Consider the following 114,707-nt stretch of genomic DNA (forward strand, 5'->3'; position numbering starts at 1 on the left):
CTAGTAACCCCCCCCCCCCCCACCACTTGCTCCCAAATTATGTGGCCCCCCACCACTTGTTGGTTGTTTTGTGGGGGGGGGGGGGGGGGCGGCCCCCCCCCCCCCACCACTGGTGTCGTAGCCATTGGTTGATCGCGGCGATGTGGATGGTGGCCAGGTATCGGACGGCGAGTTTGTCGTAGCGAGTGGCCACGGCCCGATGCTGTTTGAGCTGGTTGATGCCTCGTTCGACCGCGTTGCGGTCGCGGTAGATCACCGAGTCGAATGCCGGCGGACGGCCACCGGCGGGGCCTCGGTTGCGGCGGTTCGCGGCCTGATCGGCGGGAACCGGGATGGTCACCCGGATGCCGCGCCGCCGCAACCATTCCCGGTTAGCGCGGCTGGAGTAGGCCTTGTCGGCCAGTACCCGCACCGGCCGCACTCGCGGGGCGAAGCCCTGCAACAGTTTCAGGATCAGCGCCCACACTCCGGCGCGTTGCCAGCGCCGGAACAGCCCATACACCGCCAGCCAGGACCCGTACTCGACCGGCACGTCCCGCCACGGCGACCCGACCCGGATCCGCCACCGGATCCCGTCGATGAGCTGTCGTTTGGTCCATGTCGGCGGGCGTCCCGCCTTCTTGCCACGAGGCAGCAACGGCTCCAACCGCGCCCACTGGGCATCGGTCAAATCCGCTCGCCCCGTCACCGCTACGCTGGCCACGAGGTCTCCGGCACTATTCAGGTTTGCTTGGTCGCTAACCCGAAATACCGGAGACCTCACCCATATGCCAACGCGGGCAACAGCTTCCACCGAACACAATGATGGGGTGGCACCGCTAACGCGGTGCCACCCCATCACCTACTTCGAAACACGCCCTAGCTCGACCTGGACATCGCTGATATCGACGCCGACCACCCGGCGTCCGGTCGTCGCGAGCATGCGGGCGACGGGGATGCCGGAACCGCAGCCGAGGTCGAGTACGGTTGCGGCCGAGGGGATTTGCTGGTCGAGCTCGGACAACCATGCCTGATACTTGGTTTCGCCGCCGAAGGCTCGGTCGTAGTGTTCGGAGAGGGCGTTGTAGCCCTGCCGGACAAGGTCTTTGGGATCGCCTGTGGTCACCGGCGGCATCGTCGCATGATCGGGCGATTACCACACAACGGTTTTCGCTCGATTCGGCCGCCTTTCGCGCGGACCTGCGGGCGGACGGCGGTGGCGCTCCGGACGGGGGTCGCGGGCCGAGGCGCACGGTGGCAGACTGCGATCGGTGAGCGCGCTGGACTGGGATCACAATGCCTTCTATCACCGCCTGCTGTTGCGGCAGCTGCCCGACGAATTGCGCCGGGTACTCGATGTCGGTTGCGGTGCGGGCGCTTTCGCGTCGAAGCTGGCAGCCCGAGCCGAAAAGGTCGACGCCGTCGACAAATCGCCGGAGATGATCGCCGCCGCATACGATACGACCCCGGAGAATGTCACCCTGCTGCTCGGCGATGTGCTGAAAGAGCCGCTGCCCGAGGCGGGTTACGACGCGATCGTCTCCGTAACCGCACTGCACCACCTCCCGCTCGAGATGGCGCTTCCGGTGCTGGCTCGTGCGCTGCGCCCGGGTGGTGTGCTCGTCGCCGTCGCGCTGCCACGCACCGACCTACCCCGCGAATTACCCGTCGAACTTCTTGCCATGATAAGTCATCGACTATTCGGGCTCACCTTCGCCCTGCTGCGAAAGTTCAACGGCGGCAACTGGTTCGCCCACGAACCCACCCACTCCGCAATGCCGGTGGTACTCGATCCACCCCTGACCACCCGCCAAGTCCGCGAATACGCCGCCGCGCTGCTCCCCGGCGCTCAGGTGCGCCGCCTCGTCTTCTGGCGCTATTTCCTCCTGTGGCACAAGCACCCATAGGGCGGGAGCTGTCCGACAGCCAGTATTTGCTTTGTCGATGGGGTCGATCGAAATCATTTGTTTGCTCAATGATTGCTCTGGTTCGACGATGAAGTGCGGGAGGGGTCAGTCGGAAGGAGCTGGATCATGTCAGTCGAGACCGAGCCGTCGACATATCTGACCGGGCTGTGGGAACCGGTGACCGACGAAATCGACGCGGTGCGCCTGGAAGTCATCGGCGCGCTCCCAAAAGCATTGACGGGCAGGTACTTTCGCAATGGCCCGAACGCGAAGCCGGGCACCACCTACGACCATGCGTGGAGCGCGCCGGGGATGCTGCACGGCATCCGGATCGCCGACGGCCAGGCGCAGTGGTACCGCAATCGGTGGATCCGAACCTCGTTCCTGGAGAACCCGATCGACGGCGGTCAGCAGGCCGACGCGAAAGATCTGACCAACCACAACTGCAATCCAGGGGTGCTGCACCACGGTGGGAAGATCTTCACGACGGCCGACGCCGGTCTGCCCTACGAAATCGGCCCGGAGATGAACACCGTCGGCGCCTGTGATTTCGGCAATCGGCTGCACACTCCGATGAATACCCATCCCAAGGTGGATCCGGTGACCGGGGAGCTGCATTTCATCGGTGCGACCCGCACCACCACCCCGTATCTGACCTATCACGTGTTGTCGCCGGACAATCGGCTGGTCCGCACCGAGGTGATCGACATCCCGGAGCCGGCGCAGCAGCATGACATGGGTATCACCGAGCACTACATCATCTTCTACGACCATTCGGTGCTCACCGACGCCACCATGAAGAGCTACACCACCGCACCGTTCAGCTGGAGCGACACCAAACCGGCCCGAATCGGTGTCATGCCTCGCGGCGGGACCAGCGCGGACGTCATCTGGTTCGCCATCGAACCCACCTTCGTGCTGCACACCGCCAACGCCCACGAAGACGCGCAGGGCCGGGTGGTGGTGGAGATCAATCGGGTGACCAGGGAGAACTGGGATCTGGGTTTCGCCCGTCTCGGCGGCGCCTCCAAGGCGAAAGGCGCACTGGATATGCGCAACCCGGTGCCGGAGTCGTATTTGCATCGATGGGTCCTCGATCCGAAAACCGGCAAGGTCGTCAGCTCGCAACAGCTCGACGACCGGGCGATCGAATTCCCCACGATCAACAACGACCACGTCGGACGTGACCACCGCTACGTCTATTCGGTGGCCTACCCGCGGCACGACTCGCGCGATAACAGCTATTCGATCGTCAAATACGACGTCGTCACCGGGACCAACCAGGCGCTGTCGTTCAGCGACTCCGCCGTGCCGGGCGAGGCCGACTTCGCCGCGGCGCCGGACGGCACCGGCGAGGACGAAGGCTGGTTGATCTCACTCATCCACCCGGTCAACGGTGACCCCGCCGAATTGTGGGTAATGGAGGCCACCGACATCACCGGCACACCGGTGGCCAGGGTCAAGCTGCCGCGTCGGGTGCCTTACGGCTTCCACGCCAACTGGATTCCGGACAGCGACCTGTGAGCACGGACCGATACCGGCGCGGGCGGGCGCTGTTGGCCCGCCTCACCGCGCAGGGTGGCAATCCGGAGCTCGCAACCAGCGCCAGCGCGCCTGATTTGCAGCGGTACGCGGTCGAATTCGTCTACGGCGACATCTATTCGCGCACCGACCTCGATCTGCGCCAACGTCAACTGGTGGTAATCGGCGCGCTGGTGACCCTCGGCGATGTCGACGGTCCGTTGGCCGGCCACCTGCATATCGCGCTGAACGTCGGGCTGACCCCGGAGGAGATATCCGGAGCGGTTCTGCAAACCCTGCCGTACGCCGGATTTCCCCGCGTCATCGCGGCGATGGCGGTGGTCGATCAGGTCCTCGCCGACAACACCTCGCAACAGGCGTCCACGAACGCCTGACACCGCTGATTGCGCTGGAAGCCGGCCAGCGTGGCGAAGCCCAGCGTGATCGACGCGATATCGTCGACGATCTCCACGGCCGCGGTCCGGCCCCCGTCCAGCGTCTCCACCGTGCCGAGCGGTTGGACCAGAATGCAGAATCCCAAACCCGCCGCAACCATGCCTCGCATGGTTTCGAAGCTGGTCGTGCTCAGCACCGACGGCAGCTCCACCCCTGCGGACGCGAACAGGCCCTCCTGGTGACGGCGGACGTCGCCGTCGCGGGTGTCGAGCATGACCAGCGGCCGGGTGGCCAGTTGCGCCAGCGTCGCCCGGCCCGCGGCCGCGAGCGGGTCGGCCGTCGCCACCAGCGCATACGGGCGTCGCTCGACGAGCCTGGTGACGCACAGATCGTCGGGCGTAAACAGGTCGTAGACCAGCGCGAGCTCACAGATTCCGGAGCGCAGAAGTTCGTGCAGCGCCTCGGAGTTGGCCTCACGCACGTGGATCACCAGTTCGGGACAGCGCTGGGCCAGGTGTTTGCGCGCCGCCGGAATCAGCAACGGGGCGACCGAGAAAAGGCAGCCCACCTCGAGCACGCCGGTCACTTCCTCCTGCAACTGCCTGCCGTGTGCCCGCAGATCCTGCGCCTGCCGCAAGATGATCCGCGCCTCGGACAGCAACCGCCGACCGGCCGGGGTGAGGGTGATGCCACGCGCGGGATGCCGCAGGAACAACTGACAGCCCAACTGCCGCTCGAGCCGCTGAATCGCCAGCGACAGCGCCGACTGCGAGGCGTGTAACCGCTCCGCGGCCGCCGAAATACTGCCGGTTTCGGCTGCGGCAACGAAATACCGCAACTGAGCCAGACTGAAATCCAGCCGATCGCTCATATCCACAACACGGTACGGCAATCCCACAGCCGGGTCCTGTCTGTTCTCTCACGGTTTGCTCAACTCAGCGCCAGGGACCCGGTGGAAGAATCGCGCCGTATCCAAGATCCCCCTCCGAGATCGGGAGCAGCCATGGAGTTGGAACCTTTCACCGTCACTCTCGCGCGGACAGGTCAGGCGGCGCAGCAGGAAGCAGCCGCGGTCGACGAGTTGTCGATCGCGTACCCCGACGGCCCGGAGATCCGGATAACTCTTCAGACTCTCGGTGGGCAACCTTATTTCGCCCTCGGAATCGACTCGACCCCTGACTCCGAAACCGTGCACGTTTTCGAGCTTCTACCAGCCGCCGCCAATGCCTTCAGAATTCGCACGAACTCCCGTCGGCGAATAACCGAGCCACCCCGCTGATTTCGACCGCCCATCGATCAACCGGGCAGCGAATAAGGCTGCTGCCCTTGTCTTTTCGGTCGTGTCGCCGGTGGTTCAGACGGTTGTGGGGAGGGGTTGGGTGGGGGTTTTGCGGATGTAGCGGGCCAGGAGGTAGGCGGCGATGACGGCGGGGATGTTCATTGTCAGGCCGTATAGGGCGGGGGCGACGGCCATTTTGTCGTTGTGCAGCACCGATACCGCGACGGTTATGGCCAGGGCGCCGTTGTGGATTCCGATTTCCATGGCCGAGGCGATGGCCTGGTCGGCGTCGACGCGGGCGAGGCGGGGCACGAAGTAGCCGATGAGGAAGCTGATGGTGGACAGCACCAGGCAGAGCGTGACGAGTTTGCCGAAGTTGTCGGCGAAGGTCTTCGGCTGCTGTGCGAACGCGCCGACCACCACGAGTGCCAGCACCACGCCGGACCCGATCTTCACCGGGCGGCGCATCCGTTCGGCCCATGCGGTGAACCGGCGGTGCACGAGCATGCCGATCGCCACCGGCACCAGCACGATCGCGAACACCTGGATGAATTTGTCCGGTCGCACACCGAGTTTCGAGCCGTCGTCGAGGAAGCGGTCGAAGGCGAAGGCGGCGATCAACGGCATGGTGAACACCGCGATAACCGAATTGATCGCGGTGAGTGTGATATTCAGCGCGACGTCGCCGCCCGCGATATGGCTGAACAGATTGGCCGACGGCCCGCCGGGCGCCGCGACGAGCAGCATCATGCCCGCGGCCAGCGCGCCGGTCAGCCCGAAGAGGTGGATCAGGCCGAAGCAGATGACCGGCAGCACCAGGATCTGGCAGGCCAGCGCGATTGCCGCCGCCTTCGGATAGCGCAGCACCCTGGCGAAATCGGCTGTGGTCAGCGTCAATCCGAGTCCGAACAGCACCAGCGCCAGCGCCAACGGTAGGAATACCGCGAACAACGTGGAACCCACTCTTATCTCCTCAACTCCGCGAATAGGTCGTCCGGACAACGGATCTCGACGTTATCGGGTGTCGGGCGGTGGGGCCAGCGAACTTTGGGTTCGCTTAACAAAATCCGCGAGCGGATCAGCCGAAGACGTTGCAGCCGTAGCCGAGATGCACGCCCGTCGCGACCCTGATATCGATCGCGATGCCCTGCTTCGCGTCCGGCGCCTGGAACGCCGCGATGGTGTGGGTTCCGACGCTGCCCGGAACCCATTGCAGCAGTGCGACTCCGCCGGAGGGCCGGATGGTGCCGATCGGAACCCCGTTGTCGTAGAAGGCGACCGGAACGGCGGCGTCGTCGACGATGGCCTCGATCATGTACGTGCAGCCGGTGCCGTAATTGGTGCCGAGCCCGAAGTTGACCCCCGGCAGCACCGCGATCCGGTTCGCGGTGGCTCCCGCGGTCGGGGTGGCGAATGCGATCGCGACGGCGGCGAGCCCGCCCGTGACGGCGGCGGCTGGCAGGTACCTCATTATGCGTTCCTCCGGCAGGTCGGCTGCGGGCGATCCGCATCGATCCTTAACCGAAATACCGGCAATCGGGAACCCGAATCGCCGGATTGGTCGCATCGTCTTCCGCAGACCTAAAGATCGGCTCAGCCGAACATCCGCCGATGCAGCGCCAACTGGAGTTCGAGCAGCAACCGGTCACCCGGATCGCCGAGGTCGATGCCGAGAATGTTCTCCACCCGCCGCACCCGATAGCGCAGCGTATTCGGATGCACACACAGCGCGTTCGCCGCATTGCGCACATCACCGTGCGCACGCAGGTAGATCTCGACGCTCTCCCGCAGATTCGCCGAATGTTTGCGGTCGTACTCGAACAACGCCTGCAACCGCGGATCGTGCAGGTCGGGCCGTCCGGCGACCAGATCGAGGATCTCGCCCAGCAGCACCGAGGTGCGCGATTCGGCGAGCGTGGTGACCTTGCGATCCGGATTGCTGTCGAGCACCCGGTCCACCTCGCCGCGCGCGGCGGCGACCTTGGTGAGATCGGCGACCGGACAGGCGATCGCCGCGCACAGGTTCACCGACCGCTTCGCTTCCAGTTGTTCGACGAGCTGGCGCGCCCACTGGGTGACGGCCCGGCTCGATTGATACTGCGGGAACAGCACATACGCACGATCGCCGAGCAGGGTTGTCACCGCGTCGGGCCGAAATGAGCTGGCGCGCAGGCGAAGTAGATTGCCGAACGAGGAGTGGTCGCCGACACCGGTGAGCGCGAAGCCGATCACCGCGGCGGGGCCGGACATCGGAATGTTCAAAGTGCTTGCCGCACTGGCGATGTCGATGCCGCCCTGGCGGGCGCCGAACAGTCGCTGCACCAGCATCGCCTCGGCCGACGGCGCGGCGAGGCTGCGCGAGATGATGCGCGCGGCGATGGCCGCCGCGCCGCGCAGGATCTCCGCGGCATCCGGTTTGAACGGCCGGTCACCCTGCTGCAACCAGATCGAGCCGAGCAGCCGCGGCGCGACCCCGGATTCGTCGGCGGGACGGTGGATGCCGACCGCGAGCCTGCGCTTGATGCGCAGCTCCTCGTGCGCGGGCACGTCGATCACCTCGTCGCTGCGCCGCATTCGATCGAATACTCCCCACTTGCGCAGAACCTGCAGATATTCGCGTGGGCCCTCGCGACCCAGGATGGAGAGCACCCGCATCTGGTCGGCCGCTTGATCGGACGCGGAGTACGCGAGTACATGTGACTGCGGATCCTCGATGGACACCATGCCGCCCGCGCTCTGGGCGACCATCTGCGCCAGGCCGAACAGATCGGTGTCCGTCCCCAGCAGATCCTCCTCGGTCGCCACCTTCATCAAGCCTCCTGCGTTGTCGTGCGGGGATCGCCCGCACAGAGTCACACACTTGTGTGTTTTGGCCAATTCGCCAAGACGCACATCCCATCTTTATCCGTCTGGCTCATCCTCATGGGCGTTTTGCCGTGTTGACTTCGGCTGAGCTGCTACGAATCCAGAACAGAGGAGCCCAAATGGACGCCATCGTGGCCACGCCACGACCGAGCAACGAGCCGGTCGGCACCTTCGCGCCCGGCACCGCGGAGCGCGCTCGTCTGCAGGCGAAGCTGGCCGAGCTCGCGGCCGAGCCCACCGAGATCCAGCATGTCATCGGCGGTAAGCACCGGCGCACACCGGGGGAGTCGGTCGCCGTTGTCCAACCGCACAAACACGCCGCGGTACTCGGCACCTTCACCCCCGCCTCCGCCGCCGACGTTCAGGACGCGCTCACCGCCGCCGCGGCGGCCGCACCCGGCTGGCGGGCGCTGTCGTTCGAGGACCGGGCCGCCGTCTTCCTGCGCGCCGCCGATCTGCTCTCCGGCCCGTGGCGCGAAACCATCGCCGCCGCAACGATGTTGGGTCAGTCCAAGACCGCGTACCAGGCCGAGATCGATGCCCCGTGCGAGCTGATCGATTTCTGGCGATTCAATGTGCATTTCGCCCGCCAGATCCTGGCCGACCAGCCCATCTCGTCACCGGGTGTGTGGAACAAGGTCGAATACCGGCCGCTGGAGGGTTTCGTCTACGCGATCACCCCGTTCAACTTCACCGCGATCGCGGGCAACCTGCCGACAGCCCCCGCGCTGATGGGTAATACGGTGCTGTGGAAGCCTTCACCGACCCAGGCCGTCGCCGCCTACTGGACGATGAAGCTGCTGGAAGCCGCGGGCCTGCCGCCCGGCGTGATCAACCTGGTGCACGGCTTCGGCCCCGAGGTGTCCGAGGTGGCGCTGGCCGATCGCAGGCTGGCGGGCATTCACTTCACCGGCTCGACGGCCACCTTCCAGCACCTGTGGCGCACGGTCGGCAACGGCATCGACCGCTACGACACCTATCCGCGGCTGGTCGGCGAGACCGGCGGCAAGGATTTCGTGCTCGCGCACAGCTCCGCCGATCCCGCGACGCTGACGACCGCGCTGATCCGCGGCGCCTTCGACTACCAGGGCCAGAAGTGTTCGGCCGCCTCGCGCGCGTTCATCCCGAAATCGGTGTGGGCCAAGATGTCCGGCGATTTCATCGACAAGGTCGGCGCGCTGTCCTACGGCGACGTCACCGATTTCGGCAACTTCGGCGGCGCCGTGATCGATAAGCGCGCCTTCGATCGCAATGTCGCGGCCATCGAGCGGGCCAAGGCGACGCCGAGCCTGACCATCGCGGCGGGCGGGCACGCCGACGATTCGGTCGGCTACTTCGTCGACCCGACCGTGCTGATCGGCGACGACCCCACCGACGAGGCGTTCCGCACCGAATACTTCGGGCCGATCCTGGCGGTGCACGTCTACGACGACTCGGTCCCCGGCGCCTTCGACAATGCGCTCGCGCTGGTGGACGGCGGTTCCGCATACGGGCTCACCGGTTCGGTGATCGCCACCGACCGCACCGCCGTCGCCGCGGCGACCGAGCGGCTGCGCTTCACCGCGGGGAATTTCTACATCAACGACAAGCCGACCGGCGCGGTGGTCGGGCAGCAGCCGTTCGGCGGGTCGCGCGCCTCCGGCACCAACGACAAGGCAGGCTCGGCGCAGAACCTGCTGCGCTGGACCTCCGCCCGCACCATCAAGGAGACGTTCGTGCCGCCGACCGATCACCTGTACCCGCATATGAAGGAGGTGTAACCGATGGCCAATCCGCTTCGTCCGGCTCTGCTGGCCGCCGCCCGCTCGCCGCGGATCGCGCGCACGCTCACCGGAATGCGCAGCACCAAACGCGTCGTCGATCGCTTCGTCGCGGGCGAGACCGAGGAGCAGGCGGTGGCCGCCGCCGACGCGCTGCTCATCTCCGGCCGCTACCTCACCGTCGACTATCTCGGCGAGGACATCACCGAGATCGGGCAGGCGCGCGACACGGTCGCGCATTATCTGCGACTGCTGTCCGCGCTGGCCGAGCTGCCGCCCACGGAGGATGCGGAATCGGTTCGGCCGCTGGAGGTTTCGCTGAAGCTCTCGGCGCTCGGTCAGTCGCTGCCGAAGGACGGCCACGCCATCGCGCTCGAGCACGCGCACACCATCTGCACGGCCGCCGCCGTCGCGGGCGCGTGGGTCACCATCGACGCCGAGGATCACACCACCACCGATTCCACGCTGTCGATCGTGCGTGAGCTGCGCGCCGATTTCCCTTGGCTCGGCACGGTATTGCAGGCTTACCTGCACCGCACCGAGGGCGACTGCCGCGATTTCGCCGGGCCCGGCTCCCGGATCCGGCTGTGCAAGGGCGCCTACGCCGAGCCGCCGTCGGTGGCGCATCAGGGCAAAATCGCGGTAGACCAGTCCTATCTGCGCTGCCTGCGAATCCTGATGGAGGGCAAGGGTTATCCGATGGTGGCCACGCACGATCCGGCGATCATCGAATCGGCGACGCGCATGGTGGTCGCCGCCGGGCGCAAGCGCGACGAATTCGAATTCCAGATGCTGTACGGCATCCGGGACGCCGAGCAGCGCCGCCTCGTCACCGCGGGGAACAATGTGCGCGTCTACGTTCCGTACGGCAACGAGTGGTACGGCTACTTCATGCGCCGTCTCGCCGAACGCCCGGCCAACCTGACCTTCTTCCTGCGGGCGATGGCCGAGCGAAACCACAACTGACCGAACACCATACGAATGCCGGGAGCCACCTGGTGACACCACGGATCCCGGCATCGCCCGCGCGGGCGGGCACCCGGCGGCCACGGACATCATCCGGAGATACAGTGCCGCGTCATATTTCTCGAACAAGGAGATGAAGGTGGGCTCAGCGGTCCAGGAAACCGCGGACGGCACTGGGACAATCGACGGCGTGACCGAAACTACGTACGCGCCTGCGAATTCGACCAGCGAGCCATCGAATGCCATACGGATAGAACGCGATTCGATCGGCGCGCTCGAGGTCCCCGCCGCCGCGTACTACGGCGTGCACACCGCGCGGGCGCTGCGCAACTTCCGGATCACCGGTGCGACGATCGGCCAGTATCCGGCGCTGATCTCCGCGCTCGCCGCCGTGAAACAGGCCGCCTGCCAAGCGAACCGGGATCTCGGCCTGCTCGACGACCGGCGCGCCGACGCGATCGTCGCGGCATGCGTCGAGCTGCGCGCGGGCCGGTGGCTCGATCAGTTCCCGATCGATCCGATCCAGGGCGGCGCGGGCACCTCGACGAATATGAACGCCAACGAGGTGATCGCGAATCGCGCGCTGGAGATCCTGGGCTATCCGCGCGGCGCGTACACCGAACTGGATCCGCTGGATCACGTCAACCTCGGCCAGTCCACCAACGACGTCTACCCGACCGCGATCAAGCTGTGCCTGGTGGGCCATCTGCGCAACCTCATCGCCGCGCTGGGCCGCCTCGCCGAGGCCTTCGAGCGCAAATCGGTCGAATTCGCCGACGTGCTCAAGATGGGTCGCACCCAGTTGCAGGACGCGGTGCCGATGACGCTCGGCCAGGAATTCGGCACCTACGCGCGAATGCTGCGCGAGGACCGCGACCGCCTGGACGAGGGTGCGCGGCTGCTGCTGGAATCGCATCTGGGCGGCACCGCGATCGGCACGGGCATCAACGGGCATCCGGACTATCCCGAACTGGCCTGCGCATATCTGCGCGAGTTCGCCGGTGAGCCGATCGTGCGGGCCGCCGACCCGATCGAGGCCACCCAGGATTGCGGTGCGTTCGTTCAGGTTTCGGGAATTCTGAAGCGGGTCGCGGTGAAATTGTCCAAGACGTGCAACGATCTGCGGCTCATCTCCTCCGGCCCGGCCGTCGGTCTCGGCGAGATCAATCTGCCCGCGGCACAGGCGGGTTCGTCGATCATGCCCGGCAAGGTGAATCCGGTGATCCCGGAACTGGTGAACCAGGTGGCCTTCGAGACCATCGGCAACGATCTCACCGTCACCATGGCCGCCGAGGCGGGACAGTTGCAGCTCAACGCCTTCGAGCCGGTCATCATCTACAGCCTGCTGCGCAGCACGACGCATTTGAGCGCCGCCGCCGACACCCTGGCCACCGAATGCGTCGACGGCATCACCGCGAACCGGGAACATCTGGCCGCGGGCGTGCGCCGCTCGGTGGGCCTGGTGACCGCGCTCTCGCCGTATATCGGCTACGCGGCCAGCGCGTCGATCGCCAAGAAGGCGCTGAAAATCGGTGCCTACGTTGGGGATATCGCCGTAGCGGATGGTCTGCTGACCTCGGATCAGGTCGCGGAAATCCTTGCCCCGCAACGGCTCGCGGGAATCACCGCGCAGCCGGATCCCGCGAGCTGACCCGAAAGCCGCCCGGCCCGTTGTCCGCGGGCCGGGCGGCATCGGGTTTCACAGCGCCCGTTTGGCTTTGACGATCCGGGTCAGGTTGGCGGTGACCATGCCCGCCGCTCGCTGCACCTGCTCGGCCAGCCCCGGAATGCGCTGCGTCTCGGTGACGGTGGCGGCCAGCGCGGCGACCACCTCACCGGCCGGGCCGCGCACCGGCGCCGCGACACAGGCCAGCCCGAGCCGGTTGGCATCGACGTCGTATGCGATGCCGCGGCCGCGGGCCGCCGCCGTCATCCGCTCCCACTCCCGATACGAGAAACCCTCCGGTGCGGGCTTCTGCGTATTCGGCGCGGTGAGCACCTGTTCGGCGGCCGTGCCCGGCGGCAGCAGCACGCCGGCGCGCAGCGGGAAGATCTCGTCGATCTCCTGGCCGATCCCGCCGACGAGCATGATCTGGCGCCGGTCGGCGATCGCGAGGCTGAAGCCGCCGCGACCGTTCGCCGCGGCGAGCTGGCGCAGCGGCTGCGCGGACGCGGCCCGCAGCAGCCGCGCCGGCTCCCAGGTCTGCCCCAGCCGGAATACCCTGGGCCCCAACCGATACCGTCCGGCCCTTCGCTGCACCGCGCCCTCGGTGACCAGCTGATTCAACAGCCGGTACGCGGTCGCCTTCGGCAGTCCCGCCGCCGACGCGAGTTGGGTCAGCCCCGCCTCGTCGCCGTGCGACAGCACCTCCAATAGCGCGAATGCTCCCTCCAGCACCCCGCGACCCCCGAATGCCGGTACTGGGCGTTCCAATGTTGCCTCGTCCACTCTGTCCTCCCGCCTTACAGAAACCGCAACAACCGAGCACGCGCGTTAACTAATCGCGCGCGGTCGAACGAATGGAACAACCGGTTCGCTCACCCGACCATCCGCTTTCGCTCGGTCACGGGCCGATCCAGGATTGTTCCGTCGCGTTCGGGCGGCTCCGGAGCGGCTCGTCGTACCTGACCGAGTCTCCGGTGTGCACCCTTCATCCAGATTTCAGCGGCGTCTCACGGCGCGGGCCGGTGCGGAAATCGGGCGGCGTGACCTGGGCTCGGGGGAATTACAAGGTCTGTAATCGAGGGGAGAACATATGGTCGACAGCCTTTTCGCGGATGTGTCCTACTTCCAGGCGCGGGTGGACGATTCCTATCCGTACGGGATCTTCAGCTTCCGCTCCAACGACGGAACCTTCCGCGACGACAACTTCGCGGCGAATTACGAATGGGCCCGCGCGGCGGCCGATGACGGGCGTCTGGCCTGTTTCATCGTCTACTTCTACTGGCGGCCGAACTGGCAGGACTGCGTCCAGGTACACCGGGATATGGTCGCCGCGCAGGGCGGGCCGCATCCGCGGATGATCACGATGATCGATGTGGAAACCGGCGGCAATCCGCGTGGCGACCAATCCGACGGCATCAACCGCGCGTACTGGAATCTCGCCGACTGGCTCGGCGATCCGCGCCGGGTGATCGGCTACGCCAACCGGTCCGACTTCTTCGAAATGTGGCCGGACCGGCCCGCCGGATTGCGGGTGATCGGCGCCGGCTACGGCATGAACCCGAACCTGCCGGGGCAGATCGCCCATCAGTACACCGACGGACAGGGTTACGGGGGCGGCCTGCCCGAAGGCTGTCCGCCCTTCGGCAATTGCGACATGAACTCCGCGGATGGCATGTCGCCCAACGAATTCGCCGCGGCCTGCGGCATTGGAACACAGGAGGAATTCATGTCCGCATTGAACGACGCCGAACAGCGTGAGTTGCTGGAGAAGACCCGCGATATCTGGGTCCAGCTGCGCGGTCCGGACGGGAAGGGCTGGCCGCAGCTCGGCCAGGGTGCCGACGGCGCCAACCGCACACCGGTCGATGCCATCGCCGCCGTGGAGGCCGCGGTCCAGCACAAGTAGTTCAGGCAAGCGGAATCTCGTTGCGCGCGTGCACCTCTGCCTCGACCAGGCGAGCACCGGTGGTCGGATGGAAGAGGTGCACCGCACCGCCGTCGCGGACCCGCACGGTGATCGTCTCGGCCAGCCGGGCCGGGTTGCGGTGCTGGGACCGGGCGACGAACGTGAGCGGATTTCCGTCCGGCGTACGGACATCGGCGCCGGAAGGGCGTCCGTAGACATAGGATTCGCTGCCGAGCTCCTCGATCAGCTCGGCCGTCAGCGGGAAACCCGGTGCGGCGAGCTCGAATTGGTCGGGCCGGATGCCGACGGTGACGGTGTCCAGGCCCGCGAGGCCCGCCATCGCGGTGCGCGGCAACTCCAGCGTGCTGCCCGCGAGATCTATTCCGCCGGAGACGATCCCGGCATGGAAGAGGTTCATCGCCGGTGAGCCGATGAAGCCGGCGACGAATGCGTTGGCCGGGCGGTCGTAGAGTTCCGTCGGCGGGCTGAACTGCTGAAGTCTGCCGTCGCGCAGCACGGCGACCCGGTCGCCCATCGTCATGGCCTCGATCTGATCGTGCGTGACGTACACGGTGGTGGTGCCCAAACGCCGTTGCAGCGCGGCGATTTGGGTGCGGGTCTGCACGCGGAGTTTGGCGTCGAGATTCGACAGCGGCTCGTCCATGCAGAAGACGCGGGGTTCGCGGACGATGGCGCGGCCCATCGCCACCCGCTGGCGCTGGCCGCCGGACAGTTTCGCCGGTTTACGGTCCAGATATTCGGTGAGATCCAGCAATTCGGCGGCGGCCCGGACCCGGCGGGTGCGCTCGGCCAGCGGCACCTTGCGCATCTTCAGCGCGAAACCCATATTCTCCGCGACGGTTTTGTTCGGATAGAGGGCGTAGTTCTGGAACACCATGGCGATATCGCGGTCCTTGGACGGCACGCCGACCATATCCGCGCCGTCGATGGTGATGGATCCGGCATCGATCTCCTCCAGACCGGCCAGCATGCGCAGCGCGGTGGATTTACCGGATCCGGACGGCCCGACCAGCACCACGAATTCACCGTCGGCGATATCGAGGTCGAGCGAATCGACGGCCAGGCTGGTCGCGCCCGGGTAGACGCAGGAGGCGGATCGGTAACTGACGGAAGCCATTTCGCGAACTCCTTATTTGATTGCGCCGAAGGACAGGCCGCGCACCAACTTGTTCTGCGCGAGCCAGCCGGCCAGGATGACGGGCAGCGCGGTGAGCATCGCGGCCGCGGAGAGCCGGGCCCAGTACAGGCCCTCGCCGGTGATGAAGCCGACCAGGAAGACCGGAATCGTCTGTGCCTGAACGGCGGTCAGGTTCACGGCGAAGAAGAATTCGTTCCAGGAGAAGATCACGCAGATCAGCGCGGTGGCCGCGATACCGGGCGAGACCAGCGGCGCGATCACCTCGCGCACCGCGGTCCAGGTATCGGCCCCGTCCATGCTCGCGGCCTCCAACAGCTCGCCCGGCACCTCCAGGAAGAACGAGCGCATCATCCACACCGCGATGGGCAGATTCATCGCGGTGTAGAGCCCGACGAGCGCCCAAACATTGTCCAGCACACCGAGATCGCCGACGATGACGTACAGCGGGACGATGGCCGCGACCACCGGCAGCATCTTGGTGCTGATAAAGAAGAACAGCGCGTCCCTGGTCTTGCGCACCGGGCGAAGCGAGAGCGCGAAGGCCGCCGGAATGCCGAGGGCCAGCACCAGAATCGTCGATACGACGGTCGCGAAGGCGGAGTTGGCCAGCGTGGTGCCGATACCGCTGTCCAGCACCGCACGGAACTGGTCCAGCGTCGGGGTGAAGACGATCTTCGGCGGATCGGTATAGGCGTCGCCCTCCTGTTTGAAGGCGGTGAGCGCCATCCAGAGCACCGGGAAGAAGAATCCGATGGCCAGTATCCAGGCCAGCGCGCCCCAGCCGATGTTTCCCCAATTACGGTGTCTGCGAATAGTTTCCGATGTAGTCATGCCGCCTGCTCGGATCCGGTGAAACTCTTGAAGATGAGGCGAAGCGCCAGGGTGGCCACCAGCATGGTCGCCAACACGGTGACAACGCCCATGGCCGCGGCCTGCCCGATGTCGAAGCCGAGGAATGCGCGCTGATAGATGTAGTAGGGCAGGTTCGAGCTGGCGATGCCCGGCCCGCCGGAGGTCATCATGTACACCGCGTCGAAGGTGTTGACCAGGTAGATCGCGCCGAGCACCGCGCCGAGTTCGATGAACCGCCGCAGATGCGGCAGGGTGATCTCGCGGAACAGCGCGAACGCGCCCGCGCCGTCCACCCTGGCCGCCTCCAGCACATCGCGCGGCATCGATTGCAATCCGGCCAGGATCAGCAACATCATGAACGGCGTCCACTGCCAGACCAGGTCGGCCATGACCGCGGGCAGCGGATATCTGCTGACCCAGTCGATCCGGTGCACCCCGAACGGTTTCAGCACGAAGTTCACCAGACCGAAGACCGGGTCCAGCAGGGTGGTCTTCCAAATGAGCGCCGCCGCGACGGGAGTCACCAGGAATGGGGTGATCAGCAGCGTGCGCACGATGCCGCGGCCGATGAACGCGCGATCGAGCAGCAGCGCCAGCCCCAGTCCGAGCACGACCGAGATGAGCACGGTGCCGACGATGAGCAGCACCGTATGCCAGGCCACCTCCCGGAACTGACTGTCCCGCAAGACATCCGCATAATTCTGCAATCCGGTGAAATGCCGGGAGCCCGGCCGGACCAGGTTCCACGACTGCGTCGAGTAGTAGAGCGTGAACAGGAACGGGATCTGAGTGACCGCGATCATGAAGATCAGCGCGGGCAGCAGCGGTCCGCGCCTGCGCCAGCGTTCGGCCCGCGAGATCTGGTCGCGCTTGGACAACAAGGTGGTCGCCGACGCGGAAGAGGCTGGTGCGGTGAGTGTTCCGGTCACGGCTACTGGTCCTTCCGGTAGGTCTTGCCCACCACGTCCGCATACTGCTGCGCCTGCGCCAGCGCGTCGTCGACGCTGGTGCGGCCCGCGATGGCGGCGCTGATCTGCTGGCTCACCCGAGTGCCGAGATCCTGGAACTCCGGAATGGTGAGGAACTGCACGCCGGTGTACGGAACCGGTTGCACCGTAGGATGTTCGGGATCGGCGGCCGCCATCGAATCCAGCGTCACCTTCCCGTAGCGCGCGGATTCCTTTTTGTACTCCGGGATTTCGTAGGTCGACAGGCGGCTGCCGGGCGGCACATGGGTCCAGCCGAGCTGTTCGCCGACCGTCCGGATGTACTCCTTGCTGGTCATCCAGGACACGAATTTCCATGCGGCGTCCTGCTTGTGGCTCGTCTTCGGGATGCCTAGCGACCAGGTGTACAGCCAGCCGGAATTCGGCGTCGACTTCGTCGGCGCGAGTGCGTAACCGACCTTGCCGACCACCTTGCTCGACGCCGGATCCTCGGTGACGCCGACCGCGGCCGTCGCGTCGTACCACATGGCCGCGTGCCCCTGCGCGAACTGCGTCGCGCATTCGCCGAATCCGCTTGTGGCCGCACCTGGTTCGCCGTACCTGCGCACCAGGTCGACGTAGAACCGTACGGCCTCGGCCACCTGCGGGCTGGTGAACTGCGCATGCCAGTTCTCGTCGAACCACCGGCCGCCGAAGGTGTTCATCACGGTGGTGAGCGGGGCGAGCACCTCGCCCCAGCCCGGCTTGCCGCGTAGGCAGATTCCCGACCGGTCCGCGGTGTTGAGCTTCGCCGCGAATCCGGCGACCTGATCCCAGGTGGGATGTTCGGGCATGGTGAGCCCGGCCTGCTCGAACAGATCCCTGCGATACATGAGGAAAGAGGATTCGCCGTAGAACGGCACCGAATACAGATCGCCACGGTACGACAGCGATTTCTGGAGCGACGGAATGATGTCGGCCTGATCGTAATCCGGCGTCCGCCGGATGTACGTCCCGAGATCCACCAGCCATCCGTTCGCGGCCCACTGCGGCGTCTCGTAGTTGCTGATCATCACCACGTCGAATTCACCGCCGCCGGTGGCCACCGACGCGGTGATCTTGGCGCGCGCCTCGTTCTCCGACAGCGAGGTGAATTTCAGTTTGATGCCCGGATTTTCGCGTTCGAAGCGCGGTGCGAGGCGGATCGCGTCCTGCATCTGCGAATTCGACACGATCGCGATGGTCACCGCGTCGGCGCCACCGCCGGTGAGCGCGCCCGCGCCGGCGCATCCGGTGACGGCCAGCATGACGGTGGCGAAAAGCGCTGCGGCGCTATGCCTTAGCCGAATTCGGTGCCTTCGCCGACTTCGGGTGGCCGGGAGCGAGTTTCGCATCGGTCGCCTCCTCTTTTCTTTCCAACAGCCATCGCGCGCAATCGGCATCGGTGACCAGCACCGTGGCCAGTCCGCCGTTGAGCGCTCCGAAAATGGCCTCGTACTTCGGTTCGCCGCCGGAGACCAGCACCGACGTCGGACAGTCGCGCACGGCGTCGAGGGTGACCCCGACCGTGCGTTCGGGCAGTGGGCCGCCGACGGGCGCGCCGTCGCGCCGGAAGAACCGGCCGCCGATCTCGCCGACCGCGCCCAGTTCGCGCAGTTCGTCCAGTAATGCGGTGTCGAGGTAGCTGCCCGCGAACAGGGTGGTGGCGGTGGAGACCGGGCCGACGCCGAAGACCATCACATCGGCGGCGGCCCCGATGGCGAGCGCCTTGCCGAGTACGGAATCCCGGCTGAGCGCGGTGACGGTCGCCGGATCGGCGTAGAGCGGTGCGTGCAGCCGGATCGGGGTGGCCTGCAGTTGCGTCGCGCAGCGGCCGAGGGTGTAGTCGACGCCGGTCTGATAGTCGATCGCGGTGAGCGAACCATCGAGCTGAACCACGGTGGCGCAGCGGGTGTTCCGGGTGCGCAGCTCCTGTGCGATCGCCACGATCTCCGGGCCCCAGGTGAATCCGAGCGTATCGGTCGGCTGGAGGCGGCGGCCGAGCAGCGCGGCCGCCGCCCGGCCGAGTGCCTGTGTGCCGGAGGCGGATTCGGCGAAGACCTGGCCGAGCACCACCGCCTCGGTGAGCCGGTAGCGGCGCTCGAGGTCACGTTCGAGATCGGTGTGCACGGTGGCTCGCAGGTCGGGCGGGACGTTGATCTCGATCCGGACCAGGCCCTGCGCCCTGGCCTTGGCGACCAGCCGCCCGGCGGTGGGACGCGAAACGCCGAGTTTGGCAGCGATTTCCGCTTGGGTCGCGCCCTCGAGGTGATAGAGCTCGGCGGCCCGGAGGGCGAGCCGCACATCGTCGGGCGGCGGTGCTTCGTGCGTCACAATGATCCTCGGCAGTGAGCAAATGCTCAGAAGCTGAACTATTGCTCAATACGGTATCATTCGAAATGTGATGCACGCAACACTCGTTGAGGTCGCCCGGTGACCCCGCTCGGCAGGCGAACCCTGCCCGAACTGGCCGCGAAGGTTTCTGTCCCCGGCTACGACCGCTCCGAAATTCGCACCGGCATAGTGCATTTCGGCGTCGGCGGCTTCCATCGCGCGCATCAGGCGCGCTATCTGGACCTGCTGCACGAGCTGGGCGCCGCACGGGAGTGGGGGATCTGCGGCGTCGGCGTCCTGCCCGCGGACCGCCGCATGCGCGACGCGCTCACCGGGCAGGACTGCCTATACACGCTGTGCGTCGCGGAGGGCACGGATGCGTGGACGCCGCGGGTGGTCGGCTCGATCGTCGAATACCTGTACGCGCCGGACGATCCCGAGGCCGTCATCGAGAAGCTGGCCGGCCCGGACATCCGCATCGTCTCGCTGACCATCACCGAGGGCGGGTACAACTTCGTCGCCGCCACCGGGGAATTCGATGCGACGAATCCGGCGATCCTGGCCGATCTGGCGCCGGACGCGGTGCCCGCCACCGTATTCGGCCTGGTGACCGCGGCGCTGGCCCGCCGCAGGGCGCGCGGCCTCGCGCCGTTCACGATCATGTCCTGCGACAATATCGCGGGCAACGGCGACGTCGCCCGGCGCAGCTTCACCGCCTTCGCCCGGCTGCGCGATCCGGAACTGGCCGAATGGATTTCGCGGGCAGGCGCATTCCCCAACTCGATGGTGGACCGGATAACGCCGGTCACCACCGCGCCGATGATCTCCGAGCTGGCCAGGCGCTACGGCGTCGACGACGCGTGGCCGGTGCTGACCGAACCCTTCACCCAGTGGGTGCTGGAGGACCGATTCCCGTTGGGCAGGCCGGAATTCGAGCGGGTCGGGGTGCAGGTGGTCGACGATGTCGCGCCGTACGAGTCGATGAAGCTGCGGCTGCTGAACGGCAGTCATCAGGCGCTGGCCTACCTCGGCCATCTCGCCGGATACCGGCTGGTGCACGATGCCGTGGCCGATCCGGCGTTCGCGCGCTTCGTATCCCGCTACATGGCCGCCGAGGCGCTGCCGACGCTGCCGCCGGTCCCCGGTATCGATCTGGCGGCCTATCGGCGCACGCTGCTGGAGCGGTTCGGCAATGCCGCCATCGGGGACACCATCGCCCGCCTGGCCACCGACGCCTCCGACCGCATACCCAAGTGGGTGCTGCCCGTGGTGCGTGACCAACTCGCACTCGGTGGTGAAATAGACTGCGCCGCAATGATAATCGCGGGTTGGGCGCGCTACTGCACGGGTATCGACGAGCAGGGCGAACCGATCGAGATCGTCGATCCGCTGCGCGAGCGGCTGGTCGCGGCGGCGCGCGACGGCGATCCGGTCGCATTCCTCGCCGATCGTGAACTCTTCGGCGATCTCATCGATGAGCCGCGATTCGTGGCCGCCTACCGGAAGGCGTTGGACTCCTTGCTGACTCGCGGTGCGCGGGCAACCGTGCTGGCGCTGGCGCTCGCGGCCGACAGCGCGGTCGTCCCGGCCATGGAGGACTAGGTCAGGTATCGCCCGTACCAGTCGAGGACACGGCGCCACGCCTCGCTCGCCGCGGCCGGGGCGTAGCGCGGGCCGGTGTCGTTGAAGAAGGCGTGGTCGGCGTCCGGTGCGACGAATGATTCGTGTGGCACACCGGCTTTCGTCAGCGCGCCCTCCGCCGCGGGCCTGGTCGCGCCGACTCTGGTGTCCAGCGCGCCGTAGATGGCGAGCACCGCGGCCTTCGACGCGGACAGATCGCCGTTGTCCGGGAACGGCCCGTAGAACGGTGTCGCCGCGGCGAGTTTCGCCCCGCCCGCGGCCAGCAGCAGCCAGACCAGACCGCCGCCGAAGCAGAAACCGGTGGCGCCGAGCTTCTTACCGGGCGCCCGCCGCTCGAGCTCGTCGATGCCCGCGCCGAGGTCGGCGACGAACCGGTCGTTCGGGATCTTGCTCAACGCCGCGGTGGCCTGCGCCGGATCGGTGAATTTATCGGTGCCGCCCTCCTCGGAGAGCAGATCGATGGCCAGTGCGGAGTATCCGGCGCCCGCGAAACGCCCGGCCACCGAACGGATGTGATCGTTCAGGCCGCGGTTCTCGTGGATGACGAGCACCGCGCCGCGCGGCTGAGTCGCCGCCGCCCAGGCGCCCTGCAGGGTGCGGTTCTGCGGACCCTGGAACGTAATCGGCGTCGTCGGCACCGCTGCGGCGAGGCCGGGTGGCGCGGAAGTTGTTGTGGCAGTCGATGTTCGGCTGGCGCTCGGCGACCCACCGTCCGACGAGCACGCGGCGAGCAGTGCGGCCGCGGCCGGGACGCCCATGCCGAGCAGACCGAGGCGGCGCAGCGCCTCGCGCCGGGTGAGGATGCCATCGGCATGATCGGCGGCGATTTCCTCCGCGATATAGCGCTGCAGCGGCGTCATGGATCCAACCTAGGCCGGAAGCCGTGTATACGCGTGACTTCCGGACGAATCTGCGAGCGCGCTGCGAGATTCCTGTGGGCTCGGGCCGATTTGCTGTACGGCGCAAGATACTTCCGGTTGGGTGTTAGCATTAGCTGAATGGTGTCGGCCGCGCTGGCGGCCCCGTCTCGGGGGAGAATCTCGTGTTCGACTTGTATGCCGGGCTGCTCGCGCTGTGCGGACTGGCCATGCTGTGGGTCGCCGTCAGCGGTACGGCCCCCGCGCCGATGATCTTCGCCCGGTCCGCCGGGCGATCGGGCTCGGCGGCATAGCGCCGTTGGGGGAGTCGTCGCGCCCACCACGGGGGCGGGCGCGACGATCATCGGCTCCGCGGAATTCCATTCCTGGTCGAATTGCGCGCTCGTTGCCGCATTCGACACATTCGGACCGGGAAATCCTGATCTTTCCGTCCACACCGATATGCGGGAAATCGTTGATCTTTACCGCCCGAAGGCGAATACGTGCTCATTCGATGCGACGGTGCTGGTGCGGACCACGTCATCCGTGATATCGAGAACCCATGAAACCGACGCGTTCCTCCTATGACGTGGTGATCGTCGGCGGCGGCCACAACGGCCTGGTGGCCGCGGCATATCTGGCGCGGGCCGGGCGGTCGGTCGCGGTGCTGGAACGGCAGCCGCGGACCGGCGGCGCCGCGGTGTCCGCGCGGCTGTTCCCCGGCGTCGATGTGCGCGTGTCGCGGTATTCGTACCTGGTGAGCCTGCTGCCGCGCCGGATCGTCGACGACCTCGGGCTGCGATTCGCCACCAAGCGCCGGCGGATCTCGTCCTATACGCCGGTCGGCTCCGGCGGGTTGCTCGTCGACACCGCGTCCGCGGCGGGCACCCGGGCGAGCTTCCGCGCGCTCACCGGCTCGGACCGGGATTTCGACGCCTGGCGGCGCTTCTACGGGATGACGCACGAGGTTGCGCGCCAAGTCTTTCCGACGCTCACCGAACCGTTGCCGACTCGCGCCCAACTGGCGGGCCGGGTCGGCGATCCGGATGCGTGGGCGGCGCTGTTCGAGCGGCCGCTCGGCGAAACCATCGAGGCGACCTTCGCCGACGATACGGTGCGCGGCGTCGTACTCACCGACGCGCTCATCGGAACCTTCACCGACGCACACGATCCGGCGTTGCGGCAGAACCGCTGCTTCCTCTATCACGTGATCGGCGGCGGCACCGGCGATTGGGATGTGCCGATCGGCGGAATGGGCGCGCTCACCGACGCGCTCGCCGATACCGCGCGCGCCGCGGGCGCGGAACTGGTGACCGATTGCGCGGTGGAGGAGATCGAAACCGACGGCGCCGCAGCGGAAGTACGCTTCGACGGCGGCGCGGTCGGTGCCGGGCATGTGCTGGTCAATGCCGCGCCGCACGAGTTGGACCGGCTGCTCGGCCGGGCACCGGAGCCGAAACCCGAAGGCGCGCAACTGAAGATCAATATGGTGCTGCGGCGGCTGCCCCGGCTGCGCGACACCGCCGTCGATCCGCGCGACGCCTTCGCCGGCACCTTCCACATCGCGGAGTCGTATTCCCAACTGGCACAAGCGTATCGGGATGCCGCGGCGGGACGAATCCCGGCGGCGCCGCCATCAGAGATCTACTGCCACACCCTCACCGATCCGTCGATCCTGTCCGCCGACGCGGCCGCGGGCGGCATGCACACCCTCACCCTCTTCGGCCTGCACACGCCCGCGCGGCTCTTCGCCGACGACCCGGTGGGCACCACCGACGCCCTGGTGAAATCCACCATCGCCCAACTGGATTCGGTACTGGCCGAACCGATAGCCGACTGCCTCGCCACCGACGCGAACGGAAACCCCTGCCTGGAAGCGAAATCCCCGATCGATCTGGAACGCGAGATCGGCCTCCCCGGCGGCCACATCTTCCACCGCGACCTGGCCTTCCCATACCGCACCGACGAAGCCGCCGACCCGGCCTCCCGCTGGGGCGTCGCCACCGGCCTACCCAACGTATTCCTCTGCGGCGCAGGCGCCGTCCGCGGCGGCGGAGTAAGCGGCATCCCCGGCCACAACGCCGCCATGGCGGTGCTGGAGGATCTCGCGGGTTAGATCTGTCCCCGAGCTAGGACGGTGACCAACGCCGTAGCCATGGTATTTATTGTCGCTGTGTGGGTGGCGATGGTCGGTTCCGGCACAGCAGGCTTGGTTCGGACCGGTGGCAGAGGTGGGTTCGATTGTGATGGACCACAACGGGTATCTGGATGTTCGCTCCAGCAGCGCAGTTACTTTCGATCTCGATGCCAGGTTGCCTGACCAGGTCTTCAACGATGATTTGGGAGACTCGCTGTTCTGTGAGTTCGATGCGGTCCTCACCCCGGAATTCTGGCCGGCGCTGTGTGCGATGGCCCGATGGCATGGCGACGGACACGTCGAACTGCTGGTTCTCGAGCCGGATTGCGAGATGTTCTACCTCTCGGAATATCAGATGTACCCAGCGATATCGTTGTCCGTCGAGGCCGGCGCCGACGACTACTGGGCGGCGATCGGTCACGAGCCGGGCGGTGACATCATGGGGTCGATCGCGATCTCGGCGAACGTTATCGCGGTAACGGGACCTTCCCGGAGATGGGGGTGCTGGGGCGAAAGGGATCCCGAAGTCGCGGTCTTCCGCGGTTTCCCGAACGCGGCCGTACGGAACGAATGGCGCGCGCGGTTCGGTCCCTTCCTGGAGGTATCCGAGGCGCTGGAGTCGTACCTTCCATTGACCTTCGCGGGCCGGATCGTTCCGGACGAGTACGCCGCCGCCCTGACCGCCAACTACGGTCCGCCGGGCGGCAAACGACCGTAACGTCACCAACGCATGCACCCGCCGACCGCATCCGATCCGTCACGGTCGAACCCGCATCGACCCGCGATCATTACCGGCGTCATGCCGACTCACGACCGGAATTCCCGGACGCGGTACGTCCGCCGATCCGGCGAGTGAGGTCGTCCGCGGTCGCGCGGACTCGGGTGGCCAGTGGGGCCCAATCGAATTCGCAGGGATCGCCGTCGCAGTGGTGGCGCAGGGTGACGCTGATGGCGGCGATCGGGAGGTGACCGTGATCGAACACCGGGTAGGCGACCGAGGCGAATCCCGCTGTGACATGGCCGTCTTCGCAGGCCCATCCGCGTCGTCGCTCGGCGGCCAAGGTCTGGCGCAGCTGGGACAGGGTGTGTGGGCCGCGGTCGGTGCGGCGGACGAACGAGGATGCCGACGGGTACAGCGCGCGCACGTGGGCGGCGGGCAGGTGCGCGAGGATGGCGCGGCCCGAGGCGGTGAGGTGGGCGGGCAGCCGGACGCCGACATCGGTGACCAGCGTCTCCGGCCGGGCCGGGCGCTCCTTGATCAGGTACACGAGTTCGTTGCCGTGGAGCACGCCGAGGTGGGCGTTGTGCCCGACCTGTTCGACCAGCTCCCGCAGCAGCGTGCCCGCCAACCGCTCCAGCGGATCGTGGCGCAGGTAGGCCGAGCCGAGTTCGAAGGCGGCGATGCCGAGCCCGTAGCGGCGTTCGGCGGGCAGCCTGGTGACGAACCGGGTCCGCTCCAACTCGGCGAGCAGGTGATATGTGGTGGAGCGCGGGAGCTCGAGTTCGCGGGCGATGGCGGAGGCCGAAACCGGCCCCGCCTTGCCCGCCAGCAGCTGCAGCACCGCGAGACCGCGCCGCAGCGCCGGGATATCGCTGCTCGTACCCATGGTCTTCTCCTCATCGAGTCTGGTATTCCAGACTAATTCCGGCGTGGCCTGATACTGCACGCACCCTCGCAAGGGTGGAATAGACCGCATGCCGGAAACTGCGCAGTTAGCAACCGTGGCCGTTGACGGGCCGCTGACCAGGGAGAGCGTTGTCGCTGTCGCCCGGGCGGGTGCGAAGGTCGTGATCAGCGACGCGGCCGAGCGGCGGATCGCCGCGGCCCGCGCGCACGTCGACGCGCTGGCCGCCGGTACCGCGGCCACCTACGGCGTGTCCACCGGATTCGGCGCGCTCGCCACCCGGCACATCCCGCCGGAGAGCCGGGTCGCGCTGCAGCGCTCGCTCATCCGCTCTCATGCCGCGGGCACGGGTCCCGCCGTCGAGCCGGAGGTGGTGCGCGCCCAGATGCTGCTGCGCCTGCGCACGCTGGCCACCGGGCACACCGGGGTGCGGCCGGAGACGGCCGCCGCACTCGCCGCACTGATCAACGCCGGGATCACGCCGATCGTGCACGAATACGGATCGCTCGGCTGCTCCGGCGATCTCGCGCCGCTGGCCGCGGTGGCGCTGGCGCTGATGGGCGAGGGGCAGGTCATCGACGCGGCAGGCGAGCTGGTCGATGCGGCGACGGCGTTGCGCGCCAACGGCATCGAGCCGGTCACCCTGCACGAGAAGGAGGGCCTCGCGCTCACCAACGGCACCGACGGCATGCTCGGCATGCTGGTGCTCGCCGTCCACGATCTGCACGCACTGCTCGATATCGCCGACCTGACCGCCGCGATGAGCGTCGAGGCGCTGCTCGGCACCGACCGGGTCTTCGCCGACGATCTGCAGGCGCTGCGCCCGCATCCCGGACAGGCGCGGTCCGCGCGGCGAATCCGGTTGGCGCTGGCCGATTCTCCGATCGTGGCCAGCCATCGCGGCCCCGACTGCAATCGGGTGCAGGACGCCTACTCGCTGCGCTGCGCACCCCAGGTGCACGGTGCGGCCAGGGATACCGTCGCATACGCCGAATCGGTCGCCGAGCGCGAAATGGCCTCGGCCGTCGACAATCCGGTGGTGCTGGCCGACGGACGCCTGGAATCCAACGGCAATTTCCACGGCGCCCCGCTCGCCTATGTCCTGGATTTCCTGGCGATTCCGGTCGCCGACGTGGCGAGCATGGCCGAGCGCCGCACCGACCGGATGCTGGATGTCGCACGCTCGCACGGACTTCCGGCCTTCCTCGCCGCGGATCCCGGCGTCGACTCCGGACATATGATCGCCCAATACACCCAGGCCGCCGTGGTGAGCGAGCTGAAGCGGCTGGCCGTACCCGCCTCGGTGGATTCCATCCCGAGCAGCGCCATGCAGGAGGACCACGTCTCGATGGGCTGGTCCGGCGCGCGCAAGCTGCGCCGCGCGGTGGACGGGCTCACGACCGTGCTGGCCATCGAATACCTCACCGCCGCAAGGGCTTTGGATATGCGCGCACCGCTGCGGCCCGGTCCGGCCACGGACGCGGCCGTGCGATTGCTGCGCACCAGGGTGGACGGGCCCGGCCCGGACCGGCACCTGGCGCCGGAGATCGCCGCCGCCGAGGAGCTGATCCGCTCCGGCGAGCTGCGTGCCGCGGTCGCCGCCTATCTCGACTGATTCGTTGAATACGCCTGAAACGGAGGCACTTTCATGACACGGACGGTTCGCGCGGCCCGGGGGCCGCAACTGACCGCCAAGAACTGGCAGACCGAGGCCGCGCTGCGGATGCTGCACAACAATCTGGATCCCGAGGTCGCCGAGCGCCCACAGGATCTCGTGGTGTACGGCGGCACCGGCAAGGCCGCACGGGATTGGGCCAGTTTCGACGCCATCGGCCGGGCGCTGACCTCGCTGGACCAGGACGAGACCCTGCTGGTGCAGTCCGGCAGGCCCGTCGGCGTATTCCGCACGCACGAGTGGGCGCCCCGGGTGCTCATCGCCAACTCGAATCTCGTGGGCGATTGGGCGAATTGGCCCGAATTCCGCAGGTTGGAGGCGCTCGGCCTGACCATGTACGGCCAGATGACCGCGGGCTCCTGGATCTACATCGGCACGCAGGGCATCCTGCAGGGCACCTATGAAACGTTCGCGACGATCGCCGACAAGCGTTTCGGCGGAACGCTTTCCGGCACGCTGACGGTGACGGCCGGCCTCGGCGGCATGGGCGGCGCGCAGCCGCTCGCCGTCACCATGAACGGCGGCGTCGCGCTGGTGGTCGAGGTGGATGCGGCCAGGGCGCGGCGCCGGGTGCACGACCGCTACCTCGACGAGATCGCCACCGATTTCGACGATGCGGTGCGCCGGGTCTCGGCGGCGCGCAAGCAGCGAAAGGCGTTGTCCGTCGGCCTGATCGGCAATGCCGCGGAGATGCTGCCTAAGCTGCTGGCCAGCGGGCTGGAGGTGGACATCGTCACCGACCAGACCTCGGCGCACGACCCGCTGTCCTATCTGCCGCGCGGCATAGCCGTCGACGACTGGCCCGATTACGCGCTCAAGAAACCGGACGAATTCACCGAGCGGGCCCGCGATTCCATGGTCGATCACGTGAACGCCATGCTCGGATTCCTCGACGCCGGATCCGAGGTGTTCGACTACGGCAACTCGCTGCGCGGCGAGGCGAAGCTCGGCGGCTGCGAACGCGCCTTCGATTTCCCGGGTTTCGTGCCCGCCTATATCCGCCCGCTGTTCTGCGAGGGTAAGGGGCCGTTCCGCTGGGTGGCGCTGTCCGGCGATCCGGCCGATATCGCCGCGACCGACCGGGCCATCCTGGATCTGTTCCCGCACAACGAATCCCTGCGCCGCTGGATCACCATGGCCGGGGAACGCGTTGCCTTCCAAGGACTTCCGGCGCGCATCTGCTGGCTCGGCTACGGTGAGCGGCATCTGGCGGGCCTGCGCTTCAACGAGATGGTGGCCAGCGGTGAGCTGAAGGCGCCGGTGGTGATCGGACGCGACCACCTCGATTCCGGCAGCGTCGCATCGCCGTACCGGGAGACCGAGGCGATGGCCGACGGCTCCGACGCCATCGCCGACTGGCCGCTGCTGAACGCGTTGGTGAACACCGCGTCCGGGGCGAGTTGGGTATCCATCCACCACGGTGGCGGCGTCGGCATGGGCCGGTCCATCCACGCGGGTCAGGTGACCGTCGCGGACGGCACCGAGCTGGCCGCGCGCAAGATCGAGCGGGTGCTCACCAACGATCCCGGAATGGGTGTGATCCGGCACGTGGACGCCGGATACGAGCGCGCCGCCGCGGTCGCGCAGGAGCGCGGGGTGCGAATTCCCATGCAGGAGCACGGATGAGCGCGGACAAACTGCTGACCGCCATCGAGGCGGTCGGCAAAGACATACGGCGCGGCGGATATTCGCGGCACGTATTCGATTTCGCCGAGCTGGAGCTGCGGGATTGGTTCACCGAGCAGGCGATCCGGCGCGGACTCGACGTGCACACCGACCGCAACGGCAATATGTGGGCCTGGTGGGGCGGACCCGGCCCGGACGCGGTGGTGACGGGCAGCCACCTGGATTCGGTGCCCGGCGGCGGCGCGTTCGACGGGCCGCTCGGCGTGACGAGCGCGCTGGCTGCGGTGGATATCCTGTCCGCCAAGGGTTTCCAGCCGTCGAAGCCGCTGGCGGTGGTGGTATTCGCGGAGGAGGAGGGTGGCCGGTTCGGCGTGCCGTGCCTCGGTTCCCGGCTGCTCACCGGCGCACTCGATCCGAACCGGGCCCGCGCGCTGCGCGACGGCTCCGGGACAACGCTGGCGGAGGCGGCCGCCGCGGCCGGGCACCGGCCCGACCTGTTCGGGCCGGATCCGGACGCGCTCGCGCTGATCGGCTGCTTCGTGGAACTGCATGTGGAACAGGGGCGCGGGCTGATCGATCTCGGCGGCCCGGTGGCCACCGGCAGCAGCATCATCGCGCACGGACGATACCGATTCTCCTTCTCCGGCCAGGGAAATCACGCGGGCGCGACGCTCATCGGCGACCGGCGCGACCCGATGTTGCCCGCCGCCGCGGTGATCGCCGCGGCCCGTCGGGTCGCTGCCGCGACACCGGACGCCAGGGCCACCGTCGGCCGCCTCGTGCCGACGCCGGGCGGCACCAACGTCATCGCGTCGACGGTGGATCTGTGGCTCGACGCCCGCGTCGCGGGCGCGGGCAATACCGCCGCGCTGGTCGAGGAGATCGCCACGGCGGCAAGGCGAGCGGCCGCGGACGAGGGGTGCGCGGTCACCATCACCGAGGAGTCCTATACGGACGACGTGGTTTTCGACGAATCGCTGCGCGGACGGATGGACCGGGTGCTCGGCGGCATTCCGGCGCTGCCGACCGGCGCGGGACACGACGCGGGTGTGCTCGCGGCGCATGTTCCGTCCGGAATGCTGTACGTGCGCAATCCGACCGGGATCAGCCACGCGCCCGAGGAATTCGCCGAATCGGCCGATATCGAGGCGGGTGCGCAGGCGCTGGCCCGGGTGCTGGAGGAATTGGCCGGATGAGAGTTCGCCGCCGGAGCCATCCGAAATCGCCGACGTCACCGAATGCTGCGCAGTGCCGGGTGGAGTTCGGTCGGCACACCGTGACGAACCGATGAGGGAGTGGGGCCGATGACCGTCTACTGGGCCGAATACGCCTGGCTGCCGACCGGAGTGGCCGAGGCGGTGACCATCGATATCGCCGGAGCGTCGATCCGGTCGGTCGCCGTCGGCACCGAGAAATCCGGAAAGGTGCTGCGCGGCTTGACCGTTCCCGGTTTCGCGAATGCGCATTCGCACGCGTTCCACCGGGCGTTGCGCGGCCGCACCCAGGGCGGGCGCGGCGATTTCTGGACCTGGCGCGAGCAGATGTACCGGGTGGCCGCACGGCTGGATCCGGACTCGTACTACCGGCTGGCCCGCGGGGTGTACGCCGAGATGGTGCTGGCCGGATACACCAGCGTCGGCGAATTCCACTACCTGCACCACGCACCGGGCGGCGTGCGCTACGACGACCCGAACGCCATGGGGGCCGCGCTCGTCGCGGCTGCCGAGGACGCGGGCATCCGCCTCACTCTGCTCGACACCTGTTATCTCGCGGGCGGTTTCGGGCGCGAGCTGAATGCGGAACAGCTGCGGTTCAGCGACGGCGACGTCGGCGCGTGGGCCGAACGCGCGGCGGGTTTCAAACCCGAACAGGAACTGGTCCGCACCGGCGTCGCCGCGCATTCGGTGCGCGCGGTGCCCACCGGCGCGCTGCGCGTCGTCGCCGAACAGGGCGCGGGCCGCCCCACCCACGTCCATCTCTCCGAACAGCCTGCCGAGAATCGGGATTGCCTTGTGGCGCACGGCCGTACGCCGACCGCGCTGCTCTCCGAACAGGGCTTCCTCGGGCCGGACACCGTCGCCGTACACGCCACCCACGTCACCAGGCCGGATATCCGGTTGCTCGCCGGCACCGCGACCCGGGTGTGCTTCTGTCCGACCACCGAACGCGATCTGGGCGACGGTATCGGTCCGGCAAGGGAATTGGCCAGTGCGGGCGTGCGGCTGTGCGTCGGCAGCGACAGCCACGCGATCGTCGACGGTTTCGAGGAGTGGCGGGCGCTCGAACTCGACGACCGGCTGGCCGGGCACGCCCGCGGCCGCTTCGCGCTCGACGAGTTGTACGGCGCCGCAACGGCGCACGGTTCGATCGGCTGGCCGGAGGCCGGGCGGATCGAGGGCGGCGCCGCGGCCGATCTGGTGACCGTCGACCTGGAATCCGTTCGCACCGTCGGCGCCGAACCGGCGGCGGCGCTGTTCGCGGCCACCGCGAGCGATATCCGCGAGGTATTCGTCGCGGGCCGCCAGATCGTCTCCGGCGGCCGGCATTTGCTCATACCCGATACGGAATCCGTACTGCGAGAGGAGATTCGGGCGCTGTGGCAATCCTGATCACCGGAATCGGCGAACTGACCACCAATACCGAGGGCGGCCCGCTGCACGACGCCGCCGTGGTGCTCGATGGGGAGCGCATCGCCTGGATCGGGCCCGCGCAGGCCGCGCCCGCGGCCGACGAGCGGGTGGACGCCGGCGGCCGGGCCGTCCTACCCGGCTGGGTGGACAGCCACACCCACCTCGTCTTCGGGGGTGACCGGACCGCCGAATTCGAGGCCAGGATGTCGGGGCAGCCGTATCGCGCGGGCGGTATCGCGGTCACCGTCGCCGCGACCCGCGCCGCGAGCGATGCGACGCTTTCGGCGAACCTGGCCCGGCACGTCGCCGAGGCGCGCAGACAGGGCACCACCTGCCTGGAAACCAAAACCGGCTACGGGCTTGATGTTCCGGGGGAACTGCGTTCGGCGCGCATCGCCGCCGAACTGGCCGACGAGGTTACCTATCTCGGCGCGCACCTGGTGCCCGACAGTATGGACGCGGATGCCTACATCGACCTCGTCTGCGGTGAAATGCTCGACGCCGTAAGGCCTTTCGTGCGCTGGGCGGATGTGTTCTGCGAAGTCGGCGCCTTCGACGCCGGACAATCCGAGCGGGTGCTGCGCGCCGCCGCCGCGAGCGGGCTCGGCCTACGCGTACACGGGAACCAACTCGGGCCCGGGGCCGGTGTGCAACTCGCCGTGCGGCACAACGCCGCGAGCGTCGACCACTGCACCCACCTCACCGACGCCGATATCGAGGCGCTGGCCGGTTCGGACACCGTCGCCACCGTGCTGCCCGCCTGCGATCTGTCCACCCACCAGCCGCTCGCACCCGCCCGCGCCCTGCTCGACGCGGGCGCGACGGTCGCGCTCGCCACCAACGCGAACCCGGGCAGCTCCTACACCACCTCCATGGCCTACTGCGTCGCCACCGCCGTACTCCAAATGGGCCTGTCCGTCGCCGAAGCCGTCTACGCCGCCACCGCCGGTGGCGCGAAAGCCCTGCGCCGCACCGACGTCGGTGTCGTCGAGGTGGGGGCGCGCGCGGATCTGCAAGTCCTCGCCGCCCCCTCGATCACCCATCTCGCATACCGGCCCGGTGTGCCGCTGACCATCGCCGTCTGGCGAAAAGGTGAGCGGCTGAAGGATTCCGGGCCCACCGTCGAGTGATCGGCGACCGGAGTCAGCTTTTGCGGAGCGTGCCCTTGATACCGCCGATGCCGCCCGCCATCGCATAGGCCAGGGAACCGTCGGGTTGCAGGACGGCTGTTGATGTTTCGCCGTCGTCGTGGCAGCCGAGTTCGCCGGTGAGGCCGCCGGTCAGCCTGGCGATGAAGTTCAGCTGACCTTCGGTGGCCGCGGTCAGCCGTTCGGCGCGTTCGCATTTGGCCCCGGATACGCGGCCGGTGTTGGACGAGGTCGCGACCTCGTCGCCGACCTTCCCGTCGCGGATGGTGAGCACGATGTCGAAGGTGGCGATGACATCGCTTGCGGTGCCTTTCCATTCGCCGACAAAGGCTTTCGGGACCGATTGAACCGGCTGGCCCGATGACGACGCCGTTGTGCTGGTGGAACCGGCGGACGAACCACCTGTCAAATGGGTGCCGACGACGAAGGCGGCCACGGCGACCGCTACCGCGACTACGGCGGTGCCAATGATTATGGCTGCTCGGAGTCGGCGTGAATTCCGGGCGGGCGGTGGGGACGGGAGGTGGTCCGAGGGCTGGGGCGGGTATCGGCTGATCGAACCGAGCGTGGTGTGGAAGCCGGGCGCCGCGGATTCGGGCCCGGGCACCGGATTCGAATCCGGCCAACCCGTAACGCGCTGTGGCGCGGCGATGGGTACGCTCCGCTGGGTCGGCGCCAAACGGGACGGATCAGGTTGCGCCGCTGCGGGTTCGGCGGTGGGGTGCGGGCCGGAATCGAGGTCGAGCAGTCGGATGGCGCGGCGGCCGACCTCCTCGACGACCGGGCCGGGGAGCCAGCCCGCGGCATCGGGGATGCCGAGGCGACCGAGGTCGTCGAGTAATTCGCTTGTGGTGGGCCGGTTTTCGGGATCCTTGGCGAGGCAGGCGGCCACCAGCGGGCGCAGCCGGTCGGGGATCTGTTCGAGGCGGGGATCCTCGTACATCACCCGCCACATCAGCTGCATGGTTTCGGCGGTGCCGAAGGGGCCGTGTCCACTGGCCGCGTAAACCAGCACGCCGGCGAAGGAGAACAGGTCGCCCGCCGGGCCGACGGGTTCACCGGTTATCTGCTCGGGGCACATGAATCCCGGTGAGCCGATGACCTTTCCGGTGGTGGTGAGCGCGGAGTCGGTGACGGCGCGGGCGATGCCGAAATCGATCACCTTGGGTCCGTCGATGGCCAGCAACACATTCGACGGTTTGAGATCGCGGTGCACGATACCGGCCGAATGGACCGCGACGAGCGCCTCCAGCAATCCGCAGGCGAGCACCAGCAGCGTCGATTCGCCGAAGACGCCGAACCCCTCCACCGCGTCGGAGAGCGCCAGCCCGGCTACGTAACCCGTTGCCAGCCAAGGCGGTTCGGCGTCGACATCGGCGTCGAGCACGGGTGCGGTGAACTGCCCGCCGACCAGCCGCGCCGCGGCGACCTCGCGCCGGAAGCGCTCCCGCGATTGTGCGTCGGCGATCAACTCCGGCCGCACCACCTTCACCGCAACGGTGCGCCCGCCGGCATTGCGGCCCAGGTACACCCGGCCCATGCCGCCGACGCCGAGCAGTCCGAGTAGCCGATAGTCGCCGATCCGCACCGGATCATCCGCCCCGAGTGGTCGCATCGCGCACCGAACTCCCTTCGCACCGAACAGTGGAAGGCTACCGACCGGCCCACCCATCCAACTAGGCCCTGCAACATCACGGTTTTCTCATGGACGACCCGAGATGCTGTTGCGCGAGCCGTTCCGAGAGGCGGAACGCGAGGGAAAGGGATTGTTCATGAAGCGGATGTTCGTGGTTGCGGTGGCGGCGGTCGCGGTGCTCGGTGTCGGGGCCTGCTCGGGGAAGTCCGACAGCAAGACCGCGGCGCCCACCACCAGCGCGGCGACTTCGGCCAAGGCCGCGCCGGCGAGCGCCCCGGCCAATGTCGCGAAATCCGCGGGCACCAAGCAGGCGTGCACCGATTCGGAGGCGGCGTTCAAGGAGCTGGCGGGCAAGCAGGACGAGATCAAGTCCGAGGCGGCGGCGGGCAACTACGAGGCGGTCCAGGCCTATTACCAGAGTTTCACCGCCCGGATCCGCAAGTCCTCCGGCGTCGCCGACGACGCGACGGTGAAGAACGGGCTGGAGTCCATCGCCAAGCTGGGTGACGCCGTTGTACACGCCACCACCACCGATGAACTGAAGGCCGCGCTGGTGAAGTTCGGCACGGCCGCCACCGGCGATCAGTTCGACAAGGTCGGCGCGATCTGCGACGCCGCCTGATCGCCGTATCTGAAAATCACCCCACCTCCAGCGATAGCAGGAAGATTGCTATCTTCTCGTGCCGAGCTCGAATTACCTACTGGCGGCGGAGTGGTCGAGGAGGACCATGGCTTCGAGGCGTGGTGCGGTGCTTGCGGTGTTCGTCGTGGTGCTGGCCGGATACGCGGCCGGTCCCGCGGCATCGCAGGATTCGACGGTGCGGGACAGGGCGGGGCAGTGGACGGCCGCGCACGACGGGGCGCAACAGTATCCCGACGTGCACATCGACTGGGATGTGCCGATCCGGATGAGCGATGGAATTGTGTTGAAGGCCAACGTGTATCGGCCGATCGACGATTCCGGCGCGATCGAGGGCCATCCGCTGCCCACCATCGTCAACCTCACCCCGTACACCAAACTCATGACGAACCTGATCGATTCGGCGCTCGCCGCGCCGAATCTGCGGCCGCTCGTCATGGATCTGGTGCAGCGAATCAACCTGTCCGGCACGCCGTTCAGCGGATTCGGCGATCTGCTGCACGCGCTCGACGGCGGCACCGTGCAGACCGTACTCGGCGTGGACCGCAACCTGATCCGCAGCGGATACACCGAGGTGGTCGCGGACGTGCGTGGTACCGGATTCTCCCAGGGCACTTGGGATACGCTGGGCGTGCGCGAGCAACAGGACACCAGGGAGGTGCTGGACTGGGCGGCCGCGCAGCCGTGGTCCAACGGCAAGCTGGCGATGAGCGGCGGATCCTATGCCGGGATCAACCAGTTGCGCGCGGCCGAAAACGCCCCCGCCGCACTGAAAGCCATCTTTCCGGTGGAGCCGGGCAGCGACCTGATGCGCGATGTGGTCGCACCGGGCGGTGGTATCGGCACCACCTTTCTGCCGCTGTGGCTCAACAACGTGAACCAGCTCAAGATGCTGCCCGATGTGCGGTCGATGTTCGACGGCAGTTTCGACTGGTCCTGGCTTTCGGCCCGGATGGTCGATCCGACAACGAATTACGATCTGCTCACCGAGGCGCTGCTCACCCCGTCGCTGGACGAGCTGCCCTCGGCGCTCGCCGCGGCGCTGGACGCGACCAGCGATTTCCGGCAGGCGATCCTCGGGCATCCGGAGCGAATCACCGTGCCCACCTTCGTATACGGCGGTTGGCACGATATCTTCGCCAACAGCGCGACCAAGCTCTACAACGCGATTCCCTTGCCCGCCGGGCGCAAACAGTTGGTGGTGGGCGACACCTACCACGCGAATCCCGGCGCGGGCACCGGAGCCGGTGACGCGCCGCCGCGGCTCGACGTGCTGCAGCGGGCCTGGTTCGACAAGTGGCTCAAGGATATCGACAACGGTATCGGCGATTTCGGCCCGGTGACGGTGCGCGAGCAGGGCGGCGGCTGGAAGGGGTTGCCGCGCTTCCCGGAGCCGGGCGTCACGCACCGCCGGGTGTACCTGACCGCGGCCGCGAGCGGTACCGCCGCCGAAAGCGGTTACGACGGTTCGCTTTCCGGTGACAAGCCGGGTGCGGCGAGCACGTTGACGGTGGCACCGGGCCTCACCACCGCCTGCTCGCGCGACGCCGCACAGGGCTCGGCCGGTATCACCGCGGCAATCGATATGTGCGCCAAGGATTCCCGGATCGCCGAACGCGGCGGGCTGACCTTCACCGGACCCGCAGTCACCGAGCCGACGGTTATTTCCGGCCCGATCAACCTGCACCTCAACACGATGCACGACGCCACCGACGGATATTGGAGCGTCACGGTGAACGATGTGGCGCCGGACGGTGTTTCGGCGGTGTTGAGCACCGGCCAGCTGACCTCGTCGCTGCGTGCGGTCGACGATCGGCTGAGCCTGAAATCGGATAACGGCGACTACACCGCGCCGTACAACCCGATCACCGTGGACAGCATGCTGCCCGTGCCGCCCGGACAGCCGGTGACTTTGGATATCGCCGTCATCCCGACCCAAGCCCTGCTGCGGCCGGGTCATCGACTCCGGGTGGACGTCTTCGCCGGAAACTCCCCGAAATCCATGGCATTTCGCCCGATGCTGAACAACACCGAACTGAAACCGCAACATCTGCTGCTGGATCCGGACGCGCCCAGTTTCCTCAACCTGCCGACCGACCACCCGGTCGTCTAGCGGCGGCGGCTCGCTTCAGCAGCAGCGCCCGCTCGGCATTGTTGGCCGTGAGTTCCGCGGCGCGAATGAATTCCGCCGCGGCCTCGCGCGGCCGTCCGGCCCGGGCGAGCAGGTCGCCGCGCACCGCGTGCAGCAGGTGATACCCGTCCAGTGCGCCGTTCGCCGCGGCCGCCACCAGCTCGAGGCCATCGGCCGGTCCGTGCACCATGCTCACCGCGACCGCCCGGTTCAGCTCCAGCACCGGTGACGGAAAACGTTGCGCGAGAACGGCATACAGTCCGGCGATGCGCCGCCAGTCGGTCGGCGCCATGGCGTGCACGGCTGCGATCGCAGCCTGTAGCGCGTACCGAACGGGCGATCCGGGAATCGACATCGGGGCAGAAGATTTTTTTCCGAGCGTTCAATTCGCCGCCGCGAGCAACTGGGCGAGCTCGCGGCGGGCGTCGGCCGCCAGCGGCAGCAGCGGTGGCCGCGGGTCGCCCGCATCGATGCCGAGCTCGCGCAGTCCGGCCTTCACCGTGCGGGGGAGCCCGCCCCGCGACATGGCGGCGAAGAGCGGCTGCAACCGCTCGAAGAGTTCGGCGGCCCCGGCATCGCCCGAGCGGAACAGCCGCCACAGCCGCACCACCGGCTCCGGCGCCAAACCCGGTGCGGCCGTGCACCATCCGGCCGCACCGGCCTGAAAGGCCTGCCGCACCAGCCGATTGCTGCCGTTGAAGAACGCCACCGCCCCGCCGCCGAGCTCGGCGATGCGGTGCATCCGCGCGATATCGCCGCTGGATTCCTTGATCATGGTGATGTTGTCCACCTGCTCGACCAGTTCGACCAGGAATTCGGGTGACATATCAATGCCGGAGGTCGCCGGATTGTTGTATGCCATCACGGGCAGCGACACCGCCCCGGCGACCGCCGAAAAGTGCTGGCGCAGTTCGGGTTCGGTCAGTTTCCAGTAGGCGATCGGCAACACCATGAGCGCGGTGGCGCCCAGCCGCTCGGCCAGCCGGGCGCGTTCGACGGTGGCGGCGGTGCTCAGCTCGGACACGCCGACCACGGTCGGCACCCGGCCCGCCACCTGCTCGACGCAGATCGCGGCGACCCGGCGCCACTCCTGATCGTCCAGGTAAGCGCTCTCACCGGTGCTGCCGAGCGGCGCGATCGCGTCGACACCGGCGTCGATCAGGCGATCGAGCAGGTCACGCAGCACGTTCTCGGCGATGGCGCCGGATTCGGTGAAAGGGGTTACCGGGTAGGCGACAACGCCGGACAACATGGTCATCGAGATCTCCATTCCTCGCCCCGATCATCCCGCGACGGCGCATTCGGGCAGGATGGTCGGTATGGATTTGCGCATCTTCACCGAACCACAGCAGGGCGCGAGCTACGAGACGTTGCTGAGCGTGGCCAAGGCGGCCGAGGAATTCGAGTTCGACGCGTTCTTCCGGTCCGACCACTACCTGGCGATGGGCGGCGTCGACGGCTTGCCCGGCCCCACCGACGCCTGGATCACGCTGGCCGGCCTGGCCAGGGAGACGAAGCGGATCCGGCTGGGCACGCTGGTCACCGCCGCCACCTTCCGGCTGCCGGGCCCGCTGGCCATCCAGGTCGCGCAGGTGGACCAGATGTCCGGTGGCCGTGTGGAATTCGGCCTCGGCAGCGGCTGGTTCGCCGAGGAGCACGCGGCATACGGCATCCCGTTCCCGGATGACAAATTCGCCAGGTTCGAGGAGCAGCTGGCCATCATCACCGGGCTGTGGGCGACCAAGGAGGGCGACAAGTTCAACTTCGACGGCAAGCACTACCAGCTCACCGATTCGCCCGCGCTGCCCAAACCCGCGCAGGAACGCATTCCGGTGGTGATCGGCGGCACCGGTGCGGTGCGCACACCCCGGCTCGCGGCGCGGTACGCCAGCGAATTCAACGTGCCGTTCGCCTCGGTCGAGGACAGCGCGCAGCGGTTCGACCGGGTGCGCGCCGCGGTGGCGAAGGCGGGCCGCCCCGCCGACGACATGATCTACTCGAACGCCCTCGTCGTCTGCGTCGGCGCGAACGACGCCGAGGTGGCGCGCCGCGCGGCCGCCATCGGGCGCGAGGTCGACGAGCTGAAGACCAACGGCCTGGCCGGATCCCCGGCCGAGGTGGTGGACAAGATCGGCCGCTACGCCGAGGCCGGATCCGCCCGCATCTATCTCCAGGTGCTCGACCTCACCGACCTGGCTCATCTGGAACTCGTTGCGAGCCAGGTGCAATCGCAGCTGTGAGGGCGTCGACGGCCGCCGCCTGGGTCGCGAAATTGGGCCGGTCGTCCTCGGCGACCGGCCCGCGCCAACGGAATCCGTACTCGTCGTCCCGGTCGCGTAGTGAATCGGCTTGGCGGGTAAGGAATTCCGCAGCGGCGGCAGTGGAGCGCCCGGTGTCGAGCAGATCCCGGTAGGCGCGGACGAAAACGCCTTTGAAGGTCTCCACGTCGTGGCAGCCGGTGCCGGGACAATCGGTGGCGGCGGCCTCGACGAGGATGCCGTCCCGGATGAACGGGGAGCCGTCGCGGGTCGCGGCCGCGGCGATCCGGTCGGCCGCGGCGCGCGGGGCATCGTCGCCGGAGGCCTGAGACAGGGCGACCAATCCGTCGATCAACATGCCTTGGCCGTAGGTCCACCGGCGGTTTTCATCGGCCAGGCCGCAGGTGTCGCCGGACCGGAGCAGATGGTCGTCGACCAGGCCGGACGGGTCCAGCAGGGCGCGGCCCGGTGCGATTTCGAACCAGTTCCACGCCGCGGTGGCCTCGGCCAGATACCGCGCGCGGTCCGGCGGATCGACGCGGGTGCTGAGCCGCGCGGCCGCGGTCAGATACAGCGCGTTGGTGATCGTGTTCACCTGCTCCCACGGGCGCTGGTCCGGATCGATTCCGGTACGCGCCCAGGCCAATCCGCCGCCGCAGAACGCGGTCCGCTGGTCGTCGAGACCGTCGACGATCGTCCGCGCGGCGGTGAGGTAGCGCGGGTCGCGGGTCAGATCGAAGCCCTGGATCCAGGCCAGAGCCCACCACAGTTCGTCGTCGTTGTAGCCGGTCCTGCGGGGGACGCCGATGCGGGCGACGTCGCCGTGCCGGTAGGTCTCGTCGAGGTAGGCGAGGTATTGGCGGTCACCGGTGCGGCGCACATAGCCGAGCACGGCGGTGAGCGCGTTCGCGCTCTGCCAGGTGCTCGCGTCGTTCTCCCAGAGCCCGGTCCGGTGGTCGTAGCGCTCCAGCAGCCGGTCGACGGCGCGCATATCCCGGTCGGGCTCTGGATCGCCCGCGGCGGTCCACCGGGTGCAGCGGATCTCCGGCCGGTCGCCCGCGCGGCCGCAGGCGCGCAGCGCACGGCCCGCGTACCGGTAGTACCGGGTGTGTTGCGCGGTGTCCGGTGCGGAAATGCTTGTGGCGCCGAGGTTTCCGTCCTCGATGCGCTCCGGGCCGCCGCGATCGAGCCACACCGTATCGCCGGGCTGCCCGTTCTCGATGCGCGCCGACGCGCCGCCGTCGGCGGTGCGCAGCGTGATGATGCGCGACCACACCCGGACCCGCGGGTCGACGGTTCGCGTTCCGCCGACGGTCGCGGGATCGTCGCCGTCGCAGGGGCCGCGCACGCAGCCCACCAGACGGTCGGTCAGCTCGCGGACCGAATCCGGCCGCAGCAGAAGGTAGGTCGTCAGTGCCAGCGCGAGCACGATGCCGATGACGCCCCATCGCCTACTTCCGATCACGCCCGACACGGTATCGGTTCGCCGCGAACGGCATTCAGCTGCGCATCTCCTCTTCCAGTGCCGCGACGAACGCGTCGACGTCATCGGGTGTCGTATCGAACGAACACATCAGGCGCACCTCGCCGGTGTCCTCGTCCCAGACGTGGAACCGGTGACGTTTGCCCAGCCGTTCGATGACCGGCCGGGGCAAGAGCGCGAAGACGGCGTTGGATTCGACCGGCCTGGCGATGCCGACACCGTCGATCTCGCGTATCCGAGCCGCGAGCCGGGCGGCCATGGCGTTGGCATGGGTGGCGCTGCGCAGCCACAGGTCGCCGCCGAGCAGCGCCTCGAATTGCACCGAGACGAAACGCATTTTGGAGGCCAGCTGGGTGCTGAGCATGCGCAGATATTCGATGTCGTGAATGTGCTCGGCCAGGACGAGCACGACCTCACCGAAGATCAGGCCGTTCTTGGTGCCGCCGAACGAGACGATATCGACGCCCGCGTCGGTGGTGAAGGCGCGCAACGGAACTCCGAGCGAGGCCGCGGCATTGGCCAGCCGCGCGCCGTCGACGTGTACCAGCATGCCGCGCTCGTGCGCGTGCGCACAGATCGCCTGGATCTCCTCGGCGGTATAGCAGGTGCCCTGTTCGGTGCTCTGGGTGATCGATACGGCCAGCGGCTGGGCGCGGTGCTCGTTGCCCCAGCCCCACGCCTGCCGGTCGATGAGTTCGGGTGTGAGCTTGCCGTCCGGGGTCGGCACCGGATAAACCTTGATACCGGCCACCTTTTCGGCGGCGCCGCACTCGTCGCCGAAGATATGCGCGGTCTCCGCCGTGATCACCGCACCCCAGCGTGGCAGCAACGCCTGCAGCGCAACGATATTGGCGCCGGTGCCGCTGAAAACCGGATAGGCCCTGGCCGTTTCGCCGAAGTGGCCGGCGAAGATCCGTTGCAGCGCGACCGTGTAGTCGTCGGCGCCGTAGGACGGCTGATGTCCGCCGTTGGCGAGCGCGAGCGCGGCGAGCATCTCGGGATGCGCCCCGGCCCAATTGTCGCTGGCGAATTCGCGTAGGGCGGGATCATGCCTGCGGATGGCGTCGGTGGTTTCCACCCCGGCCACGGTACGCGGCGGCGGTCGACCACGATCAATTCCGTAGACTGAGCCGAACCCGACCGAGGAGCCCAGTTGACCGATCTACCCAACCCGCTCGTAGTCGTCATGGGGGTGTCCGGGTCGGGTAAGACGACGGTAGGCGAGCAATTGGCGGCGCGATTGGGCGTCGAATACGCCGAGGGCGACGATTTCCATCCGGCCGCCAACGTGGCGAAGATGACGGCGGGTATCCCACTCACCGACGCCGACCGCGCACCGTGGCTGGATCGCATCGCGGCCTGGCTGGCCGGGCACGCGGATCGCGGCGGCGTCGTCACCTGTTCCGCGCTCAAGCACGGCTACCGGGACCGGCTGCGCGCCGCCGCCCCGCACATTTTCTTCCTGGAGCTCGAGGTGCCGCGCGATGAGCTGCTGCGCCGATTGAACTCGCGCGTCGGGCATTTCATGCCCGCGAGCCTGCTCGACTCGCAATTGGCCGCGCTGGAGCCGCTGACCGCCGACGAGATCGGCGCCGGCATCGACGCCGACCGCCCGCCCGGTGCTGTTGTCGTCGAAGCGCTTGCGGCGCTCGGTGTTACCGACCGATGATCGGCAGCGTGGCCCGGCTCACCCGATTCCCGGTGAAATCGACCGCAGGAGAGCACATTACCTCGACGCTGGTCGACGCACGCGGTCTCGTACACGACCGGGGGTGGGCCGCATACACCGCGGACGGCGGGATCGCGAGCGGCAAGACTACCCGGCGGTTCCGCAGGGTCGACGGGATGATGCTCTGGCGCTCAACGATTTCCGCCGATGACGTACTGCTGCACGCCCCCGACGGCACCGGCTACTCGGTGCTGGACCCCGCGGCGTCGGCGGCACTGTCCTCGGCGCTCGGCCAGCCGTTGGAGCTGCGGCCCGAGACGAATATCGCGCATCACGACGCGAGCGGCGTCCACCTGCTCACCACGTCGAGTCTGCGCGCCGCCGCCGACATCGGCGATGCGGAGCCGGACCACCGCAGATTCCGCGCGAATATCGTAATAGACACCGACGGAACGGGTTTCGTCGAAGACGGCTGGGTGGGCGCGGTACTGGCCATCGGCTCCGAGGTGACCATCCGGGTCGGCGCGGGTATGCAGCGCTGTGTGATGATCGACCGCCCGCAGGCCGATGTGACACCGAAAGCGCCGCTGCTGCGCGCGCTCGGGCGGTATCACGACACCGCGTTCGGTGCGGAGGCCGAGGTGCTCACGCCAGGCCGGATCGCGGAGGGCGATCCGGTGCGTCTGGTGCGCTGATCAGCGTTCGATGCTGGACGGCAGCGGATGGTCGGGTTCCAGTGCGGACAGGCCGTCGATGCTGGCCGCGTTGTCACCGCCGATCCGCCTGGCGAAATCGTCGTCGGTGCGCCGGGTGTGCAGTGCGTCGAGCACCGGGCGTTCGTCGACCAGTTCGAGATAGGGCACCGAATATCCGCACGAGTCGGCGATACGGTCCACCGTGATGACGATCACCGCCCGGATTCCCGGATGTTGTAATCCGAAATGCGGTCGCAGCCGGTCGAATTCGGCGGAATCCGGCCGAACCACCCGTCCGGTGCCGAACAGGCGCAGAATTCGCGATGTTCGGGTGAACGAGCAGAACATCACCGTGATGCGCCCGTTCTCGCGCAGGTGCGCGATGGTCTCCGCGCCGCTGCCGAACAGATCCAGATAGGCGACGGTGTGGTCGTCGAGCACTGCGAAAGTGTCGCGATATCCCTTGGGGGAGACATTGACTCGCCCGCCGTCGGAGGGCGCGGTGGCCACGAAGAACATCGATTGCCCCGCGATGAACTCGCGGAGCTTTTCGTCGATTTCGGTGAATACCTTCGCCATCGATCACCCCTGTCCCGCTCGTCCGAATTCAGACTAACCGACGCGGCGGTGGGACAATATGCGAGATAACTCTCAGCGCGGTGCCGGGCATACGGCGCTGGACACGTGCGGGATACACACACCACCCGCGTCGGCGATGAGCAGTCCGGCTCCGAAGACCAAGGCCGCCAAGGCGATCGCTCCGAAAACCAGCACCCACAGCAGTCCGGGCAGATGGGTGAGCCGCGCCAATTGATCGGCATCCGAATCCCGCGAGCCGCCCCAGCGCCGAGATCGGGTGCGCTGCAATTCGATTACCGGACGCAGCCCGGCGAACAGCAGGAACCACGCGCCGAGATAAGCGAATCCGGCCTGCAGCGTATCGGTGCCGAACCAGGAGACCGCGAAAACCGCGCCGCCGACCACGAATACGGTGAACAGCCCGTAGATGTTGCGCACCTTGATCAGCAGTGCGAGCAGCAGCACCAGCGTGACCCACAGCATGAGGGTGATCCGGTGCGCGCCGAGCAGCGCGGCGAAACCGAGCCCGATGAGCGCGGGCGCCGGATAGCCCGCCATGGCCGTCAGGATCATGCCGAGCCCGTACGGCTTCCCGCTCGACACCGTCAACCCGGAGGTATCCGAATGCAGGGTGATGCTGTTGAGCCTGCGCCCGGTGAGCAGCGCGACGAACGCGTGCCCGCCCTCGTGCGCGATGGTCACCACATTCCGCATCACCCGCCACACCGGGGTGAATCCGACAAGGACCAGTGCCGCGACGCCGGTCGCGGCCACCAAACCCCATGGCGGCGCGGTCTGGGTCGTCGTCAGCCGATCCAGGATCGAGGTCCCGTGCTCGACGAATTCCGCTCTGTCCACCGCCGCACCATAGCGGTCCCGGGGCCGCTATGGCAGGCCCGGCGGAATCCGGCCGCTCGGCAAAACCGGCTACGGTGGCGGAATGACTTCCGAGAGAGCCGGATTGGTGCTGGAACGCCGTCGATTGACCGGTTGGAGCCGGACCGCGCCGACGGTCGCCGCTGTCCTGTCGACACCGGATATCGACACCATCGCGGAAACGGTGCGCACGGCGGGCCCGCGCGGCGTCATCGCCCGCGGCCTGGGCCGCAGCTACGGCGATCCGGCGCAGAACGGCGGCGGCATCGTCGTCGATATGACCGCGCTGGATCGCATCCACCGCGTCGACCCGGACAGCGGGCTCGTCGACGTGGACGCGGGTGTGAGCCTGGACACGCTGATGCGGGCGGTGCTGCCGAGCGGGCTGTGGATCCCGGTGCTGCCGGGCACCAGACAGGTCACCGTCGGCGGCGCGATCGCCGCCGACATCCACGGCAAGAACCACCACTCGCACGGCAGCTTCGGCAATCACGTCGTCTCGCTCGACCTGCTGACCGCGGACGGTTCCGTGCGCACCCTGACCCCGGAAGGCCCGGAGGCGGAACTGTTCTGGGCCACCGTCGGCGGTATGGGTCTGACCGGAATCATCCTGCGCGCCCTGGTGCGGATGAAGCACACCGAGACCGCGTATTTCATCGTCGACTGCGACCGCACGAAAAACCTCGACGAGACAATGGAATTGCTCACCGGCGGCTCGGACGAGGGCTACGAGTATTCGGTGGCGGTCCCCGATACGATCAGCACCGGTGCGCGGCTCGGACGGGCGGTTTTCAGCAGGGGATCGCGGGCGACACGGGATCAGCTGCCGGTGAAGCTGCGGCGAGATCCGTTGCGGTTCAACGCGCCACAGCTGTTCACGGTGCCGGACATCATCCCGAGCGGCATCGTGAACAACTTCACCAACCGGATCGGCGGTGAAGTCGCATACCGTGTGCTGGGCAAACAGGGGCGCGGGATGATCCAGAACATCACGCAGTTCCTGCATCCGCTGGATGTGCTGGGGGAGTGGAACCGGGCCTATGGCAGGCGCGGGTTCATGCAGTATCAGTTCTCCATGCCGTTCGGCGCGGAGGACCAGCTGGCCGATGCGGTCCGGATGATCGCCAACTCCGGGCACCGGTCATTCCTGAATGTGTTCAAGCGCATGGGTCCGAGCAGCCGTGCGCCGCTGTCGTGGCCGCATCCGGGGTTCATGCTGAGTCTGGACTTCCCGCTGAAACCCGGACTCAACGAATTCTGCGCCGAGCTGGACCAACGGGTGCTGGCCGCGGGCGGGCGGCTCTACTTCGCGAAGGAGTCGCGGGCGACACCGGAATTGATCCGGGCGATGTATCCGCGGCTGGACGAGTGGCGGCGGATCCGTGACGCCGTCGATCCGGAGCGGGTGTTCGTATCGGATCTGGCGCGGCGATTGCGGTTGGTCGCCTGATTCGGTGACAGATCTTCGGCTGTCCCAGCTTTTGGGGGCATCTACGTGATTGCCGAGCCGCCAATGCTGACCGTAGTGTCGGATAGCTAGGGGAGGTTTGTCCCCAAAATAGGTGGCAGTGAAGGGTTTTCGTGGATGTCAGGCATAAGGAAGCCGATATGCGGGGTGGTTGCGGCGGTTGGCGCCGTGCTGCTGTTCGCGGGCTGCGGCAGCAGTTCGACGAGCAGTCAGCCGACTTCGAGTAGTGCGAAGGCGACGGCCACGGCCGCCGCGACCACAACCGCGGGGGGTGCGAGCACTTCCTCAGGTGGCGAGAACACTTCCGCCGGGGGCGAGAACCCAACGGCCGCACCGGCGCCCGCGCCCGCTCAGCCTCCGGCGCCTGCTCAGCCGCCCGCGCCCGCTCAGCCGCCCGCGACGGCAGCGCCCGAGGTCACGCTCTGGGATCCGTGCGGGATATCCGACGCCGATATCACCAGACAGGGATTGGTCACCGCGAGCAAGAAGCGGGATAAGAACCAATGCACCTGGCAGAACGCCTCGAACACATATGATGTGGCGATCTTTTCGGCCCGGACGACGGTGCAGGAATTGCTGCAGAGCGGGCGCTACACGGATTTCGTCCGAACAGCGGTCGGCGAGCGGGAAGCCTACCAATATCGCGCAGCCCAGGATTCGAACAGAATCGGCTGCTACATCGGCATTCCGACGGCGCACAGCGGTCTGGTCCAATTCGTGGTGCGGAATCTGAAGCCCGAGGCGCTCGAGCCGTGCGGTACGGCACACCGTCTCAGCGAGGGCCTTGCCGGCTACGTGCCCTGATCGATGGTCGGAATGCGCTGTGCGGCAATGTTTTCGTCAGATCGTGAACAGCGAACCCGATTCCGCGGAACGCCGGGCCGACGCCAGCACCCGCAGCGCGGCGACGGCATCGCGCGGATCCACCGGAACCGGTGCGTCGTCGAGTATTGCGGCGGCCATTTCGCGGTAGAACGCCGGATAGTCGCCGGGCAGGGTTTCGAGCGGCTGCGGGTCCGGTTCGGTCCCCAGCCGTCCCCAGCGTTCGGAAGGCAATGTGCCCCAGGGCGTTCCGTCGCCGGGGCGGCGACCGGCCCGCAGCGCATCCTCCTGCGGGTCCAAACCGTATGTGACATAGCCGGATTGGGATCCCAGAACCCGAAAGCGCGGTCCGAGTTGCGGTGTCACCGCGCTCATCCAGAGATGCGACCGCACACCGGATTCGTGCGTCAGCGCGACGAAAGTGTCGTCGTCGGAACGGATTCCGTCGCGCCGCCGATCCATTTCGCAATACACCGTGCGCACCGGCCCGAACAGCGTCAGCGCCTGATCGATGAGATGGCTGCCGAGATCGAACAGAATTCCGGCCCCATCCTCGGCCGCGCCCATTTCCCGCCAGCTGCCCTTCGGAATCGGCCGCCAGCGTTCGAAACGGGATTCGAAACGCGTTACGGCGCCCAGCTTTCCGCTTTCCAACAACCACCGCACGGTCCGGAAATCACCGTCCCACCGGCGATTCTGGAATACCGAGAGCGCGACGCCGGCCCGCTCGGCCCGCGTCAGCAACTGCTCGGCCTCGCCGACGGTGACGGCGAACGGTTTGTCCACCACCACCGGCAGTCCGGCGTCGAGCGCCCGTGCGGCGAGCGGCGCATGCGTTCGATTCGGCGTCGCGACGACCACCAGATCGATATCGTCCGGCCGGTCGAAAAACTCATCGGCACTGGCGAACACCCGCACTCCCGGATGTTCGCGCCGCGCCTGCTCGGCCCGCTCGGCCGACCCGGTGACCACCGCCGCGACCCGCATGCGCGGTTCCGCGGCGATGAGTGGTGCGTGGAAGACCGATCCGGCGAGTCCGTATCCGAGGACGGCGACATCGATGGTGCGCATAATGCCGACGTTACGGCAAGCGAATCCTCGGTTATCGCGGGGTGATCGGAACATGATGACCGGTCGATACCGTTCGGTTCGTGCAGGAGATTACGAAGCGGCGCGGCCCGCTGTGGTTCGCGATCGCGGTGCTGGCGCTGGTCACGACATTCGCGGCGAGCCTGGCCATGTACGAGGGCGGCCGGTCCCGCGCCGACACCGTCTACCGGGTCGGAGATACCGGCGAGCCGAATCGCGTCGATATCGACGTCTGGGTCGGCAAACTCGATCCGGCGATGCAGACCGCGACGGTGGAGGTGCTGGCGCAACCGCGCGGCGCGTTGGCCGACAGGTCGGGCTTCTTCGCGGCCGACAGCGTGCTCTACACCTCGGGACTCAAGGCCGACCCGATCAAAATCAAAGCGGGCGAACCGATTTCGGCCCTCGAACTCAAGGTGGCGATGGCCGGAACCTTCACCGACTATCCGTTCGACAGCTATCGGACCACATTGGCCTTCGACGTACTGCAGGGCGACCGACATCTGCCGCTGACCGCAAGCGTGTCCAGCGGCGACACCTTCTTCACCCTCGAGGAGGCCCCGGCGGCCGATGGGGTCGATCTCGCGGTGCACGCGAAAAGGTCTTCTCCCGCAGTGTTCTTCGCGCTCTTCATCATGGTGCTGATGCTCGGTCTGGCCGTGGCCGCGGCGATCGCGAGCTTCTATGTGCTGCGCTGGCGGCGCGGCCTGATGTGGCCCGCCTGCTCGATGATGTGTGCCCTGCTGTTCGCGTTGGTTCCGCTGCGCAATGCAGTGCCGGGCGGGCCGCCGATCGGCTCGATCATCGACTTCACCTCCTTCTTCATCGCCGAGGGCGTCATCTCGGTCGCCCTGGTCGCGTCCGTGCTGATCGGGTATCGGGTCGAGATCGCCAAGGAACGTGCGCAGCTGCGGGAGGAGGCCCCGGTCGGGCAATCGCCGATAAGGGAGCCCGAGCTGCTCGGGTCCGCCGCGGGACACTCGCGGTCGGTCTTCGAACCAGGCATACCCGGCGCGCCGACCGCTCCCTGGGAGCGGCGCGAGCATTGACGAACCGATCCGTCGGCCCGGCGAATCGGTCATTTCCGGCCGACGTGCGCCGGGCCGGAGGAGTGCCGAGAACGGGTACGGGGTCTGGTTTGCCGAGCGAACCGGACCCACAGACCGGACTGCATAGTTTTACCCGGTAGTAACTCTTTACGCTTTTCGGTGGCCGATCAGCGTACTACCGGCGAGTAGCCATTGACCTGGTCATCTGTCCATCAGACCGCGCAAATCGGGCGAGATGGGCTACTTTCCAGCTAATTCGACGTTATTCAAAAACCTCCGGAACCGGACAAATTTCCAGATAGTTACCGTGGCGAACGTCACGATGGCAATTTTCCAACCGATGCGGAGGGGTACCAGACCGGCCGTTTTGTTCGCGATGACGTGGCGTTTTATGAAACGTTTACGATTCCGTCGCGGACCGGCCGAGATGCCGAATTCGGCGGTCATTGTGACGCTGCACGTCGAACAATTAACCGACCTGCCTTACCGTCTGGAACGCACCCGATTCAACGCTGATTCGGCCTGTGATCGTTTGACGAACTCGGCACTGGTGAGTTCGTTTTCTACCGGAACGGACGGAGGCCGCACATGCGTGTGCCGCTGCAAACCGCGCTCGCCAAGAAAATAAGATCCGACGCCGCACGAGCGGCGGGAATTTCGGCGGATCGAGTAATTCCCCGGCTTTCCGCGGAAAATCTCGCCCGACTCCCGGAAAGTGTTGTCCGGCCCGGATTCGCTCCCGAGAGCACCGGAATTCTGCACCTGGGTTGCGGTGCCTTCCATCGCGCCCACCAGGCGTTGCTCACCCAGCACGCCATGACGGCGGCGAACGATCCGCGCTGGGGTATCGCCGCGGTCGCGATGTCGCGCCCGACGGTGGTGGACGCCCTGCGCGCGCAGGACAACCTGTACACCACGCTGCTGCACGATGACGACGACGCACGGGTGGAGGTGGTCGGCTCGATCACCGAAACCGTGCACGCCCCCACCGACCGGATCGGCGTACCCGCCCGGATGGCCGATCCGCGCATCAAGATCGTGACGCTGACCGTGACCGCCACCGGCTACTGCCTGTCCCCGGTCACCGGCCGCCTCGATATCGCCTGCGATGCCGTGCATCACGACATCCGTTGCCCCGCAACGCCGATCACCCCGGTCGGCATGCTGGTGCGCGGCTTCGAGCTGATCCGGGCGCGCGGCGGAACGCCGCCGGTGGTGATCAGCTGCGACAACCTGTGCGAGAACGGCAGGAAGCTGCGCGCGGCGGTGGTCGAATTGGCCGGGCTGCGCGACGAGGCGCTGGCCGGCTGGATCGCCCGCAACGTGCAGTTCCCGAACAGCGTGGTGGACCGGATCGTGCAGCCGAGCACCCCGGCCGATCTGGCGGTGGCGCGCAACTGGCTCGGCGGTATCGAGGATCTCGCGCCCGTCTCCGCCGAACCCTTCATGACCTGGACCATCGAGAACTTCGACGGGGAGCGCCCGCTCTGGGAGGCCGCGGGCGCGCATTTCGTCGACGATGTCACCGACTACGAGCTGGCCAAACTGCGGCTGCTCAACGCATCGCACATGCTGCTCGCCTATGTCGGCGGACTGGCCGGGTACCGGACCATCGCCGAGGCCAGCAACGATGACACCCTCGCCGCGCTGGCCCGCCAGTTCATGCTGCGCGAGCAGGGCCCGACGCTGGCGCTGGCGCCCGCCGAGCTGGACCGCACCGTCGACGGGCTGATCCGCCGCTTCCGCAATCCGGCGATCTGCCACGATATGACCAGGGTCGGCCGCAACGGCTCGGACAAGATGGTGCCGAGGGTGGTGAGCGCGATGTGCGAGAACATCGCCGCCGGCCGCCCGACCCCGGCCGCGACGCTGCTCATCGCGGCCTGGATCCAGTCCTTCACCGACCGGCCCGGCGCCGTGCTGGAGGTGATCGACCAGCACGCCGAGAGCCTGAAAGCGGCGGCGGCGGAACCGGATCCGCAGCGCCGGGCTGGGAAGTTCCTGCGCCGCACCGATATATTCGGGACGTGGCCGGACCCGGACCGGGTGCGGCGCGAGGTCGGCGCCGCCCTCGCGGAATTCGGCCGCGACGGCGTCGACGCGACCGTGCGGCGCAGGCTCACAACGGAATTCGAAAGGAGTGTGGCATGACCGACGTGCGACCGGTGCGCGCCGTCGTCTTCGATATGGACGGCCTGCTCATCGATTCGGAGATCCTGGCGATGGAATCGCTGGTGAGCGCGGGCGCCGAACTCGGCTACGAGATGCCGACCGAGTTCTGCCGCAGCATGATCGGCGTGCCCGCCGACCGCTGCCGCCAACTCGCCGTCGAGTCGTACGGCGCCGATTTCCCGCTCGAAGCGTACTTCGACCTGCACGAGGTGCATCTGCGCGAATTGGTCGACGGCGGACGGCTGACCACCAAGGCGGGCGCGCTCGAACTGCTGGACGAGCTGGAGCGCCAAGGGATTCCGAAGGGCATCGCCACCTCCTCGTCCCGGGTGCGGGCCGACCACCATCTCGAATTGGTCGGGCTGGCCGGACGTTTCGACGTCGTGGTCACCCGGCAGGACGTCACCAACGGCAAACCGCATCCGGAGCCGTATCTCACCGCGCTGTCCGCACTCGGCGGCGAGGTGGAAACCGCACTGGCACTGGAGGATTCGACCAACGGTTTGCGCGCCGCGCATGCGGCGGGACTGCGCTGCCTGCTGATTCCGGATCTGGTGCGTCCGACGCCGGAGTCGCTGGCCAAGGCGCACCGGGTGCTGCCGGATCTGTACCGCGCCATCGACTACATCGCCACCGCGAATCAGGTCACCGCCGGAATCCGTTGAGCGGGTAGCGAATCAGCGCTCGATCTTGCGCAGCAGATCGCGCAGCGCGGATAGATCGCCGGGTGAGAGCGCCGCCAACGCGGGCGGCGCCGGATCCGGTGTCGCGTACGCGTCGGTCAGCGCCGCGCGTCCGCGCTCGGTGATGGTGACCAGTTTGCAGCGCCGGTTCTCCGGGCTGATCTCGCGCACCACCAGCCCCCGGTCCACCAGGTCGTTGACGACCACGGTGGTCGCCGGTTTGTCCATCATCGCCGCATCGGCGAGCTGGGACATGGTCAGCGGGCCCGAGCGCAGCCGCTTGAGCACGCGAACCCGGCTGAACTGCAAGCCCGTTCGCTCGGATATCGCGCGCTTCCATTGGTCGCGGGTATCCATCACGAGGTGGGTGAGCATGGCCCAGACCTCGTCGGAGGTGGGGGCGTCAGTGGACATCCTGGAGCACTTTCTGATCGAGCATCGGGGCGACCGCCGCCTGTGATCGGCGCGCCCATGCGGTATTCGCGACGATCCCGAGTATGGCGATGCCCGCGGCGCCCGGCGCGATCACCCACCACACACCGGTCGTGCCGAGTACGCCGCACAGCGCGACGCCGATGCTGACGCCCACCTGGCGGCTGGTGGATGCCACCGCGGCGGCCGCGCCCGCGCGGTCCAGCGGCATCCCGCTGACGGCCGCGGTGGTGATCGGTGCGTTGACCGAACCGAAGCCGATGCCGAATATCGCGAAGACGACGATCAACATCCAGATCGGCGTATCCGGGGTCAGCTGGGTCAGCGCGAGCGCGGCGACCGCCATGGCGACACCCGACACCAGCAGCGACGGCTTGGTGCCGAGCCGTCCGACGAGCCGCCCGGACAGCGGCGAGGACACCAGCGTCGCCGCGGCCATCGCGACGTACAGCAGTCCGGTGTGCACCGCCGAATATCCGCGCACCGTCTGCAGATACAGCGAACCGGTGAACAGGAATGCGCCGAGGCCCGCGAAGGCGAAGACCGCGACGACGGTGGCCGAGGCGAACGGGACGCTGCGGAAGAAGCGCAGATCGATGAACGGATCCCTGCGCCTGCGCTCGTACCAGATGAATGCGGCGATGGCGGCGGCCGCGGCGGCGAACATCGCGGGCATCCGCTCGATCAGCCCGTAGACCAGCGTGAACATGAAGGCGATGGCCAGCAGCTGGCCGACCGGATCGATATCGCGCACCCGGTTCGACTTCGATTCCGGCACATAGACGGTGGTGAGCAGCACGGCGACGGCGCAGATCGGCAGGTTGATCCAGAACACCGACTGCCAGCCGAACAAATCGATCAGCCCGCCGCCGACGATCGGCCCGAGCGCCATCGAGATGCCGACCACCGCACCCCAAATGCCAACGGCGCGAGCGCGTTCCATCTTGCCGGTGAATACCGTGGTGATGATCGACATGGCCACCGGGTTGAGCATCGAGCCGCCGATGGCCTGCACGAAGCGGGCGGCGATCAGGATGTCGATATTCGGTGCGAGGCTGCACAGCAGCGAGCCGAGCGCGAAGATCACCAGCCCGATCCGGAACAGCCGCCGCCTGCCGAATCGGTCGGCGGTGGCGCCGGCCAGCATGAGCAGGCTGGCCAGGGTGAGGGTGTAGATGTCGATGATCCATTGCAGCCGGGGCAGCGGCGCGTGCAGCTGGTCGCGGATGGCGGGTATGGCGACGTTCACGATGGTCGCGTCCATGGAGGCGATCAGCAGGCTCAGACAGCAGGTGGCCAGGATGATCGCCTTTCGGCGCTGCGACAACCCCTCAACAGTTGTATTCACACAATGATTGTGTAGTCACAACTGTTCCGAACGCAAGGGCGCCGGTTCTTCAGCCGACCCTCAGAAAATCGGGGTGCGATCCGTAATAGCGTGGAGGAGTGGTCATCGTGAGATCCGATGGCTGAGGTGAAATCTGTTGGGTAAGTGAGTGATTCGAGGAGAAGTCATGAATCGTGCGAAACGCGTCGGCGGCGCGCTGCTAGCCGCTGGAGTGCTCGGCGTGACGCTGGTCACCGGATTCGGCGCGGGGGCCGCGGCCGCCGATCCCGTCCAGTGCAATCCGCAGGCCCGCGCCCAGGCGCTGGCCCAGAGCAGGTCGAATGTGTCGGCGTATCTGGCCGGACACCCCGATGTGGCCGCGGAGGTGGCGAAGATCAAGGGTCTGCCCAAGGATCAACGCAAGCAGGAGCGCCACGAATACTTCCGTAGCCACCCGGCGGTGGCCAACGATATGAAGGCGGCGCTCCAGCCGATCCGGGACTACCGGCAGGCGTGCCATCCGAAGTGATCCGGCCCGCCCGCCCGAAGGAGGCGAGATGTGCGCGCGGGTGCTGGTGGTCGAGGACGGCGCGGCCATCCGGGCGGCGGTCGCGGCGGCGCTGCGCGACGCGGGACACGAGGTGCTGGCCCGCCCCGACGGGCAGCGGCTCGAACACGACCTGACCGACTTCCGGCCGGACCTGGTCGTCCTCGACATCATGCTGCCCGGCCGCGACGGTTTCCAACTGCTGGAGGTGATCCGCCGCCGCAGCGCCGCCGGTGTGCTGATGCTGACCGCGCGCGACGCCGTCCCCGACCGATTGCGCGGATTGTCCAGCGGCGCGGACGATTACGTGCTGAAGCCGTTCGTGCTCGCCGAACTCATCGCCCGGGTGGACGCGGTGGGCCGCAGGCTGGGCCGGATCGCGGCCACCGTACAGGTCGGCGATCTGGTGGTGGACCCGGACGCCGGTGTGGTGACCCGCGCCGGAACGCCGATCACCTTGACCCCCACCGAATTCGCCGTGCTGCGCCACCTCGCCGAACAGCGCGACCGCATCGTCACCAAAACCCAGATCCTCACGGCCGTATGGGGTTACGAGAACTACGACGATAATCTGGTCGAGGTCTACATCAGCGCGCTGCGCCGCAAACTGGAGGCGCACGGCGGCCGGTTGATCCACACGGTGCGCGGGCGCGGATTCGTCATGCGCGCCGATGCCGCCGAGCCGCCGGAGTAAGCCGCCGATGCTGTGCACCGCCGACCTGCCGGTCGATAGCATCGGACAATGGTCGACGCCGATGGCCGGTCTGCCCAATCGCCCGCGCCTGTTCCGGATGCCGCTGACGCCGGTTCGGATTCCGGGGCCGCGCCGAATGCCGCCGCCGATGGCCGCTGGGCCGAATCGTCCGGGCCAGTTCCGGATGGTTCCGGCCGCGCGGCGCATGCGTCCGCGCCGAATGCCGCCGTCGATCGCCGCTACGCCCAATCGCCCGCGCCGGTCGCGGATGCTCCCGGCCTGGCGGCGCATGCGTCCGCGGTTGTGCCGGGTGCCGATGGTGAGCACATGATCCGGCGGCCCGCGAGCCTGTCGACGGTATCGCTGCGGCGGCGGGTCACCGCGATCTCGGTGGTGCTGGTGGCGATCGCGCTCGCCGCGCTGGTCGTATTGGCGAACGCGCTGTTCGGGCTGGTCGCCGACCGGGGTATGAACGCGATCCTCACCGACCGGATGCGTGAGGCGCGGGAGCTGTCGGCGCGCGGTATTCCGGCGCAGCAGTTGGTATTCGAACTCGACCAGCGGTCGGTGCGCGCCCGGCTGGTGCTGCCCGACGGACAGGTGCTCGGCAGCCTGACCGAGAAGCGAATCGCGCAGGGCCAGACCAGGACTCGCACCATCGAGCTGACCGGCCCGGCCGTCGGCAGGGCGCGGCTGACGCTCGGCGTCGACACCGGGATACTCGCGGGCGCGCGGGTCCGGCTGTGGTGGCTGGTGGCGCTGTCCGGCACCGCGGCGCTGGTGGCGACGGCGCTGGCGCTGAGTATCGGCGTCGGCCGCGCGCTCGCGCCGCTGGACACCATGACCCGGCTGGCCCGCGAAATCGCGCACGGCCGCAGGGGAATTCGGCTCGCGCCGACCCGGGCCGACACCGAATTGGGCCGCACCGCGGCGGCTTTCGATGACATGCTGGACGAGCTGGAGGGGGCGGAGGCGCGCGCCATCGCCGCCGAGGAGCGCACCCGCACCTTCGTCGCCGACGCCGCGCACGAATTGCGCACGCCCATCACGGGAATCGCCGCGGTGGCCGAGGCGGTGCTGCGCGAATCGCCCGACGCCGATCCCGAGGAGCGGGAGCGGCTGCACCTGCTGCTGGTGCGCGAGGCGCACCGGGCCGGACGGCTCGTCGACGATCTGCTGGATCTGGCCAGGATCGATGCGGGTGCGCTGGACCTGCACCGGGAGCCGGTGGAGTTGCGCGCGCTGGCGCAGACCCAGGTGGACCGGGTCGCGGTCCAGCATCCGGAGCTGACGGTGGCCGTCGACGGCGATGAGGTGACCGTCGGCGCGGATCCGGCGCGGATCAGCCAGATCCTGGCCAATCTGCTCGACAATGCCTGTCGCGCAACGCCTTCCGGTGGCCGCGTCACGGTGTCGATCGGTCGTCGTGCCGATACCGCTGAGGTGCTGGTCACCGATACCGGTGTCGGTGTCCCGGATGCCGAGCGGGAACGCATCTTCGATCGGCTGGTCCGGCTCGATCGCGATCGCGGCCGAGCCACGGGTGGGTCCGGCCTCGGGCTGCCCATCGCGCGCGGTTACGCCCGCGCGCATGGTGGCGAATTGGCTTGTCTGCCAACCGATTCGGGTGCGGAGTTCATGCTTACACTGCCGGTTTAGGCGAGTGCGTCAAGGGGGATTGCGGCCATATCGTTGACTTGTTGTTGCGACAACAGTTACTGTTGTCGCAACAACAAGTAAGGAGTTGCCCAGATGTACGTCATCGCCGAAGAATCCGTCATCACCGGGGAGATCGCGCAGATCTGGCAGGCCGCCACCGATGTCGAGAACTGGCCGTCCTGGGATCCACACGAGCAGGCCGCCCGCATCGACGGCCCGTTCGAGCCGGGCACTAAGGGATGGGTGAAGCCCAAGGGTGCGCCCGCCGGGCCGTTCACGCTGGTGGCGGTCGAACCGAAGCGGTCGTGGACCAGCGAGGCGGCCATCCCGTTCGGCAAGATCCGCGGCCACTACACCTACGACCCGCTCGGCGACGGTACTGTCCGAGTCGCCAAGCGCATGGAGGTGCACGGACCGTTCGTCCCGGTCTTCCGGCTTATCTGGGAGCGGGGGATTCGCACCGATATGCGCCTGACCATGGCCGCGCTGGAAAAGGAGGCGCGACGCCTGACCATCGCGAAGGAGGACGCCGACCGTGGCTGAACCGCGCGGCCCGCTGATGAGTCCCGGATTCTGGCTGCATCATGCCGCATTGGAATGGCGGGCGACGGTCGAGCGGAACCTGCGCCCGCTCGGGCTCACCCTCACCCAGTTCAACCTGCTCGCCTCCACCGGCTGGCTGTCCCGCCACGGCGAACTGCCGACCCAACAGCAGGTGGTCGATATGGCCGGGGCCGATCGGATGATGGGCTCACGGGTGATCCGGGCGCTGGCCGAAAGCGGTTTCGTCGAACGGCATATCGACCCCGACGACGCCCGCGCGCTGCGCCTCGCGGTCACACCGAAGGGCCGCGAGGTGGCCGGGCGCGCCATCCGCATCGTCAACGACACCGACGAACAGATCTTCGGCCCGGATGCCGATGCGCTCCGCGGCCAGCTGCAATCCATTGCGGCGCAACGACTTCCGCACCTCGCGGACTGAATCTCCGTTACGCGGACGCGCCGAACTTGTCGGCCCGCGCGATGGCGAGCGAGCGCCAGAGCTGGCTCTCCATCGAATCGAAGACGACGTCGACGAGATGTATCGCCAGCTCCTGCGTCGTCCTGCTGAGCCGGGCGGGTGGGCGATGCGGTCCGGCCGGGCTCGTCGGCGGATCATGTCTGCCGGACAGGTAGTCCAGTTGTTTGCCGGTCTCGTGTTCGATCGCCCGCGCCAGCCGGGAGGTCTGGCGGAAGAATTCCTCCCCGGTCGACTCCAGCGCCGTCATCAGCCACCAGCGCACCGCCGGATCATCGTGCCGCAGCGCCAATTCGGCGAATTCGATCATATGCTCGCGGTGCAGGTCCATATCCGGATCGAGGAAGATGAATCGCAGGGCCTGCGATGCGGAGAACCCGAGCAGATCGTCGAGTTCCAGTGTGTCCCAATCGGTGAGGAACAGATCGCTGTGCGCGGAAAGGCGGGCGGCCCAGTCGTTGATCGCGCGGCGCGCCGGATCGGCCGCCGCCCGATAGGGCATGGCGTATTTGTTGAGATCCCGGTAGCCGAATATGTCCATCAGCCACATCGGGATGAAGCGCCGGAGCCGGGCCGAGGGCCGGATGCCGTCGTCCGCGCGCAGCCACCCGTAGAACGGGTGCGCTGCGGCGCGGGCCTTGCGCATCTCCAGGTGCTGTGCGACGAGCGCGTCCCGGTTGTCGAGCGGAATCACGTGTAGCGGCGGGGCATTCCAGTTCGCGAGGGCTCGGGGGCGCGGCGCGGGCCGCGTCGGCGTGGTATCGGTTTCGACATACCGCTCGGCGTAGTCGAGGAAGGCGTCGAAGATCCGATCGAAGATATCGGCCATCCTGGTGCATACCGCCGCGGTCCGCGCGCGGCGATCCGGATCGAGGATGTGGTCCTCGAACACGCCCTCGACATTGCCGACGTGCCCGGTCTCCAGATCGAGGTGGTAGGTGCCGAAATAGCGGTAGTCCAGGCCGGTGCTCCGGGTCAGCTCCGCGGCGACCCGAGAGGTGTTGTCCAGGAAGACATGTCCGGCGGCCTCACCCGCCTCGGAATGCCCGAACCGGACCAGCGCGTCATCGTCGTCCTCGACCGCCAGCGAGACGAATTCGATTCCGCTGCGCCGGAATACCTCCTGCTCCGGCGAGAGGAACAGCCACCAGAGCATATCGCTGGTCCGCCAGTTCAGCCGCCGGTCCAATTCGAGTTTGTCCCAGTCCTCCAGGAACATGCGTGAGTGCTTCTCGTCCTCCCAGGTGCCGAGATCGATGACCCATTCGAACTCGTTGCGCGGCTTGGGAAATCGGAGCACCCATCGGTTCATGTCGCGGAACTGCATGATGAAGAAGGCGCCCATCGGCGCGAACCGCAGCCGCTGCTGCGGCGGGAGCGGACTCGACTGTAGCCAGTGGAAGAAGGGGTGCCGGGTGAACTGTTCTTGGCGCGTATCTCGCAGCGCCATGATTTCTTTCATGATCGTGCCTGCTTTTACACGGAAATGTTCGTGGTAGGCCGCACGGCTATGTGGGCCGAAACGGCCCAACCTCACATTGACACTCGTTGTGGCGCAGGTCAATATGAATTGTTCCGGCGAAATCCCCAACGCGGCGAAGAGGTAGATCTCATGGAGCTGTGGGGGCTGTTCGATCCCGCGATCCGCGCCGATCCTTACCGTCACTACCGGAAGCTGCGCGACCAGGGGGCAAGCCTGCACGACAAGGGGGCGCATCTATTCCTGAGTCATGCCGACTGTGCGCGGCTGCTACGCGATCCCGCGTTCGGGCACGGCCGGGACGGCGCGGCCACCATCCGGTCGTTCCTGTTCCTGAATCCGCCGGAGCACACCCGATTGCGGCGTCTGGTGTCCGCGGCGTTCACCGCGCGCACGGTCGAGGGCCTGCGCCCGCGGATCGAGCGCATCGTCGGCGATTTGCTCGATGCCGTTGTCGATGCGGGGGATTCGGACCTGGTCGCCGAGTTCGCCCGCCCGATACCGGTCACGGTCATCTGCGAATTGCTCGGGATACCGGCCGCGGACCGGTCGCTGTTTCCGGGTTGGTCCCACGATCTGGCCTTGGCGTTCGATCCGGACCTCGACACTCATCAGCCACCGGAGGTGCTGGCCCGGCGTGACCTCGCGCACAGCATGTTCGCCGAGTATTTCTTGGCGCTGCGGGCGCAGCGATTGCGCCATCCGGGCCGGGATCTGGTGAGCCGCCTGGTCGCCGAGGACGGTGGTGTGGCCGGTGACGCCCTCGCTCCGGACGAATTCGTCGCCACCTGTGAACTGTTGCTGCTGGCCGGGCACGAGACGACCGTCAACCTCATCGGCAACGCGATCGCCGAACTGATCCGGGAACCGGATCTGTACGCGGCCGGGCGGAATCGCCCCGAGCTGGTCGGCGCGATCGTGGAGGAGACGCTGCGGATGCATCCGTCGGTCCAGTTCGTGCCCCGTCTAGCGCTGGCGTCGACCACCTTCGCCGGATACGAGATCGCCGGGGGCGACCTGGCCATCGCATTGGTGGCGGCGGCCAATCGCGATCCGGACGTCTACCCCGACCCGGACGCATTCCTTCTGAATCGTCCTGGGGCGCACCATCTTTCGTTCGGTGCGGGACCGCATTTCTGCCTCGGCGCGCCGCTGGCCCGGTTGGAGGCCACGATCGCGTTGACGATGCTGCTGGCCCGCGGTCGCCTGGAGGCGACGGGCAGCATCGCCTACGCCGACAACAATGTGCTGCACGGTCCCGCCACGCTGCCCGCGCGGATCCGGCCTTGATACGCCTCGGATCCCTTGATACACCTCGGATTTCAGCGCCGCCGGGACGGTGAATACTCCTGCTCCGGTCGTCCGGTGGTGCCGTAGCGCAATCGCATACTCACCGTGCCCGCGGCGACCAGCGCGGCGAGGTACCGCTGCGCGGTGGCCCGCGAGATGCCGATCGCCACCGCGACCTCACCCGCCGAGAGCGGCGCCTCGGAATCCATGATCGTATGCAGCACAAGGTCTTTCGTCGGTGAGGTGGCCGAGTTGCCCGTTGTCGGCAGCGCGGCGGGGCGCAATGCCTGCAGCGCCGATTCGACCCGTCCGTTGTCCACCTGCGGGGTGGCCAGGATGCGCCGGTAGCGGGCGTAGCCGGCGAGCCGGGCCGCGAGCATGGTGTGCGGGAACGGTTTCACCAGGAAGGCGAGCGCACCGGCGGCGATCGCGGCGCGCACCGTCGCGCTTTCCGTCGCCGCCGTCAAAACCATGCTTTCGCAGGATAATTCGCGCACCAGATCGATTCCGGAACCATCCGGCAGGTAGACATCGACCAGCGCCAGGTCGATGTGTTTCGCCGCGACGATATCGCGGGCGGCGCGCACCGTGTTCGCGGTGCCCCCGATGGTGAAACCGGCGATGGATTCGACGATTCCGGCGTGCAGATTCGCCACGCGGAAGTCGTCGTCCACCACCATTACGGTCAGATCTGTTGCGGCCATGGCATCTCGCTGTCTACAAGGACTCCGGGTAGTCGGGCAATGAATTCGGCGCCGGTGAGCGGCGGGTTGGTGCCGCGCGGTGCGGCGAGCCGGACATCGCCGCCGTGCGCGCGGGCGATCTGGCGGATGAGCGCGAGGCCGACGCCGCGGCCGCCGGGCACGCCCGCGCCGACCCACCCCGTCGGCGCCGCCTGCCCGTCCGCCGGGTCGGTCCGGGTGGAGACGCCCTCGGTGAACAGCGTGTCGACCACCTCGGGCGCCACCCCGTCACCGCTGTCCGCCACCACGATGTGCAGCGTCGAATCCTCTTGCAGCAGTTCCACATCCACCTGCTTGACCGAATTGTCGGAGATGCGCGCCGCCTCGATGGCGTTGTCGAGCAGATTGCCGAGCACGGTGGTGACGTCGACCGGGTCGGCGACGCTGCCCGCCACCCAGGTGTTCGCGCCGAGCGTCAGCTGCACCCCGCTCTCGCGCGAGTGCGCCGCCTTGGCGGCGAGGAAGGCCTGCAGATAGGTGTCGTGGATGGCGTCGATTCCGGGTGTCGCCGCGCCGAGCGGGCCCGCGCCGACCAATTCGTCGACGACGTGCGCGGCCTCCTCGGTGCGCCCGCCGTGCAGCAGCCCACTGAGCAGGTGCAGTTTGTTGGAGAATTCGTGACGCTGGGCGCGCAGCACGGTACTCATCGTCTGCACCGCGTCGAGCTGTCTGGTGAGCGCCTCGACATCGGTGCGGTCGCGCACGGTGAGCACCGCGCCGAGGTCGTGCCCGTCCCGGCTGACCGGGCGGGCGGCCACCACGACGATATGCGAGCCGACGGTGGCCGGGGTCGGCTGGGAGTCCAGCGCCCGGAACACCTCCAGTACCCGTGGCGTGAGCCCGATCTCGTCGACCGGCTGGCCGAGTTCGGCGTCGATGCCGAGCAGCCTGCGCGCCTCGTCGTTGACGAAGGTGGTGCGCCAGCGCGAATCGACGGCGAGCACCCCGCGCCCGATGCCGTGCAGCACCGCGGCCTGGCCGCGCACCAGTTCGGCGAGTTCGTTGGGTTCCAGGCCGAGGGTGAGCCCGCGCCAGCGGCGGGCCAGCAGTGCCGAGCCGATGATGCCGAATACCAAGGCGATGGCCACCAGTAGAGCGGCGGTACGCAGGTCGTCGAGCAGCTGGCCGTGCAGCGCCTCGGTGGAGATGCCGACGCTCACCGCGCCGACCACCCGATCCGAATCGGGTTCCAGCACGGGCACCTTCGCGCGCACCGAATTGCCGAGGGTGCCGCGTTCGGTGGTGATCTCCTCACCGCCGCCGAGCGGGACCGACGGATCGGTGCTCACCCGTTCGGTGAGCCGATCCAGATCGGGGTGGGCCAGCCGCATCCCGGCGTCGTCGGTGATGACGACGAACAGCGCGCCGGTGCGCCGGGTGGCCTCGACGGCTATCTGTTCCAGCGGGCCCGCCGCCAGCTGGCGGCGCAGCTCGGGTTCGGGCAGCGCGGTGCCCGGCGCGTACCGGGCGACCTCGGCGCGCACCTGCGGATCGGCGGCGACGGTGCGGGCGACGGCGAGCGCGCGCTGACCGTACGCATCACCGAGACGCCGGTCACTGACATAGCCGAAGACCGCGAACGCGACGCCGAGAGTCAGCGTCACGATCACGATCTGCAATATCAGCACCTGGGTGCGCAACCGGAAGGCCGGTGATCCCGCTCTGGCCATTCCCGCAGCTTAATGCACCAATCGGCCGATGAGCACAATGTGCGAAAGTGGCGAATTGTGCGGTTTGCGCACCTTGTGAGCAAAACGGCGGCCATGTGAGCCAAGCCACGTAACTTCCCGTTTACCAATCTGTAGGAGTTACAACAGCATGACCGTTCCACTCATCGAGCTGCGCGGCGCGACGAAGCGATTTCCGAGCTCGAACGGCGGCATTCACACGGCCGTCAAGAATCTCGATCTTCAAGTTGCCCCAGGCGAATTCGTCGCCGTCGTCGGGCCGACCGGATGCGGCAAATCGACGACGCTATCCCTCGTCTCCGGGCTCGAACCGGCCTCCGCGGGCCGAACCATGGTGCACGGCAAGGACGTTCATGGAATTCCCGACGGCGTCGGCTATATGTTCCAGCAGGACGCGGTGCTGCCGTGGAAGAGCGTGCTCGACAATGTCGCGCTCGGCCCCCGGCTGCGCGGCGCGCCGAAATCCGAAGCGCGCGAACGGGCGAAGGCCTGGGTGGTCAAGGTGGGCCTGGCGGGCTTCGAGAACTATTACCCGCATCAGCTCTCCGGCGGTATGCGCAAGCGGGTCGCGCTGGCGCAGACGCTGGTCAACGAGCCCGAAATCATCTTGATGGACGAGCCTTTCAGCGCGCTCGACGTGCAGACGCGTCAGCTGATGCAGGACGAACTGCTGCGGGTGTGGGCCGGTACCGGCGCGGCCGTCATCTTCGTCACCCACGATCTGGAGGAGGCCATCGTGCTGGCCGACCGGGTGATCGTGATGACCGCGAGTCCGGCCACCATCTGCGGGAATTTCCCTGTCGCACTTGATCGTCCGCGCGATGTGGAGGAGGTGCGGCTCACCGGGGAGTTCCGCGACATCTATTCCGAAATCTGGCGGACGCTGCGCGATCAGGTCGAGGCGGCCCGAGCTCAGGGGGCCTCCCGTGTCGCATGATGTGCTGCCTGCCGTGGTCCCGTTCAACGAGCCGGATCACGAAATTCTGGCCCGCGTACGAAATAATGTACGGCGCAAGCGGATTCGAACGTGGGGCCTGCGGATCGCGCTGATCGCGCTGTGGCTGGGCTCCTGGGAGCTCACCGCGACGCTGTGGATCGACCCGTTCTTCTATTCCAAACCCTCGCTGATCTGGCAGCGACTTGTCGAATGGTTCACCGACGGAACGCAATTCGGCTCCATCTGGCTGCAGATCCTGACTACCGTCCAGGAGGCCGTGCTCGGTTTCGTCGTCGGCACCGTCGCCGGTATCGTGCTCGGCACGCTGCTCGGCCGCAGCCGGTACTGGGCCGAGGTGCTCGCGCCGTTCATCAAGGCGCTCAACGCCGTTCCGCGCATCGTGCTCGCCTCGCTGTTCATCATCTGGTTCGGCCTCGGCCTGCAATCCAAGGTGGCGACGGTGGTGGTGCTGGTGTTCTTCGCGGTGTTCTTCAACGCGTTCACCGGCGCCCGCGAGGTGGACGGCAATGTCATCAACAATGCGCGCATCCTCGGCGCGAGCAGGCGGCAGGTGCTCGGCACCATCGTGTTGCCCAGCGCGACCACCTGGATCCTGTCCAGCCTGCACACCGCGTTCGGCTTCGCGCTGATCGGCGCGGTGGTCGGCGAATACGCGGGCGCCAGTAAGGGTTTGGGCCTGCTGATCAGCAATGCGCAGGGCACCTTCGATTCGGCGGGCATCTACGCGGGCATGATCATCATCACGGTGATCGCGCTGATCGCCGAGTGGGCGATCGGCGTCGCCGAGGCGCGACTGCTGAAATGGCGTCCGTCGCAGGCGCAGTCGGGCCACGGGATCTGAGATATGAGGTACACCAAGCATTTCGCGATCGCACTGGTGGCCGTCGCCGCACTGCTGCTGGCCACCGGATGCCGTGACTCACGGACCATTCCGATGGCGGGCGGCCGGCCGCAGATCACCATTATGGTCGGCGGGCTGGAGAAGGTGATCTATCTGCCCGCCATGCTCACCGAAAAACTCGGCTTCTTCGAGCAGAACGATATCGACGTGAAGCTGATGGGCGAACAGTCCGGCGCCACCGCCGAAACCGCGCTGCTGACCGGTGACGTACAGGGCGTGATCGGCTTCTACGACCACACCATCGACCTACAGGCCAAAGATCAGTGCATCAAATCGGTGGTGCAGTTCTCCGATGTGCCCGGCGAGGTCGAGCTGGTCTCGAAAGCCGATGCGGCGCGGATAAAGTCGGTGCGGGATCTGCGCGGCAAGAACCTCGGCGTCACCTCGCTCGGATCGTCCACCGACTTCCTGACCCAGGCGCTCACCGGCCAGGAGGGTATGTCCACCGCCGACTACAACCGGGTGAAAGTCGGTGCGGGACAGACGTTCATCGCCGGTATGAACCACAACGGCATCGACGCGGGCATGACCACCGACCCGACCGTCGCGCAGATGGTGAAATCCGGTGACGCGAGCATCCTGGTCGATATGCGCAACGAGGCGGGCACCAGGGCCGCGCTCGGCGGGCTGTACCCGGCGACCTCGCTGTACATGCGGTGCGAGACCGTCGAATCGCATCCGGATATCGTGCAGAAGCTGGCCACCTCGTTCGTGCAGACGCTGCGGTGGATCAAACGGCACTCCCCGGAGGAGATCGCCGCCAAGATGCCGCCGCAGTACGCCAATGCGGGCAAGGATCTGTACGTGCGGTCCGTGCGCGATTCCATCGGCATGTTCAATGGTGACGGGCTGATGAAAGCCGAAGGCGCCCAGAATGTTCTGACGATCCTCGGCAAGTATTCGCGCAACGTCGCCCCGGTGCGGGATCGCATCAGGCTGGCCGACACCTACACGACGCGGTTCGTGGAGGAGGCGCTGCGCACGAACCAGTAATGCCGCGGCGGCCGGGCGGGCAGCAGCCGTCCGGCCACCGGTCGCGCCGGGTGAACACGAGCCGAAGCGCAGGTCACGGACCGAATGCAGGTGTCGGACAGATCGACATCGCCGCCGCCCGCGGTTCGCGGGGATCGACTACGGTCGAGATATGGGCAGCGGAGTTGGACGGTTGAGTGGTTCCTCTCGTCGGCGCGCACAGCTGTGGGTGCCGGGGGCCGAGGCCGCGCCCGCACAGCTGCCGCCGTGGCGCCGGATCGATCTCGCCGACGGCCAGCGGGTGGTCGCGCGCGTCGCCGAGGGGGAGACGCCGATACTGCTGCTGCACGGTTGGGCGATCACCGCCGACGTGAACTTCTGTCACGTGATGCAGCCGCTCGCCGACGAGTACGGCATCGTCGCGATGGATATGCGCGGGCACGGTCGCGGTCTGCCGCTCAAGCGCGGCACGCGATTCGATATCGCGCAGTGCGCCGACGACGCCGCCGCGGTGCTCGACGCGCTCGGCGTCGAGAAGGTGGTGGTGTGCGGGTATTCGCTCGGCGGCCCGGTCGGGCTGGAATTCGCACTGCGCCATCGTGATCGGGTGGCCGGGCTGGTATTCCAGGCCACCGCAATGGCTTTCGACAGCACCGCGGACAAATTCGGCCGGGTGCTGTTCCGCGCGCTGCGGCCGCTGGCCGATCACAATCGGCGGGGTTTCGGCCGCTCGGCTCCGGTGGCCTACTTCCGGCACGTGCGTTCGCGCGGTTCGCAGAACGCCGCGTGGTGGCCGTGGCTGCGTAGCGAACTCGTGCTCTGCCATCCGCGGGTGATCGTCGACGTGATACTCGCCGAATACGATTTCGACTTCCGCCCGCATGCGCAAGACCTTGCCGGACTGCCGGTTTCGTCGGTGATCACCGCCAGGGACGGCGCGGTGCCGCCGCACGATCAGCGCGAGCTCGCCGCGCTGTTGAACGCCAAGGTATTCGAGCTGGACGCGGCGCATGATGTATTCCTGACCGACCCGTCCGCCTACACCGCGGCCACCTTCGCGGCCATCGAATACGTACGCTCGCACGGCGTTTGAGTGCTTTCAACGAAAGGCCCCGGCTCCGAAGCGATTTCGGAGCCGGGGCCTTACGCATGCGCTACTGCTGCGGCGCACCCGTCTTCGGGTCGAGCAGCAGGGTGGGCTGGGTCTTCCCGGAGAAGTCGAACATCGCGTCCAGCGCGCCCGCCTTCTCGTCGTAGGAGTCGTCGCCGATCCGGCCGGTCTTCCAGTTGTCCTCGATGAAGCGCAGGACCGACGCCTGATCGGTCAGCGTGTGGTCGATGAAATTCGACTTGGCGTACGGCGAGATCACCAGTAGCGGCAGCCGCTGGCTGTAACCGCAACGACCCTGGTACTTGGCGGGCTTGGCCTTCGCGTCACCGCACACACCAGGGCCGCTGTAGCCGTCCTGCTCCGAGGCCGAATTCATCACCAGCTGCGGGGCCTTGTGGTCGTACCAGCCGTCGGAGTCGTCGTAGGCGATGACGACCGCGGTGTCCTTCCAGTCCGGCAGCTTCTGCAGGTGGTTGATGGATTCGACGAGGAAGCGCTGCTCGTCCAGCGGATCCGAGTACGCGGCGTGGCCGTCCTGGTAGCCGGGGGCCTTGAGGTAGCTCACCGCGGGCAGGTGGCCCGCATCGGCGGCCGCCCAGAAATCGGACAGGTCGTACTGGTGGTTGGCCTGATCGTTCTGGCCGATCTTGTCTACCGAACTCGGCGGCAGGTGGTGCGGGTTCGCGGTCGACTCGTAGTACTGGAAGGGCTCGTGATGCGGGATGTAATCGCCCTTGGTGTCGAACGGCTTGTCACCCGACTTGCCGGTGCCGCCGAGTTCGACGCCGACATTGTGGGTGGCGCCGCAGACGGCCTTGCCGTTCTTGTTGTCGGTCGGCTTGAAGCCGCCCTGGAAGAAGCCCCAGGTGACGTTCTTCTTGTTCAGCAGGTCACCGATATTGGTGCCGGTCAGCTGGACGGTGTCGCGGCTCGAGCAGTCGTCGCCGTACGGCTGCGGATCGCCGACCACGGTGCCCTGGCCGTTGCCCGCGTTGTCCAGCACGGTGTCGGCGGGGAAGGGCTGGCCCGACGGCGGCACCGACTTGACCACCCCGTGGGTCTGGCCGGCGACCAGGTTCAGCGCGCCGACCGTCGACGGGCCGAAGGTGGTGGCCCACGAGTTGTCGCTCATCGAGTAGTGCTGCGCGTAGTTCCACAGCGCGGTCACCGAATTGCCGTCGTAGTAGCCCATCACCAGCCCCTGCGGGCCGTAGAGCGGCGCCTTGCAGTCCTTGCCCTCGGAGACCCCGGTGTGCTCGACGAACTGGTCCATCTTGCCGCCGTTGAGGGCGAGCTGCTCGTCCTTGTACTCGTGGTCCTGGTCGCAGGTGATCTGCTGATTCGGGCCGCCGAGCCGGACGGGCTGGAACTTGTTGGGGTTGTGCGTCAACAGATCCGGGGTGAGGCCGTCGACCTTCGGCGTATCCGGTTTCGCGGTGAACTTGGTGCCGTCGGTGTTGGCCGCGTTCGGGTAGGTGCCGAAGTAGTGATCGAAGGACACGTTCTCCTGGAAGATCACCACCAGATGCTTGATCGGCGTCGCGGTTTCGGGTCCCGACGCCTGGTCGGAACTGCTCGAACACGACGTCGCGGTGAGCGCGAGCAGAGCCGCGGACGCGACGGCGAGCCGGGTCCGACGGGCAGAGTTCCTGCTGCCCCGGATGGTTGACATGTGACCTCCTGGTCCTAGTAACGCACGTCCGCGACGCCGACCCTGCACCGAGCCGCGCGGACGCCCGTAATCATGCGCCGGTCCAAATGAACGGATGTTGAACCTCCGGAAAATACCGCCACCATGATTGTTTGCGTCGGATCGCGGTATTGCCGGTGCCGCCGGATCCGGCCCGGCGTTCACGAACAGTTCGCCCGCCGTTCGCGACCTCGCGATAGGACATCCGGGTGGACGAGAACGAACAGTCGCCGGGCATCGCGGCCGAGCCGCGCAGATTCAATCGCCGGACGCTGTTCGGCGCGGCGGGGGCGGCCGCGGTGGTGGGCGGCGCGGCCGGAATCGGCGGCGGCGCGGTCCTTTTCGGCAAAACGAGCGGACCCGACCTGTGGCGGCGGCCGGATCGGGCCGGTGCGCCACGGGTGGGCGGGCTGCATCTGCAGTTCGGCTCCGACGCGGCCACCGAGGCGGTGGTGTCCTGGCACACCGGTGTGCCCGTCGACAATCCGCGGGTGCTGCTCGGTTCGCCGAACGGTGGTTTCGGACAGGTCTTCCAGGCGCGGACGGTGACCTACCGGGACGGCAAGTCGCAGCGGGAGATTCGGGTGAACCACGCCCGAATCACCGGGCTGACGCCGGATACCGACTACGTCTACGCGGCGGTGCACGACGGCACGACGCCCGAGCTGGGCACCCTGCGCACCGCGCCGCGCGGCCGGGCGGCGTTCCGCTTCACCAGCTTCGGCGATCAGGCGACCCCGACGCTCACCAAGCAGGTCAACGGGACGTTCACCAACGATAACCGCGGCACCCCGGCCGCGGGCGATATCACCGCGGGCATCGAACAATTCGCGCCGCTGTTCAATCTCATCAACGGCGACCTCTGCTACGCGGACCTGGCCACCGACCGGGTCCGCACCTGGTCGGACTGGTTCGACAGCAATTCCCGCTCCGCGCGCTACCGGCCGTGGATGCCCGCGCCGGGCAACCACGAGAACGAATTGGGTAACGGGCCGATCGGATTCGGTGCGTACCAGGCCTATTTCGCGCTGCCCGACTCCGGATCCGATCCGGAGACCCGCGGGCTGTGGTACTCGTTCACCGCGGGCGCGGTACGGGTGATCAGCCTGGCCAACGACGATATCTGCCTGCAGGACGGCGGCAACTCCTACGTGCACGGCTATTCCGGCGGCGCCCAGAAGCGTTGGCTGGAGGCGGAATTGGCGAAGGCGCGGGCGGATCGCGGTATCGACTGGGTGGTGGTGTGCATGCACCAGACCGCGTTCTCCACCTCGCGCACCGGTAACGGCGCCGACCTCGGCATCCGGCAGGAGTGGTTGCCGCTGTTCGACAAATACGGTGTCGACCTGGTGGTCTGCGGGCACGAGCACCACTACGAGCGCGCGCATGCGGTGCGCGGCGTGCTCGGCACCGAAACCCTCACGCCCGCACCGGTTTCCTCGTCCGACGAGATCGACACCTCGAAGGGTACGGTGCACCTGGTGATCGGCGGCGGCGGTACCTCGACGCCGTCGAATCAGACGCTCTACGACACGCCGCGGGCGCGGGTGCTGATGAGCGTCGGCGCCTACGATCCGGCGATCCGCCGCAAGGCACAGAATTACGTCGAGGAGGATGCGCCGTGGTCGGCGTTCCGCGACCGGGTGGACCCTTACGGCTTCGTGGTTTTCGATGTCGATCCGGGGCAGCGCGGCGGTAGGACCACCATGAAGGCGACCTATTACGCGCTGACCGGACCCGCCGACGATCCGACGCCCGTCGACCGGTTCACCCTCACTCGTCCGCGCACCGACTGACCGCCGAATTCGGTTGCCGGAGTGGGGGACCGGCCGTGCTACGCCGTCGCCGGGGCCGATTCGGCGGCGGCGAGGTCGCGCTTCCATTCCCGGAAGCCTTCCTCGGTGCGGCCGCGCCGCCAGTAGCCGGAGATCGAATTCGCCCATTCCGCGGGCACATTGCGCTCCTTGCGGATATAGCGGCGCAGGTCGTGCATCACCGATTTGGCCTCGCCGTGGATGAAGACCTGCACATTCCCGTTGTCCCACGGCGCTTTCCGGACCGCGGCGGCGAGGAGTTCGCCTGGCTCGGCGGTGCCGCGGTGCAGCCAGGTGAACTCGACGCCGTCCGGTTTACGCAGCGGCAGTTCATCTTCCGGACCCGTAACCTCGACGAACGCCCGGCCGCGCGCGTCCGGCGGCAGTGCGGCGAGTGCGGCGGCGATGGCGGGCAGTGCGGCCTCGTCACCGGCCAGCAGATGCCAATCCGCGTCGGGGCGGGGCGCGTACGCACCACCCGGCCCGTACAGATCGATCGTTTCACCGGGTTGGACCTTGGCCGCCCACGGTCCGGTGATGCCATCGGAGCCGTGGAAGACGAAGTCGGCGGCCAAGGTTTCGCCATCCGGGTCGATCGAATGCACCGTGTAGGTGCGCAGCACCTCGATGCCGTCGCGCGGGAAGATGAATTTGACGTAGGCGTCGGTGAATTCATTCGGTTTGAACGCAGCGAAGCCCGGACCGCCGAAGTGGATGCGGATCAGGTGCGGGGTGAGCTGTTCGGTGCGCAACACGGTGAGGGTGGTGCGGGCCCGGGCCATAGGACAACCTCCGACTATCGGTAATAAGGTATGCCTTACAACCTACTCCGCGCGGCCGTCTTTGTATATATCGTCGACCTATCGGCGATTGCGTATCCCGAGGGCCGCGACCAGCGATGCCGCCACCAGACCGGCCCCGAGCAGCAGTGCCTGCCGGTAACCGCTGTGCAGCAGCGGCGCGGCGAGCAGCGGCCCGAGCACCTGACCCGCCGCGTATCCGGTGGTCAGCAGCGCGACCGCGCGCGGACCGCGCAGGTGCGTGCCGATACCGGTGGCCAGCGCGACGATGCCCATGAAGGTCGCGCCGAACAGCACCGCCGACACCATGGCCGCGACCATGCCGCCCAATAGGGCGGGCAGTGCCATACCGACGGATTGGGCGGCCAGCGCGATGACGAGCAGTGTGCGCTCGGCGAACCGGTGCGCGAGGCGGGTCCACAGCACGGTGGACGGGAAGGCCGCCAGGCCGACCAGAATCCATGCGGCGCTGCCGATTTCGGCCGGTGCGGTGCGCTGGACGGCGGCGACGAGGAAGGTGCCCGCGATAATGTAGCCGACGCCCTCCAGGGTGTAGCTGGTCATCAGCGCACCGAACCCGGGTGCGCGCCCCGTCGGATCATGCTGTGGCGGTGCGGAAGTCGCCGCGGCGGGTTCGGCTACGACCAGCGGCCAGGCGTATACGGCGCAGGCCGCCGCGAGTACGGCGCAGGCCGACCACGTCGCGCGCCACGAGGCGTGCTCCAGCGCGAGGACCAGCGCGCCGGAGAGCGCGATGCCGACACCGACACCGCCGAATGCCCACCCGGCCAGCACCTTTCGTCCTCCGGCCACCGCGGCGACCGCATGCAGCGCGAACACCAGGATCAACGCGCTGGTCGCGCCCGCTATCAGCCGCAGCGCGAACCAGGCGATGCCGTTGCGCGACAACGGCATCGCGGCCATCGAGAGCACCAGTGCGAGCAATGCCACCCGCCATGCGTTGCGGGACACCGCGATTCGCGGTGCGAGCACCGCGGCGACCGCCCCGGCGAAATAGCCGACGTAGTTTCCGGTGGCCACCAGCGCGCCGGTCTGCGCCGACATTCCGGCCTGCGCGTGCATGATCGGCAGGATCGGCGTGTACGCGAACCGCCCGACGCCCATCGCCGCCACCAGTGCGACCCCGGCGCGGGCGACCGTATGCCAGGCCGCCCGGCGATCGACGAGATCGGTGGTCACCGCGACGGCCATGGCAGCACTCCTTCATCGGGCATCCCTCTGAACCTATGCGCGGGCGGCGTGCTTGTGAAATGCCTTACGAGCACCATCTATGCCTCTCCGGAATAGTTGAGCGTAGGCTTAACGCAGTGGAGGTCGAACTGCGTCATCTCCGGGCGTTCACCGCGGTGGCCCGGCACCGCTCGTTCACCGCGGCCGCCGCGGAATTGCTGATCACCCAGCCCGCGCTGAGCCGGACGGTGCGACAGCTGGAGGCGATACTGCGAATTCGTTTGCTGGACAGGTCTTCTCGGCAGGTGCATCTCACCGAGACCGGCGCGGAATTCCTGACACAGGCCGAACGAGTGCTCGCGGCGGTGGATCAGGCACTCGACGTCGCGCGCAAGCGGATCGTGCTGCGGCTCGGATTCGCCTGGCTGCTGCCCGATCCGTGGGCACAGGACGCGGTGGCGGGCTTCGAGGAGACCACCGGCGGTACGGTCACCATGGTCCGCGTCGACGATCCGGTGGCCGCGCTGCGTAACAATGTCATCGATATCGCCTTGGTGCGCGGTGATATTCGGCCATCCGGCATGCGGCGGGTGCCGCTGTACGAGGAGCGGCGGATCGCGATCTGTTCGGAGCGCAGCGATTTGGCGACCTATCCCCGCCTGGATTGGTCCGAGGTGCGGAACTGGCCGCTGGTGATCAACACGCTCAGCGGCACGACGACCCCGGCGCTGTGGCCGCCCGAGCTACGGCCGCAGCGCCTCGTCGAGACCGCCAACTACGACGAGTGGCTGGAATCCGTTGCGGCCAACCGCGGTATCGGCATCACGCCGACGGTCGCCCAGCGCCGCAATATCCATTCCGCGGTGCGCTACGTCCCGCTCACCGGCGCGCCGACAGTCGGCGTTCAGCTGTGCTATCCGAATCAGCACGGCGGCAAGCTGATTCGCGATTTCGTCGAGGCCGCCCGGCGCGCGGTGCCGAAGCATCAGGATTAGCATCGCGCAGCGATCCCATGAGGGGCGGTGGCCGGGCGACGGGTGGGCCTAAGAACGCAGATACCGTTCGGCGCCCCAGTAATTCGGCCCGAATCGCACCGGCGTTATCCGTACCGGCGTCGCGGCGTCGAACGCCTCGATCATCCGCTGCTCGCCGATGTACATCGCGACGTGGTAGATCGAATTCGGATCCTTCAGATCGTCGGCGTAGAACAGCAGATCGCCCGCCCGCAACTGATTCTGGTCGACCGGCCTGCCGTTGCCGTACATCGCCTGCGGCGCGGCATCCCTCGGCAGGGTGATGCCGTTGACCTGATAGATGGTCGAGGTGAAGCCGGAGCAGTCCATTCCGAAGCCGGAACGCCCGCCCCACAGGTAGGGACGGTCGAGGAACAGCGACCCGAACCGCACCAGATCGTCACCGGTCGGGTAGGGGATATCCGCTTCGCGCTGATAGACGTGGACGGTGTTGGCGTCGAGCCACTTCGGCGGTCCGTCCGGGATGGCGACCGCGATCGCCCCGCCGATCTGGGCGAGTACGGGAAGCCTTGTGCCCGCGCTGATTTCGAGTGCTGGGCGGGAAAGCCCGGAATCCTCGAACAGCGAGGTGGTCGCGGCGAGGTCGGCCTGTGCGAACGGGCGATTGTCCTTCAGCGCGGCGAAGATCGGATTCGTGGTGAGCTGCGCCTTCGGTATCCAGCCGGGATAGCCGAGCGAGTTCTTCGGCGTCGGCTGTCCGGCCACCGCGACCTCGTCCCAATCACCCTGCTCCTGCAGGACATAGACGCGATCACCGTAGACCGCCTGGGTCTGCGTGAGGTTGTCCGAGGTGAGCGCCTCCTGCTGGGCCAGCGTCATATCGGCGAGCCAGCGCCGCAGATCGACGGGATTGGTCAGCGCGGGCGCATCGACCGGACGCGGGCTCTGCGGGGAGGTCCATACGGTGGCCGCGGCCACGTCGACGTAGGCGCTGGATGGTTCCGGCGGCGATGGGTCGGCATGGGCGGATACCGGCAGCGCGGCGGCGATGCCCAATGTGCACAATATGCCGCCGAAACGGCGGCGATGATGAGTGGCCATTGCGTAATCCGTTCGTGGCTACGACATATCGGATACGTTCTCACCATACCCGCCGGTATTGCGCTGCCGCTCAATAACTTTCGAATCGATAGGCGCCTTTGCTCAGGCCACCACTTTCTTCTTGATCAGTTCGAACGAGCGGACCCGGTCCTCGATGTCGTAGACCATGGTGTTGAACATCAGCTCGTCCGGCTCGGTGCGGCGCACCAGATCCGTGAGCTGGCGGCGCACTGTCTCGGGCGAACCGAGCAGCTGACCCTTGCGCCGATGCGCGACGAATTCCCGCTCCCGGTCGTTGCGCGGGAAGCCGGCGGCCTGTTCCGGCGTCGGAACCGCCTGCGGGCGGCCCGCCGTCAGATACGCGAACGCGAGATCCCTTGGACGGGAAAGTTCTTCGGCGCGTTCGTCGGTGTCGGCGCAGATCGCGGCGACCGCGACCATCGCGTGCGGGCGGTCCGGACCCTCCGAGGGCTGGAAGTTGTCCCGGTACAGCGCGAGCGCCTGCTCGGTGTTGTTCGGCGCGATGTGATGGGCGAAGGCGAACCGCAGCCCGAGCAGCGCCGCGACCTGCGCACTGAACCCGCTCGAACCGAGCAGCCACACCTCGGGCCGTTCGCCGCGCCCCGGCGTCGCGGTGATCCCGCCGGGACCTTTGTCCCGGAAGTAGTCGAGCAGCGCCACCAACTCCTGCGGGAACGAATCCCCGGACAGGCCATCCTTCGTGCGGCGCAGCGCCAGCGCCGTGGCCTGATCGGTGCCCGGCGCACGGCCGATCCCCAGATCGACCCGGCCGGGATGCAGCGCGTGCAGGGTGCCGAACTGCTCGGCCACCACCAGCGGCGCGTGATTGGGCAGCATCACCCCGCCCGACCCGACCCGGATCCGCTCGGTCGCCGCCGCGAGATGCGCGAGCACCACCGCGGGCGCCGAACTGGCGATACCGGGCATATTGTGATGTTCCGCCACCCAGAACCGCTGGTACCCGAGCGCTTCGGTGCGCCGCGCCAATTCGGTGGTGGCCCGCAACCCGTCGCCGGCCGAACTATCCACCTGCACGGGGGCCAAATCCAACACGGACAGCGGGACGTCGATCATCGCACTCCTCGAAACACGGCAACTGCTGCGTGCAACGCGAGGTGGCGGCGCAGTATTTCGTCGCGGCAAGGTGAGCTCGGCGGTCCGGGTAGCCGAGATTCGGATCGGGTGATGTCGGGTACGTAACAAAGTCGTCATTTCGAACATGCGATGATCCGACGTCACATGTTTCGGATCGCGGGCCGGTGAGCACAGCGCCATGGCCCGCGGCCGAACGAGGGAAGGAACGGACCATGACAGCCTCGGGCCATCCGGCGCCGGACGCGGCGCTACAGGAGGGGGTCGGCAGCACCGACTCCGAGGGCTATTCGCGCGGGTTGAGCTCGCGCACCATCCAGATGATCGCCATCGGCGGCGCCATCGGCACCGGCCTGTTCTACGGCGCGGGCGGTGCGATCGAGCAGGCGGGCCCGGCGCTGATCCTGGCCTACCTGGCCGCGGGCCTGGCCATCTTCGTGATCATGCGCGCGCTCGGTGAGCTGCTCACCTACCGTCCGGTCTCGGGCAGCTTCGCCGAATACGCGCACGAATTCTTCGGCCGCTTCGCCGGATTCGCCACCGGCTGGTCCTACTGGGCGGTGTGGGTGAGCACCTGCATGGCCGAGATCACCGTCGCGGGCAAGTACGTGCAGTACTGGTTCGATATCGAACCGTGGGTCACCGCGCTGGTGGTGCTCGCGATCATGTTCGTGGCCAACCTGATCTCGGTGCGGCTGTTCGGCGAGGGCGAATTCTGGTTCTCCGCCATCAAGGTCACCGCCATCCTGGCCATGATCGCCATCGGCATCGGCGTGCTGATCTTCGGCTTCGGCCATGCCGCGAATCCCACGGTGAGCAACCTGTGGAACGACGGCGGCGTCTTCCCGCACGGCTTCGGGCAGGCGCTGCTGGTGCTGCAGATCGTGGTGTTCGCCTATGTCGGCGTCGAACTGGTCGGCGTGACCGCGGGTGAGGCGCGGGATCCGAAGGCCACCCTGCGCAAGGCCATCAATACGCTGCCGTTCCGCATCGGGCTGTTCTACGTCGGCGCGCTGATCGTCATCATGTCGGTGGCGAGCTGGCGCACCTTCCATGCCGGGCGCAGCCCGTTCGTCGAGGTCTTCCAACAGATCGGTATTCCGGCCTCGGCGGGCATCATCAACTTCGTGCTGCTCACCGCGGCGCTGTCGTCCTGTAATTCGGGTATCTACTCGACGGGCCGCATGCTGCGCAGCCTGTCGCTGCGGCAGGAGGCGCCCGCCAAGCTCGGCGCGCTGAGCTCGCGGCACGTGCCCTACGCCGGTATCTGCGTCTCGGCGGCGGCGATGGTGATCGGCGTCATCGTCAATATCGTCTCGCCGGACAAGGCGTTCGCCTACATCACCTCGGTGTCCACCATCGGCATCATCTTCGTCTGGGGCATGATCCTGGTCTGCCACATCGCCTACCGCAGAAAGGTGGCTCGCGGTGAACTGCCCGCCGCCGATTACCGACTACCCGGCGCGCCGTACACCTCCGTCGCGGCGTTGATCTTCCTCGGCCTGGTCGTGGTACTGCTGTTCTTCAGTGAGAGCGGGCGCACGGCGGTCGCCGTCGGTGCGGTGTGGGCGGTGCTGGTCTGCGGCGGATACCTGATCTGGAACAAGATCGGAATCCGCGGCGGCGCGGCCGATTCCGAGACCGCGGTGCGGTAGCGCACGGCGGAAAGGCCAGTGGCGCAACGGACTCGCGGGGGTCGTTGCGCCACTGGCATTTCCGCTGGCCACGTCGGTCCAGCCGCTCAGGTTTCACGCGGTGGCGTCGCGGTGCGGCATCATCGCCGATCCGACCACCATGATCGCCGCCATCGCGGCGACCGCGATGAACACCAGATGGATGGCTGGCGAAAGCACTTCGGCGGCAGGATGATCGCGATGCCCGACCTTGGCGTTGACGATCGCGCCGAACACCGCGACACCCACCGCGCTGCCGAGTGCGCGGGCGAACATATTGGTCGAGGTGACCACCCCGCGCTCGCTCCATTCGGCGCTGGACTGGGCGGCGATCAGCGTCGGCGTCGCGACGAGGCCCATACCGGAACCGATCACGAAACACGATGCGGCGACCTGCCACAGGCTCGACTGCGCATCGATCAACAGGGTCGACGCCGCGCCGAGCGTCGCGAGGCCGCTGCCGATGAGCGCCGTCGAACGGAAACCCAAGCGCAGGTACACCTTTCCGGCCTGTGACGCGGCCAGCGGCCAGCCGAGGGTCAGCGCGCCGACGGTGAGCCCGGCGATCAGCGCGCCGGTGCCGAGCACGCCCTGCGTGAAAGTCGGTACATAGGTGGTCAATCCGACCAGGATGGTGCCGACCAGCACCGAGATCAGGCTGCTCGAGATCACCACCTGTCTGGTCAGCACCCACAGCGGCAGAATCGGATTCGCGGCGCGGCGCTCCACCAGACCGAAGGCCACCAGTATCAGCGAGCCGCCGACGAAGATGGCGATGCTGATCGGTGAGGACCAGGCCCAGGACTGGCCGCCCTCCAGCAGTCCGAGGATCAGCGAGCCCGCACCGATGGTGAGCAAACCCGCACCGGCATAGTCGATTCGGTGCCGCTGCCGCGGCGCGCTTTCGGTGAAGTTGCGCACCAGCGTCCACGCGGCGAGCGCGGCCAGCGGCAGGTTGATCAGGAAAATCCAACGCCAGCTGACATATTCGGCGAAGATGCCGCCGAGCAGCGGGCCCAGCACCGACGACATCGCCCACACCGACGCGAGATAGCCCTGCACCTTCGCGCGTTCGGTGAGCGTGTACAGGTCGGCCGCGATGGTCATGGTGATCGGGCCGAGCGCGCCGGCGCCGATACCCTGCACCGCACGGAAGATGATGAGCGCGAACATATTCGTGGCCATACCGCACAGCAGCGAGCCGAGTGCGAACACCGCGATGCCGAACAGCAGCACCGGTTTACGCCCGACGGTATCGGCGAGCTTGCCGTAGATCGGCGTCGTCACCGCCTGTCCCAGCAGATAAACCGAGAAGAGCCAGGGGAATTGGGCGAAGCCGCCGAGGTTGTCGGTGATGGTGAGCACCGCGGTGGCGATGATGGTGGAGTCCAGCGCCACCAGACCGTTCGCCAGCATCAGGGCCGCGAGGATGGCGCCGCGTTCCGACCGTAGCCCGACTGATATCTCCGCTGTCTCGGTCGCCACTGCGGCCCCTCTCGTTCGTTCGCCTAACCATCCGGAACGAACATATTCGGCGGTGCGCTATTCCCGCATCCGTATTTTGGTGGGATCAGCAGATGACCTGGCGGCAGGACTAGGCTCTGCACATGGTCGAATCGACGAGGATCGTGCTTGCATCCCGGCCGGAGGGCGCGCCCACCCCGGCGAATTTCCGCACCGAGACCTACGAACTGCCCGAACCGGCCGATGGCCAGGTGCTGCTGCGCACGCTGTATCTCTCGCTGGATCCGTATATGCGGGGCCGGATGAGCGCCGCCAAGTCGTATGCGAAACCGGTCGAGGTCGGCGAGGTGATGGTCGGCCAGACCGTCGCCGAGGTGCTGGAGTCGAACTCGCCCGATTTTGCGAAAGGTGATGTGGTGCTCGCCAACTCGGGCTGGCAGACGCATCAGGTCGCGTCCGTGAAGACGCTGCGCAAGCTGGATCCCGGCGCGGCGCCGGTGTCCACCGCGCTCGGCGTGCTCGGCATGCCCGGCTTCACGGCGTACTCGGGTCTTCTGAAGATCGGTAACCCACGGCCGGGGGAGACCGTGGTGGTCGCCGCCGCGACCGGCCCGGTCGGCTCGGCGGTCGGTCAGATCGCGAAGGTCAAGGGCGCCAGGGCGGTCGGCATCGCGGGCGGGCCGCGGAAGGTGGCCTATCTGCGGGAGCTGGGTTTCGACGCCGCCATCGATCACCGGGCGCCGGATTTCGCCGAGCAGTTGCATGCGGCCGTGCCGGACGGGATCGACGTCTATTTCGAGAATGTCGGCGGCGCGGTCGCCGAAGCGGTCTATCCGCTGCTGAATACCTTTGGGCGCGTACCGGTTTGCGGTTTGATCGCGAGCTACAACGCGACCGGTGCGCCGACGGGCGAAGACCGCCTGCCCGGCTTCATGCGCTCGATTCTCACCAAGAGTCTGACGGTGCGCGGATTCATCATGTCGGAGTTCGTCGACGAGATGTTCGGGGATTTCCTGCGCGATATGTCCGGTTGGGTGGCCGAGGGCCGGGTGCGCTACCGCGAGGACGTGGTCGAGGGGCTGCCGAACGCGCCCGAGGCGTTCATCGGCATGCTCGAGGGCCGCAATTTCGGCAAGCTCGTGATCAAGGTCGGTTAATCGCTTGCCAGTGCGCCGCCGCCGATGCCCAGGTAGACCAGCATCAGGGTGAACAGGAACCAGCCCGCGCCCTGCCAGATCGGCCAGCCTTCGCGGCGGCGCCAGGCCAGATAGGTTTGTACGAAGGCGCCGATCCCGCCGAGTAGCAGTACCACGGCCGGGCCGAGTACGACGGCGGTCTGCGCCGGGCCGTCGCACAGCATCCGCTGGGACAGGCACTGCGGCCGCTGTGCGGCCCACCCGACCGTCGCCCCGAAAACGATTCCGGCGCAGACCAATACGGCGATGCCGTAGCGCATCGCCCGGCGCGCCGACCGCGGATCGCGCCAGCGCTTCTCGGCGTCGTTTACCATCGGCCTCCCTTCCTCTGCTCGGGATTGCCGGGCTGATCCGCCTGAAACCCGATCACGGCTTGCGGCCGATGCCCGCCCAGTACCAGGCGGATTCCGGGTCCGGCGCGGTATCCGGCGGCCGGTCCACCAGCTCCGGCCGCCACGCCGCCACCGGAACGACACCCGGTGCGACCAATTCGGTTCCGGCGAAAAGGCTTTCGGTTTCGGCGCGGCTGCGCGGCTGGAAGGGTATGCCCGCCTGCTCGGCCGAGTAGACCACCCGCGCCATCGCCCGCGCGTCGAAATCCGCGGTGGGGTGGGTGATCACCAGATAGCTTCCGGCGGGGGCCGCGGCCAGCAGCCGTTCGATGATGTCGCGCGGATCGTCCTCGTCGCGGAAATACATCATGATTGCCACCAGCATGATCGCCATCGGCCGCGCCGGGTCCAGCGTGGCCGTGAGCGTGGCATCGCCGAGGATGGATTCGGGATCGTGCAGGTCGGCGTGGATGAACGCGGTCCGGCCCACCGGTGTGCTCGCCATCAGCGCGCGGGCGTGCGCCAGCACGATCGGATCGTTGTCGACGTAGACCACCCGCGCGGCCGGATCGAAACGCTGCGCGACCTCGTGGGTATTGCCCGCGGTCGGAATGCCGGTGCCGATATCGAGGAACTGCGTGATACCGGCCTCGGTCACCAGATAACGCACCGAGCGCGCGAGAAATGCGCGGTTGGCCATGGCCATGGTGCGAATCGCCGGAATATGGCTGGCGATGGCATCGCCGAGCGCGCGGTCGGCGGGATAGTTGTCCTTGCCGCCCAGCCAATAGTCGTAAACCCGCGCCTCATGCGCGACGGTCGTATCGATCCTGGTCGGTAATCCGGTGCCCGATAGGTAGCTGTCCGACATGATGAATCCCTCTCCCCGGCACGCTGATCCACTGCCGCGCCGTTACGGCACAGGATATCCAGCGAATCTGCGGCATGAGGTGGATTCGGTTGTGAAACATCGGCGGATCCGCCGCCGGAAAAATACGTGATGATCGGATGTCCGGAGGAATTCGGCCGCCGGGGGCGGGGCATCCGCCGGATGGAATTCGGTGATCACGGCCTTGTTCCTGGTCGGTGTGTCGAACTGCCTTCGCGATCTTGCTGAGGTTCAATCCAATAGGTCGGTATGTTTTTGCATACGGGCCGGGCTACCGCCGCCCACCGGTGTGCAAGATGTGAATCCAAATCTCCAGCATCACCTCAGCATCCGAAAAGGAGCACCGAAAGTGAGCATGATTCTGGCCGCGCTACACGAGACCGTACTTGCGCAGGTCGGCAATCCGACGCCGGAGGCGCCGCCAATGGCCGACAAGCTCATGCAGATGGTCCGCTATTTCACCTGGCTGGTGGAACTGTCCGGGGTCACCGCGATCACCTACGGCGGCGGCCGGTTCGCCTGGGAGAAATGGAACGGCGGCGGGCTGCAATCCCCGAAAATGGTCGCCAGCGCAATGGCGGGCGGCGCCGTCGCCACCAGTGCGGGCACCATCATGAACGCGCTCATCGGCAGCTGAGACCGATCGGCTCGCGGGCTCCGGCCGAAATGCCGGCCGGAGTCCGCATTGCTGTGCATCCTGCCTACCGCCCCGGCCGAATCCCCAAGTCGCCGAGGCCGTCTCGTCAAGGATGGGGAGTGGGGATTGACGTTCGGGAGCGGACACCGTACCGTTCGCCCAATTCTTATCAACATCAACTCGGCGTGACAGCAGGGGGAGTAGTGGCAGCCCTACTCACGAATGAGAATGTGCCGGAAGCGATTCCGGACGTCGCGGGGGTGGGGAAGAAGGCTGCGGTCGGTCGTTCGCCCGGGCAACTCGCCTGGTTGCGATTCAAGCGGGATAAGTCCGGTGTGATCGCGGGCATCGTCGTATTGTTCTTCTTCGTCGTCGGTCTCGGCGCGCCGCTGATTTCGCTGGCCTACGGTAAGGATCCGTACACCCCGTACGCGACGCCGAGTAACGGTCTGCTCACCGACACCGGATTTCCGATCAAACCCAACGGCGGCATCGATGGCCAATTCTGGTTCGGCATCGAGCCGCACACTGGGCGCGACGTATTCATGGTGGTGGTGTACGGGATTCGCACCTCACTGCTGATTTCGCTGGCGGTGGTGCTGCTGACCACGATCATCGGCACGGTGCTCGGAATCTCCGCCGGATATCTCGGCGGCGCGGTCGATTACGTCATCAGCCGGATCACCGACATCCTGCTGTCGGTTCCGTCCACCCTGTTCATGCTCGCCTTCATGCCCGTTGCCTGGGCCAGTTACCTGGCGACCGGCGAGGAGATCCCGGTCTTGGTGCGCGCCGCGAGCATGATCGGGCTGTTGACCCTGTTCGGCTGGACCCGCAATGCCAGACTTCTTCGCGGACAAGTGTTTTCGCTTCGGGAACGGGAGTTCGTCGAGGCGGCCGTCGTCACCGGCGCCGGTCCGGCGCGGATCATCTTCCGTGAGCTGCTGCCGAATCTGTTCACACCTATCCTGGTGCTGGTCACGCTGGATCTGCCCTACTACGTGACCATCGAGGCCGCGCTGTCGTTCCTCGGCGTCGGCATAACCGATCCGACGCCCGACTGGGGCGTGCTCGTGCAGCGTGGGTCCAGCCTGATCTCCTCGGACATCACCTTTCTCGTCTTCCCCGGTATCGGGATGATCGTTTTCGTGCTCGCGTTCAACCTGCTGGGGGACTCGGTGCGAGACGCGCTCGACCCGAAGGGAAGTCGATAAGCAGTTGGGTCGCCGGTCGTCGGCGTCAGGAGTAGTCAGGATCCGGAATGAAGAGAACGCATATCGCGCGGGCGACCGCGGTCGCCATGGCCGCCGCGCTGGCGGCCGCAGGCTGCTCGGCCGGTGGCACCAATGTGGGCGGTGGCAATCAACCCACGGTCACGCAGAACAAGCTCACGCTGGACCCCGACGGTAAGCAGTCGAACGGTCCCGCCGCGGACGCGTCCGGCGCCAAGAAGGGCGGCAAGCTCAACCTGACCTTCCGCGTCGATTTCCAGCACTACGACCCGGCCAAGGTCTACAACTCCCCGGACGATGAGATATTCAAGCTCCTCAACCGCCGCCTCACCACATTCCGGCAGGGCGACGACGGCTCGATGGCGCTGGTCGGTGATCTGGCCACCAATACCGGCGAAGCCTCCGACGGCGGTAAGACCTGGAAGTACACGCTGAAAGACGGCGTGAAATACGCCGATGGCACGCCGATCAAGTCGCAGGACATCAAGTACGCGGTCGAGCGCACCTTCGATACGAGATTCGCCACCGGGCCGTCGTGGGTCCAGCTGTGGCTGGTCGGGAAGGACGATTTCCACTCGGTCTATCCTGGTCCGTATTCCGGTCAGGAGCTCGGATCCGACAAGATCGAGACCCCGGACGACAAGACGATCGTCTTCCACCTGGCCGAACCGCAGTCGGACTTCCCGTTCGCCGTATCGATGACCCAGACCGTGCCGGTGCGCAGGGACCGGGACGCCAAGCCGGACGACCTGGACGCCAACGGTCTCGGCGATATGATCACCGGCCCGTACAAGATCGCCGCGCACGACGTCGACAAGACGCTGACCCTGGTGCAGAACCCGAATTGGGATCCGAAGACCGATCCGGTGCGGCATCAGTACGTGGACGAGATGCATTTCCAGTTCGGTGTCAAACCCAAACAGGAGACCGACCAGCTGAAGGCGGATACCGATCCGAACGCCGCGGCACTGTACAGCGCTATCGACGTCGATCAGGTCCAGGCCATCATGCAGGACCCGAATCTGAAGAAGCGCACGGTGGACAACCAAACCGGCGCTGTGGAGATGTTCTCCATCAATACCGCCCGGGTCACCGACGTGAACGTCAGGAAGGCCATCGCGACGGCCTTCCCGAAAAAGGACGTCGCGCTCACCCAGGGCGGTCCGTTCTTCGGCGATATCGCCACCACGATCGGTCCGCGGACCGCGCTGGGCTACGCGCCGCAGCCCAACCCGTACGGCGTCGGCGACAACGGCGATCCGCAGAAGGCGAAGGAAATGCTCACGGCCGCAGGCAAACTCGGCTACACGGTCAATGTGGCATGGGATTCCACCCCGACCGCCGACCGCTGGGGTGATCCGATCAAGCGCGCGCTGGAGGCCGCCGGATTCAAGGTCAATCTCGATCCGCTGCCCGACAAGGGTTTCTACGACGCCATCAAGCTGCTGAGCAATCCGTACGACCTGATCTGGAACCAGTGGAGCCCGGACTGGCCGACCAATCGGACCGTGTACAGCGCCCTGTGCTACGGCGGGGCGGTCATGGACGGCGGCAACAACTTCGCCCAGCTGAAGGACAAGAAGGTCGACGATGAGATCAACCGCGTCCAGGCGATCCAGGACATCAGCGAACAGGGCAAGCAGTACATGCCGCTGGATCAGCTGATCCAGCGGGACTACGCGGCGGAGATCCCGCTGGTATACACGCGCAAACAGATGATGTTCGGCTCGAATGTCGGGGGCGTGCGGATGGACGCGATCTCCACCACCCTCGATCTGTTCAACGTCTACCTGAAGTGATGCTGGCCTTCCTCATCCGCCGCATCCTCGGCGGCCTCGCGATCCTGCTCATCATCTGCGCGGGCACCTTCATGCTGTTCTATATCGCTCCGGGCAGCGATGTCGCGAGGCTGGCCTGCGGCAAGACCTGCACACCCGAGCGGGTCGCCGCGGTCGCGCATCAGATGGGCGTCGACAAACCGGTGTGGCAGCAGTTCCTCGAATATCTCGGCGGGATCTTCGCCGGGCGCGATATCAGCGATACCCATTGTGCGGCACCGTGTTTGGGCTATTCGTTCCACAATCACCGCCCGGTGCTGGACACCATCCTGGATCGCCTGCCGGTCACACTGTCGCTGACCATCGGCGCGGTGGTGATCTTCCTGACGGTCGGCGTCGGCCTCGGCATGCTCGCCGCACTGCGCAAGGGCAAGCTCGCCGACAAGGTCGGCATGGGTTTCGCGGTGGTCGGCGGGGCGCAGCAGATCTTCGTGCTCGGCCCGTTCCTGTTGTTCATCTTCGTGTATTCGACACACATCATGAACGTGCCGAGCTATACGGCGTTCTTCACCGACCCGGTGAAATGGGCGACCGGATTGATCCTGCCGTGGGTCTGTCTGGCCATCATCACCACCGCGTACTACGCGCGGCTCACCCGCTCCTCGATGGTGGAGGTGATGAACGAGGATTACGTCCGCACCGTGCGGGCCAAGGGCATGGGCCCGGCGAAAATCTATGTGAAGCACGCTTTTCGGGGCGCGATGAGTCCGATCGCCACGCTGCTCGGCCTGGATATCGCCGTGCTGCTCAGCGGGGCCATCATCACCGAGACGGTGTTCAATCTGCCCGGGGTCGGCCAATTGGCGGCCAACTCCGTGCTGGATTCCGATCTGCCGGTGATGATGGCGGTGGTGCTGTTGGCCGCGACCGCCGTGGTGGTGGCCAATATCGTCGTCGACATCGTCTACGCGTTCATCGATCCGAGAGTGAGATTGGGATGAGCATCGCGACCCGAGCACAGCGGAGGGAGCCGGTGACCACCGCGGGTGACGCCATCCTTTCGATGCGAGATCTCAAGGTGCACTTCCGAACCGAGGACGGCGTCGTCAAGGCGGTGGACGGGCTCTCGTTCGACCTGGCCCGCGGCCGGACGCTCGGCATCGTCGGCGAATCCGGTTCGGGCAAGAGCGTGGCGACCATGGCCATCCTCGGCCTGCACAACCGGGCGAAAACCACCATCGAGGGCGAGATCCGTTTCGAGGGAACGGATCTCGCCGGAGCCGACGAACGGACCATGCGGCGTTTCCGTGGCAAGCGGATCTCGATGATCTTCCAGGATCCGCTCACCGCGCTGTCGCCCTACTACACCGTCGGCGATCAGATCATCGAAACATATCGCCGCCACACCGGCGCGAACCGGAAGGCGGCGCGGGCGCGGGCGATCGAAATGCTCGCGAAAGTCGGTATCCCGCAACCGGAACGGCGCGTCGACGACTATCCGCACCAGTTCTCCGGCGGTATGCGGCAGCGGGTGATGATCGCGATCGCGCTCTGCTGCGATCCGGATCTGCTGATCGCCGACGAGCCGACAACGGCCCTCGATGTGACGGTGCAGGCGCAGATCCTGGACCTGTTGCGGGAACTACAGGCCGAATTCGATACGGCGATCATCCTGATCACCCACGATATGGGTGTTGTCGCGCAGATGGCCGACGATGTGCTTGTGATGTACGCGGGCCGTTGCGTGGAACGGGGTTCGGTGCGCGAGGTGCTGAAAACCCCACGGCATCCGTACAGTTGGGGCCTGCTGTCCTCGATTCCGCGCCTGGGCGGGGACGTGGACGCGCCGCTGCATCCGGTGCGGGGCACCCCGCCCAGCCTGATCGATGTGCCGCCCGGCTGCCCGTTCCATCCGCGCTGCGATTTCGTGGAAAAGGTTGGCGGCCAACGGTGTATGACCGAGCGGCCCGAGATCGGCTCGGCCACCGAACGCGGGTCGGCCTGTCATCTGTCCGAGGGGGAGGCCGACCGAGTCTTCGCCGAACAGATCCGGCCGACACTCGGGACGGCGTCATGACCGAACAGGTACTGCCCCAAACGATTACGCCGGGGGTCGGCGACGGGCCGCTGCTCACCGCGACCGGGCTCGAGATGCATTTCCCCATCCGCTCGGGCGTCCTGTTCAAGCGGAAGACCGGCGTGGTTCGCGCGGTCGACGGCATCGACCTGAGCGTATCCGCGGGCCAGGCATTCGGTCTGGTCGGCGAATCCGGTTGCGGGAAGTCGACAACCGGCCGGATGCTGGCCAGGCTGCTGGAACCGACCGCGGGCACGATCACCTACAACGGTCAGGACATCACGCACCGCAGCCGCCGCCAGTTGGCGCCGATCCGGTCCGAGATCCAGATGATCTTCCAGGATCCGTACTCCTCGCTGAACCCGCGGCAGACGGTGGGGAAGATCATCGCCGCGCCGATGGAGATCAACGGCATCCACCCGCCGGGCGGCCGTCGCGAACGGGTGCGGGAACTGTTGGCGACGGTCGGCCTGAATCCCGAACACTTCAACCGCTTTCCGCACGAATTCTCCGGCGGTCAGCGCCAGCGCATCGGCATCGCCCGCGCGCTCGCGCTGGAGCCGAAACTGATCGTCGCCGACGAACCGGTGTCCGCGCTGGACGTATCCATTCAGGCGCAGGTGATCAACCTGCTGCAGCGACTGCAGCGCGACCTGGGGATCGCATTCGTCTTCATCGCGCACGATCTGGCGGTGGTGCGGCATTTCAGCGAGCGCATCGCCGTCATGTACCTGGGCAAGATCGTCGAAATCGCCGACCGCGCCGATCTTTACACCCGCCCGCAGCATCCGTACACCCAGGCGCTGCTGTCCTCGGTGCCGGAGGCCGATCCGGACAGCGTCGGGCAGAAGGAGCGGATCCGCCTGGCGGGCGATGTCCCTTCGCCGATCAATCCGCCATCCGGCTGCCGTTTCCGCACCCGCTGCTGGAAGGCCGAGCCTATCTGCGCGGAACAGGAACCCCCGCTGCTGCAACTCGGCGGAGCCCCCGAAGGGCATCTGGCCGCATGCCACTTCCCGGAACCCCGGCAGGTCGTCGCACCGGATTCATAACCTCGGCTCGCTGCCGGAACACCGCACTCGGCCACTGTCCGCTGATCGGCTGGCAGTGGCCGCTCTGTCTGTGTGTTGGATCACAGCCAGAATAGATTGTGCACAATTGAATTGGGCACTATGTTGGCTGGTGGAGGTGATCGGATGGACGAGTACGACGGGTTGCGGCTCGATCGGCAGTTGTGCTTCGCGTTGTACGCCGCCTCCCGGGCTGTGACCAGGTTGTATCGGCCGCTGCTCGACGAACTCGGCCTGACCTATCCGCAGTATCTGGTGCTGCTGGTGCTGTGGGAGCACGGGCCGATGACCGTGAAGGATTTGGGTGCGGCGCTGGAACTGGATTCCGGGACGCTGTCGCCGCTGCTCAAACGGCTGGAGTCGACGGGCCTGATCGCCAGGTCCCGCTCCGCCGACGACGAACGGTCGGTGCGCATCGCGCCGACGGAATCCGGTGTGGCCCTGCGTGATCGGGCCAAGGGCATCCCGCTGCGGGTGGCCTGCGCGACCGGACTCGAACTCGCGGAGGCGGCGGATTTTCGTGACCGCCTGCGCGCCATCGCCGAATCGGTGGGCCACCACCGGCTGGCGCTCGACGAACCCAACGAGGAGTAATCATGCAAGCCCTGTACACCGCGAAGGCGACGGCGAGCGGCGCCGGCCGCGCCGGACACGTCCAGTCCTCCGACGACGTGCTGAACTTCGACCTCAGCGTGCCGAGTGGACTCGGCGGCGCCGGCGGCACCGGCACCAACCCGGAACAGCTGTTCGCCGCGGGCTACGCCGCCTGCTTCCACGGCGCGCTGCAGGTCGTCGCCCGCCGCGAGAAGGTGAAGCTGGAGAATTCCACCGTCACCGGCGAGGTGTCGATCGGCAAGGTCGGCGAGGGTTTCGGACTCGCCGTCGCGCTGACGGTCGAACTGCCGGGTGTGGAGCGCGCCGAGGCCGAGAAGCTGGTGGCGGCCGCGCACCAGGTGTGCCCGTACTCCAACGCCACCCGCGGCAACATCGACGTCGAGCTGAACGTCGCCTGATCAGGAAGGCGTTGCCGCGCAACGGGTTCCGTGCGCGGGAACGGTTCCGTTGAAGAAGTAGTCGTGGACGATGCCGTCCACACAGGCCGAACCCTTGCCGTAGGCGATGTGATCGTCGCGCTCGTTGACGACAAGCACCGCGTCGGCGAGGTTTCGGGCCACATTCTCCGCCGCGGCCAGCGTGGTCGCGGCATCACCGGTGTTGTTGATCAGCACGATGGTCGGCGCGCCCGCCGCTTTGAGCGCATGGATCTTCAACGACGGCGCCACCGGCCAGAAGGTGCATTCCGCACCGCGATAGACGCCCGCGACGCCGAACAGCGGTGAAACCACCTTCGCCTTCTCGGCCTCGCGGCCCAGTTTGTCGATGATCTCGGCATCGGATTTCGAACGGTACTTGGCCGGATCCCCGTTCATGCACTGCACCGCGGAGAACGCGTAGGGTCCGGTCGAAAACTTGCCCGCCGCATCGCGTTTCAGGTAGGCGTCGGCGAGCGCGGCCAGGCCGGAGCCGTCGCCGTGTTCGGCATCGGCGATGGCCTTGTCGAGTATCGGCCAATCGTCGGTGCTGTATGTGGCCTGGAAAACGCCGTACAGCGCCAGATTGGAGCCGAGTTTGCGGCCGTCGGGCAGCGCGATGGGATCGGCCTCGACCCGATCGATCAGCGCGCGCAGATTCGTCATCGCGGCATCGGGATCGGTGCCGACCGGGCAGCTCGGCCGGGCGGCGCAGGCGCCGAGAATGGTCTGCACGGTCCGCTCGTCCTGGGTGAGTTCGCCAGGAGTTGGCTGAAATTCGTCATCGGCGTCACCGGACGCATCGTTCTCACCGGGATCGTCGATGGAATCCAGCAGCATCCGGCCGACCCGGTTCGGGAATTGATCGGCGTAGAACTGGCCGACCCGGGTGCCGTAGGAAAAGCCGATGTAATTGAGTTTCTCCTCGCCCAGGCTGGCCCGCAGCACATCCATATCCTTCGGGATGTGCTCGGTGCCGACGAAGCCGAGCAGTTTTCCGGCATGGCGCTGGCAGCCTTCGCCGTAATGTTTGAGCGCGTCGACGACTTTGCGGCGTCCCGCATCGTCGGACGGCGTGAAATCGGTGGCCAGATAATCGTCCATTTCCTTGTCGGACAGGCAGACGATGCCCGCGCTGCGGCCGACGCCGCGCGGATCCCAGCCGATGATGTCGTAGCGTTCGCGCAGCGGGCGCAGCGTGGTGTCGTTCTCGTTGAGCGCGTCGAGGGTGCTGTCGAAACCCGAGACGCCCGGGCCGCCGAAATTCGCGGTGAGCACGCCGATCCGGGCCGCCGGATTCGTCGCGGCCAATTTGACCAGCGGCATGGTGATGGCGGCGTCGCCGGGGTACTGGTAATCGATCGGCACTCGAATGGAACCGCATTCGGCGCCGGGATGATCCGGGCACGGCTGCCATTCGATGTGCTGGGACTGATAGTCCGCGAGGGTGGCGAGCGGTTGCGCGGTCCCGCCGTGCGTCGAGTCGCCGGATTTTCCGGAGTCCGAACATCCGGCGGCGAGCGCGAGCGCCGTGACGGTGAGCACGATCCTGATTTTCATCGGGTCCTTCCAGGGCGGGCGGTGGAACGGACTCAACCACGGTGTGCGTGAGAACTTCGTGAAGCGGGTCGCCGAATGCATGGTAGCCACAGGTTCACTGAAAATTTCTCATTTCGATTATTGGCGCGGCGGTCGCGGAATTTGCGGTCGTCGTTGACCGGGCCACCCCAAGATCAGCGGCATGCGTGACGAAATTTGTTGCACTACAACGAAATTGTGAGGTTATCCCGAAATGTTGTTGCAGCATCGGCAACGCTGCTGGTAGCGGTGGCGATGTCCGCCTTACCATTTCGCGCGGCCGCCGAAGCGCCGCGTCCGGTCGCCGAGACGTCGCTCGGCGGCTCCGCCGTACAGCTGGACGTCTACTCGCCCGCGATGGGCCGGGTGATCACGAATCGGGTGCTGCGCGCCGCGGGCCCCGCCCCGACCGTATACCTGCTCACCGGTATCGGCGGCGGCGTCGACGGCATCTCCTGGTGGGACGACACCGATGTGGTGCGCTTCTTCGCCGACAAACACGTGAACGTGGTGATGCCCGTCGGCGGCGCGTTCAGCCTGTACACCGACTGGCTGGCCGACGACCCGGTGGTCGGGCGTAACCGCTGGCAGACCTATCTGACCCAGGAATTGCCCGCCGTCATCGACAGTCACCTGAACGCGACGGGCCGCAATGCCGTCATCGGGGTGTCGATGAGCGCGGGCTCGGCGGTGGACCTGGCGATCCAGGCGCCCGACCGGTACCGGGCCGTCGCCGCGCTGAGCGGCTGTCCGTGGACGGCGGATCCGCTCGGCACGGCCATGGTCAGCGCGCAGGTGCTGCGCGGCGGCGGCAATCCGCTGAACATGTGGGGGACACCCGGTACCGACGGCTGGCGCGCACACGACGCGTTCGCGCACGCCGAAACGCTTGCGGGCAAAGCGGTGTACCTATCCGCCGCCACCGGCATCCCCGGTGCGATAGACCGAGGCGGCCTCGCCTTTCCGCCGATCGAGGCGATCGCGAGCAACTGCACCACCGCCTTCGCCGCTCGTCTCGCCGCCCTCGGCCTCCCGGCCACGCACATCAACCGCCCGGAGGGCGGCCACACCTGGGGCCAATTCGAAACCGACCTGCACGACGCCTGGCCCCACCTGGCCCCCGCCCTGAATTCGTGAATCGCGGCCCGCGCTTCCCGCGCGGGATCACGCGGGGTGGCCTGGAGAGATGTGGGCGACGGCGTGGTAGCGCAGCGCGGTGCGGGGCGAGGCGGGTGCGCTGGCGGCGACCGGGGCGAGCAGGGTGCCGACGTGGTCGCCGAAATCGGTGCGGTGCACCACTTCACCGACGAACCAGCCCGCGGCGGCCGCGAGCACCGGCACGCCGAAGGGGCCGTAGCGCCACTGGCAGTGCGTGAATTTGTCGACCTCGACACCGGATTCGCCGCCGAACAGCCGGGCCAGTGCGACGTTGCGTCTGCTGATCAGGTGGACGGCGAGGTGGTCCGCACGGGCGGCGACGCCGAAGGTGTAATTGGTCTTCGACAGGCCAACCAGGAAGCGCGGCGGTTCGATACTGGCCTGCGCCGTGAAGCCCACCAGACATCCGGCCTTGTCCCCGTCCGCGGCGGCGGTGACGATCCACATGGGAAAGTCGGCGGTGGCGACGACCGCGTCGAAGGCGTCGCGGACCGCTGCGGTCGGCTCCTGGCTACCCATCGGATGACCTCGGCTCGTGATCAGCTGGTGCGATCACTGTATCGGTGCGACGGGGCCCGGTGGTACCCGAAGCGCCGGGGCGGCTGCGGGGAAACTCGGGCCGAAGCGGATTAGCCTGGGCCGCAACATATTTCGGAATACGCATGAGAACTGAGTAGTAGTACCTATCCGATTCGGGTAGGCACACCGGTCCGCACGCACCCCCTCCTCGGCGACGCTCCATACAACGAGAACGGGAGGAGTGGGGTGTGCCGAAGAGGTTGTTCACCGCGGGCACCGTCTGGTCGGGGGCGGACTGCCTGCCGCATACCGGATGGCTGCTGGTCGGCGACGGACGGATTGAGCGGGTCGGCCGCTCCGATGAGCCCGCCCCCGCGGCGGACGAGGTCGTAGATCTGGCGGGCCGCCACGTGCTGCCCGGATTCATCGATACGCATTCGCATCTGTCGGTGGCGGCGCTCGTGCGCGACGGAATCGACGGCGCGGCTTGGCATTCCGTCGCGTCGGCGCTCGCCGCGATCGGCGCCGCCGCGGCCGGGCGACCCGAGCTGCCCTGGCTGCTGTGCTGGAATACGACGCCGCACGAATGGCCGGAGTCGCGGCTGCCGACCGCGGCCGAACTGGATGCGGTCGCACCGGGCCGCCGGGTGCTGGTGAGCGGTGTCGATCTGCATCGCGGTGCGGCGTCATCGGCTGCGTTGGAAGGGTTTTCGCCGAGATCGAAGGACGGCGACATCGGGCGCGGGCGCCGCACCGGGGAGGTGTGGGAGGCGGCATACGGCGCGATCCTGCAGCGCGCGCTGCGCGAACTCGAGTTCTACCGCCGAGACGCCGGTGCGGAACTGCTCGCGGCCGAGGCCCGGCGGCAGCTGGCGTGCGGAATCACCCACGCACACGATCCGTTCGTCCCGCCGGCCGGACAACCGGCGTTGCTGCGGTTGGTCGGACGGACGCCGCTGCGGCTGTCGTGGGCGACCGGATCCCCGGCCGGAATCCTCAATCCGCCAGGCGATCCGGCGTCGGCGCCCGACGGACCGTACGGTGCGGCGGGCCGCGAGGTGAAGATCTTCCTCGACGGGGCCGACCGGTGCGCGCTCGAGCTGCCGATGCGCGCCGTGCCCGGCCTGGTCGCGGGCACCGTGCGCGAGGCGCTGCGGCACCGCGGCTGCGGGCCGGTGCGCGAAGGTATGCGGCAGGCCGTGCGGATGCGCGCGGGCCGGGTGCGGATGCCGTATCTGCGCTACACCGACGCCGAATTGCGCGAGACGCTGGCCGCGTACGCCACGTCCGGATTCCGGATCCGGTTGCACGCCTTGGGAAATCTGGCCGCCACACAGGCGGCGCTGGCGCTGCGCGCCGTCGGCGTCCCCGCGGGCACGGCGACGGTGGACCATCTGACGGTGCTGGACCGCCGCACCGCGGATCTGGTCGCGGCCGGCGGTGCGTACGCCGCCGTGCAGCCCGGATTCCTGCCGCGATTCGGACCGCAGTTCGTGCGTCTCGGCATCGACCGGCATCGCGCGATCGTCGGCGCCCGGATGCTCGCCGCCGCGGGCGCGCCGGTGGTGTTGAGCTCCGATCATCCGTGCGGGCCGCTGGATCCGCTCGGCAACCTGCGCACGGCGGTCGGCAGACGCGGGCGCGACGGCGCGGTGGTGCAGGCCGATCAGGCGCTCGCTCCGGCGGCGGCCGTCCGCGCCGCCACCGTGACGGCCGCTGCGTCCCTCGGTATTTCGGATCGCGGCGCGCTGTCGCCGGGGCAAGCGGCCGATCTGGTGGTTTGCGACGGCGACCCGTTCGATCCGGCGACCCGCGTCACCCAGACCTGGGTCGCGGGCGAAAAGGTTTGGCAAGAAAGGAATTCGGCATGACAGCCGCGACACCGCGCGAACGTTGGCGACTGGTCCGGCTGCGGACCTGTTCGGCGCTGCTCGCGCTCGTATACCGCACGGCCACCGCGCGTCCGGTGCTGTGGCGGTTGATGGTTCGCACGTTCCGCCCGTCCTTCGCGCGGCTGGCCGCCGGGCAGGCGTTGGCGGCCTGCCGGTCGGCGGCCGTCGACGTCCCCGCCTATCGCGACTTCCTGGCCCGCTCCGGAGTCCGGAAAGCCCAGCGGCTGCGGGACTTTCCGGAGACCGACAAGCGTAACTACGCGGGCGCGTACGACGAGGAGAGCCGGTGCCACAACGGCAGGCTGCACCGGGCGGGCGTGGTCGTCGACGAGTCGTCGGGTTCCACCGGCAAGCCGTTCAACTGGGCGCGCGGCCCGCGCGAGCTGGCTTCGATCTACCGCAACGCGGCGGGCTATGTCGAAATGGTCTTCCCGGGCGAGCGACTGTTCGTCATCAACGCATATTCGATGGGCGCGTGGGCGACCGGCACCACCACCGGTGCCGCGATGACGCGAATCGCGATGGTGAAGAACACCGGCCCGGATCTGGCGAAGATCGTCGACACCCTCACCCACTTCGGCCCCGGCTACGACTACATCGTCGCCGCGTACCCGCCGTTCCTGAAGCATCTGCGCGATCGGCTGGACGAACTCGAATTCCCTTGGGACGCCTACACGATCCGGGGCATGGTGGGCGGCGAGCCGATGACCGAGGCGCTGCGCGACTACCTCGAACAGCGCTTCACCCTGGTGCGTTCGGGCTACGGCGCCAGCGACCTGTCCATCGGTATCGGCGCCGAGACCGGGTTCACCGTCTGGCTGCGCAGAGAGCTGGCACACGATGCCGAGCTGCGACGGGAATTGCTGGGGGAGTACGAGCAACGGTTGCCGATGATCTTCCACTACAACCCGCTCGACACCTATCTGGAAACCAATGCGAACGCAGAACTGTTGTGCACCATCACTTCTCCGCACTGCCTGCAGCCGAAGCTGCGGTACAACGTCGGAGACGAGGCCCGGTTGCATACGCTGCCCGCGGTGCGGCGGGCGATCCGGCGCGACCCGGCCCGCTGGGCGCGCTGCCGCGACACCATGGGCGGCGACCGGATGAACCTGCCGCTGCTGTTCCTGTTCGGCCGCAAGGACAGCACCGTCTCCTACATGGGCGCCAATCTCTACCCGCAGGATATCGAATACGGTCTGTACCAGGGGAATCCGCATGCCGACCGAATCTCGCGGTTCTGCCTGTCGCTGGAGGAGCTGCCGGATCTGGAATCGCGCCCGGTGGTGAATCTCGAACTGCGCGACGGTCTGCTGGACGCCGCCGCACGAGACCGGTTGGCGGACAGCTGCCGTCGCGGCGTACTCGACCATCTCGCCCACGTCTCCCGCGATTTCGCCGAATCGCTGCGCGAGGATCCGGCGGCCGCCGATCTGCGGGTGCGCCTGTTCGCGCCCGGCGCCGGGCCGTTCGCGGCCATGACCAAGCTCAAGAACACCTACCTCGTGGAGCGATCGTGAGAACCGCCGACTTCAGCAAGACCCCGCCGCAGGGACAGGCGACCGCGATGTTCATCGGCGCGACCCGATATCGCGGCCCGCTGTCGATCATCACCCTGACCCGCACCTGGTTCCGGATGGTGCGCGATATGCGGCGGATGCGCGGATACCGCTGGCACAAGGTGTATTACGAATTCCCGCTGACCCTCGGCACCATCGCGTTCTTCGCCGACCGCGACGCGATGCTGCGCTTCGCCCGCAGCCGCCACCATCGCGATCTGATGATCTGGGTGACCGACGGCGCCAAGAACGCCAAGGGCGGATTCATCCGGCTCTACCACGCCGAGCCGGACGGTTACAGCAACGGCATCTGGCGGGCGGAAGGCAATGCCATGGCGCATATTCCGACCTTCACGCCGCTGTCCACCGAATCCGGGCCCGGCCCGGTGGTGGAGCGCCGCCGATGAACTTCCACCGAGTCGAGAACCGCAGGGAATTACGGGAATTCATCGACCTGCCCGGTCGGCTGCACGACGGCCGCTACGTGCCGACGCCGCGCCAGACCATTCGCGGCTGGTATCGCGACGGCATCGGCCTGTACCTGCTGCGCGACGACCGGGGCAGGGTGGTCGGCCGGACCACGCTGCACACCGACGACGCCTTCGACGCGAAACTCGGCCGCCGCCAGCAGCTGTTCGGGCTCACCGAATTCGCGCCCGGCGCCGAGGCGCCGCTGTTCGACGCGATCTGCGCCGCGGGCCGGGCGGCCGGGCGGTCCAGGGTCTTCGGTCCGGTGTCGTTGCTGCCCAACCAATCCGGTGGCGTCATCACCTCCGGCTACGGCGAGCGTGGATTCATCGACAGCTCATGGAATCCGGACCGCTACCCGGCGGCGTACGAGTCGTACGGCTTCACTCGGCGTTTCGAGTCCGACACCTGGATCTGTCCGGTCACGGCGGATCCGGACGCGGTCTTCCGGTTCGACGAGTCACGCTTGGCCGCAGAGGAATTGGTGCTGCACCGGGGTGACCGGAAGAATATCGGGGCACAGCTGCCGATCCTGCGTGCGATGCTCAACGACGCCTTCGCCCAACTCGGTTACTACACCGAGATCTCCGCCGAGCAGCTGGCGGCTCAGACCGATGGGCTCGCCTATCTGCTCGACGAATCGCTGCTGCTATATCTGACCAAGGCCGGTCGCCCGGTCGCCTTCGTGCTGTGCGTGCCGGATATCTCCGAATTCGTCATCGCGGTGGGCGCGAATCTGAACCCGCTCAACCAGATTCGGCTACTCGCCACCCGTTCCAGGTACCGCCGCGACGCCGTGCTGATCATCAAGGGCACCGTGCCGGGCGAGCAGGGGCACGGGTATATGCGTTACCTATCCCGCGAACTGCTGCGCAACCTGCGCGCCGGCGGCTACCGGCGGCTGCGCAGCACCTACGTCGAACACACCAATCCCGGTTCCGCCGCGCATTTCCGGGCGATGGGCGGGCGGCCGCTGCACGGATACACCTTCTACGAAAAGGATCTGACATGAGGCGCTTCGACGCGGCCACGCTGCGCGCGCTGGAGCCCGATTTCCGGCGCGCCCCGAGCGCGCACAACACCCAGCCGTGGACTCTCACCTACCGCAACGATTCGGTCGAAATCGGCTGGAATCCAGCCCATTCCCTGCCCGCCAGTGATCCGGGCGGCCGGGATCTGCTGCTCTCGCTCGGCGCGTTCGTCGAATGCTGTCTCATCGTGTGCGCCGATGCCGGATTGTGTGTCGGCTTCGAGGCCGATCGGGCCGAGCGACGGATCGGACGGTTGGTCCCCGCCGCCTCGCGATATGGGACATCGTTCACCACCGCCGACATCCGGTGTCGCGCCTCGCATCGAGGCGCATACCTGCCGGGAACCATGGATGAGGCCGTGCTGGCTCGTCTCGCCGATATCGCGGCCCCGGCCGGACTTCGGCTGCTTCCGGGCGCTGATTTGCGAAAGCTGTTGTACGAGGCGGACTTCGAGATGTTCGGCAATCCGTCCGTCGTCGGTGAACTGCACGACTGGTTGCGGCTCACCCCACACCACCCGAACTACCGCCGGGACGGCCTGACCGATCGGGCGTTATCCCTTTCCCGCTCGGAGGCGTTCGGATTGCGGCTGGCGCTCGGCGCGTATCCGGCACTGCGCCGCGCCGGATTGCCGAGGCTGCTGGCCGCCGCATCGCGTGGCCCGCTGGACGACGAGTGCGAGGTGCTCGTCCTCATCGGACCACCGGATGAGGCGGACACTGTCGCGTTGGGCCGTGTCCTGCTGCGGATCTGGCTCACCCTGTCCCGCAACGGCTATGCGACGCATCCGCTGAGCCAGCTCATCGATTCCGCACGGACACGCGAACAACTCTCTCGCGCAACGGGAATCGATGATCCGGCGCGCCTGCTGCACATCGCCAGGGTCGGCAGGCCCGCCGCGACTCCCGTTCGATCCCACCGCCGTTGATCGGCGACCGGGGCGGATCAGCGCGTCGATCGCCCCGGCAAGAATTTCAACAACCCGTTGACCTCTTCAACAGCGAGAGGTAGCGTCGCGGCAAAGCTAGAGAGTGGAGGTCCGCGATGTCGCGAAACCTTGCGCTGCGCGGGGCGCTGCTGGCGGGTGTGATCGGTCTTCTTGCCGCGTGCGGGGGCGGCCCGGACGGCGCGGGGGGCGCGTCGCCGGGCGCGGCCGTCGCGGACACCGGAGCGATCATTGGCGCGGTCACCAAGGATCCGGGGCTGAATGCCGCACTGCCCCAGTCGATCACGCAGTCGGGCACGCTGCGCCTCGCCTCGAATATCCAATCGGCACCGAACAACTTCTACGCCGCCGACGGTAAGACCCCGGTCGGCTACGAGGTCGATATCGCCAAGGCCATCGGTGCGAAACTCGGTGTCGGAGTCGGATATCAGGACATGGCCTTCGGCTCGCTGATCACCTCGCTGCAATCCGGCCGCATCGATCTGACCATGGCGGCGATGAACGACACCAAGGCGCGGCAGGAGCAGATCGATTTCGTCGACTACTTCACCTCCGGCATCACCATCATGATCCGCAAAGGCAACCCGGACGGCATAGGTGGACCGGATGCGCTGTGCGGCAAGAAGGTCGCGGTGGTGCAGGGCACCAGCCACCAGAAGTTCGCCGAGGAGCAGAGCGCGAAGTGCGCACAGGCGGGCAGGCCCGCGCTGGAGGTCACCGCGACCGACAGCGACAACCAGAACCAGAATCAGTTGCGCACCGGCCGGGTCCAGGCCATCCTGAACGACCTGCCCAGCGCGGTCTACATCGCCCGCACCGCCGGTGACGGCAAATACTTCGAAGTGGTGCCTGGTGAGCCGATCAACGGCGGGCCGTACGGGATCGGTGTGCGCAAACAGGACCGGCCGCTGGCCGAGGCGGTGCGAAATGCGTTGAACGCGTTGATCTCCGACGGCACCTACGGGAAGATCCTGCAAGCCTGGGGTGTGCAGCGGGGCGCGGTCAAGGAGGCCGTGATCAATGGCGGAAGCTGAGCTGCCCATTGTCCGGCTCAGCCACTGGGGGCGCTGGGTCGCGGGTGCGGTGATCATCGCGCTGCTGGCGCTGCTCGCCGTCGCGCTCGGGAACGCGCAGATCGAATGGCGTCGGGTGCCGGAATTCCTCTGGTACCGGGTGATGTTCACCGGTCTGGTGAATACCCTTGTGCTGGCGGTGCTTTCGCAAGGAGTCGCGATCGTGCTCGGGGTGCTGATCGCGCTGCTGCGACGCAGTACGAACCCGGTGGCGAGCTGGTTCGCGGCGGGCTATATCTGGCTGTTCCGCGGTCTGCCGGTGCTGCTGCAGATCCTGCTCTGGTACAACCTGGCGCTGGTCTTCCCACAGATCTCCATCCCGTACCTCTTCCACGCCCAGACCAACGTGCTGATCAGTGCGTTCACCGCCGCCTTCCTCGGCCTGGCGCTGAACGAGAGCGCATATATGGCCGAGATCGTGCGCGCGGGCCTCAACAGCGTGGACAGCGGACAGGCCGAGGCGGCGAAATCGATCGGGATGACGCCGGCGGCGACGCTGCGCCGGGTGGTGCTGCCGCAGGCCATGCGGGTGATAATCCCGCCCACCGGAAACGATTTCGTCAACATGTTGAAGGGAACGTCGATGGCGTCGGTGATCGGCGTGACCGAACTCGTGCACGCGGCCAACAATATTTCGTCCAACAACCTGCTCGTGATGGAGACGCTGATCGCCGCCGCCTGCTGGTACATGGTCGTGGTGACCGTCGCGGGCATCGGACAACACTACCTGGAGCGCGCGTTCGGCACGGCCGAGCGTGGACCGCTGGTGCGCGCCGGAAAGGCCTTGCGCGGTGCGCCATTGGTGCGGAGCGGCCGTGCCTGAACCGCTGCTGCGCGCGGTGCGCGTGCGAAAAAGCTATGGTGCCAACGAAATTCTGCGCGGGATAGATCTCGAGGTGTACAAGGGGCAGGTGGTCTGCCTGCTCGGGCCGTCCGGCGCGGGTAAGAGCACCTTTCTGCGCTGTGTGAACCATCTGGAAAGCATTGACGGCGGCCAGATCTGGGTCGACGGTGAGCCGATCGGCTTCCGGCTGCGCGGTGGCAAACTCCACGAATTGCGCGAACGCGAGGTGGCGCGCCAGCGTCGCGATATCGGCATGGTGTTCCAGCGGTTCAACCTCTTCGCGCACCGCACCGCGCTGGAAAACGTTGTCGAAGGACCGATCCGGGTGCTCGGCGCGGATGCGGGCGCCGCGCGGCGGCAAGGACTGGAACTGCTCGACCGGGTCGGGCTCGCGGATCGGGCCGACGCCTATCCGGCCCAGTTGTCCGGCGGGCAGCAGCAGCGGGTGGCGATCGCCAGATCACTGGCCATGCGCCCCAAACTCATCCTGTTCGACGAACCCACCTCGGCGCTCGATCCGGAACTGGTCGGCGAGGTGCTGGAGGTGATGAAGACATTGTCCGATGAGGGGATGACCATGGTCGTCGTGACGCACGAAATGGGTTTCGCGGCGGAGGCCGCGGACGAGGTGGTCTTCATGGCCGATGGTGCTGTGGTCGAAACCGGGCCGCCCGCAACGGTTTTCAGCGAGCCGAAACACGAACGCACCCGGCGGTTCCTCGCCAGGATCCTGCGGTGAAGCCGCAGCGGATCTCGCCGCGCTACCTGCTGCAGTTCGACGAGCCCGCGGGATATCTCGACTTCGCCCGGTTCGGGCCGCCCTCGCATGCCGTGCTGGACACCACCGCGAATCTGCTGCACGAGGCCACCACCGCCGGGCCGTCCACCGTCGACGATCTGATGCGACAGGAGATCAGGGCCAAGGCGGCGGTCGCCCGGCTGGCTGGTTCGGACACCGACCACACCGTGCTGCTCCCGCACACCAGCCTCGGCCTGTTCCAGGCGGCGTTCAACTATGGCGGCGCGGTGCTGGTGTCGGCGGCCGAATTCCCGGCCAACACCTACCCGTGGGCCCGCGCCGAGCAGGCGGGACGGCTGGTCGTGCACCGGTTGACCGGCGGATACGTCACCGCCGACCGGGTCGCCGCCGCATTGACCGACGACATCACCACGGTGAGCGTGAGCGCCGTCGACTTCCGCACCGGCTACCGCGCCGACCTCGCCGCGCTGCGCGAGGTGATCGGCGACCGGCTGCTCGTTGTCGACGGTATCCAGGGATTCGGCGTCATCGATGAGCCGTGGCAGGTTGCCGACATTCTGGTGGCGGGCGGCCAGAAATGGTTGCGGGCCGGGTGGGGGACCGGGTTCGCGGTGCTCTCGGACCGGGCGCTGGAAAGAATGGATCCGGTGCTGTCCGGCTGGTCCGGCGCGCGCGATCCCGGACTGTTCGACGACGAGATCCATCCGCCGGACGCCACCGCGGCGGGCTGGTCGCTGTCCAACCTCAGCCCGATCACCTCCGGGGCGTTCGCCGCCGCGCTCGAACTGGTCGAACAGGCCGGGACCGCCGCCATCGCGGCCCGCATCGCCGAGCGGATCGGCGAATTCTCCGATGTGCTCGCCGAGGTCGGCGCGCAGGTGGTCTCCGCGGTCGAGCGGCGCGCCGGAATCCTCGCCTTCACCGTGCCGGGCCATTCGGCCGCACAGGTCGGCGCCGCACTCACCGCGACCGGAATCGCCGCGACGGTGCGGCCCGAACACGTGCGCCTCTCGCCACACGCCTCGACACCGGCGGCCAGCGCGGAACTGCTGCGCGCGGCCCTGGAAACATTGCGCAGACCGCCGAAAACCGTTGTGTCGGTTGCCACTTCGGCCACCCGGGAGGTGCTGGCCGCATTGGCGCCCGCCGTGCCGGGCCTGGCCGCGATGCTCGGCCCCGGTAACGAGGTGCTGCTACACGACCTGAGCAGACTGCCGGATTCGATCATCGCCATCGCGGGCGATCTGACCGGTCGCAGCGTCGGCGGGCCGATGACGGATCTGCTGCTCGGCCTCGTCCGCCGCGGCACCACCCAGGACCTGACCAACTATCGCACCCACGGCCCCGACGGCCGCCCGATCCGTTCGTCGACGCTGTTCCTGCGCGACGACGCGGGAGTCGCGATCGGCTGCCTGTGCGTCAACAGCCTCGATACGGCCGCACCCACCGACGGCGCGGGCGCACCGGAAACCTTCCCGGCCGACGTCGACAGCCTGCAGCGCTACCTGGTCGACCGGGCGGTGGGAAAGGTCGGCATCCCGGTGGATCTGATGAAGAAGCGGCACAAGGCATCCGTCGTGCGCGAACTGGACGAGGCCGGTTTCTTCCTCATCAAGGATGCGGTGGACCACCTCGCCGGGCGGCTCGACGTCACCCGCTACACGATCTACAACTACCTCAACGAGATTCGGGCGTGAGGCGGTCGATCGCCAACCGCCGCAACGCCGTATCGAGCTGCCGCCACAGCTCGCCGACCCGGCCGCGACCACCCGGCGGCTCCGGATAGCGCATCAGGACATCGACCACGGTCGCGGTGGCCGAATCCGTTGCCTTCGCGATGTATTCGGCACCGATGCGGTGATCGTCCCCGGCCTCCAGTTCGAATGCCCGGGCCGCGTGCGCGGCCGACATGAGGATGTGGCCGCCCTGGGTCGCCTGCGCCAGCGGATGCAGATACGCGGCCCCGCCCGCATGCCCGGCGGCGAGCGCCGCGTCGGCCGCCGCCGCGTATCCGAGCTCCCGGGCCTCCCGGGCGGCCCGGTGCGCATCGAACGCGGTCGTGCGTATCGCCTTCGTCCGCTTGCCGCCGCTGGCGAACTCGCGCACCGCGTCGAGGACCGCCCTGGCCCGCGGATCCGCCGGACGGTCGCGCTCGAAGATCGCCAGAGCGGGTTCCGCGCACGCCACCGCATAGCCCGCGATCGCGCGCAGTTCGGCCGTGCTCAGTTCGATATCCATGCTGATCAACAGTATCGTTGAACAACCTGTTGGGACTTTTCGGCGGTATCGGCAGGACAGTGCGGCAAAAGCTTCAAATCGGAGGCTATGCGGTGACCGCGGCCAGTTCGACGAGGCGGGCGCGGACGATATCCGGGCGTTCGTCGGCGATGAAATGGCCGCAGCCGGGGACGGCTTCGAAGGTGTAGTCGTCGGCCATGGCGGTTTCGGCGGCGGCCATGGAGTGATGGATGGCGGTGTCGTCGAGGCCGAACAGCGCGCGGATCGGGATCGTCGGCCTGCGGCGCTCGGGATTGCGTGCGGCGCTCGGGAGTTCGCGTAGCCAGAAGGTCCGGTAGGTGTCGGCGGCGGCGCGGGCGGAGACCGGGTCGCGGAAGCTGTCGGCGAAGGCGTGCACGATTTCCGGGGTTATGGCCTCCCGGTTGGTCATGGCGCGCGGTATCAGCCATTCGAGCATCGGTGTGTGGCGATGCAGCGGCACACCCAGGGTGGCGACGAGCGGTTGATATAGGGCGAAGCGCCAGAGGTTCCGCAGCGCAATCGATTTCGGCACCCAGGGATGCGCGATATTCAGAGCCAGATAACCCTCGAAGCGCTCCTCTTCTCGCAACACCATCCGAAAGCCGACGAAGCCGCCCCAATCGTGGCCGACCAGCAACACCCGCGGCAACTCCAGAACATCCAGCAGCGCAAGGACATCCGATGCGACATCGTCCTTGGCCCACCGATGCGGCGCGGGCCCGGACCAACCGTATCCGGGCAGATCCGGTGCGATGACGCGCATTCCGTCCGGCGGGTCCGCGAGCAGATCACGATAGGCGTAATGGTGCTGCGGCCAGCCGTGCAGCAGCAACACCGGACGTCCGCCCGCCGGACCGGCCTCGGTGATATGGAAGCGCACGCCGCGCGCCTCGACGAAATACCTGCGCACACCGGGGATATTCGGTGGCTGGGAACTAGCGGTACCGGTATCTGCCATGCGCCAACCGTAATTGGGCGAGGCCGCCGCCGAAACCGCCCATGGTCGGAGGCGGTGGCAGCGGGAAAATCGATGGACAGGGCTGAGATGCTCGACGGGTGATCGTTGTGCCGGAGTTCTTCGCCGACCGTTTGGTCAAGATGGAGCCCGCGTCCCGGGAGTGGCTCGACGGACTGCCCGAGCTGGCGGCCCGATACGCCGACCGTTGGCAGCTGCGTTTCGTTGGAGCGCCGATGCACGGGTACGGGGCGCTGGTGCTGCCCGCGGTGCGCGCGGACGGAACCGAGGTGGTGCTCAAACTGGGCTGGCAGACCCCGGAGACCCGGGACGAGCCGGCCGCCCTGGCCGCGTGGCAGGGCCGTGGTGCGGTGCTGCTGCTCGACAGCGACGCCGAGCACGGTGCACTACTGCTCGAACGTCTCGATCCCGCAAGGTCTTTGGATAAACATCCGATCGGTGAAGCGGAGCGGATCATCGCGGAGTTGTTGCGCCGCCTGGCAATTCCCGCGCCGCCGGGTATCTCCCGAGACCTGCGCACCGAATCCGAACATTGGATGGAACAGCTCCCCAAGGACTTTCACCGTCTCGGCGCACCATTCCCGCGCATCCATCTCGACGCCGTCGTCGATATCTGCCGCCAACTCGGCCCGACGGCCGACCACCTCCTGGTGAACGAGGACCTGCACTACGAGAACGTCCTGGCGGGCGCCCGCGAACCCTGGCTCGTCATCGACCCGCAACCCATCGCCGGCGACCTCGAATTCACCATGCTGTCCCTCCTGTGGAACCGCGAACACGAATCCGACCTCGCCCACCGCTTCGCCACCATCGTCGAAACCGCCGCCCTCGACCCCGACAAGGCCCGCGCCTGGACCCTCGTCCAATGCGCCCGCAACTGGCTCTGGTTCGTCGAAGACGAGGACTACACCGACTTCGGCTATGCCGCAGTCCAATCCATCATGCCCTGGCTCTTCGACCGTCTCCCCTGACTCGGCAGACGAGCGCGGTGCGCGTTGGAGTTGCCGGGTGGGCCGGGGCGGGACACGATATGCGGTGGAGTGGGTAGGCGCGACCCGTAGGGGGCCACAGCTGATGACCGAAACCTCTGCCGCGGACCGGACTTCCGATCATCGATCCGGTGGTCGGGGGCGTCCGATCAATATGTGGTTGTTCGGGGTGGCTGTTGCGGTGGGACTGCTGCAGCTGGTCGTGCTTCCGGTGGTTCTGTTGCCGCGCAGCGCGGCTTGGGGTTGGATGTTGGTGCCGTTGGTGCTGCTGACGACGCCGTTCTGGTCGCTGATCCACGAGGCGATCCACGGCATATTGGTTTCTCGGCGCGAGGTGAACGATCGCTGTGGGCGGGTGCTCGGTGTGTTGTACGGGTCGCCGTTCGCGCTGCTGAAGGCCGGACATCTGTTGCATCACCGGTTCAGCCGGGTGCGCGATCGCGGCGAAATCTACGATCCGGCGATATCGAGTTGGGGGAGAGCGGCATTCGGATACTATTTGCGGCTGCTCGGCGGGCTGTATCTGCTCGAGGTCGTCGCGATACTGCTCACGCCGCTGCCCGCGCCCGTATTGCGCAGGCTCGCCGAGCGGCTGGACGCACCGGATTCCGTTGCGGGGCCGCTGTTCGAACATCTCGCGCAGCCCCGGGCGCTCGGGCGGTTCCGCACCGACGCCGTGGCGATCGTGGCCCTGTATGCGGTCGCTTTCGCCTGCTACGGCGGGCGCGGTTGGATGTTGCTCGCGGCGATCGGCGGCCGGGCGCTGATAATCTCCTTGTCCGACAACGCCTATCACTACGGCACCGAACTCGACCGGCCGCTGGAGGCGATGAATCTGCGGCTGCCCCGCGTGCTGGAACGTTTCGCGCTCAGCTTCAACCTGCACGGCGTGCACCACCGGCATCCGGGTCTGCGCTGGTATGAGCTGCGTGCCGCGTTCCGCCGGGAGGGCGGCCGCTATCATCTCGGCTGGTTCACCGCCGCGGCCCGGCAGTTGCGTGGCCCGATCGCACTGCGCTGATCGCGAATCACGGTAGATGCCAGTATGTTTCGTCGCATGTCCAGATCGAGATACTTGGCCGCGATCCTGGTTGTCATGGCCGTCACCTTCGGCGAGTCCGCCGCGCCCACCGCGTCGGCGGCCGCCTCGACCGAGGTCGAGGTGAAGTTGAATCTTGTTGCGGCGGCGCTCGATTCGTCGGGCGCACCGAATGCCGACGTGCGCTCGGCATTCGGTCTCGGCGCCGATTCGCGTGAACTGTCCTACGAATTCCTCGACACCGATCCGCTGGAGTTGAAGGGCGCGGGCTGGAGTGTGCGGTTGCGGCACAAGGCAGGCGGCAAGCTGGATCTCAACTACAAGAAGCGGTTTCCGATCGACGGCGGCGCGGTCGATGCCGCACTCGCCGCCGCCAGGCAACAGGGTTTCGGCTCACCATTCGAGGCCCAGGTGGACTGGACCTACGACCGGCTGACGCTGAGCATGGCCGCCAAGGCCACCGAATCCGCGAAACGCTATGCGGGGACCACACTTCCGGACGAACCGGAGGCGCGCACCATGCTGGTGGGCGATATGCCCGGCAAATTGGCCGACTGGACCGCACCGGACTGGGGCCGGACCAAACTCCGGGCCGCGCGCAGGCACGGCCCCGTCACCGCGAAGGAATGGAAGGGCAACTGGCAGGGCGTCGAACTCGGTATCGAGGTGGTTCCGGTGCGCGACGGCTCCGGCGCGGGCACCGAGACCGTCATCGAGCTGTCGTTCAAGACCGATGGCATCGACTCGGCGAAAAGGCTTCGCAAACAAGCGATTTCGACCCTCCAGGCGAAAGGGCTGCTCGCACCGGTGGACATCTTGAAGACGGATCTGATCCTCAGCCGCTACTGATCCGGTACCTGCGGTGAATGATGGTGCGCCGTCTGCCGATTCAGGTGGGCTCGGCCGTCGTTGCGTATGGTGTTGTGGCGGGGATGCCGGGGGCCGGTCCGTCCCGGATCGTGCCTTCCGGTCGCCGACCGAACAGAGGGGTGGTCTGGATGGTTGCTCGGAATGCGGATCCTGCCGTCGGGATGGTCCGGAACTCGTTCGTGCGCGGGGAGGTGTTGCCCGCCGGTGACCGATCGGCCGGGAGCTAGTGGTGCGGCCGGACCCGACCGCCGACGCGCTCGCGCGGGAATGGCAGGCGGCGCTCACCGGAACCAGCTTCGTGCCGCTGCATCCGGCCGAGTTGCATGCGTTGCTGGCGGGTTTCGTCGCCGAGCTGCGCGCCGCACTGGACGCCGAGCCGTTCGATCCGTCGGTGGCGGCGCGGGTCGGCGCCGGATTGGTGCAGGCCCATCTCACGAATCCCGATGTGCTCTCGCGCAGCACGCCGACGCTGCTGGCGCTGACCTCCGACTCCCGGCGGCTCATCGCGCTGCTCGGTGAGTTGTCCGCCGGTTACACCGCCGCCCTGCTCGCCCAGCGCGAGGCCAGCAAAGAGGCGCTGCAGCTGGCGGTGATCGCCGCGCAGCGGGCCGCCGAAAGCCGGTTCCGCGCGGTGTTCGACAACGCCGGGGTCGCCATCACGGTCGTCGACACGGCGGGCCTGATCGTCGACGCGAACCCGACGCTGGCGCGGATGCTGGATCGGCCGATCGACGCGCTGTACGGCCTGGACCTGCTCGACTTCGCACATCCGGACGAACGCGTCGAGATCCCGGCCCGAGTGCGCAAGGAGATCGCGGCAGGCACGGTCCGGCTGGAGACCCGTTACCGCCGCGGCGACGGCGATTACGGCTTCGCGAGCTGGACGGTCTCGCCGGTCCCGAATACGGTCGCCGCGGGCACGCATCTGCTGGTGGTCGGGGAGGACACCACCGAACGCCGGGTCTTGCAGGCCAAACTGGACTGGCAGGCCCGCCACGATCCGCTCACCGGTCTGGCGAACCGGGCCGAACTCATCGAGCGGCTGGAGACGATGCTGGAGTCCGGCGATGCGCGATCGCGACTATCCCATGTGCTGTTCGTCGACCTGGACCGCTTCAAACAGATCAACGACAGCCTCGGTCATGCCGCCGGTGACGCGGTGCTGCAGGTGATCGCGCAGCGGTTGCGACGGGTGCTGCCGCCCGGCGACGCCATCGCCCGGCTCGGCGGCGACGAATTCGCCGTCCTGCTCGGTCCCGGCGCACCGCGACCGGATCTCGGGCAGTTGCTGGGCAGGCTGGAAGACGCCGTCGCCGAACCGGTCGTGCTGGACGGCGGCCATCGTTTGACGGTGAGCGCGAGCATCGGTGTCACGGCGGTGCGCCCGTTCGAGCGCCGCGGCCCCGAACAGTTGCTGCACGACGCCGATCTGGCGATGTACCGGACCAAGACCCGCCGTGCCCGCGGGCAGCCGCCGACTTACGCCGAACGCCCGCGCTCGTGATCAGGACCGCTTGATGCCAACGGCGCCAACATAATTCGTGCGACGAGCCGCTTCGAAGTCGATCTCGGTGGCGGGACGCCACGCGTCCAGCGGCACGACTCCCGGCTCCAGCAGCGTGTAGCCGTGCATCAGCTCGGTGACGTCGCCGACGGTTTTGAATCCCGCGCCCGGCGTATTGGTGCGCCGCATCACCGACAACACCCGCTCCTGTTGTTCGGCGGTGAGCGTGAAGGCGACCGCATGCGAAATCCCCAGTGCGCTACCGGTACTGCACGCGTCACGGTAGGCGGCCACCAGCTCGGCGGGTTCGATCTCCTCCAGCAGGTCGAGCACCGCCATCGCGAGAATCGCGACCGGCCGGGCGAAGTCGATCCCGGCGGCGCTCGCCGCGTTCAGCACACCGTCCACATCGCGCAGATCCGCCCGGATCATCGACGCCTGCGGATCATCGGCCAGCACGATGCGCGCGTATTCGACCGCCACCAATTCCCGCTCCACATACACCACCCGGGCATTCGGGTTGTGCCGCAACGCGATCTCGTGCGGGTTGCCGACCGTCGGTGCGCCGGAACCGAGGTCGAGGAATTGATCGATACCCAGTTCGCACAGCGCGGTCACGGCCCGGCCGACGAAGGCCCGGTTCGCCTGCGCCCACATCCGGCTGCCCGGCATATCGGCGGGTATTGCCTCGGCGGCCTGCCGATCGATCTCGAAATTGGCTCCGCCGCCGAGCACATAGTCGTACATCCGCGCGATATTCGGCGTATCGAGATCCACCGTATCGTCGAGCTCGTACCGCTGACCCATCCTGCTCCTCCTCGAAATATCCTGTCGCATAAGCAGACTGAAGGAGGGCGCGCTCGGCCGCAACCGAGTGGGATGTTCAGCTGCCCGCCGAACCGCTCGCGGGTCCGCCGAGCACGGCGTGGAGCAGCTGCCCGAGACGCTCACCGGCCAGGCGCAATTGAGCCTCGGCCACCGGCAGGAACTGCCGGGTGTACTCGTCCCCGATGGTGGAATCGGCCGGATACACACCGGGACTCGTCGCGATCCGGCAACTGTCCTGCGCCCAGCGCGCGGGATCGGTATCCGGCCGCGGCGCGGGCAGGTCGGGCGCGGGCAGCGCCAGCAGGCGCCGCACCTCCTCGTCGTCGGTGGACCGGCGGGTGTCGAGCATGCGGCTGTCCCACACCGAATGCAGGTTGGTATCGCGGCCGAGATAGTTGACGGTGAACTCGTTTCCGCCGCGATCGCCCGCGTATCCGGCGTGCATCGGCTGATGGATATCGCCGACGAAGTGGACGACGAATTTCAGCGCCTGGCCGCGGTCGGCGTCGGGGCGGGTCCGGTCGGCCAGGATCGCGGTCTGGGTGCGCAGGGCCTCGATGACGTTCTGGCCGTCGTTGCCGTTCACCGCCGGATCGTACACGCAGCCGTTTTCCGCGATATTGACGTAATGCCATGGCGCCGAGCGCTTTCCGAGTTCCGGATCGTCGGCGCGCACCTGGTCGGCCCAGTTGGCGACACCGGCGAGCGTCGGATCCGGCTCGCCCGCGAGCAGTCGATCGACCTCGGCGCGGGCCGCCGCGGTCAATCGCGTATCCGCGATGGCGGCGGAGGTGCTATGGCCTTGTCTGCCCCAGGCATTCGCCGTCGGCGGGGCCACCGACATGGTCGCGGCGAGTGCGCATGCGCCGATCACGGCCGCCTTGAATCGCATCGAGCACAACCTCTCCGTTCGCGCGGCGGTCCGTATCCTGTTGCCGCGCTGCGAACCTACCCGGAGATAGTTTCCGAATGGAAGGATATGCGGGTCGAATTCACGACGTTGTCATCTGGGCGACCACCACGGTCGCCGCCGTCAGCTCTCACGGCTTGACACGCGAGCGCCGTTGCCCCCGAGAGCGACGGCGGGAAAGTGTCGGCGCGAGTGCGTAGAGTCGGTGGCATGCCCGAAGTTGCGCATCCACCATCAGAGGTGCGTGTCGGAGCGGCCGCAACTCCCGGCCCGGCCGTCGCAACCGCCGGGGGGTCGGACCACGACCTGCTCTCGCTCACCTCGCAGCTGTGTTTCGCCCTGTATTCGACGTCGCGCTCGATGACGGCGGCCTACCGGCCGTTCCTCGACGCGATGGAGATCACCTACCCGCAGTACCTCGCGCTGCTCGCGCTGTGGGAGCACCCGGGTATGACGATGAAGGAACTCGGCGAACAGCTCCGGCTCGATTACGGTACCGTCTCGCCGCTGATCCAGCGCCTGCAGGCGCACGGCCTGGTGGAGAGCGTGCGCAGCCCGCACGACCGCCGCGCGGTCGAATTGCGGGCCACCGAAGCGGGTTTGGCGCTGCGTCAGCGGGCCAGACATATGATCGAGTCGGTGCTCGCCGCGGTCGACTACCCGATCGACACGCTGATCACGTTGCGGGACCAGATAAATGCGCTCGGCGAGCGGCTGGACAGCGTGGTGTCCGAGCGAGTCGCGCAACCGTGACGCGCCCGGCTATCAACGTGTTGCCGAAATTGCATGAGTCGGTGGGGCCTCGGCGTGGTACTCCGTGGGGGAATAAGTCGACGCCGAGGTGACGGGAGGGTGCCGGTCAGATGATCGCGCCGGATCACGTCCGCTCGGTGCTGCCGTCGAAAGACGAGTTGCTGGCCGCGTTGCGCGGCCACTATCTGCAGGGTCCGCTGTGTGTGCAGGCGTACGGGCTGTCCGAACTGCATCGGCTGCGGCGCGTCGAACCGGCGCGCGCCGCCGAGATCGATTGTTTCCGTAGCGAACTCGTCGCCGAAATCGACGACTGGGTCGCCAGCCAGGTGGCGCCGGGAGCGCGCGGGTGGCCGGAATCGCTCGGCGCCATGTTCGACCGGATGGCCGCGGCCTCCGATCACGCCTTCGATCTGCTGATGACGATCGATCCGGGCAGTCCACGGATGCACGAGGCGTGGACCCGGCTGGCCGAACTCGAAATCGCCTACGGCGAATTGGTGGCCGAGGTGCAGGACGGCCGCAGCCGCCTGCCGGGTTGACTACGCCTCCAGCACCTTCGGTGTGCGCTGCGCCACCGGCGGTTCGGTCGACCACGGGAAATTGATCCAGCGATCGGTGTGCCGCCAGACGTATTCGCAGTCCACCTCCGAACGCGGCTTCTGATAGATCACCGCGCAGCGGACCTCGGCCACATGCTTCGAACAGAAGTCGCGCACCAGTTTCAGGGTGGCGCCGGTATCGGCGACGTCGTCGGCGACCAGTACGGTCGCGCCGGCCAGGTCGACGGCCTGCGGCACCGGCGGCAGCATCACCGGCATGTCGAGGCGCTGATCGATACCGGTGTAGAACTCCACATTCATGACGTGCAGGTTCTTCACGTCCAGCGCGTAGCCGAGCGCGCCGGCCACGAAGAGTCCGCCGCGCGCGATCGATAGGATGAGGTCGGGTTCGAATCCGTCCTCGGCGATGGTCGTCGCCAGCTCCCGGCTCGCCTTGCCGAACAACTCCCAGGTCAGCACTTCCCGATCGGCCACCGGGCCCTCCACTTCCGTCTCGATACCGCTGCGCACCAGAGCATAGTTACGGGCCGGTCACTTACCGGCGAGCGGTCCCTGAAGTCCGCCGCCCACCGAGGTGATCTTCCAGTCCTGGTTCCGGTCGACGGTGATGTCGTATGCCACGGTGTTGCGGCCGCCCTGCGGCGCCTGCGAACTGGTGGACGCCACATCGAGGAAGGCGTCCACCCGGTAGACGCCGCCGGATTCGGAGGCGACCACCGCGCGGATCGGCTTCGCGGTCGATGTCCACTGCAACGGGGTGATCACCTGCTCCAATTGCGGTGCCGTCGCGGCGAATTTGGCGGCGAGCTCCTTGGTGGTGTTCGCCTGCAGCCGGGTGAGCCAGGCCTTCGGGTCCCGGTAATCGATGGTCGACGAGCCGACCGCGTAATCCATGGCTACCTGTTCGGCGTGGCGGTCGTCGGCGGCGCGCACGTCGCGGTCGTGCAGTTCGCTGCGGGCCAGCGCCCAGAGCGTCACGAAGGTGACGGTGGTGGCGAGCAGCACGGTGACGGCGAGCGCGGTGAGGATCGTCGAGATCCGGAGGGAGATCTGGCGCGTCATGGGGCCATCCTGCACCGGACGGCATCGGGGCTCACCGGGCGGGGCGGCGGATTACCCTCGACGGCGTGCGTATCTTTCTGGCCGGCGCGACCGGCGTGATCGGAACTCGCTTGGCGCCGCTGCTGATCGCGGCCGGGCACGAGGTCGCGGGCATGACCCGCTCGCCCGATAAGGCGGGCGCGTTGCGGGCCGCGGGGGTGGAGCCGGTGGTCGTCGATGTCTACGATCCGGCGGCGCTGTCCGCCGCGATGGTCGCCCACGCGCCCGATCTGGTCATACATCAACTCACCGACCTGCCCGACGATCCGGCGCGGCTGGATGCGGGGCGGGCGAACAACGCGCGCATTCGGACCGAGGGCACCAGGAATCTGATCGCCGCCGCGGTGGCCGCGGGCGCGAAACGCTTTCTGGCGCAGAGCGTCGCCTTCGAGCCCGCGGTGAGTAGCCCGGCGGTGCGCGAGCACGAGGCCGCGGTGCTGGCCATCGATGGCGTCGTGGTGCGCTACGGCGAGTTCTACGGTCCGGGGACGTATTACGAGAACGAGCTGCCCGGGCATCCGCGCATCCACGTCGATCAGGCGGCGGCGCGGACCATTCCGCTGCTCGACGCACCGAGCGGGATCGTGATAGTCGCCGACGAGCCGTGATCGGCGCGTCCCGGCGATGAATCGGGCGCTGCCGTCTGGAGAATCCCGATGGGACCGTGGTGTTTCGCGGGCGGTAGCCGTCCCGATTCAGGCCGAGCGGCCGAGCAAGGCGGATTGAACCGCGCGCAATCTGTCGATATCGCCGCGGATTCCGGCGACCGAATCGTTGTACAGGAACGCCTCGCACAGCCGGACCAGCGCGTACGCCAACAGCCCTCGGTCCAGCGGCGGGCGGTAGCCATCCTGTTCCTCGGCGCGGGCGATCAGATCCTCCACCGCCGCAACCACTCTCGGCTGCACCGGGCCGTCGCCCGCGGTGAGCACCCGCAGCCCGGACACCGGTTCGTTGTCGAAGTAGTGCCGGAACGCCTCGCTGGCCACCATCCATCGGTCGACCCGGTTGAGCACGTCGACGATGCGTTGCGCGCCCTTGGTACGCCGATGCGCGTCGGCGCGGGCGATCATCGTCTCGTATTCGCCCGCCATGACCGCACCGAGCAATCCGTCCCGGGAGCCGAACCAGCGGTAGACGGAGGCGCGGCTGAGCCCGAGTTCGGCCGCGATGGCCTGCACATCGACCCGCTCACCCGCCAGGAACGATCGTCTGGCCAGGTCCAGGACCTGCTCGCGGGTGGCCGATGCGGGCCGCCCCGGCGATCGGGGCGGGTTACGCGGTGCTGCGGGCATCACCGAATGATACGTCCGGTGATAGCTGTCCCGAATTCAGAACCAGGCGTCGCGCATCTCGCGGGTGGTCGAATCCGCGCGGGCCAGCAGATCCAGCGCCGGCCCGGTCTTGGGTAGCTCGTGCCGGTAGAAGTACCGGGCCGCATGGCGTTTGCCCTCGTAGAAATCGCCCGCGCCGGTGCCGGCGGCGAGGAACTGCTCCAGCCAGATCCAGGCCAGCACGATATGCCCGAACGTCTCTAGATAGACCGAGCTGTTGGCCAGCGCCGCCTCGACATCGCCGGTGGACCACAGCGCCGCCGTCACCTCGACCAGCCGCTGCCACGCCGAATCGAGTTGCGCGGCAAGGGCTGCCGCCTCCACGCCGCCGGCCCGCGCGGCCGCGACGGTCGCGGTGACGCGGGCGCCGAGCTCCAGCAGACTCGCCCCGCCCTGCTGGGTGACCTTGCGCCCCAACAGATCCAAGCCCTGGATACCGTGCGTGCCCTCGTGGATCGGATTGAGCCGGTTGTCCCGGTAGTGCTGTTCCACATCGTATTCGCGGGTGTAGCCGTAGCCGCCGTGCACCTGGATGGCGAGATCGTTCGCGACGACGCACCACTGCGACGGCCAACTCTTGGCGATGGGGGTCAGCAGGTCGAGCAGCAGTGTGACACGGCGCTTTTCGTCGGCCGACTCGGTGGTGTGCTGTTCGTCCACCAGCCGCGCGCAGAACAGCACCAGCCCCAGCGCGCCCTCGGCATAGCTCTTCTGCGCCAATAGCATTCGC

The 114,707-nt window shown here is 67.5% G+C and carries 108 protein-coding genes and 2 pseudogenes (1 of these 110 running past the window's edge); 65 read left to right on the forward strand and 45 right to left on the reverse strand.

Going from position 1 to position 114,707, the window contains the following annotated elements; genetic code table 11:
- Positions 1-115: 115 nt before the first annotated feature.
- Positions 116-703 (reverse strand): annotated as a pseudogene (locus LGY53_RS30710) (transposase); the annotation flags it as partial.
- A 138-nt stretch (positions 704-841) separates the two neighbouring features.
- Positions 842-1,105 carry a class I SAM-dependent methyltransferase gene (locus LGY53_RS30715; protein ID WP_225730178.1) on the reverse strand — a complete coding sequence of 88 codons (264 nt, stop codon included), beginning with the start codon at positions 1,103-1,105 and terminating at the stop codon, positions 842-844.
- A 145-nt stretch (positions 1,106-1,250) separates the two neighbouring features.
- Here LGY53_RS30715 and LGY53_RS30720 point away from each other — a divergent pair, with 145 nt between their 5' ends.
- From LGY53_RS30720 to LGY53_RS30730, 3 genes are all read left to right on the forward strand, one after another.
- Positions 1,251-1,886: a class I SAM-dependent methyltransferase gene (locus tag LGY53_RS30720; RefSeq protein WP_225730179.1), complete on the forward strand. Its 636-nt coding sequence runs from the start codon at positions 1,251-1,253 to the stop codon at positions 1,884-1,886.
- Positions 1,887-2,012: 126 nt separating this feature from the next.
- Positions 2,013-3,410, forward strand: coding sequence for a carotenoid oxygenase family protein (locus LGY53_RS30725; RefSeq protein ID WP_225730180.1), 1,398 nt, complete (start codon positions 2,013-2,015; stop codon positions 3,408-3,410).
- Positions 3,407-3,802: a carboxymuconolactone decarboxylase family protein gene (locus tag LGY53_RS30730; RefSeq protein WP_225730181.1), complete on the forward strand. Its 396-nt coding sequence runs from the start codon at positions 3,407-3,409 to the stop codon at positions 3,800-3,802. Before LGY53_RS30725 ends, LGY53_RS30730 begins: the two co-directional genes overlap by 4 nt.
- On the opposite strand, the gene LGY53_RS30735 is transcribed toward LGY53_RS30730, so the two are convergent.
- The 4 genes from LGY53_RS30735 to LGY53_RS30750 all read right to left on the reverse strand — a co-directional run bounded on the left by LGY53_RS30735 (position 3,754) and on the right by LGY53_RS30750 (position 7,893).
- On the reverse strand, positions 3,754-4,674 hold the full coding sequence (locus tag LGY53_RS30735) for a LysR family transcriptional regulator (RefSeq protein ID WP_225730182.1): 921 nt from the start codon (positions 4,672-4,674) through the stop codon (positions 3,754-3,756). The genes LGY53_RS30730 and LGY53_RS30735 overlap by 49 nt on opposite strands.
- Positions 4,675-5,157: 483 nt before the next feature.
- Positions 5,158-6,045, reverse strand: coding sequence for a bile acid:sodium symporter family protein (locus LGY53_RS30740; protein WP_225730183.1), 888 nt, complete (start codon positions 6,043-6,045; stop codon positions 5,158-5,160).
- Positions 6,046-6,160: 115 nt separating this feature from the next.
- Positions 6,161-6,553, reverse strand: a complete 393-nt coding sequence (locus LGY53_RS30745; RefSeq protein WP_225730184.1) for a hypothetical protein — start codon at positions 6,551-6,553, stop codon at positions 6,161-6,163.
- Between the two features lie 122 nt (positions 6,554-6,675).
- Positions 6,676-7,893 carry a helix-turn-helix domain-containing protein gene (locus LGY53_RS30750; protein ID WP_308103020.1) on the reverse strand — a complete coding sequence of 406 codons (1,218 nt, stop codon included), beginning with the start codon at positions 7,891-7,893 and terminating at the stop codon, positions 6,676-6,678.
- A gap of 173 nt (positions 7,894-8,066) precedes the next feature.
- On the opposite strand from LGY53_RS30750, the gene pruA reads away from it, so the two are divergent.
- From pruA to LGY53_RS30765, 3 genes are all read left to right on the forward strand, one after another.
- Complete coding sequence (pruA, locus tag LGY53_RS30755) at positions 8,067-9,707, forward strand: L-glutamate gamma-semialdehyde dehydrogenase (protein ID WP_225730185.1); 1,641 nt, start codon at positions 8,067-8,069, stop codon at positions 9,705-9,707.
- Between the two features lie 3 nt (positions 9,708-9,710).
- Positions 9,711-10,673, forward strand: coding sequence for a proline dehydrogenase family protein (locus LGY53_RS30760; RefSeq protein WP_225730186.1), 963 nt, complete (start codon positions 9,711-9,713; stop codon positions 10,671-10,673).
- Between the two features lie 244 nt (positions 10,674-10,917).
- Positions 10,918-12,324 carry an aspartate ammonia-lyase gene (locus LGY53_RS30765; RefSeq protein ID WP_225730352.1) on the forward strand — a complete coding sequence of 469 codons (1,407 nt, stop codon included), beginning with the start codon at positions 10,918-10,920 and terminating at the stop codon, positions 12,322-12,324.
- A 48-nt stretch (positions 12,325-12,372) separates the two neighbouring features.
- Here LGY53_RS30765 and LGY53_RS30770 read toward each other — a convergent pair whose 3' ends face one another.
- Positions 12,373-13,122 (reverse strand): IclR family transcriptional regulator, encoded by a 750-nt coding sequence (locus tag LGY53_RS30770; RefSeq protein ID WP_225730187.1) that lies wholly within the window; start codon positions 13,120-13,122, stop codon positions 12,373-12,375.
- Positions 13,123-13,429: 307 nt separating this feature from the next.
- Here LGY53_RS30770 and LGY53_RS30775 point away from each other — a divergent pair, with 307 nt between their 5' ends.
- A complete protein-coding gene (locus LGY53_RS30775) occupies positions 13,430-14,245 on the forward strand; it encodes a hypothetical protein (protein WP_225730188.1) in 816 nt (271 codons plus the stop codon).
- Position 14,246: 1 nt separating this feature from the next.
- Here the strand turns inward: LGY53_RS30775 and LGY53_RS30780 are convergent, their stop codons facing one another.
- From LGY53_RS30780 to LGY53_RS30800, 5 genes are read right to left on the reverse strand one after another with little or no spacing between them, the layout of a single operon-like run.
- Positions 14,247-15,383, reverse strand: a complete 1,137-nt coding sequence (locus LGY53_RS30780) for an ABC transporter ATP-binding protein (protein WP_225730189.1) — start codon at positions 15,381-15,383, stop codon at positions 14,247-14,249.
- A 12-nt stretch (positions 15,384-15,395) separates the two neighbouring features.
- Complete coding sequence (locus LGY53_RS30785; RefSeq protein WP_225730190.1) at positions 15,396-16,235, reverse strand: carbohydrate ABC transporter permease; 840 nt, start codon at positions 16,233-16,235, stop codon at positions 15,396-15,398.
- Positions 16,232-17,137: a carbohydrate ABC transporter permease gene (locus tag LGY53_RS30790; protein ID WP_225730353.1), complete on the reverse strand. Its 906-nt coding sequence runs from the start codon at positions 17,135-17,137 to the stop codon at positions 16,232-16,234. Before LGY53_RS30790 ends, LGY53_RS30785 begins: the two co-directional genes overlap by 4 nt.
- A gap of 50 nt (positions 17,138-17,187) precedes the next feature.
- Complete coding sequence (locus tag LGY53_RS30795) at positions 17,188-18,489, reverse strand: sugar ABC transporter substrate-binding protein (protein ID WP_225730191.1); 1,302 nt, start codon at positions 18,487-18,489, stop codon at positions 17,188-17,190.
- Between the two features lie 25 nt (positions 18,490-18,514).
- Entirely contained in the window at positions 18,515-19,555 is a 1,041-nt protein-coding gene (locus tag LGY53_RS30800; RefSeq protein ID WP_225730192.1) for a sugar-binding transcriptional regulator, read from the reverse strand.
- A 99-nt stretch (positions 19,556-19,654) separates the two neighbouring features.
- Between LGY53_RS30800 and LGY53_RS30805 the strand changes: the two genes are divergently transcribed.
- Positions 19,655-21,157, forward strand: coding sequence for a mannitol dehydrogenase family protein (locus tag LGY53_RS30805; protein ID WP_225730193.1), 1,503 nt, complete (start codon positions 19,655-19,657; stop codon positions 21,155-21,157).
- On the opposite strand, the gene LGY53_RS30810 is transcribed toward LGY53_RS30805, so the two are convergent.
- Positions 21,154-22,056 (reverse strand): dienelactone hydrolase family protein, encoded by a 903-nt coding sequence (locus LGY53_RS30810; protein ID WP_225730194.1) that lies wholly within the window; start codon positions 22,054-22,056, stop codon positions 21,154-21,156. The two genes, LGY53_RS30805 and LGY53_RS30810, sit on opposite strands and share 4 nt — an antisense overlap.
- A 182-nt stretch (positions 22,057-22,238) precedes the next feature.
- Here LGY53_RS30810 and LGY53_RS43765 point away from each other — a divergent pair, with 182 nt between their 5' ends.
- The 3 genes from LGY53_RS43765 (at position 22,239) to LGY53_RS30820 (ending at position 24,908) form a co-directional block, all read left to right on the forward strand.
- The gene (locus LGY53_RS43765) at positions 22,239-22,367 is read left to right on the forward strand and encodes a hypothetical protein (RefSeq protein ID WP_255664286.1); all 129 of its coding nucleotides are present in this window, start codon (positions 22,239-22,241) and stop codon (positions 22,365-22,367) included.
- Positions 22,368-22,615: 248 nt separating this feature from the next.
- The gene (locus tag LGY53_RS30815; RefSeq protein WP_225730195.1) at positions 22,616-24,169 is read left to right on the forward strand and encodes an NAD(P)/FAD-dependent oxidoreductase; all 1,554 of its coding nucleotides are present in this window, start codon (positions 22,616-22,618) and stop codon (positions 24,167-24,169) included.
- Positions 24,170-24,284: 115 nt separating this feature from the next.
- On the forward strand, positions 24,285-24,908 hold the full coding sequence (locus LGY53_RS30820) for a hypothetical protein (protein ID WP_225730196.1): 624 nt from the start codon (positions 24,285-24,287) through the stop codon (positions 24,906-24,908).
- 79 nt (positions 24,909-24,987) lie between these two features.
- Here the strand turns inward: LGY53_RS30820 and LGY53_RS30825 are convergent, their stop codons facing one another.
- The gene (locus LGY53_RS30825) at positions 24,988-25,797 is read right to left on the reverse strand and encodes an IclR family transcriptional regulator (protein WP_225730197.1); all 810 of its coding nucleotides are present in this window, start codon (positions 25,795-25,797) and stop codon (positions 24,988-24,990) included.
- An 88-nt stretch (positions 25,798-25,885) separates the two neighbouring features.
- Between LGY53_RS30825 and hutH the strand changes: the two genes are divergently transcribed.
- From hutH to hutI, 5 genes are all read left to right on the forward strand, one after another.
- On the forward strand, positions 25,886-27,430 hold the full coding sequence (gene hutH, locus LGY53_RS30830; protein ID WP_225730198.1) for a histidine ammonia-lyase: 1,545 nt from the start codon (positions 25,886-25,888) through the stop codon (positions 27,428-27,430).
- 33 nt (positions 27,431-27,463) lie between these two features.
- Positions 27,464-29,116 (forward strand): urocanate hydratase, encoded by a 1,653-nt coding sequence (gene hutU, locus LGY53_RS30835; RefSeq protein ID WP_225730199.1) that lies wholly within the window; start codon positions 27,464-27,466, stop codon positions 29,114-29,116.
- Positions 29,113-30,312, forward strand: coding sequence for an allantoate amidohydrolase (locus LGY53_RS30840; protein WP_225730200.1), 1,200 nt, complete (start codon positions 29,113-29,115; stop codon positions 30,310-30,312). The genes hutU and LGY53_RS30840 overlap by 4 nt, the downstream gene beginning before the upstream one ends.
- A 108-nt stretch (positions 30,313-30,420) precedes the next feature.
- A complete protein-coding gene (locus LGY53_RS30845) occupies positions 30,421-31,725 on the forward strand; it encodes a formimidoylglutamate deiminase (RefSeq protein ID WP_225730201.1) in 1,305 nt (434 codons plus the stop codon).
- Positions 31,713-32,876, forward strand: coding sequence for an imidazolonepropionase (hutI, locus tag LGY53_RS30850; protein WP_225730202.1), 1,164 nt, complete (start codon positions 31,713-31,715; stop codon positions 32,874-32,876). Before LGY53_RS30845 ends, hutI begins: the two co-directional genes overlap by 13 nt.
- 13 nt (positions 32,877-32,889) lie before the next feature.
- On the opposite strand, the gene LGY53_RS30855 is transcribed toward hutI, so the two are convergent.
- Positions 32,890-34,509 (reverse strand): serine/threonine-protein kinase, encoded by a 1,620-nt coding sequence (locus tag LGY53_RS30855; protein WP_225730203.1) that lies wholly within the window; start codon positions 34,507-34,509, stop codon positions 32,890-32,892.
- A gap of 157 nt (positions 34,510-34,666) precedes the next feature.
- Here LGY53_RS30855 and LGY53_RS30860 point away from each other — a divergent pair, with 157 nt between their 5' ends.
- Both LGY53_RS30860 and LGY53_RS30865 read left to right on the forward strand, forming a co-directional pair.
- On the forward strand, positions 34,667-35,152 hold the full coding sequence (locus LGY53_RS30860; RefSeq protein WP_225730204.1) for a hypothetical protein: 486 nt from the start codon (positions 34,667-34,669) through the stop codon (positions 35,150-35,152).
- Positions 35,153-35,258: 106 nt separating this feature from the next.
- Complete coding sequence (locus LGY53_RS30865) at positions 35,259-37,283, forward strand: CocE/NonD family hydrolase (protein WP_225730205.1); 2,025 nt, start codon at positions 35,259-35,261, stop codon at positions 37,281-37,283.
- Here the strand turns inward: LGY53_RS30865 and LGY53_RS30870 are convergent.
- Positions 37,252-37,656 carry a hypothetical protein gene (locus LGY53_RS30870; protein ID WP_225730206.1) on the reverse strand — a complete coding sequence of 135 codons (405 nt, stop codon included), beginning with the start codon at positions 37,654-37,656 and terminating at the stop codon, positions 37,252-37,254. The two genes, LGY53_RS30865 and LGY53_RS30870, sit on opposite strands and share 32 nt — an antisense overlap.
- Before the next feature lie 27 nt (positions 37,657-37,683).
- Complete coding sequence (locus LGY53_RS30875) at positions 37,684-38,559, reverse strand: dihydrodipicolinate synthase family protein (RefSeq protein ID WP_225730207.1); 876 nt, start codon at positions 38,557-38,559, stop codon at positions 37,684-37,686.
- A 61-nt stretch (positions 38,560-38,620) separates the two neighbouring features.
- Here LGY53_RS30875 and LGY53_RS30880 point away from each other — a divergent pair, with 61 nt between their 5' ends.
- Entirely contained in the window at positions 38,621-39,541 is a 921-nt protein-coding gene (locus LGY53_RS30880; RefSeq protein WP_225730208.1) for an LLM class F420-dependent oxidoreductase, read from the forward strand.
- On the opposite strand, the gene LGY53_RS30885 is transcribed toward LGY53_RS30880, so the two are convergent.
- Positions 39,486-41,024 (reverse strand): glycoside hydrolase family 76 protein, encoded by a 1,539-nt coding sequence (locus LGY53_RS30885; RefSeq protein WP_225730209.1) that lies wholly within the window; start codon positions 41,022-41,024, stop codon positions 39,486-39,488. The genes LGY53_RS30880 and LGY53_RS30885 overlap by 56 nt on opposite strands.
- A 34-nt stretch (positions 41,025-41,058) precedes the next feature.
- Positions 41,059-42,120 carry a low specificity L-threonine aldolase gene (locus LGY53_RS30890; RefSeq protein ID WP_225730210.1) on the reverse strand — a complete coding sequence of 354 codons (1,062 nt, stop codon included), beginning with the start codon at positions 42,118-42,120 and terminating at the stop codon, positions 41,059-41,061.
- Positions 42,121-42,195: 75 nt separating this feature from the next.
- On the opposite strand from LGY53_RS30890, the gene LGY53_RS30895 reads away from it, so the two are divergent.
- Positions 42,196-42,711: a gluconokinase gene (locus LGY53_RS30895; protein ID WP_374111254.1), complete on the forward strand. Its 516-nt coding sequence runs from the start codon at positions 42,196-42,198 to the stop codon at positions 42,709-42,711.
- Positions 42,708-43,406, forward strand: a complete 699-nt coding sequence (locus LGY53_RS30900; protein ID WP_225730211.1) for an MOSC domain-containing protein — start codon at positions 42,708-42,710, stop codon at positions 43,404-43,406. Before LGY53_RS30895 ends, LGY53_RS30900 begins: the two co-directional genes overlap by 4 nt.
- On the opposite strand, the gene LGY53_RS30905 is transcribed toward LGY53_RS30900, so the two are convergent.
- The gene (locus tag LGY53_RS30905) at positions 43,407-43,985 is read right to left on the reverse strand and encodes a pyridoxamine 5'-phosphate oxidase family protein (protein WP_225730212.1); all 579 of its coding nucleotides are present in this window, start codon (positions 43,983-43,985) and stop codon (positions 43,407-43,409) included. It abuts the gene before it with no gap.
- A 72-nt stretch (positions 43,986-44,057) separates the two neighbouring features.
- Entirely contained in the window at positions 44,058-44,843 is a 786-nt protein-coding gene (locus tag LGY53_RS30910) for a M50 family metallopeptidase (RefSeq protein ID WP_225730213.1), read from the reverse strand.
- 82 nt (positions 44,844-44,925) lie between these two features.
- On the opposite strand from LGY53_RS30910, the gene LGY53_RS30915 reads away from it, so the two are divergent.
- A complete protein-coding gene (locus tag LGY53_RS30915; protein ID WP_225730214.1) occupies positions 44,926-46,311 on the forward strand; it encodes an FAD-binding oxidoreductase in 1,386 nt (461 codons plus the stop codon).
- Between the two features lie 165 nt (positions 46,312-46,476).
- Entirely contained in the window at positions 46,477-47,133 is a 657-nt protein-coding gene (locus LGY53_RS30920; RefSeq protein ID WP_225730215.1) for a DUF3558 family protein, read from the forward strand.
- Between the two features lie 36 nt (positions 47,134-47,169).
- On the opposite strand, the gene LGY53_RS30925 is transcribed toward LGY53_RS30920, so the two are convergent.
- The gene (locus LGY53_RS30925; RefSeq protein ID WP_225730216.1) at positions 47,170-48,222 is read right to left on the reverse strand and encodes a Gfo/Idh/MocA family oxidoreductase; all 1,053 of its coding nucleotides are present in this window, start codon (positions 48,220-48,222) and stop codon (positions 47,170-47,172) included.
- Positions 48,223-48,302: 80 nt separating this feature from the next.
- On the opposite strand from LGY53_RS30925, the gene LGY53_RS30930 reads away from it, so the two are divergent.
- From LGY53_RS30930 to LGY53_RS30940, 3 genes are all read left to right on the forward strand, one after another.
- Positions 48,303-49,289 carry a DUF4436 family protein gene (locus LGY53_RS30930; protein WP_225730217.1) on the forward strand — a complete coding sequence of 329 codons (987 nt, stop codon included), beginning with the start codon at positions 48,303-48,305 and terminating at the stop codon, positions 49,287-49,289.
- Between the two features lie 588 nt (positions 49,290-49,877).
- The gene (locus tag LGY53_RS30935; RefSeq protein WP_225730218.1) at positions 49,878-51,440 is read left to right on the forward strand and encodes a mannitol dehydrogenase family protein; all 1,563 of its coding nucleotides are present in this window, start codon (positions 49,878-49,880) and stop codon (positions 51,438-51,440) included.
- Positions 51,437-52,126 carry an HAD family phosphatase gene (locus LGY53_RS30940; protein WP_225730219.1) on the forward strand — a complete coding sequence of 230 codons (690 nt, stop codon included), beginning with the start codon at positions 51,437-51,439 and terminating at the stop codon, positions 52,124-52,126. The genes LGY53_RS30935 and LGY53_RS30940 overlap by 4 nt, the downstream gene beginning before the upstream one ends.
- A gap of 12 nt (positions 52,127-52,138) precedes the next feature.
- Here the strand turns inward: LGY53_RS30940 and LGY53_RS30945 are convergent, their stop codons facing one another.
- Both LGY53_RS30945 and LGY53_RS30950 read right to left on the reverse strand, forming a co-directional pair.
- The gene (locus tag LGY53_RS30945; protein ID WP_225730220.1) at positions 52,139-52,558 is read right to left on the reverse strand and encodes a MarR family winged helix-turn-helix transcriptional regulator; all 420 of its coding nucleotides are present in this window, start codon (positions 52,556-52,558) and stop codon (positions 52,139-52,141) included.
- Positions 52,548-53,924 carry an MFS transporter gene (locus tag LGY53_RS30950; protein WP_225730221.1) on the reverse strand — a complete coding sequence of 459 codons (1,377 nt, stop codon included), beginning with the start codon at positions 53,922-53,924 and terminating at the stop codon, positions 52,548-52,550. Before LGY53_RS30950 ends, LGY53_RS30945 begins: the two co-directional genes overlap by 11 nt.
- 166 nt (positions 53,925-54,090) lie before the next feature.
- Between LGY53_RS30950 and LGY53_RS30955 the strand changes: the two genes are divergently transcribed.
- The 5 genes from LGY53_RS30955 (at position 54,091) to LGY53_RS30975 (ending at position 57,785) form a co-directional block, all read left to right on the forward strand.
- Positions 54,091-54,432, forward strand: coding sequence for a hemophore-related protein (locus LGY53_RS30955; RefSeq protein ID WP_225730222.1), 342 nt, complete (start codon positions 54,091-54,093; stop codon positions 54,430-54,432).
- A gap of 28 nt (positions 54,433-54,460) precedes the next feature.
- Positions 54,461-55,144: a response regulator transcription factor gene (locus LGY53_RS30960; RefSeq protein WP_225730223.1), complete on the forward strand. Its 684-nt coding sequence runs from the start codon at positions 54,461-54,463 to the stop codon at positions 55,142-55,144.
- 48 nt (positions 55,145-55,192) lie between these two features.
- Positions 55,193-56,803, forward strand: a complete 1,611-nt coding sequence (locus LGY53_RS30965) for a HAMP domain-containing sensor histidine kinase (RefSeq protein WP_225730224.1) — start codon at positions 55,193-55,195, stop codon at positions 56,801-56,803.
- Between the two features lie 93 nt (positions 56,804-56,896).
- Entirely contained in the window at positions 56,897-57,346 is a 450-nt protein-coding gene (locus tag LGY53_RS30970; RefSeq protein ID WP_225730225.1) for an SRPBCC family protein, read from the forward strand.
- Positions 57,339-57,785, forward strand: coding sequence for a MarR family transcriptional regulator (locus tag LGY53_RS30975; RefSeq protein ID WP_225730226.1), 447 nt, complete (start codon positions 57,339-57,341; stop codon positions 57,783-57,785). The genes LGY53_RS30970 and LGY53_RS30975 overlap by 8 nt, the downstream gene beginning before the upstream one ends.
- 7 nt (positions 57,786-57,792) lie before the next feature.
- Here the strand turns inward: LGY53_RS30975 and LGY53_RS30980 are convergent, their stop codons facing one another.
- Positions 57,793-59,283: a hypothetical protein gene (locus tag LGY53_RS30980; RefSeq protein ID WP_225730227.1), complete on the reverse strand. Its 1,491-nt coding sequence runs from the start codon at positions 59,281-59,283 to the stop codon at positions 57,793-57,795.
- A gap of 150 nt (positions 59,284-59,433) precedes the next feature.
- Here LGY53_RS30980 and LGY53_RS30985 point away from each other — a divergent pair, with 150 nt between their 5' ends.
- A complete protein-coding gene (locus tag LGY53_RS30985) occupies positions 59,434-60,591 on the forward strand; it encodes a cytochrome P450 (protein ID WP_225730228.1) in 1,158 nt (385 codons plus the stop codon).
- Positions 60,592-60,623: 32 nt separating this feature from the next.
- Here the strand turns inward: LGY53_RS30985 and LGY53_RS30990 are convergent, their stop codons facing one another.
- A complete protein-coding gene (locus LGY53_RS30990) occupies positions 60,624-61,295 on the reverse strand; it encodes a response regulator (protein ID WP_225730229.1) in 672 nt (223 codons plus the stop codon).
- Positions 61,277-63,004 (reverse strand): sensor histidine kinase, encoded by a 1,728-nt coding sequence (locus LGY53_RS30995; RefSeq protein ID WP_225730230.1) that lies wholly within the window; start codon positions 63,002-63,004, stop codon positions 61,277-61,279. The genes LGY53_RS30990 and LGY53_RS30995 overlap by 19 nt, the downstream gene beginning before the upstream one ends.
- A 148-nt stretch (positions 63,005-63,152) precedes the next feature.
- Here LGY53_RS30995 and LGY53_RS31000 point away from each other — a divergent pair, with 148 nt between their 5' ends.
- From LGY53_RS31000 to LGY53_RS31015, 4 genes are all read left to right on the forward strand, one after another.
- On the forward strand, positions 63,153-63,959 hold the full coding sequence (locus LGY53_RS31000) for an ABC transporter ATP-binding protein (protein WP_225730231.1): 807 nt from the start codon (positions 63,153-63,155) through the stop codon (positions 63,957-63,959).
- Positions 63,949-64,821, forward strand: coding sequence for an ABC transporter permease (locus LGY53_RS31005; protein WP_225730232.1), 873 nt, complete (start codon positions 63,949-63,951; stop codon positions 64,819-64,821). The genes LGY53_RS31000 and LGY53_RS31005 overlap by 11 nt, the downstream gene beginning before the upstream one ends.
- A gap of 3 nt (positions 64,822-64,824) precedes the next feature.
- Complete coding sequence (locus LGY53_RS31010; protein ID WP_225730233.1) at positions 64,825-65,874, forward strand: ABC transporter substrate-binding protein; 1,050 nt, start codon at positions 64,825-64,827, stop codon at positions 65,872-65,874.
- A gap of 151 nt (positions 65,875-66,025) precedes the next feature.
- Entirely contained in the window at positions 66,026-66,946 is a 921-nt protein-coding gene (locus LGY53_RS31015) for an alpha/beta fold hydrolase (protein WP_225730234.1), read from the forward strand.
- A gap of 61 nt (positions 66,947-67,007) precedes the next feature.
- On the opposite strand, the gene LGY53_RS31020 is transcribed toward LGY53_RS31015, so the two are convergent.
- On the reverse strand, positions 67,008-68,636 hold the full coding sequence (locus LGY53_RS31020; RefSeq protein WP_225730235.1) for a phospholipase C: 1,629 nt from the start codon (positions 68,634-68,636) through the stop codon (positions 67,008-67,010).
- A gap of 227 nt (positions 68,637-68,863) precedes the next feature.
- Here LGY53_RS31020 and LGY53_RS31025 point away from each other — a divergent pair, with 227 nt between their 5' ends.
- Entirely contained in the window at positions 68,864-70,450 is a 1,587-nt protein-coding gene (locus tag LGY53_RS31025) for a purple acid phosphatase family protein (RefSeq protein ID WP_374111255.1), read from the forward strand.
- A gap of 38 nt (positions 70,451-70,488) precedes the next feature.
- Here LGY53_RS31025 and LGY53_RS31030 read toward each other — a convergent pair whose 3' ends face one another.
- Together LGY53_RS31030 and LGY53_RS31035 are read right to left on the reverse strand one after the other, a co-directional pair.
- Positions 70,489-71,250 (reverse strand): siderophore-interacting protein, encoded by a 762-nt coding sequence (locus tag LGY53_RS31030; protein ID WP_225730236.1) that lies wholly within the window; start codon positions 71,248-71,250, stop codon positions 70,489-70,491.
- A 78-nt stretch (positions 71,251-71,328) separates the two neighbouring features.
- On the reverse strand, positions 71,329-72,480 hold the full coding sequence (locus LGY53_RS31035; protein ID WP_225730237.1) for a YbfB/YjiJ family MFS transporter: 1,152 nt from the start codon (positions 72,478-72,480) through the stop codon (positions 71,329-71,331).
- Between the two features lie 116 nt (positions 72,481-72,596).
- Here LGY53_RS31035 and LGY53_RS31040 point away from each other — a divergent pair, with 116 nt between their 5' ends.
- The gene (locus tag LGY53_RS31040; RefSeq protein ID WP_308103021.1) at positions 72,597-73,454 is read left to right on the forward strand and encodes a LysR family transcriptional regulator; all 858 of its coding nucleotides are present in this window, start codon (positions 72,597-72,599) and stop codon (positions 73,452-73,454) included.
- 48 nt (positions 73,455-73,502) lie between these two features.
- Here LGY53_RS31040 and LGY53_RS31045 read toward each other — a convergent pair whose 3' ends face one another.
- Both LGY53_RS31045 and LGY53_RS31050 read right to left on the reverse strand, forming a co-directional pair.
- Entirely contained in the window at positions 73,503-74,534 is a 1,032-nt protein-coding gene (locus LGY53_RS31045) for a C40 family peptidase (protein WP_225730239.1), read from the reverse strand.
- Between the two features lie 102 nt (positions 74,535-74,636).
- Positions 74,637-75,629, reverse strand: a complete 993-nt coding sequence (locus LGY53_RS31050; protein ID WP_225730240.1) for an LLM class flavin-dependent oxidoreductase — start codon at positions 75,627-75,629, stop codon at positions 74,637-74,639.
- Between the two features lie 233 nt (positions 75,630-75,862).
- Between LGY53_RS31050 and LGY53_RS31055 the strand changes: the two genes are divergently transcribed.
- Positions 75,863-77,302 (forward strand): amino acid permease, encoded by a 1,440-nt coding sequence (locus LGY53_RS31055; protein WP_225730241.1) that lies wholly within the window; start codon positions 75,863-75,865, stop codon positions 77,300-77,302.
- A gap of 93 nt (positions 77,303-77,395) precedes the next feature.
- Here the strand turns inward: LGY53_RS31055 and LGY53_RS31060 are convergent.
- Positions 77,396-78,814: pseudogene (locus LGY53_RS31060) on the reverse strand (MDR family MFS transporter); the annotation flags it as partial.
- A gap of 113 nt (positions 78,815-78,927) precedes the next feature.
- On the opposite strand from LGY53_RS31060, the gene LGY53_RS31065 reads away from it, so the two are divergent.
- Positions 78,928-79,941: an NADP-dependent oxidoreductase gene (locus tag LGY53_RS31065; RefSeq protein WP_225730243.1), complete on the forward strand. Its 1,014-nt coding sequence runs from the start codon at positions 78,928-78,930 to the stop codon at positions 79,939-79,941.
- Here the strand turns inward: LGY53_RS31065 and LGY53_RS31070 are convergent.
- Both LGY53_RS31070 and LGY53_RS31075 read right to left on the reverse strand, forming a co-directional pair.
- Positions 79,938-80,294 carry a hypothetical protein gene (locus tag LGY53_RS31070; RefSeq protein ID WP_225730244.1) on the reverse strand — a complete coding sequence of 119 codons (357 nt, stop codon included), beginning with the start codon at positions 80,292-80,294 and terminating at the stop codon, positions 79,938-79,940. The two genes, LGY53_RS31065 and LGY53_RS31070, sit on opposite strands and share 4 nt — an antisense overlap.
- 52 nt (positions 80,295-80,346) lie before the next feature.
- Positions 80,347-81,183 (reverse strand): SAM-dependent methyltransferase, encoded by an 837-nt coding sequence (locus tag LGY53_RS31075; RefSeq protein WP_225730245.1) that lies wholly within the window; start codon positions 81,181-81,183, stop codon positions 80,347-80,349.
- Between the two features lie 373 nt (positions 81,184-81,556).
- Here LGY53_RS31075 and LGY53_RS31080 point away from each other — a divergent pair, with 373 nt between their 5' ends.
- The 8 genes from LGY53_RS31080 (at position 81,557) to LGY53_RS31115 (ending at position 89,008) form a co-directional block, all read left to right on the forward strand.
- Positions 81,557-81,838: a hypothetical protein gene (locus tag LGY53_RS31080; protein ID WP_225730356.1), complete on the forward strand. Its 282-nt coding sequence runs from the start codon at positions 81,557-81,559 to the stop codon at positions 81,836-81,838.
- Between the two features lie 230 nt (positions 81,839-82,068).
- Entirely contained in the window at positions 82,069-83,052 is a 984-nt protein-coding gene (locus LGY53_RS31085) for an ABC transporter permease (protein WP_225730246.1), read from the forward strand.
- 47 nt (positions 83,053-83,099) lie between these two features.
- A complete protein-coding gene (locus LGY53_RS31090) occupies positions 83,100-84,869 on the forward strand; it encodes an ABC transporter substrate-binding protein (RefSeq protein ID WP_225730247.1) in 1,770 nt (589 codons plus the stop codon).
- Positions 84,869-85,849, forward strand: coding sequence for an ABC transporter permease (locus LGY53_RS31095; protein WP_225730248.1), 981 nt, complete (start codon positions 84,869-84,871; stop codon positions 85,847-85,849). The genes LGY53_RS31090 and LGY53_RS31095 overlap by 1 nt, the downstream gene beginning before the upstream one ends.
- Positions 85,846-86,925, forward strand: coding sequence for an ABC transporter ATP-binding protein (locus tag LGY53_RS31100; protein ID WP_225730249.1), 1,080 nt, complete (start codon positions 85,846-85,848; stop codon positions 86,923-86,925). Before LGY53_RS31095 ends, LGY53_RS31100 begins: the two co-directional genes overlap by 4 nt.
- Positions 86,922-87,977, forward strand: a complete 1,056-nt coding sequence (locus LGY53_RS31105) for an ABC transporter ATP-binding protein (protein WP_225730250.1) — start codon at positions 86,922-86,924, stop codon at positions 87,975-87,977. Before LGY53_RS31100 ends, LGY53_RS31105 begins: the two co-directional genes overlap by 4 nt.
- Positions 87,978-88,121: 144 nt before the next feature.
- A complete protein-coding gene (locus tag LGY53_RS31110) occupies positions 88,122-88,589 on the forward strand; it encodes a MarR family winged helix-turn-helix transcriptional regulator (protein ID WP_225730251.1) in 468 nt (155 codons plus the stop codon).
- Between the two features lie 2 nt (positions 88,590-88,591).
- A complete protein-coding gene (locus tag LGY53_RS31115) occupies positions 88,592-89,008 on the forward strand; it encodes an organic hydroperoxide resistance protein (RefSeq protein WP_167474602.1) in 417 nt (138 codons plus the stop codon).
- Here the strand turns inward: LGY53_RS31115 and LGY53_RS31120 are convergent, their stop codons facing one another.
- A complete protein-coding gene (locus tag LGY53_RS31120) occupies positions 89,009-90,586 on the reverse strand; it encodes an alpha/beta hydrolase (RefSeq protein ID WP_225730252.1) in 1,578 nt (525 codons plus the stop codon).
- A gap of 273 nt (positions 90,587-90,859) precedes the next feature.
- On the opposite strand from LGY53_RS31120, the gene LGY53_RS31125 reads away from it, so the two are divergent.
- Entirely contained in the window at positions 90,860-91,741 is an 882-nt protein-coding gene (locus LGY53_RS31125) for an alpha/beta hydrolase family protein (protein WP_225730253.1), read from the forward strand.
- A gap of 27 nt (positions 91,742-91,768) precedes the next feature.
- Here LGY53_RS31125 and LGY53_RS31130 read toward each other — a convergent pair whose 3' ends face one another.
- Positions 91,769-92,281, reverse strand: coding sequence for a flavin reductase family protein (locus tag LGY53_RS31130; protein ID WP_225730254.1), 513 nt, complete (start codon positions 92,279-92,281; stop codon positions 91,769-91,771).
- Positions 92,282-92,529: 248 nt separating this feature from the next.
- Between LGY53_RS31130 and LGY53_RS31135 the strand changes: the two genes are divergently transcribed.
- The 9 genes from LGY53_RS31135 to LGY53_RS31175 all read left to right on the forward strand — a co-directional run bounded on the left by LGY53_RS31135 (position 92,530) and on the right by LGY53_RS31175 (position 102,551).
- The gene (locus tag LGY53_RS31135) at positions 92,530-94,152 is read left to right on the forward strand and encodes an amidohydrolase family protein (RefSeq protein ID WP_225730255.1); all 1,623 of its coding nucleotides are present in this window, start codon (positions 92,530-92,532) and stop codon (positions 94,150-94,152) included.
- A complete protein-coding gene (locus tag LGY53_RS31140; protein ID WP_225730256.1) occupies positions 94,149-95,693 on the forward strand; it encodes a phenylacetate--CoA ligase family protein in 1,545 nt (514 codons plus the stop codon). The genes LGY53_RS31135 and LGY53_RS31140 overlap by 4 nt, the downstream gene beginning before the upstream one ends.
- Complete coding sequence (locus LGY53_RS31145; RefSeq protein WP_225730257.1) at positions 95,690-96,139, forward strand: hypothetical protein; 450 nt, start codon at positions 95,690-95,692, stop codon at positions 96,137-96,139. The genes LGY53_RS31140 and LGY53_RS31145 overlap by 4 nt, the downstream gene beginning before the upstream one ends.
- Positions 96,136-97,212 carry a hypothetical protein gene (locus LGY53_RS31150; protein WP_225730258.1) on the forward strand — a complete coding sequence of 359 codons (1,077 nt, stop codon included), beginning with the start codon at positions 96,136-96,138 and terminating at the stop codon, positions 97,210-97,212. The genes LGY53_RS31145 and LGY53_RS31150 overlap by 4 nt, the downstream gene beginning before the upstream one ends.
- Entirely contained in the window at positions 97,209-98,159 is a 951-nt protein-coding gene (locus LGY53_RS31155) for a hypothetical protein (protein ID WP_225730259.1), read from the forward strand. The genes LGY53_RS31150 and LGY53_RS31155 overlap by 4 nt, the downstream gene beginning before the upstream one ends.
- 116 nt (positions 98,160-98,275) lie before the next feature.
- On the forward strand, positions 98,276-99,211 hold the full coding sequence (locus LGY53_RS31160) for an ABC transporter substrate-binding protein (protein WP_225730260.1): 936 nt from the start codon (positions 98,276-98,278) through the stop codon (positions 99,209-99,211).
- Positions 99,198-100,073 carry an amino acid ABC transporter permease gene (locus LGY53_RS31165; RefSeq protein WP_225730261.1) on the forward strand — a complete coding sequence of 292 codons (876 nt, stop codon included), beginning with the start codon at positions 99,198-99,200 and terminating at the stop codon, positions 100,071-100,073. The genes LGY53_RS31160 and LGY53_RS31165 overlap by 14 nt, the downstream gene beginning before the upstream one ends.
- Positions 100,066-100,833 carry an amino acid ABC transporter ATP-binding protein gene (locus tag LGY53_RS31170; RefSeq protein WP_308103022.1) on the forward strand — a complete coding sequence of 256 codons (768 nt, stop codon included), beginning with the start codon at positions 100,066-100,068 and terminating at the stop codon, positions 100,831-100,833. The genes LGY53_RS31165 and LGY53_RS31170 overlap by 8 nt, the downstream gene beginning before the upstream one ends.
- The gene (locus tag LGY53_RS31175) at positions 100,830-102,551 is read left to right on the forward strand and encodes an aminotransferase class V-fold PLP-dependent enzyme (RefSeq protein WP_225730262.1); all 1,722 of its coding nucleotides are present in this window, start codon (positions 100,830-100,832) and stop codon (positions 102,549-102,551) included. The genes LGY53_RS31170 and LGY53_RS31175 overlap by 4 nt, the downstream gene beginning before the upstream one ends.
- On the opposite strand, the gene LGY53_RS31180 is transcribed toward LGY53_RS31175, so the two are convergent.
- Positions 102,532-103,092 (reverse strand): putative immunity protein, encoded by a 561-nt coding sequence (locus LGY53_RS31180; protein ID WP_225730263.1) that lies wholly within the window; start codon positions 103,090-103,092, stop codon positions 102,532-102,534. The genes LGY53_RS31175 and LGY53_RS31180 overlap by 20 nt on opposite strands.
- Positions 103,093-103,177: 85 nt before the next feature.
- Entirely contained in the window at positions 103,178-104,071 is an 894-nt protein-coding gene (locus tag LGY53_RS31185) for an alpha/beta fold hydrolase (RefSeq protein ID WP_225730264.1), read from the reverse strand.
- Between the two features lie 98 nt (positions 104,072-104,169).
- Between LGY53_RS31185 and LGY53_RS31190 the strand changes: the two genes are divergently transcribed.
- The 4 genes from LGY53_RS31190 to LGY53_RS31205 all read left to right on the forward strand — a co-directional run bounded on the left by LGY53_RS31190 (position 104,170) and on the right by LGY53_RS31205 (position 108,491).
- Positions 104,170-105,060 carry an aminoglycoside phosphotransferase family protein gene (locus tag LGY53_RS31190; RefSeq protein WP_225730265.1) on the forward strand — a complete coding sequence of 297 codons (891 nt, stop codon included), beginning with the start codon at positions 104,170-104,172 and terminating at the stop codon, positions 105,058-105,060.
- A gap of 187 nt (positions 105,061-105,247) precedes the next feature.
- On the forward strand, positions 105,248-106,099 hold the full coding sequence (locus tag LGY53_RS31195) for a fatty acid desaturase (protein ID WP_225730266.1): 852 nt from the start codon (positions 105,248-105,250) through the stop codon (positions 106,097-106,099).
- A gap of 36 nt (positions 106,100-106,135) precedes the next feature.
- Positions 106,136-106,966, forward strand: a complete 831-nt coding sequence (locus LGY53_RS31200; protein WP_225730267.1) for a hypothetical protein — start codon at positions 106,136-106,138, stop codon at positions 106,964-106,966.
- A 250-nt stretch (positions 106,967-107,216) separates the two neighbouring features.
- On the forward strand, positions 107,217-108,491 hold the full coding sequence (locus LGY53_RS31205; protein WP_225730268.1) for a sensor domain-containing diguanylate cyclase: 1,275 nt from the start codon (positions 107,217-107,219) through the stop codon (positions 108,489-108,491).
- Here LGY53_RS31205 and LGY53_RS31210 read toward each other — a convergent pair whose 3' ends face one another.
- Positions 108,492-109,298: an SAM-dependent methyltransferase gene (locus LGY53_RS31210; protein ID WP_225730269.1), complete on the reverse strand. Its 807-nt coding sequence runs from the start codon at positions 109,296-109,298 to the stop codon at positions 108,492-108,494. It lies immediately after the preceding gene.
- A 76-nt stretch (positions 109,299-109,374) separates the two neighbouring features.
- The gene (locus LGY53_RS31215) at positions 109,375-110,211 is read right to left on the reverse strand and encodes a S1/P1 nuclease (RefSeq protein ID WP_225730270.1); all 837 of its coding nucleotides are present in this window, start codon (positions 110,209-110,211) and stop codon (positions 109,375-109,377) included.
- A 228-nt stretch (positions 110,212-110,439) separates the two neighbouring features.
- Between LGY53_RS31215 and LGY53_RS31220 the strand changes: the two genes are divergently transcribed.
- Positions 110,440-110,982: a MarR family winged helix-turn-helix transcriptional regulator gene (locus LGY53_RS31220; RefSeq protein ID WP_225730271.1), complete on the forward strand. Its 543-nt coding sequence runs from the start codon at positions 110,440-110,442 to the stop codon at positions 110,980-110,982.
- A 110-nt stretch (positions 110,983-111,092) separates the two neighbouring features.
- On the forward strand, positions 111,093-111,521 hold the full coding sequence (locus LGY53_RS31225; protein WP_225730272.1) for a hypothetical protein: 429 nt from the start codon (positions 111,093-111,095) through the stop codon (positions 111,519-111,521).
- Here the strand turns inward: LGY53_RS31225 and LGY53_RS31230 are convergent, their stop codons facing one another.
- Together LGY53_RS31230 and LGY53_RS31235 are read right to left on the reverse strand one after the other, a co-directional pair.
- A complete protein-coding gene (locus tag LGY53_RS31230; protein ID WP_225730358.1) occupies positions 111,522-112,016 on the reverse strand; it encodes a phosphoribosyltransferase in 495 nt (164 codons plus the stop codon).
- A 57-nt stretch (positions 112,017-112,073) separates the two neighbouring features.
- The gene (locus tag LGY53_RS31235; RefSeq protein ID WP_225730273.1) at positions 112,074-112,604 is read right to left on the reverse strand and encodes a hypothetical protein; all 531 of its coding nucleotides are present in this window, start codon (positions 112,602-112,604) and stop codon (positions 112,074-112,076) included.
- Between the two features lie 65 nt (positions 112,605-112,669).
- On the opposite strand from LGY53_RS31235, the gene LGY53_RS31240 reads away from it, so the two are divergent.
- Positions 112,670-113,251 carry an NAD(P)-dependent oxidoreductase gene (locus LGY53_RS31240; protein WP_225730274.1) on the forward strand — a complete coding sequence of 194 codons (582 nt, stop codon included), beginning with the start codon at positions 112,670-112,672 and terminating at the stop codon, positions 113,249-113,251.
- Between the two features lie 87 nt (positions 113,252-113,338).
- Here the strand turns inward: LGY53_RS31240 and LGY53_RS31245 are convergent, their stop codons facing one another.
- Together LGY53_RS31245 and LGY53_RS31250 are read right to left on the reverse strand one after the other, a co-directional pair.
- Positions 113,339-113,938, reverse strand: coding sequence for a QsdR family transcriptional regulator (locus LGY53_RS31245; RefSeq protein ID WP_225730275.1), 600 nt, complete (start codon positions 113,936-113,938; stop codon positions 113,339-113,341).
- 36 nt (positions 113,939-113,974) lie between these two features.
- On the reverse strand, positions 113,975-114,707 hold the 3' end of the coding sequence (locus tag LGY53_RS31250; protein ID WP_225730276.1) for an acyl-CoA dehydrogenase. Its footprint extends 1,064 nt past the window's final position; only the last 733 of its 1,797 coding nucleotides appear in the window; its start codon lies beyond the right edge, outside the window; its stop codon occupies positions 113,975-113,977.

The organism is Nocardia sp. JCM 34519.1 (assembly GCF_020361265.1).
Classification (GTDB): domain Bacteria; phylum Actinomycetota; class Actinomycetes; order Mycobacteriales; family Mycobacteriaceae; genus Nocardia; species Nocardia arthritidis_A.

Bases quoted from the DNA above. Each gene is read 5' to 3' on its own strand.
- LGY53_RS31120 (WP_225730252.1), bottom strand. From the start codon at position 90,586: ATGAAAATCAGGATCGTGCTCACCGTCACGGCGCTCGCGCTCGCCGCC.
- LGY53_RS30760 (WP_225730186.1), top strand. From the start codon at position 9,711: ATGGCCAATCCGCTTCGTCCGGCTCTGCTGGCCGCCGCCCGCTCGCCG.
- LGY53_RS31235 (WP_225730273.1), bottom strand. From the start codon at position 112,604: ATGACGCGCCAGATCTCCCTCCGGATCTCGACGATCCTCACCGCGCTC.
- LGY53_RS30915 (WP_225730214.1), top strand. From the start codon at position 44,926: ATGACTTCCGAGAGAGCCGGATTGGTGCTGGAACGCCGTCGATTGACC.
- LGY53_RS31220 (WP_225730271.1), top strand. From the start codon at position 110,440: ATGCCCGAAGTTGCGCATCCACCATCAGAGGTGCGTGTCGGAGCGGCC.
- LGY53_RS31035 (WP_225730237.1), bottom strand. From the start codon at position 72,480: ATGGCCGTCGCGGTGACCACCGATCTCGTCGATCGCCGGGCGGCCTGG.
- LGY53_RS31070 (WP_225730244.1), bottom strand. From the start codon at position 80,294: ATGGTAAACGACGCCGAGAAGCGCTGGCGCGATCCGCGGTCGGCGCGC.
- LGY53_RS31105 (WP_225730250.1), top strand. From the start codon at position 86,922: ATGACCGAACAGGTACTGCCCCAAACGATTACGCCGGGGGTCGGCGAC.
- LGY53_RS31015 (WP_225730234.1), top strand. From the start codon at position 66,026: ATGGGCAGCGGAGTTGGACGGTTGAGTGGTTCCTCTCGTCGGCGCGCA.
- LGY53_RS30985 (WP_225730228.1), top strand. From the start codon at position 59,434: ATGGAGCTGTGGGGGCTGTTCGATCCCGCGATCCGCGCCGATCCTTAC.
- LGY53_RS30935 (WP_225730218.1), top strand. From the start codon at position 49,878: ATGCGTGTGCCGCTGCAAACCGCGCTCGCCAAGAAAATAAGATCCGAC.
- LGY53_RS30735 (WP_225730182.1), bottom strand. From the start codon at position 4,674: ATGAGCGATCGGCTGGATTTCAGTCTGGCTCAGTTGCGGTATTTCGTT.
- LGY53_RS30955 (WP_225730222.1), top strand. From the start codon at position 54,091: ATGAATCGTGCGAAACGCGTCGGCGGCGCGCTGCTAGCCGCTGGAGTG.
- pruA (WP_225730185.1), top strand. From the start codon at position 8,067: ATGGACGCCATCGTGGCCACGCCACGACCGAGCAACGAGCCGGTCGGC.
- LGY53_RS30725 (WP_225730180.1), top strand. From the start codon at position 2,013: ATGTCAGTCGAGACCGAGCCGTCGACATATCTGACCGGGCTGTGGGAA.
- LGY53_RS30865 (WP_225730205.1), top strand. From the start codon at position 35,259: ATGGCTTCGAGGCGTGGTGCGGTGCTTGCGGTGTTCGTCGTGGTGCTG.
- LGY53_RS30945 (WP_225730220.1), bottom strand. From the start codon at position 52,558: ATGTCCACTGACGCCCCCACCTCCGACGAGGTCTGGGCCATGCTCACC.
- LGY53_RS30870 (WP_225730206.1), bottom strand. From the start codon at position 37,656: ATGTCGATTCCCGGATCGCCCGTTCGGTACGCGCTACAGGCTGCGATC.
- LGY53_RS31210 (WP_225730269.1), bottom strand. From the start codon at position 109,298: ATGGGTCAGCGGTACGAGCTCGACGATACGGTGGATCTCGATACGCCG.
- LGY53_RS31065 (WP_225730243.1), top strand. From the start codon at position 78,928: ATGGTCGAATCGACGAGGATCGTGCTTGCATCCCGGCCGGAGGGCGCG.
- LGY53_RS31160 (WP_225730260.1), top strand. From the start codon at position 98,276: ATGTCGCGAAACCTTGCGCTGCGCGGGGCGCTGCTGGCGGGTGTGATC.
- LGY53_RS30845 (WP_225730201.1), top strand. From the start codon at position 30,421: ATGACCGTCTACTGGGCCGAATACGCCTGGCTGCCGACCGGAGTGGCC.
- LGY53_RS31030 (WP_225730236.1), bottom strand. From the start codon at position 71,250: ATGGCCCGGGCCCGCACCACCCTCACCGTGTTGCGCACCGAACAGCTC.
- LGY53_RS31080 (WP_225730356.1), top strand. From the start codon at position 81,557: ATGATTCTGGCCGCGCTACACGAGACCGTACTTGCGCAGGTCGGCAAT.
- LGY53_RS30980 (WP_225730227.1), bottom strand. From the start codon at position 59,283: ATGAAAGAAATCATGGCGCTGCGAGATACGCGCCAAGAACAGTTCACC.
- LGY53_RS30990 (WP_225730229.1), bottom strand. From the start codon at position 61,295: ATGGCCGCAACAGATCTGACCGTAATGGTGGTGGACGACGACTTCCGC.
- LGY53_RS30965 (WP_225730224.1), top strand. From the start codon at position 55,193: ATGGTCGACGCCGATGGCCGGTCTGCCCAATCGCCCGCGCCTGTTCCG.
- LGY53_RS30995 (WP_225730230.1), bottom strand. From the start codon at position 63,004: ATGGCCAGAGCGGGATCACCGGCCTTCCGGTTGCGCACCCAGGTGCTG.
- LGY53_RS31115 (WP_167474602.1), top strand. From the start codon at position 88,592: ATGCAAGCCCTGTACACCGCGAAGGCGACGGCGAGCGGCGCCGGCCGC.
- LGY53_RS31095 (WP_225730248.1), top strand. From the start codon at position 84,869: ATGCTGGCCTTCCTCATCCGCCGCATCCTCGGCGGCCTCGCGATCCTG.
- LGY53_RS31215 (WP_225730270.1), bottom strand. From the start codon at position 110,211: ATGCGATTCAAGGCGGCCGTGATCGGCGCATGCGCACTCGCCGCGACC.
- LGY53_RS30940 (WP_225730219.1), top strand. From the start codon at position 51,437: ATGACCGACGTGCGACCGGTGCGCGCCGTCGTCTTCGATATGGACGGC.
- LGY53_RS30840 (WP_225730200.1), top strand. From the start codon at position 29,113: ATGAGCGCGGACAAACTGCTGACCGCCATCGAGGCGGTCGGCAAAGAC.
- LGY53_RS31050 (WP_225730240.1), bottom strand. From the start codon at position 75,629: ATGATCGACGTCCCGCTGTCCGTGTTGGATTTGGCCCCCGTGCAGGTG.
- LGY53_RS30925 (WP_225730216.1), bottom strand. From the start codon at position 48,222: ATGCGCACCATCGATGTCGCCGTCCTCGGATACGGACTCGCCGGATCG.
- LGY53_RS30780 (WP_225730189.1), bottom strand. From the start codon at position 15,383: ATGGCTTCCGTCAGTTACCGATCCGCCTCCTGCGTCTACCCGGGCGCG.
- hutH (WP_225730198.1), top strand. From the start codon at position 25,886: ATGCCGGAAACTGCGCAGTTAGCAACCGTGGCCGTTGACGGGCCGCTG.
- LGY53_RS30785 (WP_225730190.1), bottom strand. From the start codon at position 16,235: ATGACTACATCGGAAACTATTCGCAGACACCGTAATTGGGGAAACATC.
- LGY53_RS31140 (WP_225730256.1), top strand. From the start codon at position 94,149: ATGACAGCCGCGACACCGCGCGAACGTTGGCGACTGGTCCGGCTGCGG.
- LGY53_RS31045 (WP_225730239.1), bottom strand. From the start codon at position 74,534: ATGGCCACTCATCATCGCCGCCGTTTCGGCGGCATATTGTGCACATTG.
- LGY53_RS30815 (WP_225730195.1), top strand. From the start codon at position 22,616: ATGAAACCGACGCGTTCCTCCTATGACGTGGTGATCGTCGGCGGCGGC.
- LGY53_RS31130 (WP_225730254.1), bottom strand. From the start codon at position 92,281: ATGGGTAGCCAGGAGCCGACCGCAGCGGTCCGCGACGCCTTCGACGCG.
- LGY53_RS30775 (WP_225730188.1), top strand. From the start codon at position 13,430: ATGGTCGACAGCCTTTTCGCGGATGTGTCCTACTTCCAGGCGCGGGTG.
- LGY53_RS30855 (WP_225730203.1), bottom strand. From the start codon at position 34,509: ATGCGACCACTCGGGGCGGATGATCCGGTGCGGATCGGCGACTATCGG.
- LGY53_RS31020 (WP_225730235.1), bottom strand. From the start codon at position 68,636: ATGTCAACCATCCGGGGCAGCAGGAACTCTGCCCGTCGGACCCGGCTC.
- LGY53_RS31110 (WP_225730251.1), top strand. From the start codon at position 88,122: ATGGACGAGTACGACGGGTTGCGGCTCGATCGGCAGTTGTGCTTCGCG.
- LGY53_RS30860 (WP_225730204.1), top strand. From the start codon at position 34,667: ATGAAGCGGATGTTCGTGGTTGCGGTGGCGGCGGTCGCGGTGCTCGGT.
- LGY53_RS31200 (WP_225730267.1), top strand. From the start codon at position 106,136: ATGTCCAGATCGAGATACTTGGCCGCGATCCTGGTTGTCATGGCCGTC.
- LGY53_RS30970 (WP_225730225.1), top strand. From the start codon at position 56,897: ATGTACGTCATCGCCGAAGAATCCGTCATCACCGGGGAGATCGCGCAG.
- LGY53_RS31165 (WP_225730261.1), top strand. From the start codon at position 99,198: ATGGCGGAAGCTGAGCTGCCCATTGTCCGGCTCAGCCACTGGGGGCGC.
- LGY53_RS31155 (WP_225730259.1), top strand. From the start codon at position 97,209: ATGAGGCGCTTCGACGCGGCCACGCTGCGCGCGCTGGAGCCCGATTTC.
- LGY53_RS31150 (WP_225730258.1), top strand. From the start codon at position 96,136: ATGAACTTCCACCGAGTCGAGAACCGCAGGGAATTACGGGAATTCATC.
- LGY53_RS31125 (WP_225730253.1), top strand. From the start codon at position 90,860: ATGTCCGCCTTACCATTTCGCGCGGCCGCCGAAGCGCCGCGTCCGGTC.
- LGY53_RS31000 (WP_225730231.1), top strand. From the start codon at position 63,153: ATGACCGTTCCACTCATCGAGCTGCGCGGCGCGACGAAGCGATTTCCG.
- LGY53_RS30905 (WP_225730212.1), bottom strand. From the start codon at position 43,985: ATGGCGAAGGTATTCACCGAAATCGACGAAAAGCTCCGCGAGTTCATC.
- LGY53_RS30825 (WP_225730197.1), bottom strand. From the start codon at position 25,797: ATGGGTACGAGCAGCGATATCCCGGCGCTGCGGCGCGGTCTCGCGGTG.
- LGY53_RS30875 (WP_225730207.1), bottom strand. From the start codon at position 38,559: ATGACCATGTTGTCCGGCGTTGTCGCCTACCCGGTAACCCCTTTCACC.
- LGY53_RS31100 (WP_225730249.1), top strand. From the start codon at position 85,846: ATGAGCATCGCGACCCGAGCACAGCGGAGGGAGCCGGTGACCACCGCG.
- LGY53_RS30810 (WP_225730194.1), bottom strand. From the start codon at position 22,056: ATGACGCCGCTGCAGCGCTATATCGCGGAGGAAATCGCCGCCGATCAT.
- LGY53_RS31245 (WP_225730275.1), bottom strand. From the start codon at position 113,938: ATGCCCGCAGCACCGCGTAACCCGCCCCGATCGCCGGGGCGGCCCGCA.
- LGY53_RS30795 (WP_225730191.1), bottom strand. From the start codon at position 18,489: ATGCTGGCCGTCACCGGATGCGCCGGCGCGGGCGCGCTCACCGGCGGT.
- LGY53_RS30745 (WP_225730184.1), bottom strand. From the start codon at position 6,553: ATGAGGTACCTGCCAGCCGCCGCCGTCACGGGCGGGCTCGCCGCCGTC.
- LGY53_RS30960 (WP_225730223.1), top strand. From the start codon at position 54,461: ATGTGCGCGCGGGTGCTGGTGGTCGAGGACGGCGCGGCCATCCGGGCG.
- LGY53_RS31180 (WP_225730263.1), bottom strand. From the start codon at position 103,092: ATGGATATCGAACTGAGCACGGCCGAACTGCGCGCGATCGCGGGCTAT.
- LGY53_RS30880 (WP_225730208.1), top strand. From the start codon at position 38,621: ATGGATTTGCGCATCTTCACCGAACCACAGCAGGGCGCGAGCTACGAG.
- LGY53_RS31055 (WP_225730241.1), top strand. From the start codon at position 75,863: ATGACAGCCTCGGGCCATCCGGCGCCGGACGCGGCGCTACAGGAGGGG.
- hutU (WP_225730199.1), top strand. From the start codon at position 27,464: ATGACACGGACGGTTCGCGCGGCCCGGGGGCCGCAACTGACCGCCAAG.
- LGY53_RS31075 (WP_225730245.1), bottom strand. From the start codon at position 81,183: ATGTCGGACAGCTACCTATCGGGCACCGGATTACCGACCAGGATCGAT.
- LGY53_RS30750 (WP_308103020.1), bottom strand. From the start codon at position 7,893: ATGAAGGTGGCGACCGAGGAGGATCTGCTGGGGACGGACACCGATCTG.
- LGY53_RS31090 (WP_225730247.1), top strand. From the start codon at position 83,100: ATGAAGAGAACGCATATCGCGCGGGCGACCGCGGTCGCCATGGCCGCC.
- LGY53_RS31010 (WP_225730233.1), top strand. From the start codon at position 64,825: ATGAGGTACACCAAGCATTTCGCGATCGCACTGGTGGCCGTCGCCGCA.
- LGY53_RS30900 (WP_225730211.1), top strand. From the start codon at position 42,708: ATGATCGGCAGCGTGGCCCGGCTCACCCGATTCCCGGTGAAATCGACC.
- LGY53_RS31185 (WP_225730264.1), bottom strand. From the start codon at position 104,071: ATGGCAGATACCGGTACCGCTAGTTCCCAGCCACCGAATATCCCCGGT.
- LGY53_RS31225 (WP_225730272.1), top strand. From the start codon at position 111,093: ATGATCGCGCCGGATCACGTCCGCTCGGTGCTGCCGTCGAAAGACGAG.